Annotated in this window: 107 protein-coding genes and 9 pseudogenes (1 of these 116 cut by a window edge); 73 read left to right on the forward strand and 43 right to left on the reverse strand. The window is 62.1% G+C overall.

Annotation, left to right across the window (positions count from 1 at the left end):
* Nucleotides 1-121: 121 nt before the first annotated feature.
* Both FHW75_RS05300 and FHW75_RS05305 read left to right on the forward strand, forming a co-directional pair.
* Nucleotides 122-313, forward strand: a pseudogene (locus FHW75_RS05300) (AbrB family transcriptional regulator); the annotation flags it as partial.
* Entirely contained in the window at nt 313-807 is a 495-nt protein-coding gene (locus tag FHW75_RS05305; RefSeq protein WP_183673275.1) for a type II toxin-antitoxin system YhaV family toxin, read from the forward strand. The pseudogene FHW75_RS05300 and the gene FHW75_RS05305, both read left to right, overlap by 1 nt.
* 145 nt (nt 808-952) lie before the next feature.
* On the opposite strand, the gene FHW75_RS05310 is transcribed toward FHW75_RS05305, so the two are convergent.
* Entirely contained in the window at nt 953-1,477 is a 525-nt protein-coding gene (locus FHW75_RS05310; RefSeq protein WP_016486361.1) for a hypothetical protein, read from the reverse strand.
* A 196-nt stretch (nt 1,478-1,673) separates the two neighbouring features.
* On the opposite strand from FHW75_RS05310, the gene FHW75_RS05315 reads away from it, so the two are divergent.
* The 7 genes and pseudogenes from FHW75_RS05315 to FHW75_RS05345 form a co-directional block, all read left to right on the forward strand.
* Nucleotides 1,674-2,531 carry an SDR family oxidoreductase gene (locus FHW75_RS05315; protein ID WP_019098270.1) on the forward strand — a complete coding sequence of 286 codons (858 nt, stop codon included), beginning with the start codon at nt 1,674-1,676 and terminating at the stop codon, nt 2,529-2,531.
* Between the two features lie 369 nt (nt 2,532-2,900).
* A complete protein-coding gene (locus tag FHW75_RS05320) occupies nt 2,901-3,404 on the forward strand; it encodes a CinA family protein (protein WP_027608979.1) in 504 nt (167 codons plus the stop codon).
* A gap of 110 nt (nt 3,405-3,514) precedes the next feature.
* Nucleotides 3,515-3,673 (forward strand): annotated as a pseudogene (locus FHW75_RS05325) (YetF domain-containing protein); the annotation flags it as partial.
* A 395-nt stretch (nt 3,674-4,068) separates the two neighbouring features.
* Nucleotides 4,069-4,697, forward strand: a pseudogene (locus FHW75_RS05330) (chromate resistance protein ChrB domain-containing protein).
* The gene (gene chrA, locus FHW75_RS05335; protein ID WP_183673277.1) at nt 4,690-6,060 is read left to right on the forward strand and encodes a chromate efflux transporter; all 1,371 of its coding nucleotides are present in this window, start codon (nt 4,690-4,692) and stop codon (nt 6,058-6,060) included. The pseudogene FHW75_RS05330 and the gene chrA overlap by 8 nt, the downstream one beginning before the upstream one ends.
* A gap of 661 nt (nt 6,061-6,721) precedes the next feature.
* Nucleotides 6,722-7,102: a hypothetical protein gene (locus tag FHW75_RS05340; RefSeq protein ID WP_019098264.1), complete on the forward strand. Its 381-nt coding sequence runs from the start codon at nt 6,722-6,724 to the stop codon at nt 7,100-7,102.
* A 122-nt stretch (nt 7,103-7,224) separates the two neighbouring features.
* Nucleotides 7,225-7,434 (forward strand): annotated as a pseudogene (locus tag FHW75_RS05345) (thiamine pyrophosphate-requiring protein); the annotation flags it as partial.
* A 34-nt stretch (nt 7,435-7,468) separates the two neighbouring features.
* On the opposite strand, the gene FHW75_RS26970 reads toward FHW75_RS05345, so the two are convergent.
* Complete coding sequence (locus FHW75_RS26970) at nt 7,469-7,591, reverse strand: universal stress protein (RefSeq protein WP_371104868.1); 123 nt, start codon at nt 7,589-7,591, stop codon at nt 7,469-7,471.
* A 127-nt stretch (nt 7,592-7,718) separates the two neighbouring features.
* Between FHW75_RS26970 and FHW75_RS05350 the strand changes: the two genes are divergently transcribed.
* Together FHW75_RS05350 and FHW75_RS05355 are read left to right on the forward strand one after the other, a co-directional pair.
* Nucleotides 7,719-8,708: a universal stress protein gene (locus FHW75_RS05350; RefSeq protein WP_027608982.1), complete on the forward strand. Its 990-nt coding sequence runs from the start codon at nt 7,719-7,721 to the stop codon at nt 8,706-8,708.
* A 218-nt stretch (nt 8,709-8,926) separates the two neighbouring features.
* Complete coding sequence (locus FHW75_RS05355; protein ID WP_183673279.1) at nt 8,927-9,886, forward strand: ribose-phosphate pyrophosphokinase; 960 nt, start codon at nt 8,927-8,929, stop codon at nt 9,884-9,886.
* A 15-nt stretch (nt 9,887-9,901) separates the two neighbouring features.
* Here the strand turns inward: FHW75_RS05355 and FHW75_RS05360 are convergent, their stop codons facing one another.
* The 4 genes and pseudogenes from FHW75_RS05360 to FHW75_RS05375 all read right to left on the reverse strand — a co-directional run bounded on the left by FHW75_RS05360 (nt 9,902) and on the right by FHW75_RS05375 (nt 13,837).
* The gene (locus tag FHW75_RS05360; RefSeq protein ID WP_161989877.1) at nt 9,902-10,792 is read right to left on the reverse strand and encodes a universal stress protein; all 891 of its coding nucleotides are present in this window, start codon (nt 10,790-10,792) and stop codon (nt 9,902-9,904) included.
* Nucleotides 10,793-10,914: 122 nt separating this feature from the next.
* Nucleotides 10,915-11,184, reverse strand: a pseudogene (locus FHW75_RS05365) (TCP-1/cpn60 chaperonin family protein); the annotation flags it as partial.
* A gap of 110 nt (nt 11,185-11,294) precedes the next feature.
* On the reverse strand, nt 11,295-13,577 hold the full coding sequence (locus tag FHW75_RS05370; protein ID WP_183673281.1) for a heavy metal translocating P-type ATPase: 2,283 nt from the start codon (nt 13,575-13,577) through the stop codon (nt 11,295-11,297).
* A 5-nt stretch (nt 13,578-13,582) separates the two neighbouring features.
* Nucleotides 13,583-13,837: a hypothetical protein gene (locus tag FHW75_RS05375; protein ID WP_024086880.1), complete on the reverse strand. Its 255-nt coding sequence runs from the start codon at nt 13,835-13,837 to the stop codon at nt 13,583-13,585.
* A gap of 87 nt (nt 13,838-13,924) precedes the next feature.
* Here FHW75_RS05375 and FHW75_RS05380 point away from each other — a divergent pair.
* Both FHW75_RS05380 and FHW75_RS05385 read left to right on the forward strand, forming a co-directional pair.
* Nucleotides 13,925-14,380: pseudogene (locus tag FHW75_RS05380) on the forward strand (cell division protein FtsH); the annotation flags it as partial.
* Between the two features lie 27 nt (nt 14,381-14,407).
* Entirely contained in the window at nt 14,408-14,833 is a 426-nt protein-coding gene (locus FHW75_RS05385) for a potassium channel family protein (RefSeq protein ID WP_183673283.1), read from the forward strand.
* 89 nt (nt 14,834-14,922) lie between these two features.
* Here FHW75_RS05385 and FHW75_RS05390 read toward each other — a convergent pair.
* Nucleotides 14,923-15,255, reverse strand: a pseudogene (locus FHW75_RS05390) (xylulose-5-phosphate phosphoketolase); the annotation flags it as partial.
* An 87-nt stretch (nt 15,256-15,342) separates the two neighbouring features.
* On the reverse strand, nt 15,343-15,903 hold the full coding sequence (locus FHW75_RS05395; protein ID WP_019098256.1) for an Hsp20/alpha crystallin family protein: 561 nt from the start codon (nt 15,901-15,903) through the stop codon (nt 15,343-15,345).
* Between the two features lie 194 nt (nt 15,904-16,097).
* Here FHW75_RS05395 and FHW75_RS05400 point away from each other — a divergent pair, with 194 nt between their 5' ends.
* Complete coding sequence (locus FHW75_RS05400) at nt 16,098-16,829, forward strand: hypothetical protein (protein WP_019098255.1); 732 nt, start codon at nt 16,098-16,100, stop codon at nt 16,827-16,829.
* Here FHW75_RS05400 and FHW75_RS05405 read toward each other — a convergent pair.
* A complete protein-coding gene (locus FHW75_RS05405; protein ID WP_183673286.1) occupies nt 16,804-17,535 on the reverse strand; it encodes a helix-turn-helix domain-containing protein in 732 nt (243 codons plus the stop codon). The two genes, FHW75_RS05400 and FHW75_RS05405, sit on opposite strands and share 26 nt — an antisense overlap.
* 234 nt (nt 17,536-17,769) lie before the next feature.
* On the opposite strand from FHW75_RS05405, the gene FHW75_RS05410 reads away from it, so the two are divergent.
* Nucleotides 17,770-18,339 carry a GNAT family N-acetyltransferase gene (locus FHW75_RS05410; RefSeq protein WP_019098253.1) on the forward strand — a complete coding sequence of 190 codons (570 nt, stop codon included), beginning with the start codon at nt 17,770-17,772 and terminating at the stop codon, nt 18,337-18,339.
* A gap of 177 nt (nt 18,340-18,516) precedes the next feature.
* Here the strand turns inward: FHW75_RS05410 and FHW75_RS05415 are convergent, their stop codons facing one another.
* The 3 genes from FHW75_RS05415 to FHW75_RS05425 are packed head-to-tail and all read right to left on the reverse strand — an operon-like array spanning nt 18,517 to nt 21,465.
* Nucleotides 18,517-19,125 (reverse strand): hypothetical protein, encoded by a 609-nt coding sequence (locus FHW75_RS05415; RefSeq protein WP_019098252.1) that lies wholly within the window; start codon nt 19,123-19,125, stop codon nt 18,517-18,519.
* A gap of 55 nt (nt 19,126-19,180) precedes the next feature.
* A complete protein-coding gene (locus FHW75_RS05420; RefSeq protein ID WP_025753070.1) occupies nt 19,181-20,548 on the reverse strand; it encodes an MBL fold metallo-hydrolase RNA specificity domain-containing protein in 1,368 nt (455 codons plus the stop codon).
* Nucleotides 20,549-20,550: 2 nt separating this feature from the next.
* Nucleotides 20,551-21,465, reverse strand: coding sequence for a universal stress protein (locus FHW75_RS05425; protein ID WP_084297100.1), 915 nt, complete (start codon nt 21,463-21,465; stop codon nt 20,551-20,553).
* A gap of 186 nt (nt 21,466-21,651) precedes the next feature.
* Between FHW75_RS05425 and FHW75_RS05430 the strand changes: the two genes are divergently transcribed.
* Nucleotides 21,652-22,200, forward strand: coding sequence for a GNAT family N-acetyltransferase (locus tag FHW75_RS05430; RefSeq protein WP_019098250.1), 549 nt, complete (start codon nt 21,652-21,654; stop codon nt 22,198-22,200).
* A gap of 27 nt (nt 22,201-22,227) precedes the next feature.
* Here FHW75_RS05430 and FHW75_RS05435 read toward each other — a convergent pair whose 3' ends face one another.
* Nucleotides 22,228-23,154, reverse strand: a complete 927-nt coding sequence (locus FHW75_RS05435) for a universal stress protein (RefSeq protein ID WP_027615182.1) — start codon at nt 23,152-23,154, stop codon at nt 22,228-22,230.
* 203 nt (nt 23,155-23,357) lie between these two features.
* On the opposite strand from FHW75_RS05435, the gene FHW75_RS05440 reads away from it, so the two are divergent.
* The 4 genes from FHW75_RS05440 to FHW75_RS05455 are packed head-to-tail and all read left to right on the forward strand — an operon-like array spanning nt 23,358 to nt 25,822.
* A complete protein-coding gene (locus FHW75_RS05440; protein ID WP_019098248.1) occupies nt 23,358-23,549 on the forward strand; it encodes a hypothetical protein in 192 nt (63 codons plus the stop codon).
* Complete coding sequence (locus FHW75_RS05445; protein ID WP_183673288.1) at nt 23,527-23,775, forward strand: hypothetical protein; 249 nt, start codon at nt 23,527-23,529, stop codon at nt 23,773-23,775. The genes FHW75_RS05440 and FHW75_RS05445 overlap by 23 nt, the downstream gene beginning before the upstream one ends.
* Before the next feature lie 2 nt (nt 23,776-23,777).
* Nucleotides 23,778-24,599, forward strand: coding sequence for a helix-turn-helix domain-containing protein (locus FHW75_RS05450; RefSeq protein WP_019098247.1), 822 nt, complete (start codon nt 23,778-23,780; stop codon nt 24,597-24,599).
* Complete coding sequence (locus tag FHW75_RS05455; protein ID WP_025753079.1) at nt 24,584-25,822, forward strand: DUF4010 domain-containing protein; 1,239 nt, start codon at nt 24,584-24,586, stop codon at nt 25,820-25,822. The genes FHW75_RS05450 and FHW75_RS05455 overlap by 16 nt, the downstream gene beginning before the upstream one ends.
* 126 nt (nt 25,823-25,948) lie before the next feature.
* Here FHW75_RS05455 and FHW75_RS05460 read toward each other — a convergent pair whose 3' ends face one another.
* Nucleotides 25,949-26,446, reverse strand: a complete 498-nt coding sequence (locus FHW75_RS05460; RefSeq protein ID WP_089230074.1) for a hypothetical protein — start codon at nt 26,444-26,446, stop codon at nt 25,949-25,951.
* Between the two features lie 331 nt (nt 26,447-26,777).
* Between FHW75_RS05460 and FHW75_RS05465 the strand changes: the two are divergent.
* The 4 genes and pseudogenes from FHW75_RS05465 to FHW75_RS05480 form a co-directional block, all read left to right on the forward strand.
* Nucleotides 26,778-27,497, forward strand: a pseudogene (locus FHW75_RS05465) (thiamine pyrophosphate-requiring protein); the annotation flags it as partial.
* A gap of 117 nt (nt 27,498-27,614) precedes the next feature.
* On the forward strand, nt 27,615-28,142 hold the full coding sequence (locus tag FHW75_RS05470; protein ID WP_025753083.1) for a (2Fe-2S)-binding protein: 528 nt from the start codon (nt 27,615-27,617) through the stop codon (nt 28,140-28,142).
* On the forward strand, nt 28,139-29,140 hold the full coding sequence (locus FHW75_RS05475; RefSeq protein ID WP_019098243.1) for a xanthine dehydrogenase family protein subunit M: 1,002 nt from the start codon (nt 28,139-28,141) through the stop codon (nt 29,138-29,140). The genes FHW75_RS05470 and FHW75_RS05475 overlap by 4 nt, the downstream gene beginning before the upstream one ends.
* Complete coding sequence (locus FHW75_RS05480) at nt 29,137-31,335, forward strand: xanthine dehydrogenase family protein molybdopterin-binding subunit (protein ID WP_089230073.1); 2,199 nt, start codon at nt 29,137-29,139, stop codon at nt 31,333-31,335. Before FHW75_RS05475 ends, FHW75_RS05480 begins: the two co-directional genes overlap by 4 nt.
* Nucleotides 31,336-31,350: 15 nt before the next feature.
* On the opposite strand, the gene FHW75_RS05485 is transcribed toward FHW75_RS05480, so the two are convergent.
* Nucleotides 31,351-31,740: an NUDIX domain-containing protein gene (locus tag FHW75_RS05485; RefSeq protein WP_050545243.1), complete on the reverse strand. Its 390-nt coding sequence runs from the start codon at nt 31,738-31,740 to the stop codon at nt 31,351-31,353.
* Nucleotides 31,741-32,044: 304 nt separating this feature from the next.
* On the opposite strand from FHW75_RS05485, the gene FHW75_RS05490 reads away from it, so the two are divergent.
* From FHW75_RS05490 to FHW75_RS05505, 4 genes and pseudogenes are all read left to right on the forward strand, one after another.
* Entirely contained in the window at nt 32,045-33,298 is a 1,254-nt protein-coding gene (locus FHW75_RS05490) for a zinc-dependent alcohol dehydrogenase (protein WP_016714206.1), read from the forward strand.
* Nucleotides 33,295-33,642: pseudogene (locus FHW75_RS05495) on the forward strand (short-chain dehydrogenase); the annotation flags it as partial. The gene FHW75_RS05490 and the pseudogene FHW75_RS05495, both read left to right, overlap by 4 nt.
* A gap of 355 nt (nt 33,643-33,997) precedes the next feature.
* Nucleotides 33,998-34,462, forward strand: coding sequence for a hemerythrin domain-containing protein (locus FHW75_RS05500; protein WP_025753093.1), 465 nt, complete (start codon nt 33,998-34,000; stop codon nt 34,460-34,462).
* Between the two features lie 78 nt (nt 34,463-34,540).
* On the forward strand, nt 34,541-34,789 hold the full coding sequence (locus FHW75_RS05505) for a hypothetical protein (RefSeq protein ID WP_080578119.1): 249 nt from the start codon (nt 34,541-34,543) through the stop codon (nt 34,787-34,789).
* Nucleotides 34,790-34,834: 45 nt separating this feature from the next.
* Here FHW75_RS05505 and xth read toward each other — a convergent pair whose 3' ends face one another.
* Nucleotides 34,835-35,632 (reverse strand): exodeoxyribonuclease III, encoded by a 798-nt coding sequence (xth, locus tag FHW75_RS05510; RefSeq protein ID WP_016714209.1) that lies wholly within the window; start codon nt 35,630-35,632, stop codon nt 34,835-34,837.
* A complete protein-coding gene (locus FHW75_RS05515; RefSeq protein WP_016714210.1) occupies nt 35,629-35,871 on the reverse strand; it encodes a hypothetical protein in 243 nt (80 codons plus the stop codon). The genes xth and FHW75_RS05515 overlap by 4 nt, the downstream gene beginning before the upstream one ends.
* A 166-nt stretch (nt 35,872-36,037) precedes the next feature.
* Here FHW75_RS05515 and FHW75_RS05520 point away from each other — a divergent pair, with 166 nt between their 5' ends.
* Nucleotides 36,038-36,577 (forward strand): type 1 glutamine amidotransferase domain-containing protein, encoded by a 540-nt coding sequence (locus FHW75_RS05520; protein WP_019098239.1) that lies wholly within the window; start codon nt 36,038-36,040, stop codon nt 36,575-36,577.
* 150 nt (nt 36,578-36,727) lie between these two features.
* Here FHW75_RS05520 and FHW75_RS05525 read toward each other — a convergent pair whose 3' ends face one another.
* Both FHW75_RS05525 and FHW75_RS05530 read right to left on the reverse strand, forming a co-directional pair.
* A complete protein-coding gene (locus FHW75_RS05525; RefSeq protein ID WP_219857509.1) occupies nt 36,728-36,892 on the reverse strand; it encodes a DUF6021 family protein in 165 nt (54 codons plus the stop codon).
* An 82-nt stretch (nt 36,893-36,974) separates the two neighbouring features.
* Complete coding sequence (locus tag FHW75_RS05530; RefSeq protein ID WP_019098237.1) at nt 36,975-37,355, reverse strand: low affinity iron permease family protein; 381 nt, start codon at nt 37,353-37,355, stop codon at nt 36,975-36,977.
* A 165-nt stretch (nt 37,356-37,520) separates the two neighbouring features.
* On the opposite strand from FHW75_RS05530, the gene FHW75_RS05535 reads away from it, so the two are divergent.
* From FHW75_RS05535 to FHW75_RS05555, 5 genes are read left to right on the forward strand one after another with little or no spacing between them, the layout of a single operon-like run.
* The gene (locus FHW75_RS05535; RefSeq protein WP_019098236.1) at nt 37,521-38,441 is read left to right on the forward strand and encodes a DUF72 domain-containing protein; all 921 of its coding nucleotides are present in this window, start codon (nt 37,521-37,523) and stop codon (nt 38,439-38,441) included.
* Nucleotides 38,438-39,211, forward strand: a complete 774-nt coding sequence (locus FHW75_RS05540) for an endonuclease/exonuclease/phosphatase family protein (RefSeq protein WP_019098235.1) — start codon at nt 38,438-38,440, stop codon at nt 39,209-39,211. The genes FHW75_RS05535 and FHW75_RS05540 overlap by 4 nt, the downstream gene beginning before the upstream one ends.
* A complete protein-coding gene (clsB, locus tag FHW75_RS05545; RefSeq protein ID WP_019098234.1) occupies nt 39,208-40,410 on the forward strand; it encodes a cardiolipin synthase ClsB in 1,203 nt (400 codons plus the stop codon). The genes FHW75_RS05540 and clsB overlap by 4 nt, the downstream gene beginning before the upstream one ends.
* On the forward strand, nt 40,410-41,369 hold the full coding sequence (locus FHW75_RS05550) for a lysylphosphatidylglycerol synthase domain-containing protein (protein WP_016714217.1): 960 nt from the start codon (nt 40,410-40,412) through the stop codon (nt 41,367-41,369). Before clsB ends, FHW75_RS05550 begins: the two co-directional genes overlap by 1 nt.
* A gap of 27 nt (nt 41,370-41,396) precedes the next feature.
* Entirely contained in the window at nt 41,397-41,825 is a 429-nt protein-coding gene (locus tag FHW75_RS05555; RefSeq protein ID WP_183673290.1) for a hypothetical protein, read from the forward strand.
* A gap of 97 nt (nt 41,826-41,922) precedes the next feature.
* Here FHW75_RS05555 and FHW75_RS05560 read toward each other — a convergent pair whose 3' ends face one another.
* Both FHW75_RS05560 and FHW75_RS05565 read right to left on the reverse strand, forming a co-directional pair.
* A complete protein-coding gene (locus FHW75_RS05560) occupies nt 41,923-42,153 on the reverse strand; it encodes a metallothionein (protein ID WP_019098231.1) in 231 nt (76 codons plus the stop codon).
* Nucleotides 42,150-42,611, reverse strand: coding sequence for a phosphotransferase system, HPr-related protein (locus FHW75_RS05565; RefSeq protein ID WP_183673292.1), 462 nt, complete (start codon nt 42,609-42,611; stop codon nt 42,150-42,152). Before FHW75_RS05565 ends, FHW75_RS05560 begins: the two co-directional genes overlap by 4 nt.
* Before the next feature lie 153 nt (nt 42,612-42,764).
* On the opposite strand from FHW75_RS05565, the gene ligD reads away from it, so the two are divergent.
* The 5 genes from ligD to FHW75_RS05590 are packed head-to-tail and all read left to right on the forward strand — an operon-like array spanning nt 42,765 to nt 48,277.
* Nucleotides 42,765-45,233, forward strand: a complete 2,469-nt coding sequence (ligD, locus tag FHW75_RS05570) for a DNA ligase D (protein ID WP_183673294.1) — start codon at nt 42,765-42,767, stop codon at nt 45,231-45,233.
* The gene (locus tag FHW75_RS05575; RefSeq protein WP_084297107.1) at nt 45,230-46,255 is read left to right on the forward strand and encodes an acyl-CoA dehydrogenase; all 1,026 of its coding nucleotides are present in this window, start codon (nt 45,230-45,232) and stop codon (nt 46,253-46,255) included. The genes ligD and FHW75_RS05575 overlap by 4 nt, the downstream gene beginning before the upstream one ends.
* Nucleotides 46,252-47,022: a PIG-L deacetylase family protein gene (locus FHW75_RS05580; RefSeq protein ID WP_025753110.1), complete on the forward strand. Its 771-nt coding sequence runs from the start codon at nt 46,252-46,254 to the stop codon at nt 47,020-47,022. The genes FHW75_RS05575 and FHW75_RS05580 overlap by 4 nt, the downstream gene beginning before the upstream one ends.
* Nucleotides 47,019-47,618: a bifunctional 2-polyprenyl-6-hydroxyphenol methylase/3-demethylubiquinol 3-O-methyltransferase UbiG gene (locus tag FHW75_RS05585; RefSeq protein ID WP_183673296.1), complete on the forward strand. Its 600-nt coding sequence runs from the start codon at nt 47,019-47,021 to the stop codon at nt 47,616-47,618. Before FHW75_RS05580 ends, FHW75_RS05585 begins: the two co-directional genes overlap by 4 nt.
* Entirely contained in the window at nt 47,615-48,277 is a 663-nt protein-coding gene (locus FHW75_RS05590) for a glycosyltransferase family 2 protein (protein WP_019098225.1), read from the forward strand. The genes FHW75_RS05585 and FHW75_RS05590 overlap by 4 nt, the downstream gene beginning before the upstream one ends.
* Nucleotide 48,278: 1 nt before the next feature.
* Here FHW75_RS05590 and FHW75_RS05595 read toward each other — a convergent pair whose 3' ends face one another.
* The 6 genes from FHW75_RS05595 to FHW75_RS05615 form a co-directional block, all read right to left on the reverse strand.
* The gene (locus tag FHW75_RS05595; RefSeq protein ID WP_019098224.1) at nt 48,279-49,115 is read right to left on the reverse strand and encodes a Ku protein; all 837 of its coding nucleotides are present in this window, start codon (nt 49,113-49,115) and stop codon (nt 48,279-48,281) included.
* A gap of 9 nt (nt 49,116-49,124) precedes the next feature.
* The gene (locus FHW75_RS26975) at nt 49,125-49,262 is read right to left on the reverse strand and encodes a PSPA7_2676 family Cys-rich small protein (protein WP_280516791.1); all 138 of its coding nucleotides are present in this window, start codon (nt 49,260-49,262) and stop codon (nt 49,125-49,127) included.
* 120 nt (nt 49,263-49,382) lie between these two features.
* Complete coding sequence (locus tag FHW75_RS05600) at nt 49,383-50,489, reverse strand: carboxylate-amine ligase (protein ID WP_025753114.1); 1,107 nt, start codon at nt 50,487-50,489, stop codon at nt 49,383-49,385.
* A 7-nt stretch (nt 50,490-50,496) separates the two neighbouring features.
* Nucleotides 50,497-51,450 carry a class I SAM-dependent methyltransferase gene (locus FHW75_RS05605; protein ID WP_019096417.1) on the reverse strand — a complete coding sequence of 318 codons (954 nt, stop codon included), beginning with the start codon at nt 51,448-51,450 and terminating at the stop codon, nt 50,497-50,499.
* Nucleotides 51,450-52,775 carry an iron-containing redox enzyme family protein gene (locus FHW75_RS05610; protein WP_183673471.1) on the reverse strand — a complete coding sequence of 442 codons (1,326 nt, stop codon included), beginning with the start codon at nt 52,773-52,775 and terminating at the stop codon, nt 51,450-51,452. Before FHW75_RS05610 ends, FHW75_RS05605 begins: the two co-directional genes overlap by 1 nt.
* A gap of 14 nt (nt 52,776-52,789) precedes the next feature.
* On the reverse strand, nt 52,790-52,975 hold the full coding sequence (locus FHW75_RS05615) for a hypothetical protein (protein WP_016714230.1): 186 nt from the start codon (nt 52,973-52,975) through the stop codon (nt 52,790-52,792).
* Nucleotides 52,976-53,187: 212 nt separating this feature from the next.
* Here FHW75_RS05615 and FHW75_RS05620 point away from each other — a divergent pair, with 212 nt between their 5' ends.
* The 3 genes from FHW75_RS05620 to FHW75_RS05630 all read left to right on the forward strand — a co-directional run bounded on the left by FHW75_RS05620 (nt 53,188) and on the right by FHW75_RS05630 (nt 59,089).
* Nucleotides 53,188-53,688: a DUF4142 domain-containing protein gene (locus FHW75_RS05620; protein WP_027609003.1), complete on the forward strand. Its 501-nt coding sequence runs from the start codon at nt 53,188-53,190 to the stop codon at nt 53,686-53,688.
* A gap of 72 nt (nt 53,689-53,760) precedes the next feature.
* A complete protein-coding gene (locus FHW75_RS05625; protein ID WP_019096419.1) occupies nt 53,761-54,858 on the forward strand; it encodes a mechanosensitive ion channel family protein in 1,098 nt (365 codons plus the stop codon).
* Nucleotides 54,859-54,979: 121 nt separating this feature from the next.
* A complete protein-coding gene (locus tag FHW75_RS05630) occupies nt 54,980-59,089 on the forward strand; it encodes a CheR family methyltransferase (RefSeq protein WP_084297110.1) in 4,110 nt (1,369 codons plus the stop codon).
* 39 nt (nt 59,090-59,128) lie between these two features.
* Here the strand turns inward: FHW75_RS05630 and FHW75_RS05635 are convergent, their stop codons facing one another.
* The 5 genes from FHW75_RS05635 to FHW75_RS05655 all read right to left on the reverse strand — a co-directional run bounded on the left by FHW75_RS05635 (nt 59,129) and on the right by FHW75_RS05655 (nt 64,209).
* Nucleotides 59,129-59,644 carry an MgtC/SapB family protein gene (locus tag FHW75_RS05635; RefSeq protein ID WP_019096421.1) on the reverse strand — a complete coding sequence of 172 codons (516 nt, stop codon included), beginning with the start codon at nt 59,642-59,644 and terminating at the stop codon, nt 59,129-59,131.
* Nucleotides 59,645-59,855: 211 nt separating this feature from the next.
* A complete protein-coding gene (locus FHW75_RS05640; protein WP_183673298.1) occupies nt 59,856-62,294 on the reverse strand; it encodes a TonB-dependent receptor in 2,439 nt (812 codons plus the stop codon).
* A gap of 78 nt (nt 62,295-62,372) precedes the next feature.
* Nucleotides 62,373-63,209 (reverse strand): FecR family protein, encoded by an 837-nt coding sequence (locus tag FHW75_RS05645; protein ID WP_016714236.1) that lies wholly within the window; start codon nt 63,207-63,209, stop codon nt 62,373-62,375.
* Nucleotides 63,206-63,730 carry an RNA polymerase sigma factor gene (locus tag FHW75_RS05650; RefSeq protein WP_019096423.1) on the reverse strand — a complete coding sequence of 175 codons (525 nt, stop codon included), beginning with the start codon at nt 63,728-63,730 and terminating at the stop codon, nt 63,206-63,208. Before FHW75_RS05650 ends, FHW75_RS05645 begins: the two co-directional genes overlap by 4 nt.
* A 92-nt stretch (nt 63,731-63,822) precedes the next feature.
* On the reverse strand, nt 63,823-64,209 hold the full coding sequence (locus FHW75_RS05655; protein ID WP_019096424.1) for a MerR family transcriptional regulator: 387 nt from the start codon (nt 64,207-64,209) through the stop codon (nt 63,823-63,825).
* Nucleotides 64,210-64,282: 73 nt separating this feature from the next.
* On the opposite strand from FHW75_RS05655, the gene FHW75_RS05660 reads away from it, so the two are divergent.
* The gene (locus tag FHW75_RS05660; protein ID WP_183673300.1) at nt 64,283-65,383 is read left to right on the forward strand and encodes an SDR family oxidoreductase; all 1,101 of its coding nucleotides are present in this window, start codon (nt 64,283-64,285) and stop codon (nt 65,381-65,383) included.
* Between the two features lie 42 nt (nt 65,384-65,425).
* On the opposite strand, the gene FHW75_RS05665 is transcribed toward FHW75_RS05660, so the two are convergent.
* Nucleotides 65,426-66,340 carry a LysR family transcriptional regulator gene (locus FHW75_RS05665; protein ID WP_019096426.1) on the reverse strand — a complete coding sequence of 305 codons (915 nt, stop codon included), beginning with the start codon at nt 66,338-66,340 and terminating at the stop codon, nt 65,426-65,428.
* 197 nt (nt 66,341-66,537) lie between these two features.
* Here FHW75_RS05665 and FHW75_RS05670 point away from each other — a divergent pair, with 197 nt between their 5' ends.
* The 6 genes from FHW75_RS05670 to nhaA all read left to right on the forward strand — a co-directional run bounded on the left by FHW75_RS05670 (nt 66,538) and on the right by nhaA (nt 73,038).
* Nucleotides 66,538-67,506 (forward strand): ABC transporter substrate-binding protein, encoded by a 969-nt coding sequence (locus tag FHW75_RS05670; RefSeq protein ID WP_183673302.1) that lies wholly within the window; start codon nt 66,538-66,540, stop codon nt 67,504-67,506.
* A gap of 73 nt (nt 67,507-67,579) precedes the next feature.
* Nucleotides 67,580-68,431, forward strand: a complete 852-nt coding sequence (locus FHW75_RS05675; RefSeq protein WP_019096428.1) for a proline/glycine betaine ABC transporter permease — start codon at nt 67,580-67,582, stop codon at nt 68,429-68,431.
* The gene (locus tag FHW75_RS05680; RefSeq protein ID WP_081717244.1) at nt 68,428-69,261 is read left to right on the forward strand and encodes a glycine betaine/L-proline ABC transporter ATP-binding protein; all 834 of its coding nucleotides are present in this window, start codon (nt 68,428-68,430) and stop codon (nt 69,259-69,261) included. Before FHW75_RS05675 ends, FHW75_RS05680 begins: the two co-directional genes overlap by 4 nt.
* Nucleotides 69,262-69,273: 12 nt before the next feature.
* Nucleotides 69,274-70,797, forward strand: a complete 1,524-nt coding sequence (gene hutH, locus FHW75_RS05685) for a histidine ammonia-lyase (RefSeq protein WP_019096429.1) — start codon at nt 69,274-69,276, stop codon at nt 70,795-70,797.
* 98 nt (nt 70,798-70,895) lie between these two features.
* Nucleotides 70,896-71,387, forward strand: coding sequence for a DUF1543 domain-containing protein (locus FHW75_RS05690; RefSeq protein WP_016714246.1), 492 nt, complete (start codon nt 70,896-70,898; stop codon nt 71,385-71,387).
* A gap of 292 nt (nt 71,388-71,679) precedes the next feature.
* Nucleotides 71,680-73,038: a Na+/H+ antiporter NhaA gene (nhaA, locus tag FHW75_RS05695; RefSeq protein ID WP_027609008.1), complete on the forward strand. Its 1,359-nt coding sequence runs from the start codon at nt 71,680-71,682 to the stop codon at nt 73,036-73,038.
* A 116-nt stretch (nt 73,039-73,154) separates the two neighbouring features.
* Here nhaA and FHW75_RS05700 read toward each other — a convergent pair whose 3' ends face one another.
* On the reverse strand, nt 73,155-74,105 hold the full coding sequence (locus tag FHW75_RS05700; RefSeq protein ID WP_019096431.1) for a GlxA family transcriptional regulator: 951 nt from the start codon (nt 74,103-74,105) through the stop codon (nt 73,155-73,157).
* A 106-nt stretch (nt 74,106-74,211) separates the two neighbouring features.
* Between FHW75_RS05700 and FHW75_RS05705 the strand changes: the two genes are divergently transcribed.
* Nucleotides 74,212-75,006, forward strand: coding sequence for an SDR family oxidoreductase (locus tag FHW75_RS05705; protein WP_016714249.1), 795 nt, complete (start codon nt 74,212-74,214; stop codon nt 75,004-75,006).
* Nucleotides 75,007-75,141: 135 nt separating this feature from the next.
* Nucleotides 75,142-76,149 carry a zinc-binding alcohol dehydrogenase family protein gene (locus FHW75_RS05710; protein WP_019096432.1) on the forward strand — a complete coding sequence of 336 codons (1,008 nt, stop codon included), beginning with the start codon at nt 75,142-75,144 and terminating at the stop codon, nt 76,147-76,149.
* A 42-nt stretch (nt 76,150-76,191) separates the two neighbouring features.
* Here FHW75_RS05710 and FHW75_RS05715 read toward each other — a convergent pair whose 3' ends face one another.
* Nucleotides 76,192-76,752 (reverse strand): hydrolase, encoded by a 561-nt coding sequence (locus tag FHW75_RS05715; RefSeq protein ID WP_019096433.1) that lies wholly within the window; start codon nt 76,750-76,752, stop codon nt 76,192-76,194.
* A gap of 469 nt (nt 76,753-77,221) precedes the next feature.
* Between FHW75_RS05715 and FHW75_RS05720 the strand changes: the two genes are divergently transcribed.
* Nucleotides 77,222-79,699, forward strand: a complete 2,478-nt coding sequence (locus FHW75_RS05720; RefSeq protein WP_019096434.1) for a TonB-dependent siderophore receptor — start codon at nt 77,222-77,224, stop codon at nt 79,697-79,699.
* A 72-nt stretch (nt 79,700-79,771) separates the two neighbouring features.
* On the opposite strand, the gene FHW75_RS05725 is transcribed toward FHW75_RS05720, so the two are convergent.
* The gene (locus FHW75_RS05725) at nt 79,772-80,728 is read right to left on the reverse strand and encodes an aliphatic sulfonate ABC transporter substrate-binding protein (RefSeq protein WP_025753138.1); all 957 of its coding nucleotides are present in this window, start codon (nt 80,726-80,728) and stop codon (nt 79,772-79,774) included.
* A 16-nt stretch (nt 80,729-80,744) separates the two neighbouring features.
* Entirely contained in the window at nt 80,745-81,710 is a 966-nt protein-coding gene (locus FHW75_RS05730) for an ABC transporter substrate-binding protein (protein WP_033693177.1), read from the reverse strand.
* A 357-nt stretch (nt 81,711-82,067) separates the two neighbouring features.
* Between FHW75_RS05730 and FHW75_RS05735 the strand changes: the two genes are divergently transcribed.
* The 13 genes from FHW75_RS05735 to FHW75_RS05795 all read left to right on the forward strand — a co-directional run bounded on the left by FHW75_RS05735 (nt 82,068) and on the right by FHW75_RS05795 (nt 98,880).
* A complete protein-coding gene (locus tag FHW75_RS05735; protein WP_019097126.1) occupies nt 82,068-82,958 on the forward strand; it encodes a LysR family transcriptional regulator in 891 nt (296 codons plus the stop codon).
* Nucleotides 82,959-83,170: 212 nt separating this feature from the next.
* Nucleotides 83,171-84,304 (forward strand): acyl-CoA dehydrogenase family protein, encoded by a 1,134-nt coding sequence (locus FHW75_RS05740; protein WP_027609014.1) that lies wholly within the window; start codon nt 83,171-83,173, stop codon nt 84,302-84,304.
* Nucleotides 84,301-85,245: a D-isomer specific 2-hydroxyacid dehydrogenase family protein gene (locus FHW75_RS05745; protein WP_025753143.1), complete on the forward strand. Its 945-nt coding sequence runs from the start codon at nt 84,301-84,303 to the stop codon at nt 85,243-85,245. The genes FHW75_RS05740 and FHW75_RS05745 overlap by 4 nt, the downstream gene beginning before the upstream one ends.
* A gap of 17 nt (nt 85,246-85,262) precedes the next feature.
* On the forward strand, nt 85,263-86,060 hold the full coding sequence (locus FHW75_RS05750; RefSeq protein ID WP_019098633.1) for a class II aldolase/adducin family protein: 798 nt from the start codon (nt 85,263-85,265) through the stop codon (nt 86,058-86,060).
* 93 nt (nt 86,061-86,153) lie between these two features.
* Nucleotides 86,154-87,773 (forward strand): ABC transporter substrate-binding protein, encoded by a 1,620-nt coding sequence (locus tag FHW75_RS05755; RefSeq protein ID WP_183673305.1) that lies wholly within the window; start codon nt 86,154-86,156, stop codon nt 87,771-87,773.
* Entirely contained in the window at nt 87,770-88,720 is a 951-nt protein-coding gene (locus FHW75_RS05760) for an ABC transporter permease (RefSeq protein ID WP_019098635.1), read from the forward strand. The genes FHW75_RS05755 and FHW75_RS05760 overlap by 4 nt, the downstream gene beginning before the upstream one ends.
* Before the next feature lies 1 nt (nt 88,721).
* Nucleotides 88,722-89,618: an ABC transporter permease gene (locus FHW75_RS05765; protein ID WP_016714261.1), complete on the forward strand. Its 897-nt coding sequence runs from the start codon at nt 88,722-88,724 to the stop codon at nt 89,616-89,618.
* Nucleotides 89,615-91,234, forward strand: a complete 1,620-nt coding sequence (locus FHW75_RS05770; protein ID WP_183673307.1) for an ABC transporter ATP-binding protein — start codon at nt 89,615-89,617, stop codon at nt 91,232-91,234. Before FHW75_RS05765 ends, FHW75_RS05770 begins: the two co-directional genes overlap by 4 nt.
* Nucleotides 91,235-91,506: 272 nt before the next feature.
* Entirely contained in the window at nt 91,507-92,841 is a 1,335-nt protein-coding gene (locus FHW75_RS05775; protein ID WP_016714263.1) for an LLM class flavin-dependent oxidoreductase, read from the forward strand.
* A 62-nt stretch (nt 92,842-92,903) separates the two neighbouring features.
* Entirely contained in the window at nt 92,904-93,998 is a 1,095-nt protein-coding gene (locus tag FHW75_RS05780) for an LLM class flavin-dependent oxidoreductase (RefSeq protein WP_183673309.1), read from the forward strand.
* A gap of 360 nt (nt 93,999-94,358) precedes the next feature.
* Nucleotides 94,359-95,921 carry an NAD(P)/FAD-dependent oxidoreductase gene (locus FHW75_RS05785; RefSeq protein ID WP_016714265.1) on the forward strand — a complete coding sequence of 521 codons (1,563 nt, stop codon included), beginning with the start codon at nt 94,359-94,361 and terminating at the stop codon, nt 95,919-95,921.
* Nucleotides 95,922-95,940: 19 nt separating this feature from the next.
* Nucleotides 95,941-96,435, forward strand: coding sequence for a RidA family protein (locus FHW75_RS05790; protein WP_026020330.1), 495 nt, complete (start codon nt 95,941-95,943; stop codon nt 96,433-96,435).
* A 33-nt stretch (nt 96,436-96,468) separates the two neighbouring features.
* Entirely contained in the window at nt 96,469-98,880 is a 2,412-nt protein-coding gene (locus FHW75_RS05795) for a TonB-dependent siderophore receptor (RefSeq protein WP_183673311.1), read from the forward strand.
* A 30-nt stretch (nt 98,881-98,910) separates the two neighbouring features.
* Here the strand turns inward: FHW75_RS05795 and FHW75_RS05800 are convergent, their stop codons facing one another.
* Both FHW75_RS05800 and FHW75_RS05805 read right to left on the reverse strand, forming a co-directional pair.
* Nucleotides 98,911-100,230: an LLM class flavin-dependent oxidoreductase gene (locus FHW75_RS05800; RefSeq protein WP_016714268.1), complete on the reverse strand. Its 1,320-nt coding sequence runs from the start codon at nt 100,228-100,230 to the stop codon at nt 98,911-98,913.
* A gap of 111 nt (nt 100,231-100,341) precedes the next feature.
* Nucleotides 100,342-101,295, reverse strand: a complete 954-nt coding sequence (locus FHW75_RS05805; RefSeq protein ID WP_025753153.1) for an ABC transporter substrate-binding protein — start codon at nt 101,293-101,295, stop codon at nt 100,342-100,344.
* A gap of 299 nt (nt 101,296-101,594) precedes the next feature.
* On the opposite strand from FHW75_RS05805, the gene FHW75_RS05810 reads away from it, so the two are divergent.
* From FHW75_RS05810 to FHW75_RS05825, 4 genes are all read left to right on the forward strand, one after another.
* Complete coding sequence (locus tag FHW75_RS05810; RefSeq protein ID WP_027609020.1) at nt 101,595-102,197, forward strand: cysteine dioxygenase; 603 nt, start codon at nt 101,595-101,597, stop codon at nt 102,195-102,197.
* On the forward strand, nt 102,194-103,777 hold the full coding sequence (locus FHW75_RS05815) for a rhodanese-related sulfurtransferase (RefSeq protein WP_027615164.1): 1,584 nt from the start codon (nt 102,194-102,196) through the stop codon (nt 103,775-103,777). The genes FHW75_RS05810 and FHW75_RS05815 overlap by 4 nt, the downstream gene beginning before the upstream one ends.
* A gap of 239 nt (nt 103,778-104,016) precedes the next feature.
* Nucleotides 104,017-104,625 carry a GNAT family N-acetyltransferase gene (locus FHW75_RS05820; protein ID WP_084297116.1) on the forward strand — a complete coding sequence of 203 codons (609 nt, stop codon included), beginning with the start codon at nt 104,017-104,019 and terminating at the stop codon, nt 104,623-104,625.
* Nucleotides 104,622-104,981 carry a cupin domain-containing protein gene (locus tag FHW75_RS05825; RefSeq protein ID WP_016714273.1) on the forward strand — a complete coding sequence of 120 codons (360 nt, stop codon included), beginning with the start codon at nt 104,622-104,624 and terminating at the stop codon, nt 104,979-104,981. The genes FHW75_RS05820 and FHW75_RS05825 overlap by 4 nt, the downstream gene beginning before the upstream one ends.
* 196 nt (nt 104,982-105,177) lie before the next feature.
* On the opposite strand, the gene FHW75_RS05830 is transcribed toward FHW75_RS05825, so the two are convergent.
* From FHW75_RS05830 to FHW75_RS05845, 4 genes are all read right to left on the reverse strand, one after another.
* A complete protein-coding gene (locus tag FHW75_RS05830) occupies nt 105,178-105,558 on the reverse strand; it encodes a MerR family transcriptional regulator (RefSeq protein WP_016714274.1) in 381 nt (126 codons plus the stop codon).
* Between the two features lie 72 nt (nt 105,559-105,630).
* Entirely contained in the window at nt 105,631-106,206 is a 576-nt protein-coding gene (locus FHW75_RS05835) for an NAD(P)H-dependent oxidoreductase (protein ID WP_019099506.1), read from the reverse strand.
* A 380-nt stretch (nt 106,207-106,586) separates the two neighbouring features.
* The gene (locus FHW75_RS05840) at nt 106,587-107,087 is read right to left on the reverse strand and encodes a peroxiredoxin (RefSeq protein ID WP_159266135.1); all 501 of its coding nucleotides are present in this window, start codon (nt 107,085-107,087) and stop codon (nt 106,587-106,589) included.
* A gap of 93 nt (nt 107,088-107,180) precedes the next feature.
* Nucleotides 107,181-107,321: a hypothetical protein gene (locus FHW75_RS05845; RefSeq protein WP_016714277.1), complete on the reverse strand. Its 141-nt coding sequence runs from the start codon at nt 107,319-107,321 to the stop codon at nt 107,181-107,183.
* 492 nt (nt 107,322-107,813) lie between these two features.
* Between FHW75_RS05845 and FHW75_RS05850 the strand changes: the two genes are divergently transcribed.
* The 4 genes from FHW75_RS05850 to FHW75_RS05865 all read left to right on the forward strand — a co-directional run.
* Complete coding sequence (locus FHW75_RS05850) at nt 107,814-108,797, forward strand: DUF1852 domain-containing protein (protein WP_016714278.1); 984 nt, start codon at nt 107,814-107,816, stop codon at nt 108,795-108,797.
* A gap of 27 nt (nt 108,798-108,824) precedes the next feature.
* Nucleotides 108,825-109,859 carry a methionine synthase gene (locus tag FHW75_RS05855; RefSeq protein WP_183673313.1) on the forward strand — a complete coding sequence of 345 codons (1,035 nt, stop codon included), beginning with the start codon at nt 108,825-108,827 and terminating at the stop codon, nt 109,857-109,859.
* A 48-nt stretch (nt 109,860-109,907) separates the two neighbouring features.
* Entirely contained in the window at nt 109,908-110,837 is a 930-nt protein-coding gene (locus FHW75_RS05860; RefSeq protein WP_025753162.1) for a LysR family transcriptional regulator, read from the forward strand.
* Nucleotides 110,838-111,209: 372 nt separating this feature from the next.
* Nucleotides 111,210-112,327: the 5' portion of a circularly permuted type 2 ATP-grasp protein gene (locus FHW75_RS05865; RefSeq protein WP_016714282.1), read on the forward strand. 292 nt of this gene lie beyond the right edge of the window; 1,118 of the gene's 1,410 nt are visible here — the first part of the coding sequence; the start codon lies at nt 111,210-111,212; its stop codon lies beyond the right edge, outside the window.

The raw sequence follows: 112,327 nt of genomic DNA on the forward strand, positions 1-112,327 counted from the left end.
AGCCCCCCCCCCCCCCCCCCCCCCCCCCCCCCCCCCCCCCCCCCCCCCCCCCGCCCCCGCCCCCCCCCCCCCCCCCCCCCCCCCCCCCCCCCCCCCCCCCGACCCCCCCCGCCCACGCCCAGTCGTGGTCAGCCGCGCAGAAACCACTCACGAAGACCCTGCCATCGGTGCGTTCCTGGGTTTGCTGGAGGCTGATATCCGAGGCGCCCGCAACCTCACCACTTTGCCGGAAGACTTGGCGCAAACCATGCTCGCCAACGCAAACCAGTCTGTAAACCTGGACGAAGATATCGACGGTGAGGTCGCGATCTGATGCTGCGACATGGCTGGACACTGTTGTTCCAAGAAGGTGTGACTTTACAGCTACGCAAATTGCAAGAAGCCGCCGTCCGGGCCGAGCAGAACGACCCGCAAGGTTTTGAAAGCAACGCCAACGTCAAGCTGCTTCGGGCATTGAGCCATCTGATCATGGAGGCTGTGCCTGCCGACTCGGGCCGTGATGAGTTCCGCCAAGGCAACACGCTGGGCACCGCCTACCGACATTGGCGGCGGGCAAAAATCGGCAGGCGCTTTCGGCTGTTCTTTCGCTACGACTCAACATCCAAGGTCATCGTCTATGCATGGGTCAACGACGAAAATACCCTACGGTCCGCAGGCAGCAAATCCGATCCATACGCCGTATTCGAGAAGATGCTGGGCCGCGGCAACCCTCCTGATGACTGGGATGCGCTGACTGCTGCAACGCGTAGCGACTGGGACGAGTCCAAAGTACAAGCTGCGCGGCCGGGTGAGGGATTGCACGTTTGACACCGGCCCTCCCCTCGGTGCATCCACTGTAATCCAATGTTTCGCACTTCATCTTCTTGTCCGCCCGGCCCTCGGGCGTTGAGGCGCTCGGTCAGTAAGGCCTCAGTCTTCAAAACGTTACCGCCATGTTTTCAAGCAAACGTGTTCAGGCCAGCTGGATGTAAACCGAGTAGCTACCCAATAGCACCCAGAACACCAGAAAGATCCACGGCGTCCGTAGCGAGAACAGCAATGACTTTCGATGCCCTGCACGCGAGGTTTCCGCCTCGCAGAACAGCGGCGATTCGTCGTAAGCCAGCCCCATCAACGGCTCGCTGCGCAGCAAATGACTTTGTTTGAGCTGCCAGTGATCGATGATGTTGTACGCCGCGCGGATGCCAGGCCAGGCGTTGAGCGAGCTCAATACCCCGAGCAAGGCAAGGAACGCCGGTACGATCAGGGTGAACATCTCGCCCCATCCTTGATTGAGGTTTCCCATGGAGGAGACGAAGGCAATGACCAGAAACGACTGCGCCGCCAGGTAGGCGTCCGTGCGGTTGGCCAGGATGCTGGTTTCGTACTGGATCTCACGCCGGTAAAAATCCAGACGCTCCTTGGGAGAGCCGAACATCCTGGCATTGTGTTCGCTGATCTCGTGCTCAGGGGTCGTAGGGGTAATGATTCGAGGCACTCGGTACTCCTGGAATTGGGCTCCGGGCGCAGAGATGAGCCTGGAGCTGAATTCGGTAGAACAGGCGATGGGCCATGGAATTCAATTGGATTGATATCCCGCACCGCTCGTCGTACCAACCGCAGATTGAAACCAACACGCCGGGGCCAGGCCTTTCGAACCGGTATGAGCGTTCTCAACTGCAGGAGCTTCTACCATGCGAGACTTCCCCACCCCGCCCTTCCCTTCCCAGCCTCAAAATGTCCCTGGCTCACAGCGCAAGATGGAGCCCTACCCGGATTGTGGTGAGCAGTCGTATACCGGCCACAATCGACTCGAAGGCAAGATTGCACTCATCACCGGAGCAGACAGCGGCATCGGGCGGGCAGTAGCGATTGCCTACGCCCGTGAAGGAGCCGACGTCGCCATCGCTTATCTGGATGAGCATGACGACGCGCAAGAAACCGCGCGCTGGGTTGAGGCCGCAGGCCGTCAATGCCTGCTGTTGCCCGGAGACCTGGCGCATAAACAGCACTGCTATGACATTGTCGAAAAGACCGTCAGCCAGTTCGGGCGCATCGACATCCTGGTCAACAACGCGGCGTTCCAGATGGCCCACGAGACCCTGGAGGAAATCGACGATGATGAATGGGTGAAGACCTTCGATACCAACATCACCGCCATCTTCCGTATTTGCCAGGCGGCCCTGCCTTCCATGCCCAAGGGCAGCTCGATCATCAATACCAGCTCGGTCAATTCCGACGATCCATCCCCCAGCCTGCTGGCCTATGCCGCGACCAAAGGGGCCATTGCCAACTTCACTGCCGGCTTGGCTCAGTTGCTAGCCAAGAAAGGCATCAGGGTCAACAGCGTCGCGCCAGGCCCTATCTGGACGCCTTTGATTCCGGCCACCATGCCGGACGAAGCCGTCAAGAACTTCGGTTCCAGCTACCCGATGGGACGCCCCGGGCAACCGGTGGAGGTCGCGCCTATTTACGTGCTGCTGGGCTCCGACGAGGCCAGTTACATCAGTGGCTCACGTTACGCTGTGACTGGCGGCAAACCGATCCTCTAGCAAAAAGAGGCTCGCCATGCTGGCGAGCCTCACCCTCTTTTTTACGTGGCAGTTTCAGCGTTTGTGCTGATGGTGATCACGGGCCGTTTTTTGCGCTGTCGAGTCATGGGATGTTCCGGTGGATCCATCCGGACGATGAGCATCGTTGTCTCGCTCCTCTTCCCCATGCGGCCTGGTCTGTCCCGCTTCCTTTTGCCTATCGCTCTGTTTCATCAGCTTGCGCTCCTGTCCTTTGCCTTTGAACAAGGGAAGCCGAAGCGGGGGCAAAGTTCATGTCAGGTTCACTTCTCCAGATCGCCGGGCAATAGATGAGATGAACCAAACACACCAGGATCGCGTCCACCGCAAAACAAGCGAGTCGACTCTGGAATGGAAAACGACCCTGTACTGGCCGCCCTCGGCTATCTCAAAAACAACAAACTGGTTTTGAGCACAGCAGAATCGTGCACTGCGGGCTGCCTTGTGGCTTTGTTGGCGGCGATACCGGGTACCGGAGAGGTGTTGGAAAGCGGCTATGTCGTCTACTCACCCAGCGCCAAGAAACGCCTGCTGGGGGTGAGCGCCGAAACCATCGAGCGATACGGCCTGACCAGCGAAGCAGTAGCCTGGGAAATGGCCTTGGGCGCGTTGCGAGACAGCGATGCCAATGTGGTGATCGCCACCACCGGGGTAGCCGGGCCGGCGCCCGAGTCCGGAATACCACCGGGGACGATGTGCTTTGCTTGGGCTTTTGCCGGCGAACCCGTTGCCGTTTTCACGCGCACTCAACGTTTCTTCGGCGAGCGGTCTGAGGTCATGCGCCAAGGCGCCCTGTTCGGGCTGACCCGGCTTTCCCACTATCACCAGCGCTGGTTACGCGGCGAGCGCGCCTGAGGTCGGTGATCATCTCGGAAGATGAACGGGTATCCAGACGTCACCCTGTTCAAGAAGATATGCCGATGCAGCAGCGCGTCTGGCGCTTCGAGCGCGTGGGATGGTATGTGGATGGGCGATTTCTTCACCACCGGATGCGCCGGGCGCGCCTCACGGAGGACGATATCCTCGAGTCAGCACGAGACAGCCAAGGCATCGAAAAAATTGAGCAGGTGAAGTTCGCTATCGTCGAGCGCAATGGAAAGATTTCGATCATTCCTGCCGAGTAAGGCACGGCGCTTCTCACAGTAGAGTCGTGGCCCGTTCAACGTGCCAATATCGCCTGGCTATGGTCAATGGTAGGGATGGGCATGAGTTCTCGACGAGATACCAGCCAGGCCCTCATTCGCTCGGTATCGAAAATCTGACCCTCTTCCATCATCACCAGAATGAGCGCTTGAGACATACGATAACAGCCGCATTGAGAAACCAGCACCGGCATGCCTGTTCCGGTGCCCCCTCCCAGCCCATCATGGGCGGTGCGTGAGGGTGCTGACAGGCGCTCCGATCGGATGCCCACGCTGCTCAGTCATTGCTGCCTTCTTCCCTTTTGTTTCTCAGTCATTGCTTTTCCGTGGGTCTTGCATAATGTAAACAAATAAATATTTTTTGTTGAGATCTCTACATGCTTGATTGGTCGCTATTGATCCTTGGTTTGCCCACGGCGAAGGCTACCGAGCGAATGCGCGCCTGGAGAACCCTGAAGGCCTCGGGTGCCGCAGTTTTGCGGGATGGCGTATACCTGCTGCCTGAAAAAAGCGTGGGCCGTGAAGCGTTTCAAGCCGTGGAGCGAGATGTGCTGGCCATCATCTGGAGCGCAGGGAATACCAAGGTCGCCGATGGGCAACGCGAAAGCGCCCATGGGTAGACCGGTTGGCATGTGCCTGGCTGATCCGTCGTTTCATCGATCCCGACGCCCGATTCATTTGGCTGGCCAGTCCCGGTGACTGCCCAAGCGATGCGCTCGGCTTCGATTTTGATGGGGCCAGGTTCAGCCACGTTGGCCACCGTGTTTCCTTCGAAACCCTCATTGAGAGCTTTGCCGTTCAGCAACCAGGCTTGGCACGCCTGGCAGGTGTTATCCACTACCTGGATGTTGGGGGGTACCAACCTTCCGAAGCATCCGGTATCGAGCGTGTCCTCGCCGGATTGAGAGAGAGCATTGGCGATGACGATCAACTGACAATGGTCGCCGGAGGCATCTTTGATGGCCTGCTGACGGCTTTCGCAAGTGAGGAAGCCCAAAATGGTTGAGACGCGCCCCGCAGTGACTGAACAACCACCGCCGCAAGCAACTCAGCAGTCTATCAGTTCATATGAAGCCTTCCTGTTCTGGCTCAAGTTGGGCTTCATCAGCTTTGGCGGGCCTGCGGGACAGATCTCGATCATGCATCAAGAGCTTGTCGAGCGCCGGCGGTGGATCAGTGAGAAGCGATTCCTGCATGCACTGAACTACTGCATGTTGCTGCCCGGCCCCGAGGCTCAGCAGCTTGCCACGTATATTGGTTGGCTCATGCATCGCAGCTGCGGCGGGGTAATTGCCGGCGCATTGTTCGTGCTGCCTTCGCTGTTCATCCTGATCGGTTTGTCGTGGGTCTACATCGCCTTTGGCGAGGTACCGGTAGTCGCGGGGATCTTCTATGGCATCAAGCCGGCGGTCACGGCCATTGTCGTCCACGCCGCCCACCGGATTGGTTCACGGGCCTTGAAGAATGGCTGGCTGTGGGCCATGGCCGGCGCCTCGTTCGTAGCCATCTTCGCCTATAACGTGCCGTTCCCACTGATCGTGCTGATGGCCGCCATCATCGGCTATGTGGGTGGTCGCTTCGCTCCACGCAAGTTTGTCATTGGCGGCAATCATGCGGCCGCGAAGAACAGCTTTGGCCCGGCTGTGATCGATGACGACACGCCAACCCCCGAGCATGCCCGTTTCAGCTGGGGGCACCTGGTACGGTTGCTGCTGGTCGGTGCTGGCCTGTGGATACTGCCCATGGGGTTGCTGACGCTGTCATTTGGCTGGGACGGCACCCTGACGCAGATGGGCTGGTTCTTCACAAAGGCCGCACTGATGACTTTTGGCGGTGCATACGCGGTATTGCCCTATGTCTACCAAGGCGCTGTAGGGCACTACGGGTGGCTGACACCCACCCAGATGATCGATGGTCTCGCCTTGGGGGAAACCACACCGGGGCCACTGATCATGGTGGTTGCCTTCGTCGGCTTCGTCGGTGGCTACGTCTATCCGATGTTCGGGAGCGAACACCCATTCCTTGCTGGCGCTGTCGCGGCGAGCCTCGTCACCTGGTTCACCTTTTTGCCGTCTTTCTTGTTCATTCTCATCGGTGGACCGTTGGTAGAGTCGACCCACAACGCGATCAAATTTACCGCACCGCTGACGGGGATCACGGCCGCCGTAGTGGGCGTGATCCTGAACCTCGCCATGTTCTTCGGCTACCACGTGCTTTGGCCGAAAGGCTTTGGTGGAGCGCTTGACTGGCCTTGCGCGGCTATTGCAGCTGCAGCTGCGATCGCTTTGTTCCGCTTCAAGCGGGGCGTGATCGAAGTACTGTTCGCTTGCGCCCTGGCCGGCCTGGCAGTTCACCTGTTGCGGACATGAAACCACGCGCCTCACTGCCGATCTGCACCTGAACTTGAGAAGCGGGCGAGGCTCAGGAGTGCCTGCAGCCAGACAAGTGGCGTAGCAACCCCTCGATCGCGATCGCGCCTCACCCGGACAGCCGGCCTTTGTGCATCAGAACCTTCCGTCGCCCTGAGGGCACCCTTCGGTAAACGGCAGGCCGAACACAGGGTGAACAACCAGAGACGGAGTTTCACCATGAACGCAGAAAAAACGTACGCGTTGCTGCTCGCCATGTGTCTGGGTTGCGCGGCGCCACTTGCCCTGGCCGCCACAGACCTGAACGATCAACGTGCCCCGGGCATGCAACCGCACAGCAATGGGCACATGAACGGCCAAGGCGGTGCGACAGGCTCAGGAACACCAGCCGATGGCATGGGCACGGGTAATGGCGGTACCCATGACAATGGAACGGACAACACGGGAGGTGACGGTACCGACACTGACTCGGGCTCCGACGGGAACGGAGGGGACGGTAGCGGTGCAGGTCCGGCGAGTGGTAGCGGTGGCTCAACCGGTAGTGGATCAGGCGCAGGATCGGGCAGCTAGGTGGAATGGCCGAATGGCGGTGGATCTCCCGTTCATGGCCCGGCGTTTCAGTTTCGCCATTGATCAAGCAACTCACTCAGGAGTCAATGCCATGCCACGCGGTGACAAGGACAAGTATACGGACAAGCAGAAACGCAAGGCCGAGCACATCGAGCAATCGTACGAGGACAAGGGCGTGGGCAAGGACGAAGCCGAAGCGCGCGCCTGGGCCACCGTGAACAAACATTCCGGTGGCGGTGAAAAGCCGGGAGGCTCGGGGAGCAAGACGCCGTCGCGCGAGAAGAAGACCGCACGCACGGACTCAGCCAAACGCGCCGCCGAGTCTCGCCAGGGGCATTCACGCACCTCTCGCGCATCGCTGGAGTCGCAAAGCAAGGAAAGCCTTATGAAGGAGGCGCGCAGCAAAGATCTCAAAGGGCGTTCGACCATGAACAAGGCTCAATTGGTAGAAGCCCTGCATAAACTGGGGTGATGGGAAAATTTTGGCCCAGTGCAAGGCCCACTGCATTCTTGTGGCTTATCGGTTCACCTTCGAGCCTGTCGGCTTTTGCCAGGCTCCAGCTGCCAGACCGCTGCGCTACTGGTGGGTGCCGGCGCGACAAAGTAGAAACCTGGCGTGCGCAGTGGGACAAGACCGTGGCCAAGCACGCGCTGGTCAAGGCTGACCCGATCAACCCGCAACGCGTGGTCCATGAGCTGTCCCCTCGCCTGCCGGACCACGCCATCATTACCAGCGACTCCGGCTCCTGTGCCAACTGGTTCGCCCGCGACCTGCAGATTCGCCAGGATTTCAGCGTGGAATTGATTCGCCATGGCCGAGCCGGCGATACGGTCTGAATCAATCTGCTGACGGGGGCCTGACTGTCAAAATGCTGCACGGGGCATGATTGACGAGCCGTTCGGTAGTATCGCCGATCAGCTTGGCCCAGCGTCTGGGCTGCACCACGCCGACCACCACCACGCTGAAGGTTGTGAAGCTTGCTGCCCTGGCTCGGGCAGGCCAGGCTCAGTGGGGGTGTGGATGCCCAGTACGTGCAAGGAGGCACCTAACGCTTGAGCCAATGCCATGGCCCGATGCATCGCGGCACTTGATAAATATCAAGGCCATCAAGTCTCAGTGCGTCACCCTTGGCCTATACCGGTGGGCCTTCATCGAGGCTGCCATCGCCGTGGAGGCCATCATGAACGCTTACTCGCGACTGCTACTGATCTGCCATCCAGACCTACACCCCTCGCCTGCCCTGACGCGTGCTCAGGCGCTGGCCAGTACGACAGGCGCCACCTTGCACCTGGTGGTGCTCAGTCAACTGCCCTCACGCCTGCCCACACTGGACCAAGTGCTGCGCAGCAATGCCCGCAAGCAGGACGCCGAGCACCGCAAGGCTTGGCTCGCCGACCAGGTGAAGGCGCTGGGCGAACTGGGCATTACCGCCTACGCCGAAACACTGGACGATGAAGACCCGCTCACGGACTTGATCCGGCTGGCCCAACTGCACCGGGTGGAGATGGTGATCAAGGACATCAGGCACGAAACCGCCTTGAGCCGTGCCCTGCTCACCCCCTTGGACTGGCAGTTGCTGCGCCGTTGCCCGATCCCGATGCACCTGGTGGCCCAGGCTGAAACCAAGCTGCCAGCGCGCATACTTGTCGCCGTGGATCTTGTCGAGCACGACCCGGTGATCGACAAGCTCAACGACCACATCCTGCAATCGGCGCAGGCACTGGCACAGCGATGCAAGGCGCAACTGCATCTGCTGCAGGCCTATGAACCCAGCACCAGCTTCGTTGCCTATGCCGCCGCACCCGTGGCCTGGACTGACAAGCTGGTAGAGGAAATATCTGGTCGCGCGCGCGAGCGCATGGCGACGTTCGGCAGCCGCTACGGCATCAAGCCAGATCACCTGCACCTGGTGCGAGGCGCTGCCCGTAACGTGGTCAGCGACTACGCGAACAAGCATGGCTTCGATGTGGTGGTGATGGGTACGCTCTACCACGAGGGGGTGAGCAAGGTCGTTGGCAGTACTACAGAGCAAACCCTGTACAAGGTTCACTCCAGCATTCTGGCAATCCACGGTTGAACGATCACCCGCCTGGTTTCACGCCATCCAGTTTGTCCTTGTGGCTTTTCTGGTGTTTGTCCATTGGCGTACTCTCCATGCAGGGTACAGGGGGGCAGGCCTTGGCATGCTCTTACCTGCCGAGTGTCTGTCTGCTGGCTATGTTCGATTTGATAAACGTCAAACCGCACAGCCCCATGCAGCTTATGTTGCTATGAACGACCTCTGGAGCTCAGGGTATGAATGACACAACTCCGTTACTGTTCGCCCTGCGAGGCAGCCAGGCCTATGGGAATGCCGTGGCGCAACGCCTGGGCTGGACACTGTCAGCACATGAAGAGCGCGACTACGAGGACGGAGAACACAAATGCTGGCCTGGCGAGTCGGTCGACGGTCGATCGGTCATCGTCTTTCACTCGCTCTATGGCGACGCGCACCACAGCGCACACGACAAGCTGTGCCGGTTGCTGTTCTTCTGTGGTGCGCTCAAGGACGCCGGTGCCAGCCAGGTGACGGCTGTCACGCCTTACCTGTGTTATGGCCGCAAGGACCGCAAGGTGGAGTTTCAGGATGCGACCATCACCCGCCATGTAGCTTGCCTGATGGAAAGCTGCGGCGTCGACCGCGTGGTGGCGCTGGACGTACACAACCCCAGCGCCTTCGACAACGCCTACCGAATCCCGAGCTGGAACCTGCAATGCACCGAGCTATTCGCCCAACACCTAGCCCCCCTGCTCCGTGAGCAGACAGTCACGGTCGTGTCGCCGGATATCGGCGGCATCAAACGCGCCGAGCAGTTTCGCCAGGTTCTGGCGGACCTGCTGGGGCGCCCGGTATCTATGGCCATGATGGAAAAGCATCGCCAGCAGGCGGGCCTGACCGGCGAACATCTGGTGGGCGACGTGGCAGGCAGCACTGTCATCGTGTTCGACGACCTGATCAGCACGGGGCAGACGCTGCTGCGCGCAGCCCAGGCCTGCCGGCAGGCCGGAGCCACCCGCATGCTGGCCGCTGCCACCCATGGCCTGTTCACCACTGGTGGCGAGCTATTCGACAGCGGTGTATTCGAACGGGTACTGGTGGCCGACAGCATCGCGCCCTTTCGCCTGCCCGTGCGATGCCTGCAGCAGCTGGATATCGTCGATACCAGCGCGCTGGTCGCCGAGTTGCTTGCCAACCGCCGGGGCTGGGGCGCATAACCCCGACGCATGGCCCTACACCGCCAGGATATTGCAGGGTATCTGGTACAACACATGCTCCGTGGTGCTGCCGAACAGTCGGTCCAACCCCCGGGCAAGCGGCCTGCCCATGACGATCACGTCCACCGGGTGGGTTTCGACATACTCACTCAGCACCGCGACCGGGCGGCCCAGCAGGCAGTGCCTGCGTTCGGCCGGCGCACCGTAGCGGTCGGCCAGCGCCTTGAAATCGTCCTCCAGGTCGTGGCGCAAGGACTCGCCGACGTCGCCAATGGCCCAGGCGCCATATCCCATGTCGCCCATGTAGGCCATGGTCAGGTCACAGGCGAACAGCAGGTCCAGTTGCGCGCCAGTCTGCAAGGCCAGCGCATTGGCCTGCTGGATGATGCTGTTATTGCGCGCCTGGCCCTCAGGCGATGGATCGGCCACGTCCACCGCCGCGACGATCTGACGAGGCAAGGCCGGTCTGGCGGCGCCCAACAGGTAGACCGGGATCGGGCAATGGCGCAGCAACTGCCAGTCCAACGGGGTAAAGAAGGCCCGCTTGAGCGCCGGTTCGTGCTCGACCTGCTTGAGCAGTACATCTGGCTGCATCTCCAGGGCGTGTTCCAGAATATCCGCCTGCAGATCGCTGCTCCAGGCGACTTCCGTCGTCACTTGCACACCCGAGGCTCGCAGCACCTTGGTCTGGGCCTCGAGCTGGTCTTGCTGGGATTGCAGGTAAGCCTGCCGCTCGCTCTGAGTGTCACCTGTCTCCAGGAACCTGAGGTTGTCCAGCGACTCCAGCAAACCCACGATGTGCAGGCTGGCCGAACTTGACCTGGCCAGGGCGGCAGCCTGTTCCAAGGCACAGGACTGGCACAATGCCGGGCGCAGGATCAGCAACAGGCGTTGATAGTGGCTCATGGTAGCCTCCGATGATCAGTTCGCCCGATCACTCAGGGATTGGGGGTTGCATCAAAGGTGCTGGCTTTTCCGGGATATCGGTCATGGTTGCCTCGGTCAGCAGCAGGATGCTGGCGACCGAAACTGGTGCCATCACCCACCGCTTCACCAGTGCGCTCGGCCGCCTGGCGCAGCATCTGCGCGCCGAGGTTTTCCTCTGGATCCTGTAGATAGACGCGCTTGGCGATGGTCACGCCATCGTTGCAGACAGTCGGTTTACCCCAACTGCTTTGCATCAGTACCGATTTCGATTTGGGCCCTAGCGTAACGCGCACGGCATCGGCGAGCTGGGTGGCACCACTGAGGATTTTCTCCCGCGCTGCGGAGCGAAACAGGATTTTGCTGTGGGGCATGGTATTGCCTCCCGTTCAGGCCAGGGCAGAAAACAACTGTTGTCAGCATCCCGCCGCACCGTGTTGGGTGCTTGATTTTTATCAATCCTACAGGGCGCTGAACACCGCGCTCAGCGTTGATCCAGGTACCGGTACAGGGCTTCTTCCTGGTCGAAATGCAACTTGGTCAAGGTGTCCAGGCGTATCAGCTGGTGCTGGATTTCATCAGGGCTCGGGCTCGCTGCCGCCCGGCTGAAATCTTGGCTCATGCAAGAAAGAAGATGGATGAGTCGGAAGATTTCCCGGTGGGTATGGCTCATCGCCGACAGTGGATCTTCGCCGGGCATGAAGCGGCTCAGCAGCGGATACAAACGACGCTCGTCATCGTGCTCGTGGCGTTCCAGAAGGTCATGCAGCCCGGTGACCAGTTTGCCCAGGTCGTCCCGCGCCTGCTCGATGGGGCGTTTGGCGAAGTCGCAGGCCATCTGGCTCAGCTCCGTCAGCAACCCGTCCAGTTGCCGATGCTCATCCTGCAACCGATCCAGGTCCTCGACGGCAAGCCCACTGCGACGCATGGCCGTCAAGGGGCCCAGCGCACGCAAGGCGTTGACGATGATCAACAGGTCGATAGCTTCCTGCAACACCGCCCCCATTAGCGCGGGCAGGTAACCGGCGGCTGCAACCAGCATGGCCAGCAACGACAGGCTCATGCCCACCCATACCCCCTGCCGGGCGATGTACACGGCGTGCCGAGCGATATCCAAGGCATCGACCAATCGATCGAGGCGATCGACCAGCAACACCACACCGGCCGCCTGGGCAGACGCCGTGACGCCAGAAGCGCCCATGGCAACCCCGACATCGGCCGCCGCCAATGCTGGCGCATCGTTGATGCCATCGCCGACCATCAGCGAGGGTGCCATGCGGCAGCCGTCTTGCACCAGGCGAATCTTGTCTTCTGGAGAGAGCCCCGAGCGAAGCTCGTCGATACCCGCCGCCAGCGCAACCATTTCCGCCGTTTCCGGGCGGTCACCGGTGAGCATGACGATCTTTTCGATCCCGCGCGCCCGCAGGCGGCGCAATGTCTGGGGGGTTTCCCGACGCAGGTCATCGGCCAGCCGCAGTACCGCTTTCAACTCACCGTCAACCGCCACGAAACTGCCACTGTTGGCCAGGTAGTCCAGTTGCTGCAAACGCGCCTGTGCCCACCGGCCATCGTCCTTCTCGTTCTGCACGTAGGTCAGGGCGCCCAAGCGTACGGCCTTGCCTTGAACAATCCCGGCAAGCCCCTGGCCGGGGCTTTCCTGCACCTGCTCGGGAGCGGTCAGCGTCAGGTTGCGCAGACGGGCAGCATGAACGATGGCCTGGGCAATCGGGTGGGTGGATGACTGGGCCAACGAAGCGGCCAACTGCAGCATCTGCAAGGGTACGCCTTGCCCCTTCAGTTCGATCGACTGCAACTGGGCATGACCACTGGTCAAGGTACCGGTCTTGTCGAGGAACACCTGGCGGATGCCGGCCAAGGCTTCAAGCACCTCGCCGTCACGCACGAGTATGTTGCGCCGTGCAGCCCTCGAAATACCTGAGATGATGGCAATCGGTACTGCCAGTATCAGCGGGCAAGGCGTGGCGACCACCAGCACGGCAAGCACTCGCTGCACATCGCCACTGGCCCACCACGCCAGCGCAGCAATGAGCAATGTCAGCGGGATCAGCGCCAGCGCATAGCGGTCGGCCAGGCGCATGAAGGGTGCCCGTGACTGACGTGCCGCTTCGGCCAGACGCACGATGCCAGCGTAGGTACTTTGCGCCGCGGTATGCGTGGCCAGCAACAGCAGCGGCGCACCGGAGTTGGTCACCCCACTGGCCACCGGCTCACCGGCATGGCGGGTAACGGGTAACGATTCGCCAGTCAGCGCAGCTTCGTCCAGGGTTGCCTGCTCGGATTGCAACCACCCATCCACCGGCACGATCTCACCCAGGCGCACCAGTACACTCTGCCCAGCGCGGACTTCGTCCACCGGTACCTCACGCAAGCCATCCTGCTCTTGAATCCAGGCCCGCTGAGGGGCCCGGTCGATCAGTGCCCGCAACTCGCGCTCGGCGTGACGCAAACTGAGAGTCTCCAATGCACGGCCCGTGGCAAGCATCAGTGCAACCACTGCGCCTACCAGCATCTGCCCAAGGGCCAGGGCCGCGCCAATCGACATCAGCGCGATCAGGTCAATGCCCACCTCACGCCTGGCCAGACGCTGGGCCATTTCCCCCGCCAGCACCGCTGCCATGATCGCGCTGCCGGAGGCCCAGATCAGCGCAGCCCAGGTCGGCTGTTGCGCCGCATAGGCCAGCCCTCCGAGCAGCAAGGCCAGAACGCAGACCATCAACAAGCTTGGATCCAGCCATCGCCGTGACATGGCGGTCACTTGCGTTTGGCCTGCTGGAGCAACTGCTGGACCTGTTCCTGTGCCTGGGTCGCTCTGCGCAGCGCCTCGTTGGCGGTCTGCTCGACCAGGTCTATGCGGTAGCACACCTGATCGGCCCGCAACCGGGCGGTAGCCGCATTGTTCTCGGCCGACTCCAGGCGCGCGTCGTATTCTTCAGCGTGCCAAGGGGTACAGCCCGATGCCGATGCCAGCAGCAGGCTGGACAATCCGGCAAGCAGATAGCGTTGCATGTTGGTGCCCTCGCGCATGCTCAAGACACCCCCAGTATCGGCATCGCCGCCCACCGTAGCCTGACATTTATCAATCTCCCTCAGCGTGCCGCGCAAATGCTCCGCGACCGGATTGTCGTACTGATGGCCGGGCGAGCCGCTGAAAGCCTGGTATTCGGTCAGGTGTCCACCGGGGCCGCCGACGATCTGGGGCGCGCCACCGACATTGCTCGCCAGCTGATCACCCGATTCGGCATGAGCACGGAACTGGGCCAGGCAGTGCTGGAGCGGCAGCAGGCCAGTTACCTGGGCGAATCGTTGTTGCGCCAGGATCGCAAGGACTACTCAGAGCAGACTGCACGCGAAATCGACCTGGGTATTCGTGGCCTGGTGGAAGACGCCTAGGCCCGTGCCCGGGCCTTGCTCGAGCAACGACGCGCCGACCTGGACACTGGGGCACGCCTGTTGTTGGCCAAGGAAACCATCACCCCGGAAGAATTCCCGGCACTGCTGCCGCAGGCCAAGGAGCCTGCCATCTATAATCTGGTCGATGCGGCCAAATGACACGCCGTTCCAGTCCGAGTAGCGACCATGCTCACCGTCACATTGATCAACATGCTGGTGGTGATCCTAGTGGTGATCATCCACTACGAATGCCTGCTGCGCCTGAACGACTGGCTACCGCGGCTGAAACTGTGGAGCCGATTCCGGATCGTCGCAGGCGTATTCGGCGCGCTGCTGGCCCATGCACTGGAGGTCTGGTGTTTCGCCCTGGTGTATTACCTAATGACTCTCGCCGAAGGCTGGGGCTCGCTCAGTGGCAACTTCGACGGCAGCTTCCTGGATTGCGTGTACTTTTCCTTCACCACCTACACCACGATAGGCTTTGGCGACATCGCCCCTACCGGCCATCTCAAGTACCTCACCGGCCTGCAAGCATTGACAGGCCTGGTGCTGATCACCTGGACCGCGTCGTTCCTGTTCCTCGAAATGCAGAAATACTGGAAAGCCAAATAGCGTCTGCTCAGGCGTCTGGGTGCGGCGTCCAGTGCCATTTTGCAACCTCAGGCATGTCTTCGCCATGCTCGATCAGGTACAGCTTTCTGCGCATTGCGTTCTATCGCAGGGTTCAGCTCGGTATAGGTGCCATCCAGGTACGCCTGGGCAACCATGGCCGGGCCGCCATGACCAGGGCCGGTGACGAAGAGCATGTTGAGATCGTAATGGCGGATCAGCCGGTTCAGATGGGTGTAGATCAGGTTCAACCCCGGTGATGTGCCCGAGTGCCCCAGCAACCTGGGCTTGATGTCGGCCAACTTCAGCGGGGTGGCCAGCACGGGGTTGCTCTGCAGATAGATCTGGCCAACGGTAAGGTAGTTCGCGGCACGCCAGCAGGCATCCAATCCTTCGAGTTCCTCGGTACCTGGAAAATCGTTCATGATCGCCCCCTCTTGTCGATGGCGCGCCCGCGTATGTGTTCGGATGCGAAGACGGAGCATCCCTGCTCCTGAAATCGGTCGGGTCAATCACTTGCTGCTTTTGATAGGAATCACTTTTTCGGGGTGAATCGCTTCTGCACGCTTGGGCAGATGCACCAGCAGCACGCCCTTCGCGAACTGTGCATTAATCTTTTCCACGTCTACTTCACGGGGTAGCTGGAAGACCCGCTCGAAGCTGCCGTAGTGCCGCTCTGACAGGTGGTACTCCTTGCGCTTTTCGTCAACCGCTTCCTGCTTCTCGCCGCGGATCACAACGTTGCCATTGACCAGCTTGATCTCGATGTCCTTGTCGTCCACACCAGGCAGTTCGGCGCTGATGCGAAACTCATCGGCCAGTTCGCTGATATCCATCGCCGGCATGCCATGGCTGAACAGTTCACGACGCCAGAATGGCTCGACATCGAACGGGGTATGGCTGAACGGCATGCGCAATGGCCGGCGACCGAAATCGTCGAACAGGCTGTCGATCTGACGCCGCAACTGCTGGAATGGGCGCCACAAGTCCGATGTTTCGGTACTTGGCGGCGTAACCTTGGCAGGTTGGGTGGTTGCGGAAGTGACAGGTACTTTCTTCGCTGCTTCGGACATGGCGCCCTCCTCTAATGAGTAATGCCTCCCTGGGAGACGCCTCGATATTGCGCTGGCAGTCAACCTTGCGTTTGACCTTTATCAATCGCCTGGCTGCCACCATCGTTTGTCGATTTGATACTGATCAAAGTCCCGCTCTGGCATGCGGTTAGCCTGAAAACTGCGCGACACAGCCAGACAAGATCGAGGCGACTATGGAGCGGGACGACAGCAGAAGTGTCCGCTTGCTTGAAACCCTACCGGGCCCGGGCATTCAACAGTGCCTGCGCCTTGCACTGTGCAGCGCGCAGTTCAGCGAGGCGATGCCAGGTCAGTATTGCCTGCTGGCCAATCGTACCGAGCGCTGGCCTTGCAGCTACGTCAGCCTGCCCGGGGTGGATGGGCGGTTTCTGGTGACGACCCGTAGCGCACATCCTCTGGGGCAGCCAGGCGAGCTTCTGGGGTATTCAGGCCCTTTGGGTAGTGCCTGGCCAGTGCCCTTGCAGAGCGCACGGCTACTGGCGATCACACGTGGTGAAGGAATATTGGCGTTACTGTGCATGCTGGATGAAATCCGCTGCTGGCTGCCTTGGGTGCAGGTGCGGTTACTGCACGACGGCTTGCCGCTGGAGCGCCTGCCCAACGAATGCCGGGCGTGGCTTCACAAGCAAGCGAAAGCGCCGCGCGACAGCTCCAGCGGATGGCGGCAACTGACACATCAATTGCAAGAGTTCCAGCCAGATACGGTCTATGGTTGCGCGCCGGCTCAGGTGGCCCGGCAGGCGGCGCGCATGTGTTGGCAAAAAGGAGTTTCGCCCCAGCGCATCTGGCTGCGGTCCGATCATATGCCTCGGCCAACCTGGGGGGATCAACTCCCTCTGGATGGGCCGGTCCAACGCTACGACAGGGTTCTGGCTGCGCTCAAGTGGGCTCCTCCAGCCGGCTGAGGTTCAGTAGGCCTTGCAAGTCGACCAATCGAACTTCCCGCCCGACGCACTTCACGAACCCTGCCTGGGTGAAACGGCTGAACAACCGGCTGACGGTTTCCAGGGTAAGGTCCAGGTAGTTGGCGATATCACCTCGGGACATCGGCAGGTTGAAGACGTCTGCGCGCAGACCGCGTTCGTGATAGCGCTCCGACATGCCGAGCAGGAAAATCGAAAGCCGCTGCTCGGCTCGCCCATGGCAGCAACGCAAGTGTTCGTCCTTACTCTGAATCCCCAGGCTCAGCATATGCAACAGCTGGTAGCGCAAGCCAGGGATCTGCCCCGACAGGTCGACGAGCTGATCCAGCCTGATGGAACACACCGGCGAAACCTCCAGCGCCAGTGCATAGCTTCGGTAATGCCAGGCACCGATAGCGTCCAGCCCAAGCATCTCCCCCGGCAGGACGAAGCCGGTAACCCGCTCGTTGCCCCCGGCATCGAGCAGGAAACTCTTGATGGCCCCTGAACGCAGGGCGTACACATGCTCCATGGGCTCATCGGCCTTGAACAGATATTCGCCCTTCTTCAAAGGCCGGTTACGGCGCACGATTCGCTCCAGCTTGTCCACTTCGTCGGTACTAAGGCTGGCGGGTAGGCATAGCCGGCTCAACGAACACGCAAGGCACTTCACATGGGGCCTTGCCCCCATATCCAGAGGGCCTGACATGATCATGCCTCCGCTGTTCTACATGCGGGTATTAATACAAATTAGCGCGTTCACCTGGCCTCTTCTGGCTGTCCGACAAAGGGTTGCGCCAGCCCGGATGATCCGCTGTTGTTCCCCGCCTGACAGATGACAGCGGCCGGCGACCGGGGCAATTGACAACTATCAAGTCCACGAAGGGTCGAGCGTCGAAACTGAACCTCCATTGTTCATTCCCGACCCACGAGGATCATTGCCATGGCTCCTACAGAACCCTCCCGTCAATACACCGCCCCCTCGTTTCCCAAGCCTGCGGGCGAGCATTGGATCGAAGCCCTCGACAATGGCACCCACGTACTGATCAGGCCGCTGCAAGCCAAGGACCGGGAGCGCGAAAGGGCCTTCATCGAACGGCTGTCACCGCAATCGCGGCATTTTCGCTTCCTGTGCCAGATCAAGGAGCCCGGTGAGGCAATGCTCGACCAGTTGATGGCGGTCGACCAGGACCGACAAGCCGCCTATGTCGCCCTCGCCCATGTGGACGGCGAACTGCAGGAGGTGGGCATATCGCGTTATGCCGCCATTGCCGGCAAGGATGAATGCGAATGCGCCGTGACGGTGCTTGACAGCTGGCAGCACCATGGACTGGGCCGCCTGTTGCTCAAGCACCTGACCGATCATGCCCGGGCAAAGGGCATGCGGCAGATGTACTCGATCGACTCAGCCGCCAACCTGGCGATGCGCGACCTGGCCAAGGCGGCAGGATTCACCACCAGCACCGATCCGGATGATCCGGCCCAGGTCATCCATCGCCTCAACCTGACCTGAAGCGCCGTTGCGCCAGTGCCTGGGGCAGCCACCGTGCTGCCCCGTCCGCTTCAAGCCACACAACCTCCGGCCATACCCATCCGCACGAGTTGCCCGCCCCAGATTCCCCCGCCTTCGCTGTGCTGTTCGCCGCGACGGGCGCCGGTCGTTTCAGCTACTGGCAAGCACTACTACCATTCAAGGCACCGTCACCCGGGCCTCTTCAGGCAGCAGGTCGAACTGTTCGAGGCAACGCTGTTCATCGTCTGCCGTCAACGCCTTGTATGCGCTCACTTCCCGCATCGGCGTTTCGAACAAGGCCAGGCGTATCACCCCATTGCGGTCGAGAAACGTTTGCGCCAGGCAGGTACACACCGGCTTGCCGACCAATGCCGTGAGCTTTTCATCCTCAAGGGTGTTCACCCGGGCCTGCAGGCTGTCTGTGCAATTCTCCACGATACGGTCCACCGAGCGCCCCGCCAGCCAAAGCGTGCCGCCAGCGAGCAACGCCAGGAACAGCAACAAGCCCAAAAGCACGTTTGACTCCTGGGTGACCGAGCGCAGGAAAGCAAGCCGAGCCTGCCAGCCCGTGGCGTGGCCATTGAATATGGTCTTGGCTACCGTGCGTTTCACGCCACGCTGCACCACCCAGCCTAACGCCACGCACAAGGCGAGCAAAGCCAGCAGCACAAGTGGATGTTGCATCGGCAGGCGCCAGTTCGGGCTCAACGCCCGGTAGGCAGCGAACACGGCGAGCACCGCGAAGATGGCCACGATCAAACCCAGGCTCCCCCGTGGCCGATGCATCCAGGCCCGGATTTTCGACCTTGCTTGTGTTTCCATGACAACCTCCCGGCCCAGGCTAGCGCACTGGGTCAATGGCAACGGTTTCCTGATACTCGGGCACGTACACCTGCCAACCGAGCTCGATGCTGATCCGCCGCCGCAACGTGTCGGCGGCGTGCGGCTCACCATGGATAACGTAGGTCTGGCGAGGGGGGCGGGCGAATCCGCGCAGCCACTCCATGATCTCGTCGGCATCGGCATGCGCAGACAGGTTCTCCATGGCATGCACCTGGGCCCGGATGGGCACGTCTTCGCCATGCAGGCGGACACTGCGCGCCCCGGCGACGATATCGGCGCCGCGCGTACCACCGGCCTGGAAACCCGAGAACAGGATGCTGTTACGTGGGTTGGGCGCCAGCGCCTTGAGATGGTGCAAAACCCGTCCACCGGTCGCCATGCCACTGGCGGCGATAATGACCGCAGGTTCACGCAACTGATCCAGATGCCGGGATTCATCGACGGTACGGATGATATGCGTGCCCCTGCACATTGCAGCGCATTGCGCTGGCGTCAAGCGATGCTCGCTCCTGAACTGTTGGTACAGGGTGGTTGCGTCGGTAGCCATAGGGCTGTTGAGGTAGACAGGGATGTCGGGTATCAGGCCATCGCGTTTGAGCTTGTACAGGTAGTACATCAGCAACTGGGCACGGCCAACGGCGAACGACGGCACCAAGGTTATGCCATGGCGCAGGAGGGTCTGGTTGATGACCTGGGCCAGGAATTGCTCGGTCGACTCGGTTGGATGCTGGCGATCGCCGTAGGTGGACTCCACCAGCAGCACGTCTGCCGTCCTGATCAGTTCCGGCGCGCGCATGATCGGGTCTTGTGGCCGGCCCAGGTCGCCAGAGAAGACCACGGTCTGGCCGTCTACCTTGATCTGTACCGTCGCGGCGCCGAGTATGTGCCCAGCCGTGCGCAACAGCAGCTCCATCCCCGGCGCAATCACGGTCGGGTGATGCAACTCCACAGGGCGGAACAATGCCAAGGCGCGCTTTGCATCCTGTGCGGTGTAAAGCGGGCGTGCCGGTGAATGCTTGGAATAGCCGTGTCGGTTGGCATGCTCGGCCTGCTCTTCCTGCAGCCGGGCGCTATCGAGCAACAGGATCTCGGCCAAGGCACAGGTGGCCGGCGTAGCGTAGATCGGCCCGGTATAGCCTTCCTTCGCGAGCACCGGAAGATAACCGCTGTGGTCGAGGTGGGCGTGGGTCAGCACCACGGCATCGAGCGCGCGCAGCGCCGCCGATAGCGGTTCCCAGTTGCGCAGGCGCAGTTGCTTGTAGCCTTGGAACAGTCCGCAGTCGATCAGCACGCGGCTGCTGTCGCGGGTCAGCAGGAACTTGCTGCCGGTCACGGTCCCGGTCCCGCCGAGGAAGGTCAGTTGCATGGCTAGGGCTCCAGGGTTTCGGCCGCTTGAGGGTGAACCGCCAGCACGCTGCACGGCGGGCGGCTGACGATGCGTTCGGTGGTGTCGCCGAGCAGTTTTTCCAGGCCCTTTGGCTGCACGACGCCCATGACCACCGCGTCGATATCCAGCACAGCGACCTGCTCGCGAATCACCTGGACCGGGCCTCCTTCCATGAAGTGGCGGCGTTCCGCCGCGACCCCCTCGGCGTCTGCCAGGGTGTCGAACGGCTCCTTCAGGGCACTGCGCATCTCATCGATCCACGCCTGGGTGACGTTCATGTCCGAAGCAAACACGTCCGTAAGGTTGTAGGCCGAGAGCAGGTGCAACTGCGCATCGCATTGCAGTGCAAGCGCCTGCGCGGCGCGGATCAGGCCACGGTTGAAGGACGCCTGGACCTCGGGCGTTTCGCTGAAGGAAGTGTCAACGGCGACCAGCACGCGTTGGGGCAGTGACGCTGCTGCCGCCGGTACGAAGTGCATGATGCCCTTCAAGCCCCGCATCAACGCGCAATCCAGGGGCGTGCTGAACAGGCGCACCATGGTTGGCGTCGCTTCGCTGTCCTTGATGACCATATCAGGCTGCAGTTCGCTGATGTAGTCGATGGCCTGGCTGCGGATGTCCTCTGCCTGCAAGCTGTCAACCGTCAAAGCGATGCCGCTGCCACGGTGACGCTCGACCAACCCAGCCAGCCGCACACGGTAGTGGTCGAACTGACGCTGGATATCGGCCTCGTTCAATCGCTCTTCGCGCAGCAGGTGCTCCTGCGTCGGTTCGAACAAGCCCAGTACATGCACACTGGCACCACTGACATGCGCCAGGGCCAGGGCCCGGCGTAGCGCGGCCGAATGCGGGTCGAGCTCGGTGAGCAGCACCAGCAGTTGTCGATATTGACCCATGGCGAACCTCCGGGCTTGCGCGTCTGGCGTGATGATGTAGGCGATTGTCCGAAAGCAGGCCTGTTCGCGCTTGATACAGATCAGAAAACCACCAGCCGAGCCTGAACTTGACGATTGTCAGAACCGGCGCCGCCCAGCACGGTACAAAAGCTCTGGCAAGCATCGACCAGATAAGCGGGAGGCGACATGAACAGGCAGCAGACTGAAAAGCCAGACGCATGCGAGCATTGGATCGAAAAGCTTTCTGACGGCACTGCTGTGCTGATCCGCCCCCTGCGCGAGGAAGACCGGGAAAGGGACCGCCGTTTTCTCAGCACGATCGCCTTCGAGACCCGGCGTTTCCGCTTCATCGCCGGGCTCAGCGGCGGTGCCCCGAGCCTGGATGCGCAGCATATGCCAGTGGATCATCACCAGCGTGAAGCCTACGTTGCCCTGGTCCATGCAGATGGGCAGTTGCGCCAGATTGGGGTCAGTCGGTATGCCAGTGTTCCCGGCAGCCTCCTGTGCGAATGCGCCGTAGCCGTAAATGAAGAGTGGCAACGCAAGGGGCTGGGCCGGCTGCTGATGCAGCACCTGATCGCAGCCGCAAAGCGCAATGGCTTTCACTTCATGATCTCCAGGGACCTGGCGAACAACTACGCCATGCACCGGCTGACCAAGGCCCTGGGGTGGGCCTCACGCTACGTGGGTGGCGATGTCAGCGAAATCATCCACGAACTCGATCTTCGCACCTGAAAACAAGGCCCTCTCGGGCCTTGTCTCTCAGCCTTGGGAATGCTCTGGTGAAATCACCAGCATGCTGCTGGACAACCGATGCAACACCCGCTCTGCAGTGGTACCGATGAACCAGCCAATGCCGTGATGGTGGTAGCTGCCCATGACCAGTACATCGATATCATTGTTCTCCATGAACAGCGCCAGCACCTTGGCCGGGTCTCCCAGGCGCAGGTGGCGGTGTTCGGGGGCGATACCGTTGCGTTCGGCGAGTACCTGGAAGGCCTCGCTTTGCGCCTCGTGCAGTGTTTGGGCGAGGTTGGAATCGAACAGAAACGAATGCTCGCGGCTGCCGCTTGAGTCCAGGTACATGGACCCTAGATCGTAGGCATATAGCAGTTCGATCTGGGCATTGCACTGTAATGCCAGTTTCAGCGCTTCGCTGATGATCTGGTCGTTGAACCCCTCGAACTGGTCCTCGGGGCGGGACAGGTCCACGGCAGCCAGAATCTTGCGCGGCAGCGCGTGGCTGGCCTGATGCACCAGATGCAGGGGAATGCGGGTTTCGCGCAGCAACTGAATGTCGAGCGAGGTGAACATCGCCCGCACCCACCAGGGTTCATGCTCGAAGGCCTTGATGAGCAGGGCGAATGGCTGCTCGCGCAGATGGACGAGGATCTCGTCCAGCGGATGCTGCACCCATACCACTTCGGTGGTGACCGTGACCCCGTTACGGCGCATCGAAAGCGCTTGGGTTTCCAGCCATGCACGGTGTTGCTGAACATAACCTTCACGCATCACAGCCAGTGCCTGGTCATTGACCAGGCCCGCCGTGGCAAGGCCTTCGAGATAGTCGAAAGCAACGATATGCAGGGCCATGCCCTTGGCCTTGGCCAGCGCAGCCGCACGGTCGTAGACCGGGGTGCGCCGCATCAGGGGCGAGGCGATCAGCAGAAGTCTTTGCGGGTTGTCCATGGCACACCTCAGCGGTTGGTGAGTGTTGCTGGATCATCCATCACCCGCACCTGGCGGATTTGATGTTTATCAACTGAATTACTGGGCGGACAGACGGCAACGCCGACTGCGCGGAAATTTGATGCTGGTCAAAGCTTCTGGCCGTTAACGGCGCAATCTGACCCCACACCAACAACAATCATCGAATGCCCCGGAGGCGTGTCATGGCGCACATGAAAACCATCGAAGTTGCCCATGAGACATTCGCCAACCAGCGCGATGGCGTGATGAAAATGGCCATCACGCCCTACCCCCCCCTGTTGCCGGCAGGGATGCCTTCGTTACGCATGGATTTGCAGTTGGTTTGCGCATGCATGCTCTTTGGAGGCTTTCATGAACATCTACGTCGAAAATAATCCTGAACAGGATCGCTGGTGGGTCCGCATGGACGACTGCCGGGTGAGCTTCAGTACGCCCAACGAAGCGCAAGCTTTCGTCGATCGGTTGAATGCGCGCCTCAACGCGCCCCATTCACGGGACATGCTCGCCGACTGGTCACCACGCCCAGATATGGGCAACGTTGGCAAAGCCAATGCACGGATGGCTGCCCAGGCAGGTCTACGATGCGCGAAGGAGGCCTGAAAATGACTGGTCTACTGGAAGTGACCTTGCTCGACCAACCTGCAGCGTCGAGCCCGGCAACCCCGATTCATCTCAAACCGCTAGCAACCCTGTGCACAGAGTGCCGTGTCAGCGGGCTGTGCTTGCCCACCGGTCTGCCCGTGTATGACAACAGTTGCCTGGGTGCACTGATCGGACCACGCATGCGCATTCGCAAAGGCGCCGCGCTGTTCAACGCCAACGATCCGCTGACGACGCTTTATGCCGTGCGCTGTGGCAGCTTCAAGACCAGCCTGAACAGCGCCGAAGGCCAGGGCGTGGTGATCAACTTCTGGATGGCGGGCGATGTGCTTGGGCTCGACGCCATCGCAACCGAGCATCACGTATGCGACGCCATTGCTCTGGAAGACAGCGAAGTTTGCCCTGTCCCCTATCGCCGGTTGCAGGCACTGGCACGCGACTTTCCCGTCCTGCAGCAAAGCCTGAACCGTTTGATGAGCCGAGAAATCGTACGCGAGCATGAGCGGGTGCTGATGCTGTGCAACCTTACCGCCGAACAGCGCCTGGCCAGCTTCCTGGTGGGGTTGTCACGGCGCTTCGTCAGCCGGGGCTATTCTGCCCACGGCTTCATGCTGCGCATGTCCCGGGAGGACATGGCTTCGTACCTGGGACTTCGTCTTGAGACCGTGTGTCGTTCGGTCGCCCGCTTGCGTGCGCTAAGCATCGTCAGTATGCGTGGCAGGCTTGTCGAGATACTCGATCTGCCAGCCTTGATAGCCCTCGAGCAAGGCGGCGCGGAAGTCGCGCCCAAGGACACTCCGAAGGCGCCATGCTCGACACGATGAATGTCAGCCACGGCGCTGTGGCGCTAGGCGTCGGCATGCTGGTGGGGCTTGAGCGCGAGCGCAAGAAAGGCCGCAATGAAGACCATGCCGCCGCCGGCCTGAGGACGTTCGCCATCACCGCCCTGCTGGGCTACGTCAGCATGTTGCTGGCCGGACCGGTGCTGGTCGGGGTCGCCAGCATTGGCCTGGTGCTGATGCTGTGCATGCATTACCGCAAACATGCCGACAAAGACCCCGAAGTCACCAGCGAAATCGCCCTGCTACTGGTGCTGACGCTGGGCGCGCTAAGCTTGAGCGAACCCGAACTTGCTACGGCGGTAGGCGTGGTGCTGACCGTGCTGCTGGCACTGCAGCGTGAATTACATCATTTCGTGCTGCAACAACTAAGCGAAGAAGAAGTGCGCGATGGTTTGATGCTGTTGACGATAGCACTGGTGGTACTGCCATTGACACCGAACCGTTTCCTGGGACCTTACGGTGTGGTAAACCCTCGCACGATCTGTACCCTGGCGGTCTTGCTGATGACCGTTGGGGCATTAGGCCATATTGCCATGCGCCTGATGGGCCCGCGTTATGGCTTGCCGATGAGCGCAATCGCGTCAGGCTTTGCCTCAAGCTCTGCCACTATCGCGCTGTTGGCACACGAGGCTCGACGGCAGCAGGCGGCTGCCAGATCCTTCGCCTCGGCAGCGGTGCTGTCCAACCTCGCCAGCATCACGCAATTCGCCCTGGTGCTGGCTATCGTCGACCGACGCCTGCTGAAACCATTCGTACCATCGATCGGGCTCGGCGCCTTGATCACCGTGGTTTATGGTGTATTACTGCTGGCACCCTGGCGTGCCACCTCCGGAGGCTCGCCAGCACATCGGGGTGACGGGGCCTTCAGCCTCTGGACAGCTCTAATCATTACCGTCGCCCTGACCTGCATCGCCTTGTTCTCGGCATTTCTTCTTCAGCATCTTGGCCACAATGGCGTGAATATAGCGGCCTTCGTCAGCGGTATGGGCGATGCTCATGCAGCAATTGCCTCGGTGGCCTCACTGGTCATTGTCGGCAGGCTAAGTGTGGAGAGTCTGGTAATACCAGGCTTGCTGGCGTTGTCCGGAAACACGTTGACCAAATGTATATTGGCCCTGACCAACGGCGGCTTCAGTTTTGCGCGATACCTTGTTCCCGGCCAACTGATCATCCTCGGAGCAATGTGGCTGGGGCTTGTGATTTGAGGTTGTATCAGCAGGCCCTCTACCAACGACATTATTGCCTAACAACATAATCATCATATTGAGAGGCCTTGCCAGGAACGCTTGCGCTCCGCAGGGCAAGGCCGGAACCGGAACCGCGGCGGATGATTATTGGGCTGGCTTCGGGGCTGGCGGCTCCATGGAGCGCTGCATGGGCATGTCTTTCATGTTGGATGGCGAACTCATCATGCCGGCCTGCTGATCCAACATTTTCATCATCATTTCCATCATCTTTGGGTCCATCATCTTCATGTGCATACCCATGCCCTTTCCGGCACAACCGTTTTGCATCATGCCCAGTCCATCCTTCATCGCCTGCATGCCGTCATGCATGGCCGCCTGGCGCTCCTCCGGGGTCTTGGCGGCAGCGATCCTGTCGTGAATGGCCTGCATCCTTTGTACCTGTTCGGCCATGACCTTTTCCTGGCCCTGGGCTGACGCCGACTGGCTTTGGGCGCCCGCCGGAGCCTGATCGGGGTGGTGTTCATCGACAGCCACGGCAAGAAGCGGGCTGCCGATCAGCAGTGCGGCGACAAGCGGTCTGGTAGTGATGTACATGGCGATCTCCAGATGTTTAAACGGGTGTGCATGCTCCTCCAGACTCATAGCGACATCCTTATGGGCTACTGCGGAGTCATGCACTGGGTAGAACAGCCATGACCTGCCGCACCCCCGAAGACCAGCACCAATAGCACCAGGGTAATGTGTAGCAACCTGCTTTGATGGTTTTAGAGCCAGATCATCTGCACAACCCGTGGCGAAACTAAGCTGGACACTAGCACTGGCAGCTTTGCCACACTTGATCAGGATCAAAAAGCCGAGTAGTGAACGTCCGGGCTCTGTATGAAACTCGTATAGATACGTGCTTGAGCAAGGCCCCGTCAGGCCGGAACTTAGCATTTGACGAAATGAGTCTGACGTAGACATTCTGGCCTGAGCAGCCTTCATGGCCAGCGCCCATGCCAAGTTCACCGGCGAGCTCGGTGTGTGCATGGCCACATCCGGCCCGGGCGGCATTAGGTGGGCACTACCAGCAGGAGCTGGACCTGCTGTCGATGTTCAAGGACGTTGCCGGTGCGTTCGTTCAGCAGGCATCGACCCCCGAGCAGGTGCGCCACCTGCTCGACCGTGCGGTGCGTACGGCCGTCGGCGAACGCCGCGTCACCGCTGTCATCCTGCCCAACGACCTGCAGGACTTCCCCTACAACGAACCGCCGAGGTGCTCAATGCCGGGCACAAGGTGGCGATACTGGTGGGTGCCGGCGCACTGCAGGCGACAGAGCAGGTCGTTGCAATTGCCGAAACACTCGGCGCCGGGGTGGCCAAAGCGCTACTGGGCAAGGCTGTGCTGCCGGACGACCTCCCATGGGTCACCGGGTCGATCGGCCTCCCCGGCACCGAACCCAGTTATCAGCTGATGAGCGACTGCGACACCTTGCTGATGATCGGCTCCGGCTTTCCCTATTCCGAGTTTTCGCCGAGGGAAGGCCAGGCGCGAGGCGTGCAGATCGACCTGCAACCCGACATGCTCAGCCTGCGCTACCCGATGGAGGTCAACCTGGTCGGCGACGCCAGCGAAACATTGCGCGCACTGTTGCCGTTGCTTGAGCACAAGACTGACCGGCGCTGGCGCGACAAGGTAGAAACCTGGCGCGCGCTGGTCAAGCAAGAAGTGATCGGCACCCCGGCGATCCGGCTGAACGTTTGATCTGCCGGCCCGGTCGCACAAAAGAGACGCAGCAAAGTGCGCGAACCCTGACCGTGAGGACCTACCATGACCGCGATCGCTTCAAACGGGGCTGCGGAGCACCCCATCTGTCTGACCCTTAATGGTCAGCCCCGAACACTGCAGGTGCATCCTTGGGTCACCTTGCTCGACCTGCTGCGTGAGCAATTGGACCTGATCGGCACCAAGAAAGGCTGCGACCATGGCCAATGCGGCGCCTGCACGGTGCTGCGCGATGGAAAGCGCGTCAATGCCTGCCTGACCTTGGCCATCATGTGCGACGGGGCCGACCTGGTGACCATCGAAGGGCTGGCCAGTGGCGACGACCTGCACCCCATGCAGCGCGCCTTCATCACCCACGATGCATTCCAGTGCGGTTACTGCACCCCAGGGCAGATCTGCTCTGCGGTCGGGCTGGTTCACGAGGGACGTGCCGACACCCGCGAGGCCATTCGCGAGCAGATGAGCGGCAATCTTTGCCGCTGCGGTGCCTACGGCAACATCGTCGCAGCCGTGGAAGAAGCCTTACCGTCGATGACGAATGGGGCCAAGGCACAACGAGGGCAGCACCCATGACGCCCTTCAGCTACCACAAGCCCGCCTCAGTCAGCGAAGCGGTGAACCTGGCTGACGCCTGCTCGCACTTCATCGCCGGGGGCACCAACCTGGTCGACCTGATGAAGGAAAACGTGGTTCGCCCCGCGCGCCTGATCGACATCTCCGGCCTTGGGCTGAACGGTATTCACGCCACCCCTGGCGGCGGCGTACTGATCGGTGCAAGGGTGAGCAATGCCGACCTGGCATGGCACCCGCTGATCGAGCGGCATTATCCACTGTTGTCAGACGCGGTCCTGGCGGGGGCATCGCCGCAGTTGAGGAACATGGCCAGCACCGGTGGCAACTTGCTACAACGTACCCGCTGCTACTACTTCTACGACACCGGCACCCCCTGCAACAAACGTGAACCTGGCAGCGGATGCCCTGCGCGTACAGGCATGAACCGCATCCATGCCATTCTCGGTGCCAGCGATGCCTGTGTCGCGACCCATCCCTCGGACATGTGCGTGGCATTGGCTGCGCTCGAAGCCGTGGTGCACGTACAGGGGCCGTCCGGTGAACGGCAGATACCCTTCGCGGATTTCCATCGCCTGCCCGCAGACACCCCCGAGCGCGACAATAACCTGGCATTCGATGAGCTCGTGACAGGCATCGAGCTGCCACCCCCGGTGTTCGAACACCATTACCGTTACCTGAAAATACGCGACCGCGCCTCCTACGCGTTCGCGCTGGTGTCAGTCGCTGCAGCCTTGACCTTCGATGGCGAAGTGATCCAGCAGGCGCGCCTGGCGCTGGGCGGCGTTGCCCACAAACCCTGGCGGGACCCGGTTGTGGAGCGCCTGCTGGCCGGCCAGGTGCCTTCAAAAGCGCTCTTCAACCGCGCCGCGCAAACGTTGCTGCAAGGTGCACAACCCCTGAGCCACAACGGTTTCAAGGTGACGCTCGCTCAGCGAGCAATCGTGCGGGCATTGGATGACGCGGCGCGCGGCGCCGCTAACGGGGGGGCACGACCATGATCACAAGCACACCCGTAGTCGGCACGCCCCTGGACCGCGTGGACGGTGTGGCGAAGGTCACCGGGCAGGCCCGCTATGCGGGCGAATACCCCGAGACGGGCCTGCTGCACGGCAGCGTCGTGTCCAGTACCATCGCGCGCGGTCGTGTTCTCGAAATCGACAGCTCGCTGGCCATGCGCGTGCCCGGGGTTATCGCCGTGCTCGACCATGGCCATCGTCCGCCTATCTCCAGTTATGACGACGACTACAGCGATGCCGACCCTGCCGAGGGCTCGCCGTTTCGGCCCTTGTTCAATGATCGAGTGCTCTACAGCGGGCAACCGTTGGCGCTGGTGATCGCCGAAACCCTCGAACTGGCCCGCTATGCAGGCTCGCTGATCAAAATCGACTATGCCCAGGAGGCTCACCAGACAGATCTGGGCGCATGCCATCAATCGCATGCGGCACCCGCCGAAACACCGGCGCCGCGTGGCGACTTCGCCGGGCAGTTTGCCGGGGCGCCTCTGCAGGTGGATGCCACCTACCTGACGGCCAACGAACACCACAACCCAATGGAGCCCCATGCCTCGACCGTGCACTACAAGGCCGACGGCACTCTGGAAATCCACGACAAGACCCAAGGTACGCAGAACTGCCAGGACTACCTGCACAAGGTCTTCGGCCTGCCCAAGGCAAACATTCGTGTGCGCGCGGCGTTCGTCGGCGGCGCCTTCGGCTCGGGCTTGCGCCCGCAGTACCAGTTGCCGCTGGCAGTGATGGCGGCGTTGCACCTGAAGCGCTCGGTGCGCGTCACCCTGACCCGCCAGCAGATGTTCACCTTTGGCTACCGGCCCCGCACCGAGCAACGCATGCGCCTGGGTGCAGACGCAAACGGGCGCTTGCTGGCGATCGCTCATGATGCGCTTGGCCAGACCTCCCGCTTCGAGGACTTCACCGAACACCTGGTCGAATGGAGCGGCATGCTTTACCAGTGCGATAACGTTGCGCTCAGTTACCGCCTGGCCTCGCTCGATGTGTACACCCCGCTGGACATGCGGGCACCTGGGGCCGCGTCCGGGATGATTGCGCTGGAGTGCGCCATGGATGAGCTCGCCTGTGCAGCCCGGGTTGACCCGCTTGACCTGCGCCGGCGTAATTTCACCGACAACAATGCCAACGAAGGCAAGCCCTACTCCAGCAAGGAATTGCTGGCGTGCTATCAGCACGGTGCCGAACGCTTTGGCTGGCATGGTCGCAATCCGCAACCGCGCAGCATGCGCAGTGGCAACCAGTTAGTCGGCTGGGGGATGGCTGGCGGCGTCTGGGAAGCCATGCAGATGAAGGCCAGTGCCAAGGCGCGCATCGATGCCCGGGGCCACCTTACCGTCAGCAGTGCCACCACCGATATCGGGACCGGCACCTATACCGTCATGACTCAGATCGCCGCCGACGCTGCCGGCGCGAGGGTGCAGGACGTCACCTTCATGCTGGGTGACTCCTCACTGCCCACCGCACCGCTTCAGGGCGGCTCGTTCACGGTGTCTTCGGTGGGCTCGGCCGTGCGCCAGGCCTGCCATGTTCTGCGCACCAAGGTGCTGGAACATGCGCGCAACATGTACCCCCAAGTGGCCAGCACACCCCGGCAGCAGTTCGTTTTCGCCGATGGCTATTTGCACGCGGGCAGTCATCGCCTGGCCATGGCAGACATCGTCGCCAGCGCCCCCGACGGTGCGTTCGAAGTGCAGATCAACGCAGAGCCCGGCGCCAGGCGCCAACCGTTCTCCACCGCCACCCATTCGGCGGTATTCGTGGAAGTCCACGTCGACGAGGACCTTGGCACGATCAAGGTAGCCCGAGTGGTCAGCGCTGTAGCGGCAGGCCGTGTGATAAACCCCAAAACCGCACGCAGCCAGATCCTGGGGGGCGTGGTCTGGGGGGTGGGCATGGCCCTGCACGAAGCAGCGTTGACCGACCACCGGTTGGGCCGCATCGTCAATCACAACCTGGCGGAGTACCACATCCCGGTCAATGCAGACTGCGGGGATATCGAAGTGATCTTCGTTGAAGAGCACGATGACATTGTCAACGAACTGGGGTCCAAGGGCGTGGGCGAAATCGGCGTCGTCGGGGTGGCCGCTGCGGTGGCCAACGCGGTCTACCATGCCACAGGCAAACGGGTGAGGGAATTCCCGATCACGCTCGACAAAGTGATGTGATACGGCTTGGGATGATCAGGCGCAGCGTTTCAGGAGGGTCTTGATCGGGCGCCTTACTCGGCGCTTCGCCACATCCCTGGCCTTGATCCAACGGCAAGCCTCGATCTCGTTTCGAGGGCGTGGCTTATCGTCGGCCTTTCGGGCTTCGAACAGATAATGGATGACCTTGTCCTCCCGGAACATCGTGAGGTAACGAAGCTCGTCGAACGCGAGGCCAGTTTCCTCGGCCATCTCCCGCATAGCCGCCTCAAGCGGCGTTTCGTCTCGCTCGACACGGCCACCCGGCAGGTTCCACTTGGCCTTGCGCTTGCGAACGAACAAAACCTCACCATCCTTGCGGTAGATGATGGTGGCGCGCAGCTTGATGCCTTTGCGTTTCGCTGTTGCAGTGTCCATTGCCTTCATGCGCTGCCCTTGAAGTTGGCCGGTCTGGATCCGGCAGGGTCCTTGCCGAGCGTAAATCGCCCGTGTGTCCGTTAGATGACCGACATAACGGTGGCAATGTTCAAGTTAAATCCCGATAAACGCCTGCGTGGCGCCGGTTCGGGACAACCCGGGCCGGACTTCTCTAGCGGTTCTGTCGTCCCGCGTTGTTTTCGGGTACGCAGCAAACCAGTACCGCCTGACGTGTTGGTCTGAACTTTACTGTCCGCCGTGGCTTCCCCTGCATACCGATAACGGAAATACGCGGCTGCAGGAGCTGACTTTCATGAGAGCACTGACTTACCACGGAGCAAACGACGTCAGGGTCGACAACGTTCCTGATCCCATCATCGAGCAAGACGACGACATCATCCTCAGGGTCACCGCCACAGCCATTTGCGGCTCCGACCTACACCTCTACCGAGGCAAAATTCCTGAAACCGAAGCTGGCGATATCTTCGGCCATGAATTCATGGGCATCGTAGAGGACACTGGAAATGCAGTCACCAATCTCCAGGTCGGCGACCGCGTAGTGATTCCTTTCGTAATCGCTTGCGGCAGTTGCTTCTTCTGCCAGCACGACCTGTTTGCTGCCTGCGAAACCACCAACACGGGGCGGGGCGCGATCATCAACAAGAAGCGCATTCCCCCGGGCGCAGCGCTGTTCGGATACAGCCATCTCTATGGCGGTATCCCAGGCGGCCAAGCGGACTACGTCAGGGTGCCCAAGGGCAACATTGGCCCGTTCAAAGTGCCCACCGAGCTGGCCGATGACAAGGTACTGTTTCTCTCTGACATCCTGCCGACCGCTTGGCAGGCCGTCATCAATGCCGAAATAGGCCAAGGGTCGTCGGTGGCGATCTACGGCGCCGGGCCGGTGGGTTTGCTGAGCGCCGCCTGTGCGCGAATGCTCGGCGCTCAGACCATCTTCATGGTCGATGACAACGATTACCGCTTGGTCTACGCCCGCGAAGCTTACGGGGTCATACCGATCAATTTCGAGCAGGACGACGATCCAGCCGACAGCATCATCCGGCAGACGCCAGGCATGCGCGGAGTCGATGCGGTGATCGACGCGGTCGGTTTCGAGGCCAAGGGCAGCACTGCCGAAACGGTAATGACGGCCCTGAAGATTGAAGGCAGCAGTGGCAAAGCATTGCGCCAGAGCATTGCTGCCGTGCGGCGTGGCGGCGTCGTGAGTGTGCCCGGTGTGTACGCGGGCTTCATTCACGGGTTCATGTTCGGCGACGCGTTCGACAAGGGCCTTACCTTCAAGATGGGCCAGACCCATGTTCAGAAATACCTACCTGAACTGCTGGAACACATCGAAGCAGGACGTCTACAACCGGAATTGATCGTCACTCACCGCCTGGCCCTCGAAGAAGCAGCCATGGGCTACAAGATGTTCGATCAGAAGCAGGAAAACTGCCGCAAGGTCATCCTCGTGCCAGGCGCTGCACCCGGCACTCAGGGCCCACTTCCGACGAATACAGCAAAGGCTGACAGTTCTGAGCGCCACTTACAGGGGTTTTCAACATGATCGATCAAGCGACAGGCATGAAATCAGGCGAACGCTATCGCGTGGAAAACGTGGAGCGCGCTCATCAGTTTCCAGGCTTCTTCCAGGACGGGAAGTATTATCTCGGCCCTGAGCTTCTCACCGCCGTGGGCTGGCTTGAAGGTACCCGCTTCATCTACGACAGCCTGGATGCCGCAGGTGAACCCGTTTTTCCAAACCGGGAGGCAGGCACGGTCGAAGGGCTGACGTTGACTCTGGTCGATGGCACCACGCTTGAGCTATCACGGATCGAGGCCAGTGACACCATTGTCCCAGTTGCCCCCGGTGCATCGGGTACGGAACGAGAAGTGCCTGATAGTGGCGCTTGGATAAATCGCAGTCCCAAAGCCAAAGAATCATCGGGGGCCCTCTTTGAGCCTTCGAATGGCAGGAGGGGTATCGACGGAGGCTGGAGGAAGCCAAAAAACATAACGCCACTGCTGATCGGCGCAGCGGCGCTGGGAATCCTTGTGGGTTTCACACTCACACATTCACGACGCAGGGATAGCTAGAGGAGGTCTGCGTACCGAGGAATGAGCGTGGTCTCATTGCGAGGTCACGTTCGCTTCTTCGGCGAGCGCGCCTGAGGGGGATGCCAGCCATCTTAAGCATTGAACCGTTTCTTTCTGCGTGTACTCCACCACGAGCAGGTTCTTGATTTAATCCGTGACGAGGAACGCCATGAACGCTATCGACTTACTGATCCAGGACCACAAGCTCGTGAAGAAGCTGCTCGAAGAGCTGTCGACCACTACCGAGCGCGCAGTGAAGAAACGGGCCGAGTTACTCCACAGGATCGAGCAAGAGTTGCAGATCCACACCGCGCTCGAGGAAGAAATACTCTACCCGGCCATCAAGCAAGCGGGTGGCAAGGAAGAAGCGAAGATGTACTACGAGGCCAAGGAAGAACACCGCACTGTCGACGCCCTCGTCTTACCCGACCTCCTGCATACCGACACAGGTACCGTCGAATTCGCGGGGCGGGTCAAGGTCATGAAAGAGTTGCTGGAGCATCACATCGAGGAAGAGGAAGGCGAGCTCTTCCCTACCGCGAAGAAGCTGCTCAGCAAGGACACCCTCGAGGAGCTTGGGCAAACCATGGAAATGCAGAAAAAGATGCTCAAGAGCGAGCAGCGAGCAGCTTAGTCAAGCGATCACCTGCCAGCGCTCAGGCCGCTGGCAGGTAATCAGCTTCACATACCCCACCATCAGTCGGAAGGTGTCATGGATTATTGGATTGGGTTACTTGAATGGCCTGCGATGTTGATGACCGTGCTGGCAGCGTGGTGCATCGGTTCGCGCCGTCCGGGGCGGAGGAAGGCAGGTTTCTGCTGCTTTATTGCAAGCAACGTATTGTGGGCCGTGTGGGGCTGGCAAGCAGAAGCGTGGGCATTGATCATCCTTCAATTCTGTCTCTGCGCCATGAATCTGCGAGGGTGGCGAAAAAATACACAACTGGAAGCGACGGCGTGACCACACTTATGCTATGGGCAGGGATAAGCGGAAGGTCGTGCCCCTCTAGCATTGCTTTCGACGCCCGCTCAACTGGATCCAGACCGGCGCATGATCACTGGCCTTGGCTTCGTTGCGCACCCAGGCATCCACGCCCGCCCGCTTCAAGTAAGGGCTGAGACTGGGGTTGAGCAGCAGATGATCAATGCGCAGCCCGGCATTGCGCGCCCAATGATTGCGAAAATAGTCCCAGAATGTGTAGATGCGCTGCTCGGGATACAGGTGACGCACAGCATCGACCCAGCCCTGCGCCAGCAATTGTTCGAAACACGCCCGCGATTCAGGTTGCAGCAGCGCGTCCTTGAGCCATGAGCGCGGGTTATAGATGTCCAGATCGGTGGGCACCACATTGAAATCGCCCGCCAACACCGCAGGATGGTGGCTGCCCTGCAGTGTTTGGGCATGCTTGATCAGGCACTGGAACCAGCGCAGTTTGTAATCGAACTTGGGGCCGGGTTGCGGGTTGCCATTGGGCAGGTAAAGGCAGCTCACCAGTACACCGTGCACCGCAGCTTCCAGATAGCGGCTCTGCTCATCGTCCTGCATGCCGGGCAGCCCGCGCCGTACCTCCAGCGGCTCACTATCGCGCGCCAGGATCGCCACGCCATTCCAGGAGGGTTGCCCCTGATACAGGCAGCCATAACCTGCCGCTTCGATGGCTTGGCGAGGAAATTGCTGATCGGCCGCCTTTAGTTCCTGCAAACACGCAATGTCCGGCTGCTCCCGCTCCAGCCAGGCCAACAGCGCGGGCAGGCGGCTGCGGATGCCATTGATATTGAAGGTGGCGATCTTCAGCGCTTTCATGCGTCAGGGTCACTCACGTGAGCCTGCACGGCATCTTCCAGTGCCCGAATATGTGCCTCGTCGGCCAGTGCCTTCAGCGCCAACCAGTCATCCCAGTCAATGGCACCATCGTCCCGCAGCGCCTCGGCGGTGCGAACCAGTTCATGGTAGTAGGCGTCCGGCGATTCGCGCCGGTAGCTGATGTCGTCGTACTGCGCGTACCAGGCTTCAAGTTCAGGAATGCTGCGTTCGATGCTCATGACGGCCGCCTCGTTCTATCTCTGCTAGTGAGAGCTCAAGCCCCGCGCAATGTTCAACTGCAACGGTCAGCCGGTCAGCCTCCCTACCGCTGAAGCAGTGCATTGGAACTTCGCACCCCTTCCGAGACGTCCCACATTCACACATGACGAAAACGGAGATTGAACGATGACTGCAAAACTGAGTGGCAAGCGCGTAGCCTTTCTGGTCACCGATGGCTTCGAGCAAGTGGAGTTGACCGGACCTCGTGAAGCCTTGCAGGAAACTGGGGCCGTGATCGATATACTGAGTGACAAGGAAGGCACTGTCCGCGGCTGGAACCATGACAAGCCGGCCGACGAGTTTGCGGTGGACGCGACGTTCGACAGCGCCCACCTCGACCTCTACGATGCCATCGTGCTACCGGGTGGGGTACAGAATTCCGACACCATCCGGCTGATACCGGGCGCCCAGAAACTGGTCAAAAGCCACAACTCGGCCAGCAAGCCGCTGGCGGTAATCTGCCACGGCGCCTGGCTGCTGGTATCGAGTGGACTGGCCAAGGGGAAACGGATGACCAGTTACAAGACGTTGCAGGATGACATTCGCAATGCAGGTGGCCACTGGGTAGATGAAGAGGTAGTGGTGGACGGCAACCTGATCACCAGCCGCAAGCCGGATGATATCCCCGCCTTCAGCGAGCAACTGATCAAAGCCCTTGCTGGCTAGCTGCCTGACCCGTGAACTGGCAAACACCTGGTTTGCCAGTTCAACAAACCAGCGCCGTTTGCGCCGGCATGGCAGGCATGTCGAGCTGTGGAAGACGCGCCGGGCAACAGATGGATGCGTGCGGCAGGCCTTCGTCCACGGTAGTCAGGCTTACGCTTTCTTTTCCACGTCTCTGGGTGGTTTCGCGGGGCCTTGGGGGTCCACTTGAGGGTCGTCCAGATCCGGAGAGTCCGGGTCGAAACCCAAGTCCTGATCAGTTGTTGCATGATCGGAAGAATGGGGGCCTTTCTGCTGCTGATCGTCGGGTTTGTTCATCAACTGGTCTCCGAAGTGTGAGTTTTTCACCGTCATGGTCTTGCCCCTTTCTGAACAACGCCATGGCGTGTGCTTGAACGCGTCAATGAGAGTCCTCCCAGTCTGGCCCCGCTTCGTCGTGCTCCCCCAGTTGCTGGTATCGCTTTCGAAGCGCATGGAGTTCAGCTGGCCCCATGTCTTCAAGGTCGAGCAACGCCTTGTGCGCCCGTTGGGTAGTGCGCAACAGTTCGTCAAGTTTGATGTGCAATTCGTCGCTCTCACGGTTTTGGGTGTTCTGGATCAGGAACACCATCAGGAACGTGATGATCGTAGTCGACGTATTGATGACCAACTGCCACGTGTCGTTGAAATGAAACAAGGGCCCGCTTACACCCCAGGCAATGATCAGCATCAAGGCAATAATGAAGGTCAACGGCCGCCCGCTATGGTTGGCTAGCCATTGTGCAAACCGATCAAACTTCATGGCTGAGCCTCCTTCATGGTGTACCTCAGTGAAACCCACGCATCCGGTGGAGGATTGCAATACCGGTAAAGTTCCCTTTTTGCATGGCCATCCACTCGTCAATCCCACTGAACAATCCGGTCCCGGTACCTGTCGCTACTGTTACGTACAGGAGCGCAGGGACTTATGGTGAGCGAGATTCGCATCGGAATTTCCGGTTGGCGCTATGGCCCATGGCGCAAGGACTTCTACCCCGAGGGGCTGCGCCAGGACGACGAGCTGGCGTTTGCCTCGCGGGCAGTCAACAGCATCGAAATCAACGGTTCGTTCTACGCACTGCAAACGCCCGAGCGCTATGGCAAGTGGCGTGACGAGACACCGGAGGGGTTCGTATTCTCGGTCAAGGCGCCGCGCTACATCACCCACGTACGCAGGCTCCGCGAAATCGACGAGGCGCTTGCCAACTTCTTCGCATCGGGCCCCTTGCTGCTGGGTGACAAGCTGGGCCCCTTCCTGTGGCAGTTTCCCCCGAACCTGAAATTCGACGCGCAGCGCTTCAGCGACTTTCTGGCCAAGCTGCCACGCGACCGCAAAGCCGCCCGCAGCCTTGCGCGCCACGCCACCGAACGCCTGCAAGGCAACGGCGGCACTGCCGTGCCGGGTAATGCGCGCCTTCGCCACGCCGTGGAAATCCGCCACCCCAGCTTCCTCTGCGACACCTTCATCAACCTGCTACGCAGGCACAAGGTTGCCCTGGTGGTCGCCGACAGCGCGGGCAAATGGCCCTATGTCGAAGAGCTCACGGCCGATTTCGTGTACCTGCGCCTGCATGGCGATGTCGAACTGTACAGCAGCGGCTACACGGCCAGGGCGCTGCGCCGCTGGCGCCTGCGCATCCAGGCCTGGGCGGCGGGCAGCCAGCCTGAGGATGCTCAGCGTGTGGTGCGCCGCGCCCCGGCAAAACGCACTTCCCGTGATGTCTACTGCTACTTCGACAACGACCAGAAAGTCCACGCCCCCTACGATGCCCGCCGCCTGCTGGACAAGCTAGGCCTTGACGGCGAGCTGGTGACCGAACCAGGCGTCGAGCCGCAGGAGCCGCTATGAACCCGACACTGCCCGCCCCCCGCTGCATCATCGACAAGGTGACCGCCGTACATCACCTGACGGTACTGACCCTCAACGTGCACAAAGGCTTCACCCTGTTCAACCGCCGCTTCATTTTGCCGGAGCTGCGCGAGGCGGTACGCTCGACCGGCGCCGACCTGGTGTTTCTTCAGGAGGTGCATGGCAGTCATCAACACCATGCCGAGCGCCATCCCAAGTGGCCACAGACACCTCAGTACGAATTCCTCGCCGACAGCATGTGGCCGCAATTCGCCTATGGCCGCAATGCGGTCTACCCCCATGGCGACCATGGCAACGCCCTGCTGTCCAAGTTCCCCATCCGTGCCCATGACAACCTGGATGTTTCGGTCCATGGCAACGAAGAACGGGGCCTGCTGCATTGCCAGCTGGAAGTGCCGGGCCATGAACAGGTGCACACAGTCTGCGTACACCTGGGCCTGCGTGAAGCGCATCGTCAGCGTCAGGTCGGCCTGCTCCTGGCATTGCTGGACAGCCTGCCGCCGGATGAGCCGGTCATCGTCGCCGGCGACTTCAACGACTGGCGCCTGAAAGCAGATGCGAGGCTGTCGGGCCACCTGGCGGAGGCTTTCGGCAAACCGGCGCGCAGCTTTCCCGCGCGCTTGCCAATGCTGCGGCTGGACCGCATCTACCTGCGTAACGCACAAGCTTGCGAAGCACGGGTGTTGTCCAGATACCCGTGGTCCCACCTCTCCGATCATGCCCCGCTGGTGGCGCAGGTGACACTATGAAGCTGCCTTGGTGCGACGGCAACCGCGTCGAGTTGCTGATAAACGGCGAGCAGTATTACCCCCGCGTATTCGAGGCCATGGCCCAGGCACGCGAGGAAATCCTCCTGGAAACCTTCATCATCTACGATGACAAAGTCGGCCAACCCTTGCGCCACGCCCTGATCGATGCCGCGCGGCGCGGGGTGCGGGTCGAGGTGGCGGTGGACGGCTACGGCACCGCCGACCTGCCTGACGATTTCATCTCGTCGATGACCGAGGCCGGGGTGCGTTTCCATTCGTTCGATCCGCAACCACGGCTGGTAGGCATGCGCACCAACCTGTTTCGCCGCTTGCACCGCAAGATCCTGGTGATCGACGGGCAACGCGCCTTCATCGGCGGCATCAATTACAGTGCCGACCACCTGGGTGACTTCGGCCCACAGGCCAAGCAGGACTATGCCGTGGAGGTCGTCGGCCCGGTGGTGGCCCAGGTGCATGCTTCTTCCTGCCGCATGCTCGCACCGGTGCTGGATGCCTCCAGCAGGGTTCAGGCGGGCGGCATCGCTTCAGGCCCGGCCAGCGCCGTGCTGGTGGAGCGCGACAACCAGCGCCATCGCAACGATATCGAAGCCTGCTACCTGCAGGCTTTCCGTGAAGCAAGGCATCGTATCGTCGTAGCCAACGCCTACTTCTTCCCGGGCTACCGCTTGCTGCGCGAACTGCGCAACGCCGCCAGGCGCGGGGTCGAGGTGACGCTGATCCTCCAGGGGCAACCGGACATGCGCTGGGTGCGTGCGCTCTCGCGGCTGCTCTACAACTACCTGTTGCGCGACGACGTGCGCATCCATGAGTACTGCCAGCGGCCGCTTCATGGCAAGGTTGCGTTGGTGGACAACGACTGGACCACCGTGGGCTCAAGCAACCTCGACCCACTGAGTCTGTCGTTCAACCTTGAGGCCAACCTGCTGATTCAAGACCCCGCGTTCAACGAACAACTGTACCAGCACTTGACCGAACTGAGCCGGGAGCACTGCAAGACCGTGACACTGGAGCGCATGGTGCGCGGCTACTGGTGGCGTGCCCCGCTGATCTTTCTGGGCTTCCACATCACGCGCTATTTCCCGCGGATCGCCGGCTGGTTTCCGGCACACCGGCAGCGCCTGCAGTCGCTGCAAGCCGACGGCGAGGCCCCCGCCGACTACCACGGGGGCAAGACCTGATGGCCACTTCACGCTGGAAGACCTGGGGCAAACGCTTGCTGACCGTGCTGTTCCTGGTATTGATACCCGCGCTGCTGTTCACCCTGGCGCGTAACCTGGACTGGAACGAAGTCCGCCAGTCGCTGCTGGCGTACCGGCCCTCGACCCTGGCCTTGGGGTTACTGCTGGCCCTTTGCAGCTACCTGGTATTCGCCAGTTACGACCTGCTCGCCCGCGCCTACACCGGCCACCGCCTGCCGGCCCGGCAGGTGCTGCCGGTAGCGTTCGTCTGCTATGCATTCAACCTTAACTTCACCACCTGGGTCGGTGGCGTTGCCCTGCGTTATCGCCTGTACAGCCGGCTGGGCCTGGATACCCCAACCATCACCCGCATCCTCACCTTGGGGCTGTTGACCAACTGGATGGGCTACCTGCTGCTGGCCGGCACGGTATTCGCCCTGGGCTTTGTCAAACTGCCGGAAAGCTGGGCGGTGGGTGCCAGCGGCCTGCGCCTGATCGGCGTATTGATGGTGGCGGTAGCGTTGGCTTACCTGTGCGCCTGTGCCTTCGCCACGCGGCGCACCTGGGCGCTGCGCGGGCACGAAGTCACCCTGCCGAGCCTGCGTATGGCGCTCTGCCAAGTGGCACTGGGCGCTAGCAACTGGGCGCTGATGGCAGCGCTTATTGACCTGCTGTTGCCGCCCGAGCTGTTCTATCCCTCGGTGCTGGGTGTGTTGCTGATCAGTTGCGTGGCCGGGGTGGTCGCTCACATTCCCGCCGGGCTCGGCGTACTGGAAGCCGTATTCCTGGCGCTGCTCCATGGCCAACTAGGGCAAGGCACCCTGGTTGCCGCACTGCTCGGCTATCGGACGTTGTACTACCTGATCCCGCTGCTATTGGCGGTGGTGACCTACCTGATCCTCGAAAAGCGTGCCAAGGCCTTGCGCAGGCAGGCCGGGGCAGCCCTCGACAAGCGCTGACGGGCCCTGGTGCCCGGGAGGTATATCATGCGATTCGCTCTGTATATGGCAATGCTGGGCACCCTTGGCAGCGGGCAGGTGTTGGCCGAAGGTTGCGACGTGGTCACCCGCTCATCCAGCGAGGCGGTCAAACCGTTGCAGCAACACACCTGTTACAGCTACAGCAACACGCCCGCTGAGGCGATTGCCTGGTCGTGCAGCAACGAAAGCAAGCAGATGTTGAACAGCGAGAAGCGTCGGGTGGAGCGTTGCCCCGACGGCAGCGTTGGCAGCTGTATCGCGCCACTGACGCAGGAGACACTGGCCAACCCCGATGCCGCTGGACGGGATGAACCTGCCACCCGCCCTGCACTACCCAAGGATGCGCGGATCATCACTTACTACTACCACACCCCTAGCCTGGGCCAGGCACGCAGCGATTGCGAGCGCAACAACGGTGTCTGGCAGACCCATTGAGGGCGTAACCCAAACCAGATGCGTGACGGGTGAGGTTCCACATGATCTAAATGACGTCCTGTCGCTCTCCCGTCTCACATCTGTAAGCCACTGGGCCTCATGGCGAAATCGGATCGCTCGCCGGGAATGTTTCATCCAATGCATTATCGACATTGGACTCTTTCGACTCAGCCAACTCACCACACTTGCAGTCGCTCATACGACAGGGCTCGCCGTTACGATGGCCCGTCGCACAGGCTTCGCAGCAGTAGGCCTTGCCATCCTGGACCACAGCATTGGCATCCACGGTGCAAGAACAATGGGTGCAGGAACAGCGTTGCTCGTTCATCTCGGCTCTCTCCCTTCGTCATCGGGTACCACGTCATCGGTCCACGGCTCGCCGTCCAGCGGCGCCGAGCGGGCCAGTTCGGCCTCGTCCAGGCCGAAACCGCCACCGATCTCGCGGGCCTCCACCTGGCGCAAGGCCTTGTCCGCCGGGCCGCCACTGCCAGGCTCATCCGGATCGCGGGCACCGGTCTCATCGAACAACGTATCCGGGCTCAGGTCATCGAGGGTGACATTGTCCTCGTGCAGGGTGTCGCTCAACGCCTCGCCGCCGGTCATGCCGCTTTCGGCGACACGCCGGGGCGGGTAATCCTCGGCAAGCTCCCGCGCCGGACGCTCGTCGCCGACACGCCCCTGGCGCTCATCACGGCGCTCGCTGAAATCCAGCTCGTGGACGCTGCCCATGCGGTCCTCGATGTCGTCGATCTCAATGGGCGGTCTTGGGTCATTGGGTGTGGACATGAACGGTCTCCGTTAGTGGGCTTCACTCGGTCGACCCTCCCCAGCGGCAAATGATTCAGAGTTTCTGCCAGCCCCGTCCCGCGTTTTTTTTGAACTCCTCGCTGCGCCGCCACCTCCCAATCCTGAGACCCGCAAACCCTTCCGGAGCCCGTCATGGCCAAGCCCCTGCAGGAGTACCAGCGCAAGCGCGACTTCAATGCCAAGCCCGAGCCGGCTGGCAAACGCGCCCGCCCCCGCTCGGCCCATGCGCTGCAGTACTGCATCCAGAAGCACGATGCCAGCCACCTGCATTACGATTTTCGCCTGGAGCTCGACGGCACCCTCAAGAGCTGGGCCATCCCCAAGGGCCCCTCGCTGGATCCCAAGGTCCGGCGCCTGGCAGTGCATGTGGAGGATCATCCGCTGGACTACGCCAACTTCGAAGGCCGCATCCCTGAAGGCCACTACGGCGCCGGCGATGTGATCGTCTGGGATCGGGGTGTCTGGGAGCCCGAGGGCGATCCACGCGAAGCCTATGCAAAGGGCAAGCTGCGCTTTCGCCTGCAGGGCGAGAAGCTGTCGGGGGTCTGGAACCTGTTCCGCACTCACCTGGCAGGCAAGAAAGAGCAGTGGATGCTGGTCAAGTCCCATGACGGGCAGGCGCGCAGTGAAACGGACTACAAGATTGTCGAGGCCCTGCCGGACAGCGTGCTGAGCGAACGTACCCTGCCCCCGCGCAGCCCGGGCAAGGCGACCACCGTCAGGCACAAGCGGAAAACCGCCCCCAAAGCCCTGCCGGATGCGCTCCAGCCGCAACTGGCCACGTTGGTCGCTTCCCCGCCAAGCGGCGATTGGCGCTACGAAGTCAAGTTCGACGGCTACCGCATCCTGGCGCGTATCGACGGTGACGATATACGCCTGTTTACCCGTAATGGCCACGACTGGAGTGCGAAGATGCCCCGGCAGGTCGAGGCGCTCAAGGCCCTGGGGCTCGACTCGGCATGGCTGGACGGCGAGATGGTAGTGGTCGACGACAACGGCGTGACCGACTTCCAGGCCTTGCAGAATGCCTTCGACACCGAGCATGACGAGCGCATCACCTACTACCTGTTCGACCTGCCCTGGCTGGGCGGTGAGGACCTGCGAGCACTGCCGCTGCAACAGCGCCGTGCAACCCTCGCCCGGTTGCTGGAAGGCCATGCGTCGCAGGTAATCAGGTATTCCGCCGATTTTAAGGAGCCCGTCGCGTCATTGCTCGACAGCGCCTGCCGGCTGGAACTCGAAGGTTTGATCGGTAAACGTGCCGACAGCCCCTACGTTGGCCGGCGCAGTAGCGACTGGGTCAAGCTCAAGTGCAAGCAGCGTCAGGAATTCGTGATCGTCGGCTACACCGACCCCAAAGGCAGCCGCAGCGGCTTCGGCGCCCTGCTGCTCGCCCTTCACGACCACGGCAGCGGCCCGTTGCGCTATGCCGGCAAGGTCGGCACCGGTTTCAGCGCGGCCACCCTGGATAGCATTCACGCCCGCCTCAAGCCGTTGCAGACAGACAAATCGCCTTTGCCCAAACCACCCACCGGTGCCGAAGCCCGCGGCGTGCATTGGCTCAAGCCACAGCTACTGGCAGAAGTCGCCTATGCCCAGATGACCCGCGAAGGCATCGTTCGCCACTCGGTGTTCCACGGCCTGCGTGACGACAAACCTGCCACCGCCATCGACTTGGAGCGAGCAATGCCCACCAAGCGCGCAGTACAGACAGAACCCGAGAACCTGGGCACCCTGCGCCTGACCCACCCCGACCGCGTGGTAGACGCAACCACGGGTGCCACCAAGCGCGAGGTCGCCCAGTACTACGCTCAGGTCGCCGACTGGCTGCTGCCACAGCTCAAGGACCGGCCTGTAGCCCTTGTGCGGGCACCGGATGGTCTGGACGGCGAGCTGTTCTTCCAGAAAAACGCCGGCCAGCTGAATATTCCCAACGTGCTCAGCTACAACAAGGCCCAGACCGGCCAGGCAGCCATGGTGCTCAACCGCGCCGACAGCCTGATGGGCGCGGTGCAGATGAACACGCTTGAACTGCACACCTGGAATGCCACCACCAAGGATTTCGATAAACCCGACCGCTTTGTCCTCGACCTGGACCCTGACCCGGCGCTGCCCTGGAAAGCCATGCTCGAGGCCACCCAGCTGACCCTTACCCTGCTCGACGAACTAGGCCTGAAGGTATTTCTGAAGACCAGCGGCGGCAAGGGCATGCACCTCGTCGTACCGTTGACCCGACGCGCTGGCTGGGACGAGGTGAAAGACTTCAGCCATGCCTTGGTCAACCACATGGCCGGGCTGTTCCCTGACCGTCTCAGCGCCGTGTCCGGGCCGAAGAACCGGGTCGGGCGGATCTTCATCGACTACCTGCGTAACGGCAAGGGTGCCACCACCGCCGCCGCCTACTCGCTGCGGGCCCGCGAGGGCCTGCCGGTGTCGGTACCGATCTGGCGTGAGGAACTGAACCAGCTCAAGGGTGCCAACCAGTGGAACATCGGCAACCTTCACACGCGGCTCTCACAGGTCGAAGACCCATGGGCCGAAATGGGCAAGACCCGCCAGTCGATCACGTTGCGTATGCGCAAGCAGTTGGGTATTGCATGATGGAACTGACCCACTTCGATTCGTTGTTACACCGCTTTGCTCATCGTTCGCAGACTATCGAACGCGACGCTTCGCCAATAGAACTGATGCAGGCCCTGCAGGCCGAACGGCTCGACGTGCTCCCGTTACCCGGCCAGGGTTGCACGCTTGAACGCTGGCGCGCCCTGGCGCGGGTCGCCGGTTGCGACCTAAGCTTGGCCAAACTTTATGAAGGCCATACCGACGCCCTGGCAATCCTCGCCGAATGCGGTGCCGCCCAGCATGCCTCCAACGGCATTTGGGGCGTGTGGGCCGCCGAGCCGCCGGATGCCCGGGCATACATCGTCGAGCGGGACGGTGAACGCGTACGCCTGCAAGGCCGCAAGGCTTGGTGTTCGGGCGCGTTGCAGATCGACCGTGCCCTGCTGACTGCCTGGGAAGACGACCAGCCTCAGTTGGTGGCCATCGAATTGCCCCATCCCAGCCAGCGCATCCTGGCCGAGCATTGGCAGGCCGTAGGCATGGCCGCCACCAGCAGCGTTGTGATCGAATTCGAGGGCTCGCCAGGGCTGGCCATCGGTTCGCCAGGCCAGTACCTATCACGTCCTGGCTTCTGGCAAGGCGGCGCGGGTATCGCCGCTTGCTGGTATGGCGCCGCCGAGGCCCTGGCCGGCTACCTTCACGAACAGTGCCGCAAACCCCGGCGCGACCCGCATGCCGATGCGCATCTGGGCGCAGTCGATGCAGCCTTGTACGGTGCCCGCGCAGCCTTGCACGAATGCGCCACGTGGATCGACCTCCACCCTCAGAACGACGCCAGCTTCCAGGTGCGGCGCACCCGCGCCCAGGTCGAGCAGGCGGTCGAGCAGGTCATTCAGCATGCCGGCCGGGCGCTCGGTGCCACGCCGTTCTGTTGCAGCAGCCATTTCGCCCGGCTCAGTGCCGACCTGCCGGTATACATACGCCAGAGCCACGCCGAACGCGACCTGGCCGAGTTGGGCCGGCAACTGACCGGCATGCCGGCGGGAGCATGGCAACTATGAGCCAGAACTTGATACGGGCTGCGCAAGGCACACCATGGAGCGCCTGGCAGCATTCTGCTCAGTTGGCCCGCGCCAGCTGGACGCTGCCCGAGCAGTTGTGCCCACCTGGAAGGCGCCTGGTACTGCTGGCTCCGCACCCGGACGACGAAATCCTCATGGCCGGCGGGCTGCTGGCCAGCTTCAAGGGACGAGAACAGGACGTGCTGCTTGTTTCTGCCACCAATGGCGAGGGCAGCCACCCGCATTCCTCACAATGGCCAGAGCGCCGCCTGCGCCATCAGCGCCCACTGGAAAGCCGTCATGCCCTGCAATTGCTTGGGTTGGATCTCACCCGCCTCGACTGGCGACGACTCAACCTCAAGGATGGCGCGCTGCCCCACGATGAAGCCTTCCTGGTCAACCACCTGAACCAGTTGCTCAAACCTGGCGACCTGCTGCTGACCACTTGGCGCGGCGACGGCCATTGCGACCACGAAGCAGCAGGTCGCGCCTGTGCCCAGGCGGCCCAGGCCAGGCGTGTACAACTCGCAGAGGCCCCGGTCTGGGCCTGGCACTGGGCAAGCCCCGATGACCCGCGCCTGCCCTGGCCCCGGGCTCACCGCCTGCAGCTGTGCGATGAGCATCTGGCGCTCAAGCGCCAAGCCCTTGCCGCCCATGCCAGCCAGTTGCAGCCCGATGGTGATCGCCCCCCGGTTGTGCCAGAACAGCTGCAGGCTTGTCTGTTGCAACCATTCGAGCTGATCTTTCTGTCAACGGAGGCAACATGAGCCTGGACGCACAGTACTTCGCCGACTTGTACGCCGGCAGCGATGACCCCTGGGCCTTTCGTACCCGTTGGTACGAGCGGCGCAAGCGCGAGCTGACCCTGGCCAGCCTGCCGCGCCAATGCTATGAGCGCGTATTCGAGCCGGCCTGCGCCAACGGCGAGCTGAGCATCCTGCTGGCCGAACGCTGCGCCAGCCTGTCGTGCCAGGACATCGACGCGACAGCCGTGGCCCTGGCCCGTCAGCGGCTTGCAGGTGTGAGCCACGCCCATGTCGAACAGGGCCACCTGCCGGGCGACTGGCCGGGCGGTCAGTTTGACCTGATCGTGCTCAGTGAGATCGGCTACTACCTGGACCCCACCGACTGGTTGCAGGTGATCGAGCAGTCGGTGGCCAGCCTGGCGTATGACGGTGATTTGCTGGCCTGCCACTGGCGCCATCCCATCGCCGGTTGCCCGCAGGATGGCCGCGAGGTGCATGCCCTGCTCGCCCGGCATCTGCCACTTTATCCACTGCTGCGCCACGAGGAGGCAGACTTCCTGCTCGAATATTGGTCGTGTCAGCCCAGCGTGGTGGACCTTGACGAGACCTGCCCATGATCGCCGTCATCATCCCCGCCCACAACGAAGCCCGTCGCCTCGGGCACTGCCTGGCCGCCGTCAAGCTGGCTGTGGCGCAAGCCAAAGCGGCGGGCTTGGCAGTGGAGGTCTTGGTGGTGCTCGACCGCTGTGTCGACGCCAGCGCGCGCATCGCCCGCCGCCATGGCGTGCATACCCTGGAACTGGAGGCCGGCAACGTCGGCATCGCCCGGCGCCTGGGCGCAGCGTGGATGATCGAGCGCGGCGCCCAGTGGCTGGCCTTCACCGACGCCGACAGTCGCGTGCCCAGGCATTGGCTGGTGTCACAGCTGCAATGGCACGCGGACGCGGTGTGCGGCACGGTGCACATCGAACGCTGGCAGCCGTGGCAGAACGCAGCGTTACGCCAGTTGTATCGCAGCCATTATCAGGCCCGTGAAGGGCATCGGCATATCCATGGCGCCAACCTCGGCGTATGCGCCAAGGCCTACGAGCGTGTGGGCGGCTTCCAGCCGTTGCCGGCGCATGAAGATGTGCAACTGGTCCTGGCCCTTGAAGCCAGCGGCGCACAGATCGTCTGGACCGCGGCGCACAGCGTGGCCACCAGCAGCCGGGTGGACAGCCGCGCGCGGCAGGGCTTCGGGGATTATCTCTCCGGGCTGGAGGGGCAGCTACCGTAGCTCAAGAGGCCTTGCGTGGCCGCTTGGCCACCGGTTTCTTTGTCTTGGTCTTGCCACCGAGGCTGCGTTTGAGCAGTTCGGTGAGGTCGATGATGTCGGCGCCCTTCTCCGCCGCCGCGCCTTCGCCTTTGTCCACGGTCTCGATCTTGCCTTTGCTGGCCTTCTCCTCCACCAAATCGAGGATGGTCTGGCGAAACGCATCATGGTACTCATCGGGCGTCCATTGCCCGCTCATGTCCTCCACCAGGCGCCGCGCCATCTCCAGCTCACGCTTGTCGACCTTGCTCTCGGTCACGCTCTTGTCCAGTTCCAGCGTCTCCAGCCCGCGCACCTCTTCCGGCCAGCGCAGAGTGATCAATACCAGTGCATCTTCCAGCGGACGCAGCAGGGCCAGGTGCTGGCGGGTGTGCAACACCACGGTGGCCAAGGCCACCTTGCCGGTGCTGTGCAGGGTCTCGCGCAGCAAGGCATAGACCTTGCCGCCACGACGGTCGGGGCTCAGGTAGTAGGGGGTGTCAAACTGTTGCAGCGGAATGTCGCCGGCATCGACGAACGAGAAGATGTCGATGGTCTGGGTCGCCTCGGGCCTGGCCTTGCGGATTTCTTCCTCGCTGATCACCACGTAGCGGCCCTTTTCGTACTCCACCCCTTTGACGATGTGCTCCTTGTCGATGTCCTTGCCGGTCACCTTGTTCACCCGCTTGTAGCCAACCGGCTCCATGCTGCGCTTGTCCAGCCAGTCGAAGTCCACACGCTCGCTGCGCACGGCGGTATTCAGCGAGACGGGGATGTGCACCAAGCCGAAGCTGATCGCGCCTTTCCAGATTGACCGGGCCATGGTCCGCTCCTACACATTTAAAGGTTGACCGGGCTGGCTGTAGCGCAACGCGCCGCAGCGTTCGCAACACTGGCAGTGAAGCCCGGCGACTTCACACACCACCAGGCTGCGCCATTGGCAGCCCCGCAGCAGACAGACGAGTTTCATCAGCCACCTCCCTGACCCTCTTGAGTATCCGGGCCCCTTTCTGAAACTGACTGCGCAGCGCCGCGAAGGTTTATCCGGATTTCCAAGTCAGGCCATCAGGGCAGCGGCTCGCCACCGGCCCTACCGATAGTCGCGCATCACCTGCCCGGTTACTGCGCGCATCGCCTGGCGGTTATCCAGGCCCTGTTCACGGGCCAGCGCGAAGGCTTGGCGCTGGCGATCGGCGCTGCTGCCCTCGCGCAGGATGTGCCGGGCCTGAATGAATGAACGCTCGGCATCGGCGGTGTCAGCCGGGCACTGCTGCTGCAACTGCATCAGCCAGCCCTCGGCGCTGACCGGCTGTTGCTCGTGGACACCGATGAAGGTGGCCAGGCGGCCCTGACGCAGGGCGCGCCAGTAGTTCTCCTGGGTGACCCAGCGCATCTCGCGGCTGGCGGGGTCATCGTGGCGGGCCAGCGCCTGCTCGACCAGGTGGCGAAACAGGCCGGCGACGGCCAGCGCATCTTCCAGCCGCGGGCAGCCATCGCAGATACGCAGCTCGACCGTCGGAAACCGCCGCGAGGGCCTGATCGCCCACCAGAAGTCACCGTCCTCGGCCAGGCTACCGGTCCGTTGCAGCAATGCCCGGTAGCGCTGGTACGCGCTCCAGTCCGGCAAAGGCTCTGGCAGGCCCATGTGCGGCCATTCCCCGCACACTGCGCGGCGGTAGCTCATGTAGCCTGTATCCTCACCGCCCCAATACGCAGACGAGGTACTGAGCGCCAACAACAAGGGCAGCCAGTACAGCACCCGATTGATCACTCGTATCCGATCAATGCCCACCGGTACGCCGACGTGCACGTGCAGACCATTCAACAGGCTGCGCCGGGCCACCAGCTGGTAATCGTCGAACAACTGGCGATAGTGCGCAGTGCCACGGGGACGCTGGCGCAGCCACCGGGCGCTGGGGTGGCTCGCCGCGCCGTACAGGCCGGCGCCCTCCTCGGCCAGCGCCTGGGCCAGGCGCTGACGCCGCTCGCCAAAGAAATCACGCGCCTGATGCAGTGCGTCGAATATGGGCGAAGCGGCCTCTATCTGGCTGTGGAACATTTCCTCGGCGAACCACGGGCCCAGTGCATCCCGACAACAGCGGGCCACGGCGGCTGACGGAGCAGCCATGACCTGCCCGGTGGCCAGCTTCACCAGCAGGTATTCTTCCTCGATGCCAAACGTACATTGCCGCGCCACGACGCTATCAGCCGCGACGGGTGACGGTCAGGGCCACGGCGGCAATGCGCTCGACCTGCTCGTAACCGGGTTCAAGCAATTGCTCACCGAATACATCTGGGTCCAGCTCGCGATAGAACCAACTGAACACAGGCCCCGCCAGGCGTAACCGCATGGCTTCGAGCAGCGCGTCGCGCCCCTCGACGATGGCGACACCGGTGTAGAGCAGCAGCGTCCCCCCGGGCGACAGGCGCTCAAGGGCTTGCTCGACGATGCGCAGCGACAGCTCGGCACCCAGTGCGCCGCCGCCGTGGCGGTAGGCGCGCTGGCCGGCGTCGAGCATGTACGGCGGGTTGGCGACGATCAGGTCGAACGTACCCGCGATGTCATTGAGCAGGTCACTGCGCTCGACCGAAACATTGGCCACACCGGCCAAGGCGGCATTGATGGCGGTGTAGCGCAATGCCATAGGGTTAATGTCCACTGCGCAAACCTGCGCGTGTTGGGCGGCGCGAGCGATCAGCAACGCCCCTACACCGCTGCCACAGCCGATGTCTACGGCATGCTGCACGCGCTCGGGCGTGCTTCTCAAATGATCGTGTATCAGCTGGGCGAAACGGTAGCTGTCCGGGCCAAAGAACACCGCGTCGCGGCTGTCCGTTGGCCAGGCAGCATGTACCAGCAACAGATCGTCCAGGCTGGACCAGCGCACAGTGCTGCGCCACAGTGCACCTTGGGCCTCCAGCACGCCAGCGAGGCGCAGCTGCTCCAGTTCGTCGGGGCTTAGCAGTGACGCGGCGAATGGCCTACTCCAGCCGAACACATCACGCAGGGTACGCGCCTGCTGCGCATCGTCCCGGGCATTGACCCTGGCTTGGGTCGCCGGCGTCACGCAGGTAAAACGATAGCCGTCGGCACGCAAGCGGTTCCCCAACTGCAGCAAGGCCTCATCGGCACGGATCTGGTCTTGGTCGAGCAGCATCAATGAAGCCCTCCGTTCATCAAACCGGTGGCCTGGATGAACGCATGAGTGGCGTGCAGGCCCTGAGGGGTGGCGTGCCGATTGCCGGCCATTGCATCGATTAGCGCAGGTATGTCCGGTACCTGGGATGCGATGGGGACTTTATCGTCCAGTTGCAAGGCATGTTCCCATTGCCCTGGCGGCACCCGACGGATTCCGGTGCCTTGCCAGGAGCCGGCGATCCAGTCATGCCAGAGTTGCTTTTCATAGGCATCGAACACACCGAACATGGCTGCGGTCGGGCCCTCGATCAGCGACCAGAAGCGGCTTTGCCCAGGATCGCTGTCACGCTTGATCCAGCCTTGAGCCTGTAATGCTTCAAGAAACCCGGGCATCGCGCCGGGCTCAGCAAGCCACTGGTTGATGGTGCGTCCTTGCAGGCGACAGCGGTCCGAATGCATGCACTGCCCGTAGATGCGCTTGCGTTCCAATGTACTTAGCAACTCCGCATGCAGGTCGAACGAGGCGATCAACGAGGTTGTGTCTATACCCAGGTCATTAAGCCGGTAGCCGTGTCTCACGCGTTCATAGAACGCCGGCCCCTGATCCCGTGCCAGCTCGGTGAAGCACTCCACGGCACGCCTCGCGTGGCCGCTGGCGGCATTGTCGATGGTCACGTGCAACTGGAAGTAATGGGCGTCGATACCTAGCTCGGCCAGCTCGTGGGTGGTGATCAGCAGGTGCAAGGGCGGTTGCTCGTAACCCAGGTTGTAACCGACCACTTCCGGCAAGAATCGCTGGCAGTGCTGCCCCAAGGCCAGTTGCAGCGCGCCCTGCAGGTAACGAGCGGGGTCAAGCGGCCGCTCCTGTGAGCAACCCAGACGGCTGAGCAAGCGCTGGTAGATCAGCACGTGATTGCAGCGTGGGTCGCCGTCGCCGAGTTCTTCGAGGAAGGTGCGGATCAGCCCATGGAAGCGCGGGTCCTGCCAATGCCGTAGGGCTCCGTGTAGCCATGCGCCGTCGACCGCTTTGGTCGGCGCGACTTGCTGCAAAAACCACAAGGCATGGGCACGATTGGCAAAAAAACGACGGGGGCCGCCCTGACGCCGTTGTTCCAGATAGGCCGCATGCTCGCTGGCGACACGGCCCGCATGGTTATCGGCCCATTGCGGGATTAGCCCAGGATCATCTGGCAGGTCGTCGGAAAGCGCACGGGCCAGACGCAGTTGCTCCTCCAGCCAGGCCTCGGTGGTGGGCTCCGGGCCCTCAAGTAGCGCTCGATAGCGATGCTCCAGCCCTAAGTTGGCATTGTGAGGCCTTATACCTGCCTTTGTCGTCGCCACCATGCCCTGTACCTCACTCATTGATTCTGCGGTTTGGTGTCAGCTGGAGGGTTAGTTACAGGGTCACTGGGTTGCTGCATCTGAAGTGACGGTTTGCTTGGGTCGGCATCCTTCGCTGGATGATCACTATCGCGGTCGAAGCAACCTCCGAGCAGCGAGAAACTGGCAGTCAACAGCAACATGGCGAACAGGTTGTTTTTCATGATGGCTACTCGTTTTTGTGAAGACCTAAACCAACGAGTCCCACCTGTCCCCCTGAATTCGTTCTGATTACGACATAGCGGATGAGCGGTGCCCCGAAACGCAGATTGCGCCACGGCACCCCTGTTTTTCAGAAAAACTAAACCTTCACCCACTCCTGCGGTTCAACCGAGTGCGACATTGAGGTCGCGCCAACAGAACGAAGGAGTGAGACATGAACACACCATTCTTGAAAATCGCCGGAGTTACCCTGTTGATGGGCCTGGCTTCGCTGCAGGTACAGGCAGCGTCTTCGGACGATTTCGTCGATGCGGCCACTGAAGCCGGTATCGCCGAAGTGGTCACCGCCAACCTGGCGCAGGAAAAGAGCCAGAGCGCAGACATCAAGCAATTCGCCCAGCAAATGGTCACAGACCATACCAAAGCCAACCAGGAACTCGGTGATATCGCCCGCAAGCTGGACATCAGCGTGCCCGACGAAGCGGCGCTGACCGACAAGGTCAAGAAGATGATCCTCGAATGGCGCGACGAGTCGTTCGACCGGTCATACGTCAATAACCAGGTCGACGCGCACGAGAAGGCCGTGGAACTGTTCAAGAAAGAGGCCGCCTCCTCCGACAAGCCGGAGCTCAAGGCCTTCGCCAGCGACAAGCTGCCAACGCTGCAACACCATCTGGAACAGGCCAAGGCGCTGCAAGCCACCCACGGCAAGTAACCCACACGTCACCGCGCAATCCCAGGGGCCGCCCTGCGGCCCTGCCATGAGCCATCTGGAGGTGGGCTCCCCATGAATGATCGAATCATCGAACTGTTCACCGACACCACATTCTTTGGCATTTCGATTCTCAACTTGCTGGTAGCGCTGTGCGTTGCCGTGCTGACGTTCGTGGTTGCCAGAGCTGTCATCGGCCTCTTGATGCGCCGGGTGCAGCGCTGGTCCGAACATGACGGGGCAATGAGCCAGGTGCTGGCCAAGGTACTGGCCGGCACCAGCAACAGCCTGCTGATGCTTGCTTCGCTGCTGGTGGGTTTGAGCATGCTGGACCTGCCCGAGCGCTGGTTGGGCCGGGTCAGTAGCTTGTGGTTCGTGGTCGCTGCCCTGCAGATCGGCCTCTGGGTCAATCGCGCCATCGCGCTGGGCCTGACCCGCTACTTCAGCCGGCACAGCGCCGACGGCCTTTACCAAGGCAGTGCGCTGGCCACGCTTTCGGCCTGGGGCGCACGGGTGCTGCTGTGGTCGGTGGTGTTGCTGGCCATGCTGTCCAATCTGGGCGTCAATATCACCGCCTTCGTGGCCAGCCTGGGTGTGGGCGGGATTGCCGTCGCCCTGGCTGTGCAGAACATCCTGGGTGACCTGTTCGCCTCGTTGTCGATCGCCGTCGACAAGCCGTTCGAGGTCGGTGACTTCATCGTCATCGGGCCGCTGGCCGGTACGGTGGAGCATGTGGGGCTGAAGACCACGCGCATCCGCAGCCTGGGTGGCGAGCAGATCGTCATGGCCAATGCCAGCATGATCAGCAGCACCATCCAGAACTACAAGCGCTTGCAGGAGCGCCGCATCGTATTCGAGTTCGGCTTGTCCTACGACACCCCCACCGAGGCGGTAAAACAGGCGCCCGCGATCGTCGAGGAAGCGATCAAGGCCCAGCAGCAGGTGCGTTTCGACCGCGCCCACCTGCGGGGTTTTGGCAAAGAGGCCCTGGAGTTCGAATGCGTCTATATCGTGAAGGACCCGGGCTACAACCTCTACATGGATATCCAGCAGGCAATCAATTTCCACCTGCTCGAGCGCTTCAACAGAATCGGTGCCAAGTTTGCCGTGCCGGTCCGTGCCATCAAGGTCACCGCACTGCCGCAACACCGCGAGCAGCCCCAAGCCCTTTGACCGACAGCGGCACTTTGGCCAGCGTAGCCAGTCCTAACCTTGAACCCGCTCGTCGATTGATCGGTGTCGGGCCTATAATCGCTGCCCCTGCTCATTCCCGGTTCGCACAAGGCTCGTGCCCATGAAATCGTCCAGCAAGACTACCCTCGCGTCGCCGCACAACCCTGCGCTGAGCCCCAGCCACCTGGATTTCCCAGTGGTGGGCATCGGCGCATCGGCCGGCGGGCTGGAGGCGGTCCAGGCGTTTTTCCAGCACGCCCCGGAGCATAGCGGCATGGCGTTCGTCGTGGTACTGCATTTATCGCCGGACCACCAGAGCCAGGCCGATCGCCTGATCCAGCGCGTCACGCGCATGCCGGTGTACCAGGTGAGCGAGCCGGTACCGATCGAGCGTGACCACGTCTATGTGATTTCGCCGGCCAACCGCCTTTCCACCAACGATGGTTACCTGCGGGTCAGCCCGGCCAGGCGTAGCCGTGGCGACCATGTCGCCATCGATCTGTTCTTCCGGGACCTGGCGGACGTACACAAGGACCATGCGTTCTGCGTGATTCTTTCAGGCTGCGGCAGCGATGGCGCCGTGGGCCTGTCGCGCATCAAGGAGCAGGGTGGCGTGACCTTGGTGCAATCGCCCGATGACGCCCAATACTCCGACATGCCCAAGGCAGCCATCGCTACCGGCATGGTCGACCTGATCCTGCCGGTGGCCGAGATTCCCGGCAAGCTTCTGGAACTGTGGCGCACGGCGCGCAAGGTCAAACTACCGGCGATCGAAGACGACAGCCTGCCGCCTCCCCTTGGCGAGCGCTCAGGCGACCCGGCGCAGAGCGACCCGCTGCTCGACGACATCCTCACCCGCCTGCATGCCAGCACCGGCCATGACTTCCAGCACTACAAGCGGGCAACGGTCCTGCGCCGGCTTGAGCGGCGCTTGCATGTCACTGCGCAGACCGACCTGGCCAGCTATCGCGATTACCTGGAGGGTCACCCGGAGGAATGTCGCGCCCTGTTGGCTGACATGCTGATCGGCGTGACCAACTTCTTCCGTGACCGGGACGCCTTCGAAGCCCTGCAACAACAGGTGATGCCGGGCCTGGCCAATGACGACAGCGAAGACCTGCAACGCGAAGTGCGCATCTGGTCGGCAGGCTGCTCTTCGGGAGAGGAAGCCTACAGCCTGGCGATGATTGCGACCGAACAGCTGGCGATGGGGCAGCGCAGTGCCAAGGTACAGGTGTTCGCCACCGACCTCGACGAGCGTGCGATCAATCTCGGCCGGCTAGGCGTTTATCCCGATGCCATCGCCACCGATGTACCCACGGCCAGGCTGCGTCAGTTTTTCATCAAGGAGGACCAGCATTACCGGGTACGCAAGGACATCCGCGAAAAGGTGCTGTTTGCCCGGCACAACCTCTTGTCCGATCCACCGTTCTCCCAGTTGGACCTGGTGGTATGTCGCAACCTGCTCATTTATCTGGACCGGGAGGTGCAACGGGAAATCCTGCGTCTGTTCCACTTCGCCTTGCGAAAGGGCGGCTACCTGTTCCTGGGCAGCTCGGAGTCGGCAGACGTGGCGGCCGACCTGTTCATTGCCGTGGACAAGCGCCATCGTATTTTCCGCGCACGCGAGGTGGAGCCGGCGCGTCGCCCGGGGCGCCTGCTGACGCCCGACACACTGGCGGCGCGCGCCAAGCCCAAGCCCATGCGCAAATTGTCCTACGCCGAAGTTCACCACCGTGCATTGGCCAGGCATACGCCGCCCAGCCTGATCGTCGACCTTGATGGCAACATCCTGCACATGAGCGACGGTGTCGGGCGCTTCCTGCGCCATGCCGGGGGCGAACTCAGCCCCAGCTTGCTGAACCTGGTGCTGGCACCACTGCGCCCTGTCCTGCGCAGTAGCCTGCTGCAGGCACAGAACACGGGCCAGCCGGTGACCTCTGGCGCGGCGATAATCACCGTCGACGATCATCGCGTCGAGGTACAGGTCGAGGTCCAGCCGCACCAGGATGAACCCAGCGGCAGCGAATGCCTGCTGGTGGTTTTACATGTCCGCGAAGCCGAACAACACAGCCAGCCGGTCATCCAGCAAACCGACGGCATGGTGTTGAACACGCTGGAGCGCGAGCTCCAGCGCACCCGCCAACAGTTGCAGGAAACCATCGAACAGTCGGAAATCTCCAGCCAGGAGCTGACCGCCTCCAACGAAGAGATGCAGGCGATCAACGAGGAGTTGCGCCTGGCCAGCGAAGAGCTGGAAACCAGCAAGGAAGAGCTGCAATCAATTAACGAAGAATTGCTGACGGTCAACTACGAGCTCAAGACCAAGGTCGATGAAACCGACAAGGTCAACGACTACCTGAGCAACCTGATCGCCTCCACCCAGATCGCCACCGTGTTCGTCGACCGCAACCTGCACATTCGCTGGTTCACCCCCAGGGCCACCGATATTTTCAGCATGCTGCCGGTCGACACCGGCCGCTCGCTACTGGACATCACCCACCGCCTGGAGTACCCAGGCCTGGCGGACGATGCGCGTGCGGTGATCGAGCGCGAAACCACGATCGAGCGTGAAGTGATCGGGCAGGACCAGCATTGGTACCTGGCGCGCCTGCTGCCATATCGGGCCAGCGAGCAGAATGTCGATGGCAGCGTACTGACCTTTATCGACATCACCAAGAGTCGCGCCGCCGAAGAACGTTTGCGCCAGGGTGAAGAGCGCATGCGTCTGGTTGCCGAAAGTACCCATGACTTCGCCATCATCCTGCTTGACGAACAAGGCCTGATTATCGACTGGAACACCGGCGCTGCGCTGATCTTCGGCTACGCCAAGGACGAAGTCATTGGCCAGCACTATTCCCTGATCTTCACCGAGCAGGACCGCGAAAATGGCGAGCCGGCGCGTGAGCTGCGCGCCGCCCGTCTGCATGGCCGTGGCCAGGACGAACGCTGGCATGTGCGCAAGGACGGCAGCCGCTTCTACTGCAGTGGCGAAGTCTCGCGCCTCAAGGGCAGCAGCTTGCGCGGTTACGTCAAGATCGCCCGTGACCTGACCGGCCACAAGCGCCTGCAGGACGAACAAAGCAAGCGCCTGGCCGAGTCGCAGAGTTCAAGCCACATGAAGGATGAGTTCTTCGCGGTGATGTCCCACGAGCTCAAGCACCCACTGAACCTGATTCAGCTCAATGCGGATATCTTGCGACGTATACCGTCGGTCACAAGTACCGACATGGCGAGCAAAGCGGTCAACGTCATTCGCGAAGCGGTCACCAGCCAGGCGCGGATCATCGATGACTTGCTCGATGTAGCGCGCATCCGCACGGGCAAGCTCAAACTGAAGACGCAGCCTGTCGATTTGTGTGCCGTGCTACAAGGTATCTGTTCTGTAGCCTGCAACGAGCAACGCGGCCGCAATGTTCGGCTGGCGCTCCCGGCCGATGGCGAACCGGTCTATGTGGAGGCCGACAGCACACGTGTCGAGCAGATCATCTGGAACCTGTTGAACAACGCTCTGAAGTTCAGCCCTGCCGATGGCGAAATTCTGTTGAAACTGACTCGGCAGGATGAGCAGGCACGCCTTGAAGTCATCGATCAGGGCATAGGCCTCGCCGAAAGCTCGCTGGAAGATATTTTTGAGCTATTCAACCAGGCGGCATCAACCGGCCATGGGCGTGAGGGGCTGGGCATTGGCCTTTCCCTGGTCCGTCAATTGGTAGAGGCCCATGGCGGAGCGGTCAGCGTAGAGTCTCCTGGAATAGGCCAGGGTTGTACGTTCATCATCACCCTGCCTTTGCGCGTGTATACCCAGCAACCCCAGGATCAGGGCGACGTGCTGCCACCAGAAGGTCGCCTGAAAGGCGTTCGCATCCTGTTGGTGGATGACTCGCTCGATGTGCTGGAAGTGATGGAACAATTGCTGTTGATGGAGGATGCCGACGTCGATGCCTACAGCGACCCGAAACTGGCGCTGCAATCGGCGGCGGACGCGCGTTACGATGTGATCATTTCCGACATCGGCATGCCTGGCATGGACGGCCATGCACTGATCCGGGCGCTGCGCGGCCTGGAGCATCTGCGTTACATCCCTGCCATCGCGTTGACAGGCTATGGCGCAAGCGCTGACCAATACAAGTCTCGCCAGTCCGGGTTCGACCGCCACCTGAACAAGCCAGTGGGTTATGACGACCTGGTCGACGCAATCGAGCGCCTGAATGGCTCAGCGTCGGTCTGAACAAGGGCAGGCAGGCTTTGTGGCGGCGACCCACGCCCCTCATTGCTTCCTGCCCTCTTCCTTCTGTTTTTCTTCGTTCGGCCCTTCGACCTTGTCCACCAGCAAGGGCATCGTGCCCAGCACCAACAGCGCCAGCACCGTGCTGACCAGCGCCGTGGCTTCGCGCCCCATCCCCGCTGCCGTACCGATGGCAGCCGTCATCCATAACCCGGCAGCAGTGGTCAGGCCTTTGACGTGACTGGTGTCCTGGCCATTGCCTTTGAGAATGGTGCCAGCACCCAGAAAGCCGATACCGGCAACGATGCCCTGAATCACCCGACTGAGCGCCTGCGCATCGGCACCTGCCATGCTCGGTGCCAGCACGAACAGCGCCGCGCCCAACGAAACCAGCATGTGCGTGCGCACCCCGGCAGACTTGCCCTTGTGCTCGCGCTCGAAACCCAGAACGGCGCCCAGCACGGCAGCCATCACCAAGCGTACAAGGATTCGCACGATCTCGCGCTCATCACCAATATCGGCGAATTCGGCCAGGATTGTTTGCCAGATCATATCCATGGACAGGTTCCGGCCTGACGAGGCTCTCTGCCGGTGCAGCGCTCTTCACAGGCTCGCGTTCGTTCGATCTCGATGGGCATGGTAGCGTTTTCCGAGGGCGGTTAAAGCGTATGACTGCGAGCACTGCAAGGTTACTGCATCACGTTCCACAAAGCGTCTCGCCCTGTAAACGATCACCAGGCTCCATACCGGCCCGGTGATGTTCATCACCTTACCAATTGTGCGTATAACTGGCAGTCAACACAGTGCCGGGTGCTGGCAAGTGGCTGGTGTTGTTGTTATTGCGCAGCAATTGACTGTAGAGCGGGTAGTAGTCGCGATTGAACAGGTTCTGGATGCCGACGCTTACCTTGTCGTCAGCGGATATCTGGTACTGGCTGACCAGGTCCACTGTTGTATAGCTACTCACTTGATGCCGACCAAAGCTGTCCACGCCGTCGAGCCTGTAGTCCTTGGCGTCGAAGAACGTAGCTTGCAAGCGGTTGCTCCACTCCAGTGTCGGTTTGTACTGGACGTAGGCGGTCAGCTTCAGGGGTGGAACGCGATAGCCGGTCATGTCTTGCCAGCCTTTGCCGTCCGGTTTTTCTCGTCCGCGCATCCAGGTCGCACTCCCCCCTGCGCCCCACACCGCATCGTCCGACAGCCAATCTGCACTGGCTTCAGCTCCGTAGATGCGCTCCTTGGTGCGGGTCAGAATCAGGCCATTGTTGAAACTCTGCACATCCCCCAGTTTGGAGGTGGTGTAGAACAGCGCCAAGGTGCCGAGGGTGTTGCTGCCCAGCTCTCCTCGCCAGCCAAGCTCATAGTTGTTGGTTTTGACCGGTTCCAGGTTCGATGCGCCGATGTCGAAACCACGGCGGGCATTGCGCAATTGAATACCCACGTCGGGCAATTGGAAGCCCTGGCTGAAAGAGGCGTAGATCTCCTGGCCGAGTACCGGTGAGTAGACGATGCCCAGGTTCGACAGCAGCGCATCGTAATGAACTTCGCCCCCCTTCACCGCCACCGGGGAGGCAGCCGTGGATTCGGACAAGGGAACGAAGTCATCGAATTCGGCAGTGGAGTATTCGTAGCGCAGGCCGCCGTCGACAGACCAATGCTCATCAAAACGATGCTGTAGCTGGGCGAAGGCACCGGCGCTTCGCGTCCTCAGCGGGGGCATGTAGGTGAGCTTGCCGGTCTTGTCGAAGACCAGGCCGCCACTGGCGTCATAAACCGCAGGGTCGAAGACATCGAGCGGCATGTCGCTGCGCTCCTGGTTATAGTCGCCACCCCACACCAGCTCGGTACTCCCGCTTTCGCCAAGCGGCGTGCGCAGGGTCAGCCGGCTGCCGAACACTTCGCTGTTCTGCATGATCTGGTCCACGTTGCCGCCGCGAGTGGCAACGGCCCGGGCGTCGAACGGCGTGAAGCGGGTGAAATAGTCCCGGTAGTACATCTGGGCAGAAAGCCGGCTGCCGAGAATGTCGAGATTTTCGTACTCCAGGTTCACCAACGTGTTGCGAATGCGGTTCTGTTCATCAAGATCCAGGCCCTTGATCGCATTGGCCGGCACAGAGCCTGCGGGGAGTTTCGCGACGCTCGGGTCTGTAGCGTAGTCGCTGTCCTGGCGTGCATCGTAGTGGCTGACTGCAAGCTGGATTCGCTGGTTCTCGTCGATGTGCAGCCCCAGCTTGCCGCCGATGTTGTAGATGTTCGAATCGAACAGGTCGCCTTGACTGGGCTCCGGGGCGATCCGGCCGCCATGCGCATCGTACGAGGCACCGATGTGGCGGGTGCCGAAGTCGAACGCATAGTCCACCGCTCCCTGAGAGCCCGCGAAATACTGCTGGAACTGGCCCCCCAGGCCATCGCTGCCCAGGCGGGTAAGTGGCGAGGTAGCGCTCAGGCTGGTTTCGGCACGGTTTTCACCACCGGCAGGCCGTGTAGTGATGGAGATGATGCCCCCCGTGGCGCCGCTGCCGTAGATGGCGCTGCTGCCACGGATGACTTCGACCCGTTCGATCAGCGCCGGGTCGATGTTGGCCAGGTTGCGCGAAGAGTCGCGGTTGGTATTGAGCGGCACCCCGTCGACCATGACCAACATGCTGCGCCCGCGCAGGGTCTGGCCATACTCGGTGATGGTGCGGCTGGAGTCGGACATGCCCGGAATCGCCTTGGCCAGTACCGTGGCCAGGCTCTCTGAACCCTGGCGCAGCTCCTGCAGTTGTTCATGCTCAAGAACGGTGGATTGCCGCGTTGCGGAAACCAGGCTGCTGCTGGTGCGCGAGGCGGTGATTTCCATCTGCGCCATTTCCACGGGCACGCTCTGGGTCACGAGGCTGGATGCAGGGGCACCCTGCGCGACGATGACGAACGTACGCTCATCCTTGGCCTGTACCTGCAAGCCACTGTCCTTGAGCAGCGTTTGAAGCGCTTCCTCAGGTGTGAACCGCCCTTTCACCGCAGGCGCGTTTCGGCCTGCACCGAGATCGCTGGCAAAGATGACCTGTACCGAAGACTGCTGCGCAAGGGCGTTGATGGCCTCCCCCAGCGGCGCGGCGGGGAGATCCACGCTCACCTTTTCCCGGCCCTGGGCCGACATTGCGATGAGCAGGCTACTGGCGAGCAATGACAGGCGTAGTTGGCGACTGCGGAGGGGAAAATGCACGTCTCGAGTTCCTTTGTTGGTTGGGCTTTTTTTCAATAGCCGCCATGGGAATCGAGAAACCCTACCTGCGCATGAGCATTATTTTATTGCCGATTTACGTTGAATCCTGACGCTGCCATCCTCTGTTTTCAACACGGCGACGGGCAGGATGCTCGGTAGCAGATCCAGCAGTCGGTCGACATTGTGCGCCTCGAAGACCCCTGTCACCTTGAGTGCAGCCAAGCTTGGGTCGCTCAGCTCAATGGATGCCTTGCGATAGTGACGCAGCAACGACACCGCTTCATCCAGCGACGTCTGCTCGAACACGATGCGATCATCTTTCCAGGCCATCGCCTTCAAGGCGTCGACCTTCGCAACCGGCATCAGTTGCCCGCCAATCGAGTCGACCTGTTGCCCTGGCCTGAGGGTGACCGGCGCGTGTTCTGCAGCTGTAGCGGTGACGTCCACGCGTCCACGGGCCAGGGTCACACGCACCGCGTCGTTATCCAGGCGGCGGACATTGAACAGCGTACCGAGCACCTCGACCTTCGCCAGGCCAGCGGACACTACAAAGGGGCGATACACGGCCGAGGAGACATCGAAAAGCGCCTGCCCTGCGCGCAGGTCGACGTCGCGGCTGAGCAGACGCCAGCTGATATCGACATGCGTGGCACTGTCGAGCAGCAGCTTGCTTCCATCGTTCAGCAGCACAGCACGCCGCTCACCAATGGCGGTAGCGAAACGCTCGCTCTTGTAGGCAGGGTTCAGCCAGGCCAAGCCTGCACAGGCGATCGCAACCGCCAGCGTGATACCTGCCGACTTTGCTGCCTTCGAGGGCGCAGGCCTGGACGGCGGCATGGGGAACAGCTGCTTGAGCTCTTCACGATGTCGCCCAAGAGCCTCGTCCAGTGGCACCTGTTCGGGTTGCTTCGTCATGGGTGCACCTCATCGCGCCCAAGCCGTTGCCTGCATGCCGCCAGCCCCAGGCGCAGGTGCTTTTCCACAGTCTTGATGGAAATACCGAGGCGAGTGGCTACTTCTGCCTGGGGGATTTGGTGAATCTTGTGCATGACGAAAACAGCTTGGCAGCGAGGTGGGAGGTCTGTGATCGCGTCGACGAGCAGTTGAAACTCGCGCTCGCTGTCATACCTGGTCATCGGGGTGGCTGCCGGGCAGGCCACCTCAGGCAGCTCGGAGATCGCCTCTATCCAGGCGCCTCGGCGGCGATCGCTACGATAGCGACTCATGGCGGAGTCGCGGGAGATTTTTCGTAGCAAGGCCAATGGGGTTCGAACGTCTTCTTTCTCACCGCGCTCAAGCAATTGCACGCACACGTCATGCACAACATCACGCGCCATGCTTCTGTCGCCGAAGCGTCGGCGAATGTGGTCCACCAGATCGTCATAGTGACGTACCAATGTAGACAGCAACGTCGGTTTGGCGGGATCGAACGACACGATGCATCCTGAATAAGAGGTAGGCTCCGAAACAAGACACAAGTGTAAATGAGAAATAATTGCGAATAAACAAGCTACCGCGTTGCGGTATGCTAAATAGCAGGAAGGTGAGCAATGGTCAGCCCGTTGGCAACGGCACTGGCTTCAAGCTTTGCGCGCTCCGCGCCCAGAAGGGCATAGGCGGCTTGCAGCGTGGTGATCTTCGCTTGAATGTCGGCCATCTTGCTGGCTACCAACATCGCGCCTTGCGCACAATCGAGCGTATTGCCCCGCTTGGCCGCAAGTATTTCACCGATCTCGGCCAGCGAAAAACCGCCGCTCTGGGCACTTTGAATAAAGGCCAGATCAACAACGGTCTGGTCGCTGTAGCTTCGGTAGTTGTTGGCCTGACGATGGGCCACGATAAGCCCGAGTTGCTCGTAGTAGCGCAATGTATGGCGGCCCACTCCACTCCGGCGCTCCAACTCTCCAACATTCACAGTAAAAACTCCTTGACTGTAGAGTACGCTCTACACCTTAGCCTGCGCCGATCATTCAGACAAGGATTCAGATATGAGCGTGGAATGCTTCGTCACCGGCGGCAGTGGGTTTGTGGGTCAACATTTGCTGGCCCGTCTTACCGCGGCAGGGCACAAGACCTGGGTGCTCATGCGCACCCCTGAAAACATCGGACGCCTCCAGGAGCAAGTAGGGCAACTGGGAGGTAACCCTGCGTATATCCATGCAGTCGGGGGAGATATCAGCAGGGATGGGCTTGGACTCAGCGAAGCAGACAGGCAATGCGTATCTTCGGCGGCTGTGGTCTTCCACCTCGCAGCACAGTTTACCTGGGGCCTGACAATGGAGCAGGCCCGCACAGTCAATGTACAAGGGGCGCTGAACGTCGCCAGGCTCGCGGCGAACCAGCGCATGCGCTTGCTGATGGTGGGCGGTTATATGCTGCAGAACCTTAGCCATCTTGCAAGTATCGGGGTTGATAACGAGCACCCTGAAAACACCCATTGGCCTGCAGTCTACGGCCGTGTGGGTGGCTACGAAGGCAGCAAGCTGGAGTCTCATTTCGCTGTCATCCGTTACATGCAGGAGGTAGGCGCAGATTACGCGATCGTTCATCCTGCTACGGTGTGTGGTCACAGCGAGAGTGGGCACATCCCTGAAGGACAACCCCTGGTAGATCTCATTCGAAATCTGGCACTGGGCCGGTTCAAGGCTATCCCTGGTTCCGCCAGGCACTGGTTGCCATTGGTCAGCGTCGATTACCTGGTAAAGATGATGACCTGCGTGGCGTTCGACCCGTCAATGGCCAACCGGCAGGTGCTGGCGCTGTATGAGCACACGCCGAACCTGCAGGGTATGCTCGAGCAATTGGCACAAACGCTGGAGATAAAGGCCCCGCGCCAGCATGTACCGATAGGGTTACTGAAGTGGCTATTGGCGATTCCCGGACTGGCCACCCGATTATCGATCAGCGCCGAGTCACTGGACTTCATCCAGACACAGCGCTTCGACATGAGTGACAGCCAGCAACTGGAACGAAAGTATCAGTTGGCACATCCTGACATGGCGCGAACGTTGGAAAAGACGGTGCGTTACGTCCAGGGTTACTTGCCCAATCGTCATGTTCACACTTCTGCAAACCCTGCCGGGAAATAACAAACGGGTTGTGACACAGCGCGTAATCCCGCCACCCATTATTCACTCGGATGCAAACGACGGTCGTTCCGCAAACCATGCCACCGCCAGCTCCTTGAACGCCTCGGCCGAAGGCGTCAGCGGATAGCGCTGATCATGCGCCAGCACTATGCTATGCGTTGGCAATTTCTCCTCAGTCGGCCTGCAGACCAGCGCTTGGCCATCATAACTGCGGTCACCAAACGGCCGGGTATAAATCAGCGCCACGCCAAACCCATTGGCGACGAGGCTACGCTGCAGCTCGAACGTGCGCACACGGTGCACAACGGCGGGTGAAAGATCGTAAAAGCTGAACAGGTCCAACACATGCTGCCAACTGTGGACCTGATCGGTAACGACCAGCGTATGTTCGGATAACGCCTTGAGACTGACACGCGACTCCTTGGCCAACGGGTGATCGGCCGACAGCAGTACCTGAGCAGTCAGTTCACACAACTGGGTGCATTGCGTATTCGGCGGCAAACCCAGATCGTAGGTGATTGCCAACTCTATCGCCCCTTCACCCAGCCGCTTGCCAACATAATCGAAGCTGCCTTCGCGCATGTCGACAGTGACCCTTGGGCAGGACTCCTGCATCCGCCGCACAATTTGTGGCAGGCAATAGGGCGCCAGGTCTTCAAAACATCCGACCACCAGTTCGCCGACGCACTCCCCTGCATTGGCATTGATCTCGGCAAAGGTCCGAGCCTCTGCCAGAACGCGACGGGCCTGGACCATGACGGTACGACCGAATGGGGTCAGCGATATGCCGAGGCCACGTTGGCGCACGAAAATGGATTGGCCCAACACCTCTTCCAGTTCGGTGATGGCCGCCGAGATGGAAGGCTGTGAAACATGAAGCTCCATGGCAGCGGTCGTCAGGTTACCGTGCTTGGCAGCTGCTAGCGCATAGCGAAGCTGACGCAGTGTGAACTTCATAGTTTTTTCCGTTGTGATACATCAGCACATATTATTTTATCCTTTTTTGAGGTTGTGAAATATTTCTCCTACGCAGTGGCCACCGATCAGAAGTGCCACGCCAACGCCGATTACAAGGCTTATCAGCCAGTTTGGCGACCCTCTTTGGGCCGGATGCCCTCAACTGCCGCACTCCATTCTTGTTTGGGAGCGTCACAATGAAAATTACAAAGGCTCTGTTGACCACGACACTTTCTTTCGGGCTGCTGGCAGCGGCTGTCACCAGCCAGGCAGCGGGTTGGTGCGAGTCTGGCAAACCGGTGAAGTTCGCCGGTTTGAACTGGGAAAGCGGGATGCTGCTCACTGACGTGATGCAGTTCGTGCTGAAGCATGGTTATGGCTGCGATACCGATAGCCTGCCAGGTAACTCTATCTCCATGGAAAACGCACTGAGCAGCAACGATATTCAGGTATTTGCCGAAGAGTGGGTGGGGCGCAGCGAGGTGTGGAACAAGGCTGCAGCTGCCGGCAAGGTGGTTGGCATCGGTTCGCCGGTCGTTGGCGCGGTCGAAGGCTGGTATGTGCCGCGTTATGTGATTGAGGGCGATGCCAAGCGCAAACTTGAAGCCAAGGCACCGAACCTCAAGAACATCGCCGACCTGGGGCAATACGCCCAGGTATTCAAGGACCCCGAAGAGCCGGACAAGGGACGCTTCTACAATTGCCCGGCCGGCTGGACCTGCGAGCTTGACAACAGCGAGATGCTGAAAAGCTACGGCCTGGAAAGCACCTATACCAACTTCCGCCCTGGCACCGGCCCGGCACTGGATGCTGCCGTACTGTCGAGCTACAAGCGTGGCGAGCCCATCCTGTTCTACTACTGGTCGCCGACGCCGCTGATGGGCCAGCTGGACCTGGTCAAGCTGGACGAAAAGCCGGGCGTGAATAAAGCCCTGACCATCAAGGTGGGTGTATCGAAGGCCTTCCACGAGCAGGCGCCTGAACTGGTGGCGGTGCTGGAAAAGGTCAATTTGCCGGTCGATCTGCTTAACCAGAACCTGGGGCGCATGACCAAGGAACGTATCGAGTCGCCGCAACTGGCCAGGTTGTTCCTCAAGGAACACCCCGAAGTCTGGCACAGCTGGGTCAGCGAAGACGCAGCCAAAAAGGTAGACGCGGCACTCTGAGCGTGTGGGCTCCTCCGGCGCCTGCCGGGTAAGACACGACAGTCCGCTTCATACACTTGCTCGAGAGAATTCCATGTTTCCCAAAAACTTCACGTTTTCCATTGCCGACTGGGTCAATGGCTGGGTCGATGCGCTTGTAACCAACTACGGTGAGGTGTTCCGGCACATTTCCGACACCCTGCTGTGGGCCATCGTCAACCTCGAGGGCCTGCTGCGCGCAACCCCTTGGTGGTTGATGCTGGCCATCGTCGCCGGTATTGCCTGGCACGCCACCCGCAAGGTCGTGCCCACTGCCGTGATCGTCGGCTTGCTCTTTCTGGTCGGTGCGGTCGGGCTCTGGGACAAGCTGATGCAGACCCTGGCGCTGATGCTGGTGGCAACGCTGATATCGGTCCTGGTCGGCATTCCGCTGGGTATCCTGTCGGCGCGCAACGATCGCCTGCGGGCGGTGTTGATGCCGCTGCTCGACATCATGCAAACCATGCCCAGCTTCGTGTACCTGATTCCGGTATTGATGCTGTTCGGCCTGGGCAAGGTGCCGGCGATCTTTGCCACCGTCATCTATGCCGCCCCGCCGCTGATTCGCCTGACCGACCTGGGCATTCGCCAGGTGGATGGCGAGGTCATGGAGGCGATCAATGCATTCGGTGCCAATCGCATGCAACAACTGTTCGGCGTGCAGCTGCCACTGGCGTTGCCGAGCATCATGGCCGGTATCAACCAGACCACCATGATGGCCCTGTCGATGGTGGTCATCGCGTCGATGATCGGTGCCCGTGGCCTGGGTGAAGACGTCCTGGTCGGCATCCAGACCCTGAACGTGGGCCGCGGCCTTGAAGCGGGCCTGGCCATTGTGATTCTGGCGGTTGTGATCGACCGCATTACCCAGGCCTATGGCCGGCCACGGCATGGGGTGGGCAAATGAGCGCCAAGCAGACTATGAACAAGATCGAAGTCAAAAATGTCTTCAAGGTATTCGGTGCCCGCGCCGAAGATGCCCTGCAACTGATCCGCCAGAAAAAAACCAAAGATCAGGTCCTGGCCGAAACCGGCTGCGTGGTCGGGGTCAACGATCTGTCGTTGTCCATCGGCAGCGGTGAAATCTTCGTGATCATGGGGCTGTCGGGCTCGGGCAAGTCAACCCTGGTGCGTCACTTCAACCGTCTGATCGACCCGACCAGCGGTGAGATCCTGGTTGATGGCGAAGACATTCTGCAATACGACCTGCAAGCCCTGCGCGAATTCCGCCGGCACAAGATCAGCATGGTGTTCCAGAGCTTCGGCCTGTTGCCGCACCGCACTGTGCTGGACAACGTCGCTTACGGGCTGAAAGTCCGTGGCGAGAGCAAGGCCATGTGCACCGACCGTGCCCTGCACTGGATCAACACCGTGGGCCTGAAGGGTTACGAAAAATCGTACCCGCACCAGTTATCAGGCGGCATGCGTCAGCGCGTCGGCCTGGCCCGTGCGTTGGCCGCCGACACCGACATCATCCTGATGGACGAAGCCTTCAGTGCCCTTGACCCGCTCATTCGCGCCGAGATGCAAGACCAGTTGCTGGAACTGCAAAAGACCCTGCACAAGACCATCGTCTTCATCACGCACGACCTGGACGAGGCGGTGCGTATCGGCAACCGGATTGCCATTCTCAAGGACGGTCGCCTGATCCAGGTCGGCACGCCGAAAGAAATCCTCTACCAGCCTGCGGACGAATACGTAGACCGTTTCGTGCAGCGCCGTGTAGCTTCGCTTTAAGGAATCGCGTGTATGTCACTTGCCGAAAAGATCATCATCGCCGACGCGCCAGTTCGCTGGCAGGACGTGGTGGCAGTGGCCCGACACGGGGCGAAGCTTGAGCTGGCTCCATCGGCCTGGGCGCGGATCGACAACGCCCAGGCGATTGTCCGGCGCATCGTGTCCAGCGGTGAACGCGCCTATGGCGTCAACACCGGGCTTGGCGCCTTGTGCAATGTCTCGTTGCAGGACGAACAACTCAGCCAGCTGTCGCACAACACCTTGCTCAGCCATGCCTGTGGCGTGGGCACAGCGCTGTCAGACGAACAGACCCGCGCGATCATGTGCGCAGCGATCATCAATTTCTGCCAGGGCCGTTCCGGCCTTCAGCGCACGGTGGTCGAGGCGCTGCTGACCTTGCTTAACCAGCACATCACCCCGCAGGTTCCGAAACAGGGGTCTGTGGGGTATCTGACCCACATGGCACATATCAGCATCAGCTTGCTGGGCGTCGGCCAGGTCGGTTATCGCGGCCAGATCGTGCCGGCCCGGCAAGCCTTGGCCGACGTCGGCCTGGCGCCGGTCAAACTGGGCGCCAAGGATGGCCTGTGCCTGGTCAACGGTACCCCTTGCATGACGGGCCTGAGCTGCCTGTCTTTGGACGACGCCACGCGCCTGAGCCAATGGGCGGACGTTATCGGCGCCATGAGCTTCGAGGCCCTGCGGGGTCAACTCGACGCCTTCGACCCCGAAATCATCGCGATGAAACCGCACCCCGGCATGCAGCGCGTGGGGAGTAACCTGCGTCGCCTGCTCGACGGCAGCGAAATCATTGCCAATAGCCATGGCATTCGCACCCAGGACGCCTTGAGCATTCGCTCGATTCCGCAGGTTCATGGCGCCGCGCGCGATCAGCTGGATCACGCTGCGCGGCAGATCGAAACCGAACTCAACTCCACGACCGACAACCCCATGTTGCTCGGTACACCCGAGTCATATCGGGTGGTGTCCCAGGCGAATCCGCACGGCCAGTCGGTGGCCATGGCGGCCGACTTGCTGGCCATCGCGGTGGCCGAAATCGGGGCGATTGCCGAGCGCCGACTCGATCGCCTGATCAACCCGTTGGTCAGCGGCTTGCCGGCTTTCCTGGTCAGCCAACCGGGTGTGAACTCGGGCATGATGATTGTCCAGTACGTGGCTGCTTCACTGTGTGCAGAAAACCGTCAGCTCGCACAACCGGCAGTCGTCGACAACTACGTCACCTCTGGTCTGCAGGAGGATCACCTGAGCATGGGCACCAACGCCGGCTTGAAGCTGCACCGCGCCCTGGAAAACTGTACACAGATCCTTGCCATCGAATACCTGTTGGCGGCCCAGGCATTCGAGTTCCTCAAGGAGCAGCGCTTTGGCGCAGGGACCCACGTAGCCTGGCGGTTGTTGCGCGAACGGGTGCCGGCCTATGCCCAGGACCGTTGGCTGGCGCCGGACATTGCCAGCAGTGCATCGATCCTGAAGGATCCCGGCCTGCCAGGCGCTGCCTTTCCTTGGCTGCTATGACGCGTGCTGAACGGCGCCGTGCCGACGGATTGTGCGCTTGGCGAACAGCGCTAGGGTGTTCACACTACAGCGCTTGATGCTGCCCCAAAGGATTACTCATGCTCTACATCGTCATGCTCGGCGGTCGCCACCCTCGAGCCCGTATCGAAGTCCACGATGTGGTCTTCGCCCAGGCCGACACCCTGGAACAGCTCCATCCCCAATTGCGCGAAGCCTGGTTCGGCAGCGCACAAGGCCTGCACATCGACTCCTGGCTGGAAGTCGGCGGGGTCGATGGCTACCGTGTCGAACTGAGCCAAGTAGCCCCCGGCCCCGGCGCCATGCGCTTGTTTTTCCTGAACCTGGGCGGTTATGAACGGCAGGTCTTCGGCGAAGCTCACCGGTACCTGCTGGTGGCGGCTGTCGACAAGGCCGAGGCCAAGCGCCTGGGCAAGCAACGCATGGCAGAAGATTGGCTCAAGCCACATATCGACGCTGTGCTGGATGTCGACGATTGCCTGCCGGTCGACTTGGTGGCAGGCCGCTATGTGCATCTGGTCAAGGGCGAGCATGCGGGTGTCCGACAGTTCAGCGACTACATTCTGCTCTGAAGGGCGTGGGCCGAGGTCGGTGCCAGCCCCGCTCTTTTTGGCCTGACAACCCTGGCAAGCGTTAACCTTTGCTTCTGCTTCAGTTAGCGCGGGGTTGAGTGACAGTTGTTCTTCCGCCGTTTTCCATGGCGCACGCCACCTGATCCTGAGCTGCGGAAAAGGAGCGTCACAATCTATCACCGCAAAACCGCGTTTTGGATGATAGACTCCCCCCGGGTGCTAGCTGCATGAGGCAGCGACGCAGGTTAAAGAACAGCGCAGGTCGGGCCGCCTTGCGGGGTTGCTTGTGCCTATGCAAAAAATTCGAATTCCCCTCGCCCAACAACTGGCCCGTCGCGCGTTCGCCACGCTTGAACGCTACCTGCATGTCGAGGCCGTGAGTGGTGTCGTACTGCTCATAGCCGCCCTGGCTGCACTCGCCTGGGCAAACTCTTCCCTCGCGGATAGCTACGATACGCTCTGGCACACATCGCTAACGTTCGGTGTGGGGTCGATGGTCTTCTCGCAATCCCTGCACTTCTGGATCAATGACGGCCTCATGACCATCTTCTTCCTGGTGGTCGGCATGGAGATCCGTCGCGAAATTCACGAAGGCGCGCTGGCGAGCCTGCGCCAGGCCACCTTGCCCATGGCGGCAGCCGTTGGCGGCGTGGTTGTACCCGCCCTGATTTACCTGGCGTTCGCGCATGCCCCGCAAGAACAGAACGGCTGGGCTGTCCCCACGGCCACCGACATCGCCTTCGCGGTTGGCGTGCTCGCCTTGCTCGGTAAATCGATCCCGTCCAACGTGCGTATCTTCTTGCTGGCACTTGCGATCATCGACGACATCATCGCGGTGCTGATCATTGCCATTTTCTATTCCGGGGGCCTGGACTACACCGGCTTTGGCGTTGCCATCATTGGCATCCTGCTGGTTGTCGGGTTGCAGAAGATCGGCGTTGGTTCGGCCTATGCGTACGTTATTCCGGGCGCCATTACCTGGCTCGGCGTGCTGATGACCGGCGCCCACCCCACACTGGCGGGTGTGGTACTTGGGCTCATGACACCCGTGCGCTCAGCCCCCATGGGTGAGCGCCCTGTGGACGCCGTCAAGCGGTTCTCCAACGATTTGCTCGGCAGTGCAAAAGCGCCAGAGCAAGACAGCAGCAGCCTGATCGACCCGCTGAAACGCCTGCGGCTTGCCCAGCGTGACTTGGTACCGCCTGTGGTGCGGGTACAGAGTGCACTGCACCCCTGGGTCGCCTTCGTGATAATGCCCCTGTTCGCGCTGGCCAATGCCGGGGTCGGGCTGTCTGGGGTCGACCTGTCCTCCGAAGGGCCATACCACGTCATGCTCGCTGTCACCCTGGCACTTGTCCTGGGCAAACCCCTGGGCATCGTCGGTATCAGCTGGCTGATGGTTCGCCTGGGTTGGTGTGCACTGCCCAAGGGTGTCACCTGGCGTGGCATTACCTTGATCGGCTTGCTGGCAGGCATCGGTTTCACCATGTCGATCTTTATCGCCAACCTCGCCTTTGTTGACCCAGGTTCACTGGGTGCAGCCAAGCTCGGCATCCTTACCGGCTCGCTCATTGCAGCAACAGTCGGGCTGTTGTGGGGAGCCATAAGCATGAGAAAGGCCGCTAACGCCAAGCCTTTGAACGCCGGTTAGCCTGCCAGTCACCTCCTGCGGGTGCGCCGAGTCCTGGCGGCCCGCAAGTGAGGCACGCACCTATTTTTATCTTGCGGCATCAGGGTGTTAACACCCCGCCACCCTAGCGCCCACTATCAAATGGACACTAACCTCCTGGCATCCCTGCGCACAGCCTGTGGAGGCACACCAAACCCACGCATGAACACTTCTCGCAGGTGCCGGCGGTCCCTGAACCCGGTCTCCCTGGCTACAACATCCAGGCTATGCCGGCTCTGCTCTATCATCAAACGGGCTGCCTCCAGCCGCAGGCGCTCAACGGCCTTGGCGGGTGACTCACCGGTCTCAGCGGTGAATACACGGGTGAATTGCCTCGGGCTCAGGTGCACCACATCGGCAAGTTCCTCCACACTTAGCGGGCGGCTGAGGTGTTTGCGGGCGTAATCCAGCGCGCTCTGGATACGGTCCGACTTGGGCGAAAGCGATAACAGTTCGGAATGCTGGGATTGCCCACCAGAGCGGCGTTGGTGCATGACCATCTTGTGCGCCACCGACCTTGCCAGCTCGGTGCCCAGGTCTTTTTCGACCATGCCCAGCGCCATGTCCAGGGCGGCGGTCATGCCGGCGGACGTCCATACCGGCCCATCGACAATGAAAATCCGGTCTTCCTCGACGTCGATCTTCGGGTGCAACTCGCGCAGCTTGTTTGCATAAGCCCAGTGGGTGGTGGCGCGCCGGCCATCCAGCACACCGGCCTGCGCCAGCATGAAGCAGCCGGTACAAAGGCCTGCAGTGCGGCGCGCACCGTCGACGAATCCACGCACGCTGGCGAGTACCTCTTCACTGGGGGGCGTGAGCGGGGTCAGCGTACCGGCGACCATCCAGGTGTCGGCCAGGCCCGGTGCGCTCAATGGCAACGTGTCGATATGCATCCCCAGGGAAGAACGCACCGTGCCACCCCCGATGGAAAAATTCTCGATCCTGTAAACCGCTTCGCCCGCCACGATATTGGCGAATTCGAATACGGTTTGTGTTGCCAGGGACATGACCTGGAAGCCTTCGGGTATCAGGTAGCCAACCCGGTGCATGATTGAAGCCCTCTTTGCGATGTCCTGAAAACGTATCATATACGTCATTTAAGTCACAAAATACATTTTGCATGATGGCTCCACACCCAAACACAGGAGCATCACCATGACGCAGCAATTCAAAGGCACCGCGCTCATCACCGGCGCCTCCACCGGCATCGGCTCGATCTACGCAGACCATCTGGCCCGACGTGGCTATGACCTGGTGCTGGTAGCACGCAACCGCGAACGCCTTAACGCACTGGCCGCCCGGCTAACCAGCGAAACCCGCCAGAACGTGGAAGTGTTCCCGGCCGACCTGGCCAACGCAGCCGACCTCGCCAAGGTCGAACGCAAACTGCGCGAAGACGCCAGCATCAGCCTGCTGGTGAACAACGCGGGTATCGGTACCCATACCGGCCTGCTGGAAAGTGACGTCGAGCGCATGGCCGAAATGATCAGCCTCAACGTGACCGCCCTCACCCGCCTCACCTACGCGGCTGTGCCTGGCTTCGTGGCGCGCAAACAAGGCGCGGTCATCAACATTTCGTCCATCGTCAGCCTGGCACCGGAACTGCTTAACGGCGTCTACGGCGGCAGCAAGGCCTATGTCACCGCGTTCACCCAGGCGCTTGACAAGGAACTGGCCGGCAAAGGCGTCCAGGTCCAGGCTGTCCTGCCCGGGGCCACGGCGACTGACCTCTGGCAGACAGGTGGCTTGCCGCTCGAAAACCTCGACCCTGCCATCGTGATGTCGGCCGAGGACCTGGTGGACGGCGCCCTGCAGGACTTCGACAAGGGTGTGCTGATCTCCCTGCCTTCGGTACACGACCTGCAAGCGTTCGAGCATTACGAAGCCAGCCGCCAGGCCTTGTTCGGCCAACTGTCCAGCAACCAGCTCGCGCCCCGCTACAGGGCCTAGTGATCAAGATGAGCCCAAGCCGCACCGTTCATTTTCATTGAAAACGAGAAAGTCTTACTGCATTCAGGCTGTTTTTTGAGCAAATCGAATCGCATAGCCTGAATGCACTTTTCGACCACCCTGGAGGTAGCGCCAATGAAGGCCGTCGTTTACACCCAACCCGGTTTGCCGATCCACGCCCCACAATCGCTGTACGACGCGGAACTGCCCACCCCCAAACCCGGTGCCCGGGACCTGCTTGTCGAAGTCAGGGCCATTGCCGTCAACCCGGTTGATACTAAAATCCGTGCAAGCCGCGGCGGTGACCAGCCACAGGTGCTGGGCTGGGACGCTGTCGGCGTTGTCCGCGAGGTCGGGCCTGAGGTCACATTGTTCCGTCCGGGCGATGAAGTTTTCTACGCCGGCGCCATTGACCGCCCGGGTAGCTACAGCGAGCTGCATGTGGTGGATGAACGCATCGTCGGGCACAAGCCTCGCAGCCTGGACAATGCCAGTGCCGCCGCCCTGCCCCTCACTTCCATTACCGCCTGGGAGCTGCTGTTCGACCGCCTGGGCGTTGAAGAAAACGGTGGCGAAGGCCAGCGCCTTCTGGTGGTCGGTGCCGGTGGCGGGGTTGGCTCCATCCTGGTCCAGCTTGCCAGCAAACTCACTCGACTGACCGTCATCGGCACAGCGTCAAGGCCCGAAACCCAGGCGTGGGTAAAGGCACTGGGCGCCCATCATGTGATCGATCACGCCGAGTCGCTCCCGCTTCAGCTGGAGGCGCTCAAGCTGGGCCCGGTCGATTACGTGATCAGCCTTACCCACACCGACACCTACCTGCCGCAACTGGTAGAAGTGCTTCGCCCACAAGGCAAGCTTGCGTTGATCGACGACCCGGCGCAGCTGGATGTCATGCCGCTCAAGCGCAAGTCACTGTCGCTGCACTGGGAACTCATGTTCACGCGTTCTTTGTACAAGACCGAAGACATGATCAAGCAGCACCAACTGCTCGATCGCGTTGCGCAACTGGTCGACAGTGGTGTGCTCAAAACCACCCTCGGCGAGCACTACGGTACGATCAACGCCGAGCACCTCAAGCGCGCCCACGCCATGATCGAAAGTGGAAAAGCGCGCGGCAAGATTGTGCTGGAAGGCTTCTGATTGCCGCCAGCACAACTACCCAGGCTACCCTGCATGGGTCAGCTAAGGCTGCTCGCCCGCCAGGAAGGCTTTGCTGATTTCACGGAACTGTTCGTGGCTTGCACTGCGCAGTAGTTCGAACACGACCATTTCGCGGGTGACGACCTGAACGCCAGCCGCCGCCATGCGCTGGAGCGCCGCGAGGTGGTTTTCCGCTGTGCGGCTCGACGTGGCGTCGGCGACCACGAACACCTGCTTGCCGCTGGCCAGCAGGTCGAGTGCGGTCTGCAGCACGCACACATGGCATTCGATGCCACAGAGAATGACCTGCTCACGCTGCATCATCGCCTGCGGCAGGCATTCGGCGGGTACGCACGAAAAATGCAGCTTCTCCACCACCGGCGCCGAAGCGCAGGCTTCCCTCAGCCGTGCCAGGGTCGGGCCGAGGCCCTTGGGATACTGCTCGGAAAACACCACCGGCAAGGCCAGCCGCGCGCAGGCAGCCACCAGCCACTCGACCCGTGCGGTGAGGCGCTCGGCCTCATGCATGGCACCTATCAGCTTTTCCTGCACATCGACAACCAGCAACGTCGCCTGGCTTGCATCAATCAGAACACCACTCATAACGCACCTCTCCATTTGTTGTTGTCTGTCCCCATCCATGCGCCGTCAACGTAGCCGGGTTACATTCATATCGATGCAGCCCTGAATCGTGCGGGTCAATGGAAGGCTAGCCATCCAGAAGTTTAAAATTCTAATTTTGCATATTTCAAACAACGATAAATCAGTAGTAGTAATAATTAGCTTAGAACGAAAAAGCCTTTTACAGAGGAAAAATATAAGAATACGGTCTTACACGGCCACCTCATCACGCTGGGGCGCTAAAGCGAGCGGCGCAGCGATCTGCCCCCCTACACCCGTGATGAGGGACCAACGCTGCATGCCAACGCCCCCACGCTCAGGCCAACCCACCCACCATACAACACGTCCCACTGTATCGGGACTAAGCATCCTGTACCCGCACCAAGGGCCAGTGCTGGCTTAACAAAACGCGGCCCATGATTGCCGCTTGCCAACACAAGGAAAGCTCAACATGAACCAACGCCCGCCCTTTCCACTGCGATCAGGGCTGACAGCACTCGTCGCATGCCTGGCGCTGCCGCAACTCTCAGTGCAGGCAGCCGAGCAGGAGGAGACTCGGCTCGACACCGTCTCGGTAATTTCCACTGGCCTGCGTGGGCAACAACGTACGGTCGCCGACAGCCCAGCGCCCATCGACATCATCAACAGCGAGCAACTGCTCAAGACCGGTCGGGCGGAACTGTCGGAAGCCATATCGAAATTGCTGCCATCGTTCAACTTCGGCACCAACATCGCCGGGGTCAACTCGCAAGTACGCCCGCTCAGCAATCGCGGCCTTGGGCCGGCCTACACGCTGGTACTGGTCAACGGCAAACGTCGGCATAACGGCGCTGCCCCCGCCAATGGCAGCATCGATACCAGTGGCGCCAACGCTGTCGACATCGACATGATCCCGATCAGTGCCGTCGACCATATCGAGGTGCTCAAGGACAGCGCTGCAGCCCAATACGGCTCGGACGCAGTAGCCGGGGTCATCAATATCATCCTCAAGAGCAGTGCTTCTGGTGGTCATGCCGAGGCCAGCTACGGTCAATTGTTCTCGGGCCAGGGTGAAACCATCAAGAGCGCTGCCGATCATGGTTTCGAGCTGGGTGACGGGGGCTTCCTGCACCTGTCTGCAGATGCCCGCAAACGCGGTACCGCTACGTGGGTCGGGAAGTCACCGGACAGCGTCCGTGCGTTTTTCGAGGATGATCGCCAAGCCGCCTGGGATCATGTGAGCACCAAGAACGGCGACCCGGATCTGAAAGCATTCAATCTGGCCTACAATGCCGAGCTGCCATTGGCCGACGACCTCAAGCTCTACTCCTATGCCACCTATGGCGAGCGCAAGACCGAAGCGAACAACCAGTTGCGCGCGGCCAACGGCGGGGCATCGATCCCGGAGCTGTTTCCGGATGGCTACTACCCCTTGAACAACCTCAAGGACACCGACTATCAGATCCTGTTCGGGGGTAAAGGCAACGCGGCCGAGTGGGACTGGGACCTGTCCACCAGCTATGGCCGGAACAAGATCGAGCATGCCAGCGACCTGACTGCCAACCCGACCTATGGCCCCCAGTCCCCGACCAAGTGGGATGACCTGGCGACCTTGCAGTTCGAACAGTGGGTCAACAACCTGGATATCACGCGCCACTTCGATGGGCTTTTCGGTGTGTCCGTCCCCACCCAAGTGTCCGTTGGACTGGAGCACCGCTGGGAGCGCTTCAGGACATTTGCCGGGAATGACCCACGCGCCTACAGCGTCGGCCCCTACACCTTCCCGGTGGGCAGTCAGCTGTATGTCGCCAATGGTGCCCAACCTTCAACGGGCGCCCAAGGCGTGCTGGCCATCCGCCCGCAAGACGAGGCCGATCTGAAACGCAACAACTTTGCAGCCTACCTGGATCTTGGCTTCGATCTCACCCAACGTTGGTACATCGGCCTCGCCGGGCGCGCCGAACATTATGATGACATCAAGGAAAACACCTACAGCTTCAAGCTGAACTCCCGCTACGCGCTTACTGACCAGGTTGCCGTCCGCGGTACCCTGGGTTCCGGCTTCCGAGCGCCCTCTCTGACCCAGCTCGGCTACACCGTAACGGACAACCGTACGGCGGCTGATGCCAATGGCAACGCAGTACCCGCCCTGCGTTACACCGCAACGCCGGACAGCCAGGTAGCTCAAGCCTTGGGCGCAGCGGATCTGAAACCAGAGAAATCGCGTAACGCAGGGCTTGGTATCACCTGGCAGCCAGCTGCGCGTACCAGCTTCACCGCCGACGCCTATGTGATCGACATCGACGACCGCATCCTGCTCAGTGAAAACCTGTATGACCGCAGCAACGGCAACGGCGCGATCGGCGACATCCTCGAATCCGTCGGCGTGGCACGCAATACCTGGGTCAGTTACTACACCAACGCCTTCGATACCCGTACGCGTGGCATCGACCTGGTAGCCGATCACAGCAGCCAGTTCGGCGCCTGGGGCGATGTGCGCTGGAGCGCGGCCTTCAACTACAACAAGACGACCGTCGAAGGCAGCCGCGGTACGCCGGCCGCACTGCAGAATGCGGGCATCAGTGTCGTTGGTCACGCCGCAGAGGGTTTGCTGGTGGCGGCCACCCCGCGCAGCAAATGGATACTGGGCGCGAACTGGACACTTGGAAACTTCGCCGCCAACCTGCAAACCACCCGCTACGGCAAGGTCGAGACCTGGCAACAGAATGCGGCCAATGACCGTTCATTTGGCGCCAAGTGGATCACCGACCTCGACCTGTCCTACGTGTTTTTCGACAGCCTGACGCTCAGCATCGGCGGCACCAACCTGTTCAACGTGCGCCCCGACAACAACGGCATTACCCAGGCTGCCTACAAGTACAACTACGGATCCCCCCCTTTCCATCCTGGCGGCGGATTCTGGTACAGCAAAATCGCCTACGACTTCTGACCACAGGCGCAGGCTGCCCAACAATTCCACGCACAGTCTTCAGCTCGGTGACGCTTGACCTAAGAACAATGGCTAGTCCTGTGCCGGCTCATAAAGGCTCACCGAGCTGGCATCCACCGCCTTTGGCAGCAGCCCCTCGCGATAGAACGCATCGGCGATACGCTGCTGCTCAGCCAGGTTGTCCAGCTTTACCGGCTGCACGTCATAACTGCGCCGCGCGTTGGCCTGCTGCACCGTGGCGCTGTCCAGGTTGCCCCACAATGGGCCGAGAATACGCGCAGCCTCCGCCGGATTGGCCTTGGTCCAGGCACCTGCCTCGCGCAGAGCCAGGTACACCTGCTGCAGCACCTCGGGATGGGTCTTGGCATAGTCGCTACCGGCCAGGTAGTACCGCTGGTAGCTGGCCAGCTCGCTGCCATCGGCCAGGATACGCGCGTTCTGCTGGCGCTGGGCACTGGCCACGTACGGGTCCCAGGTCACCCAGGCATCGACCTTGTGGTTCTCGAAGGCGGCTCGGCCGTCGGCGGGAATCAGGTAGGCCGGGGTGATGTCCTTGAAGGTCAGCCCGGCCTTGGCCAGGGCCTGGATCAGCAGGTAGTGGCTGCCTGCGGCCTTGGTCACCGCAACGCGCTTGCCCTTGAGGTCGGCCAGGGTCTTGAGCGGTGAGTCTGCCGGCACCAGGATCGCCTGGGCCGTGGGTGAAGGGGTTTCCCGGGCAAAGTAGGTAAGCTTGGCGCCGGCGGCCTGGGTGAACACCGGCACGGTATCTGCGACGTCCGCCGACAGGTCGACATTACCCAGGTTCAGTGCCTCCAGCAGCGGCAGGCCGCTGGGGAATTCGTGCCAGCTAATGCGGATGCCCTCGGCTTGCAGGCGTTGTTCGAGGGTGCCGCGGGCCTTGAGCAGGGTCAGCAGGGTCGAGGATTTCTGGTAGCCGATGCGCAGGGTCTGCTCGGCACTGGCAAAGCTCGGCAGCAAGGCGCTGGCCAGCAGCACCAGGGCCACACGGCGCAGGGGTTTGAAGGTCATTGGGCGGGTCTCCGGGTCAGGGTTGTGCGGCCAGCTTGGCGTTGGTCGGCACGGTAAAGCCGGTGGCGAAGGTCGGCGCCACATCAAGGCGTTGGTTCATCAGGCCGTGGGCCTGGTAGAAGTCGGCGGTTTCCTGTTGTTCGGCCACGGTGCGTGGGTCAATCACCTGCCAGCGCAACTGGCGTCGCTCGAATTGCAGGCGCGCGGCGTCCTCGGGGAAGCCGATGATCGCGGCCAGGTTCTTGGCGTAGGTGTCCAGGTGCTGGTTGGCCCACACCTGGGCGCCGGCCAGACGGTTGAGGTAGTCCTGCAGCGCAGCGCGTCGGGCAGGTTCGTCCAGGGCCTTGTCGGTGGCGGCGAGGAAGCTGTTGCCGCTGGACAGGCCGCGGCCGTTCACCAGTACCCTGCCCTGCCCGCTCAGTTCGGCCAGCGCGGTGTAGGGCTCCCAGGTCGACCAGGCGTCCACCGAACCGTTGGCCAGGGCGATCTTGGCGTCCACCGGGCCAAGAAAGCGAAACTCCACGTCCTTTTCGCTCAAGCCGACCTGATCCAGCGCCTTGAGCGCCAGGTGATGCCCGATCGAACCGCGACCGGTGGCGATGCGCTTGCCCTTGAGGTCGGCGGCGCTGTGCAGTTGAGCGTCCGGGCGCACCAGCAGCGCGGTGCCATAGGGGTCGGATTTGTCCACCGCGATGGCCTTGACCGGCGCCCCCGAGGCCAGCACGAACAACAGCGGCGCATCGCCGATGATGCCGGCGTCGATGGCGCCGGCATTGAGCGCCTCGGCCAGCGGTGCGGCGGCGGGAAACTCAGCCCAGTGAATGTCATAGGGCAAATCGCGCAGGGCGTCGGCGGCCTCCAGTTGGGCGCGCATATTGCCTTTCTGGTCGCCGATACGCAGGGTCAGGCGCTCGCTGGCGGCAGCCTGGCTGGCCAGCAGCGCAGCGACGGCAAGGGTCAGCAACTTCGAACGAATGGACATGGCGCTCCTCGGTGTCGTGGCGGGCGGCGTCTTGCGGCCCGGGAGCTGCGACTGTAGCGAGAAGTGCATAATTACAAAAAGTGATTTTAGGAATAACCTAATATGCAAATTTACAGAAAACCTGTGGAAGCGGCTTTAGCCGCGAACACCGGCGTAGCCGGTGCCATGCACCGCGTTGTCTGCTTCGCGGCGAAAACCGCTCCCCAAGGGTACGCGGCGCGCTGGCGAAATCAGTTCTCTGCGCGATAGCGCAGCCCAGCGGGGCTGGGTGCTCTCCTGCAAGAATATATGGCATTACATAGAACCAGGATTATGCTAATACCTTATTTTTTCCGTTCTCTTGCGTGAGCACCGAACATGAAAATCGATGACATGGACGCCTTCGTGGCGGTCATTCGTTGCCAGTCGACCAACCTCGCCGCCGAGGCCCTGCAACTCACCCAACCGGCCATCACCCGCCGGGTGCAGAACTTCGAGGAAGACCTCGGCGCGACCCTGCTCGACCGCAACACCAAGCCGCTCAAGCCAACCCCCATGGGCCTGCGGGTGTACGAGCAGTGCAAGGCGATCCTGCGCGAGATCGATTCACTGCGCGAGTTGGTGGCCAACGACGGCGCCCCCTCCGGCACCCTGCGCCTGGGCGTGCCGCAAACCCTGGGCGATGTGGTGCTGCTCGACGCTCTGGCGCAGATCCGCGAGGCCTACCCGCAACTGCGCACCCAGGTCAGCAGCGGCTGGGGCAGCAGCCTGATCGCGCGCATGGAAAACGGCGAGCTGGACGCCGCCGCCGCGCTGTTCCCGCCGGGCAAGATCTTCCCCGAGGGCATCGCCAGCCAGTCTATCGCGCGCATGCCGCTCAAGGTGGTGGCTGCCAAGGGCAGCGCCGGCAAACGCAACTACAAGTTGCGCGACTGCTACACCCGTGGCTGGGTGCTCAACCCCGATGGCTGCGGTTTCCGCGCAGGCTTGCAGCGAGCGCTGAGCGAACAGGGACTGAGCCTGTCGATCAACCTGGAGACCTTCGGCACCGAGCTGCAACTGGGGCTGGTGGCCAACGGACAAGGCCTGGGGTTGGTGCCCGAGCCCTTGCTGATGGCCAGCCGGCACCGCGATGCCCTGGAGGTCCTGAATGTGAGCGACTTCAAGCCGCAGGTGGATCTGTGGCTGTTCCATCCGCGCTATCTGGGGAACTTGCAGGAGCCGGTGGAGCTGTTTGGTGAGGTGGCGGGACATCGGTTGTTAGGGTGAAAGCGTGACGCCTTGCCCCGCGATAGCGGTACAACGCTGACATCGCCATCGCGGGGAAGCCCGCCACGCCCCTCTAAATGCAAATTACGCATAATTAGTAAAAATATAAATTCCATAAACTGATAATTAGCATAGAACAAAAAAGACTTTTACAGAGCTCATTCATACGAATACGGTCTTAGTCACACACCGTCATTCAGGGATGAACCCCCATGAGTCACCCTTCCGACAGCGCCCTGGCCGAACTCACCGAGGCCCTAGCGGCCAACGCCGAGCGCTACGATCGCAGCGCGCAGTTCCCCAAAGACAACTTCGACCTGCTCCAGCGCCACGGCCTGCTGGGCCTCACCGTACCCCGCGCCCTCGGCGGCGGCGGCGCGGACCTGGCCACCGCGCGCCGGGTGATCGGCGCGGTCGGCAAGGGTGACCCGGCCACCGCGCTGATCCTGGTGATGCAGTACCTGCAACACTTTCGCCTGCAAGACGACACCCGCTGGCCCGCCCACCTGCGCCAGCGCGTGGCCGACGACGCCGTGCGCCACGGAGCCCTGATCAATGCCCTGCGTGTCGAGCCCGAGCTGGGTACCCCGGCCCGTGGCGGGCTGCCGGCCACCGTGGCAAGGCGCACCGCCGAAGGCTGGCGCCTGAGCGGGCGCAAGATCTACTCAACCGGCAGCCATGGCCTGAGCTGGTACCTGGTGTGGGGCCGCAGCGATGACAGCGACCCGCTGGTCGGTGGTTTTCTGGTCCACCGCGATACCCCCGGCATCCGCATCATCGACGACTGGGACCACCTGGGCATGCGCGCCACGTGCAGCCACGAAGTGCGTTTCGACGACGTCCTGATCCCCCTCGACCACGCCGTCAGTGTCAGTCCCGCCAGCGCACCGCGCGCCGAACTTGATGGCGAGGGGCTGCTGTGGATGGCCGTGCTGCTGCCGGCGGTGTACGACGGCGTGGCCCGCGCCGCGCGGGACTGGCTGGCGCGCTTTCTCAACGAGCGCACGCCGTCCAACCTCGGCGCGCCACTGGCCAGCCTACCGCGCTTCCAGGACGTGCTCGGGCGCATCGACACCCTGCTGTTCGCCAATCAGAGCCTGCTCGATTCGGCCGCTGCCGGGCACATCGCCCCAAGTCATGCCGGGCAAATCAAGCACCTGGTCAGCGCCAACGCCATCCAGGCCGTCGAGCTGGCCATCGAAGCCGCCGGCAACCCAGGGCTGTCGCGGCGCAACCCACTGGAGCGGCATTACCGCGACGTGCTGTGCAGCCGCATTCACACGCCCCAGGACGATGTGGTGTTCGGCCAGGTCGGCCGCAACGCGCTGACGGAGGTCGCAGCATGAGCCGTTCGATCATCGCCAGCCAGTTGGACACCCAGGCCAACCAAGTCTTGCGCGAGCGACTGGTGGACCATGAGGTAATCGATATCCCCTTCGGCCAGTTACACGTCGATGTACCCGCCGATGTTTTCATTCTGCGCCCGGTGAACATCCGCGGACAGCGGGTCGACACCCCGCCGCCGGGCTGGCCGTGGAACCTGAAGTGGGTACAACTGGTGTCCTCAGGCATCGACTTCTACCCCGACTGGGTGTTCCAGGGCCCGCCGGTCACCAGCGGCAAGGGCGCCAACGCCGAGCACGTGGCCGAGTTCGCCCTGGCCCTGGTGTTCGCCGCCGCCAAGCAACTGCCGGAGCTGTGGGTCAAGGACGCCGACTGGCGCCTGACCCCACTGGCCCCGGTACGTGGCCGCACCCTGGGCATTCTCGGCTTTGGCAGCATCGGCCAGAGCCTGGCGCGCAAGGCGCAGGCCCTCGGCCTGCGAGTGCTGGCCCTGAGCCGCCCCGGCCACCCCATCGCCGAGATTCCCGGCGTGGAGCGTGCCGCCGATCTGCGTGAGCTGTTCGCTGGCAGCGACCACCTGGTGCTGGCCGCCCCGCTGACCCCCGCCACCCGCGGGCTGATCGACCGCCAGGTGCTGGCCCATGCCCGCCCCGGGTTGCACCTGATCAACATCGCCCGGGGCGGCTTGCTCGATCAGGAGGCGCTGCTCGACGCGCTGGACAGCGGCCTGATCGCCCGCGCCAGTCTCGATGTCACCGAGCCCGAGCCGCTGCCGGCGGGCCATGCGCTGTACCACCACCCACGGGTGTTCCTGTCACCCCACACCTCGGCTATTTCCGAGGACGGTTACCCGGCCTTCCTCGACGCCTTCATCGCCAACTTCCACCGCTACCGCGAGCAGGCGCCCCTGGCCAACCTGGTCGATACCGCGCGCGGCTACTGACCACCGGAGAACACACCATGACTTCACTGTCTGCCGTCACCAGCAATACCGCCCAGAGCGTTCGCCAACGGGTCAGCGCCGAGGAATGGGAAGTACGCGTCAAGCTGGCCGCCGCCTACCGCCTGGCCGCGCTGTTTCGCTGGACTGACCATATCTACACGCACTTCTCGGCCCGCGTACCGGGGCCGGAGGAGCATTTTCTGATCAACGCCTTCGGCTTGCTGTTCGATGAAATCACCGCCTCCAACCTGGTCAAGGTGGATGTCGACGGCACGATCATCGACGACCCGCTGGGGCTGGGCATCAACCAGGCCGGCTACGTGATCCACAGCGCCATCCACCGTGCCCGCCCCGACCTCAAGGCGGTACTGCACACCCACACCCGCGACGGCGCGGCGGTGTCGGCCCAGCGCGATGGCCTGCTGCCGATCTCCCAGCACGCCCTGGCCTACTACAGCCGCGTGGTGTACCACGACTACGAAGGCGTGGCGCTGGACCTGGACGAGCAAGAGCGGTTGGTGGCCAACCTGGGCGCGAGCAACATCCTGATTCTGCGCAACCACGGGCTGCTCACGGGCGGTGTCAGCGTGGAGCATGCCTTCCGCGAGCTGCACGGGCTGGAGCGGGCGTGCAATATCCAGGTGGCGGCCCAGGCTGGGGGCAATGATCAGCTGCTGCATGCGGCGCCGGCGGCGATTGCCAAGGTGCATGAGCAGTCCAAGCGGTTTTCCGACGGCCAGGGTGAGGGGATCCAGCGGCATTGGGATGCGCTGATTCGCCAGCTGGATCGGGAGGGGCGGGACTATCAGGACTGACTGAAGGCATCTGCTGCCAGTACCGGCCCTTTCGCGGGCAAGCCCGCGAAAGGGCCGGTACTGGCGAACTCCATCTTGATCAAGGATCACCCCATGCCCTCACTGCACCGCCTTTTCGCCATCAGTACCCTGGCCCTGGTCTTGTCCGGCTGCTCCCCCGCCGACAACACCGCCGCCAGCAAGACCCTCAACATCGCCTTCTGGGGCGACAACACCACCCTGGTCAGCGTCGACCCGTTCCAGGTCTACTGGCTGGAACACCGCGTGCTGCTGCGCAACGTCGCCGAGTCGCTCACCGACCAGGACCCGGACACCGGACGCATCATCCCGTGGCTGGCCAAAAGCTGGGAGATCGGCAGCGATGCACTGAGCTACACCTTCCACCTGCGCCAGGACGTCACGTTCAGCAACGGCGAGCGCTTCGACGCACACGCCGTGAAGACAGCCTTCGACAGCAACAAGGCCTTCGCCACGCAACTCCCCGCCACCTTCGGCGCCACCTACCTGGCCGGTTACGATCACGCCGAAGTGATTGACGACTTCACCGTGCGCCTGGTGCTGTCCAAGCCCAATGCAGGCTTCCTGCAAGCCACCTCGACCACCAACCTGGCGATCCTCGCCCCGGCCTCGTACAAGCTGACCGCCCAGGAACGCTCGCTGGGCAAGATCATCGGCACCGGCCCGTTCGTGCTCGAACACTACACGCCGGAAGTCGGCGCCAAGCTGGTCAAACGCGCGGACTACGCCTGGGCTTCGGCCAACGTGCGCAACCAGGGCGCTGCCCACCTGGACACCGTCGAGGTCAGCTACATTCCCGAAGAAAGCGTGCGCAACGGCCTGTTCCTGCAAGGCAAAGCCGACATCCTGTGGCCGCGCACCCCGTTCTCGGAGGTCGACCTCAAGCTGTTCCAGTCCAAGGGCGCGACCATCCAGAGCCGGTCGCTGCCGGGGCCTGCGCTCAACCTCTACCCCAATACCCGCAACAACCGCCTGCTGGGCGACCGCCAGGTGCGTCTTGCCCTGCAGAAAGCCATCGACCGCACCAGCTACGCGCACACCGTGTACAACGCCGAGTTCCCGGTGGTCAGCGGGGTGTACGACGTGACCACGCCGTACTTCAAGGCCCAGGCCGACAAGCTGGCCTACGACCCCAAGGGCGCCGAGCAACTGCTCGAAGCCGCCGGCTGGCACAAGGGCGAGGACGGCTACCGGCAGAAGAACGGCCAGCGCCTGACCCTGCGCTACAACCTCACCCCCGCCGAAAGCGCAGGCGATGTGCTGGTGCAGGACCAACTGCGCAAAGTAGGCATCGACCTCAAGCTCAATGTGCTGACCCGCGCCGAGTGGGTGGCCGGCAACACTTCCGGCAATTACGACCTGACGTCCACCTACATGACCCGCGCCGACCCGATCATCCTGCAGACCATCCTCGACCCGCGCGCCGCCAACAGCGCAACGCTGGCCACCAACAGCTACGAGCCGCACACCCTGCCCAAGGTCCAGGCGCTGTTCGACAGCGGCATCACCGCCACCGCCGACCCGCAGCGTGCCGCCGCCTACGGCCAGTTGCAGGACCTGCTGGTGGACGAGGCGGCAGCCTTCCCGCTGTACGAACGGGTCTGGCAGGCGGCCACCGCGCCACGGGTCAGGGACTTCCGCTGGACCGCCGAAGGCTTCGCCTTCCTCAGTGACATCCAGGTCGGCCAGCCATGAAGCGCTACCTGATCGGCCGCATCGGCCAGGCGCTGCTGGTGCTGTGGGGTGCCTACACCATCAGCTATTTCATCCTCTACCTGCTGCCGGGCGACACCCTGGCAATCATGCTCAGCGCCTCCGGCATGGAAGCCGACGGCCTGTCGCCCGAAGACCTGGCCAAGGCCCGCGCCTACTACGGGTTGGACAAGGGTCTGTTCGAGCAGTATTTCGACCTGCTCTGGCGCGCCGTGCACGGCGACCTGGGCCAGTCACTTTCGCTGGGCCGGCCGGTCACCGCGCTGCTGGCCGAGCGCCTGCCGCAGACCCTGTCGCTGGCCGGCCTGGCGATCGTGCTGTCGTTGCTGGGTGGCGTGGGCCTTGCCTACCTGACCGCCTACCTGCAATGGCGCCCGCTCAAGACCGCGCTGACCCGCCTGCCGTCGCTGGGCTTTTCGGTGCCGGTGTTCTGGATGGGGCTGCTGCTGATCCAGGTGTTTGCCTTTGGTCTGGGCTGGTTCCCGGCCACCGGCAGCCAGGGCTTTGCCAGCCTGGTGCTGCCAGCCGTGACACTGGCCATTCCCAGCGCTGCGGTGTACGCCCAGGTGCTGCAACGAGGCTTCCAAGGCGTGTGGCAGGAGCCGTACATCGCCACCGCCTTCGCCAAGGGCCTGAGCCGGGCGCAGGTGCAGGCCCGGCATGGTTTGCGCAACGCGGCGCTGCCTCTGCTCACGCTGGTTGGCCTGCAGGTGGGCAACACGGTGTCCGGTGCGGTGCTGGTGGAGACCATCTTCTCGCGCAACGGCGTCGGCCGCCTGGCCCAGGAAGCCGTGCTACGCCAGGACATTCCGGTGGTGCTGGCCATCGTCGCGGTGTCAGCGGCGGCCTTCGTGGTGGTGAACCTGATTGTCGATCTGCTGTACCCGTACCTCGACCCACGCATCACCCATACCGCCAAGGTGAGCTGATATGACTTCCGATACTCGCCTCTATCATCCAGTCCCCTCAACGGCTGCACAGCAATGGCAACGCCGCACGCGCTGGCAACGCCTGCACGAGGCCGTGGCCCCGCTGCTGCGCCGCCCCGGTTTCAGCCTGGCCTTGCTGGTAGTGCTGTTCGCTCTGCTGAGCGCGCTGGCTCCACAACTGCTGACCAGCTTCGACCCCTACGCCACCTCCCCCGCCGACAAACTCAGCGCGCCGAACCTTGTGCACTGGTTCGGCACCGACGAGCTGGGCCGCGACCTGTACACCCGGGTGGTCTACGGCGCGCGCTTGAGCGTGCAGGCCGCGCTGCTGGCGGTGGCCATCGCCCTGGCCGGCGGCCTGGGCCTGGGCGTGCTGGCCGGCTTTGCCGGCGGGCGCGTGGACGCCGCGTTGATGCGCCTGATCGACGTGCTGCTGGCCCTGCCCGGTCTGTTGCTGGCCCTGGCGATCGTCACCGCCATCGGCTTTGGCACGGTGCCGGTAGCGATTGCCGTGGGCGTCGGCATCATCCCCGGCTTTGCCCGCACCACCCGCGCCGAGGTGCTGCGCATCAAGACCCTGCCCTATGTCGAGGCCGCGCGTTTGGGCGGCGCCAGCTGGGCGCGCACGCTCCTGCGCCATGTGCTGCCCAATGCCTGGGGGCCAGTGGCGGTGCTCGCCACCCTGGACTTCGGCGCGGCCATCCTCGCCACCGCGGGCCTGAGCTTTCTCGGCTTTGGCGCTGCGCCACCGGCGGCCGAATGGGGCACACTGATCGCCAATGGCCGCCACTTCCTCATCACCGCCCCGTGGGTGTCCCTGTTGCCGGGATTATTCGTGGTGGCCGTGGTGTTCAGCCTCAACCACCTGGCGCGCAGCGTCGAGGAGCATGCCCGATGAGCCAGCCTGCGTTGATCGAGGTCCGCGACCTCAGTGTCAGCTACCACTTCGCCGGGCAGCGTACCGAAGCCGTACGCCAACTGTCGTTCAGCCTGAACCAGGGCGAAACCCTGGCCATCGTCGGCGAGTCAGGCTCGGGCAAGTCGACCCTGGCCAACGCCCTGCTGGGCCTGCTGCCGGGCAACGCACGGATCGACCAGGGCCAGTTGCTGGTCGCCGGGGTCGATGTGGCCACGGCCAGCGAGCCGGCCCGCCGCCAGTTGCTCGGGCGTACCGTCGGCCTGGTACCGCAGGACCCGATGGTCAGCCTCAACCCCACCCTGCGCATTGGCCGGCAGATCGCCGAAGCCCTGCTGCTGGCCCGCGGCCGGCGTTATCCGGGGCTGGACACCGATGTGCTGGAGCTGCTGACCCAAGTGGGCCTGGACGACCCGGCCCTGCGCGCCCGCCAATACCCCCACGAGCTGTCCGGCGGCATGCGCCAGCGGGTGCTGATCGCCATCGCCCTGGCCGGCGATCCGCGCCTGATCATCGCAGACGAGCCCACCAGCGCGCTGGATGTGACCGTGCAACGGCGCATTCTCGACCACCTGCAACGGCTGGTGGCCGAGCGCGGCATCTCGCTGCTGATCATCACCCACGACCTGGGGATGGCCTGCGACCGCGCCGACCGCCTGCTGGTGATGAAGCACGGCGAGTTGGTGGAGCACGCCTCGCCGCGTCAGGTGCTGTGGGGCACGCCACAGCCCTACACCCGCGACCTGCTCGCCGCTGCGCCCGCCTTCGTGCCGCGCCAGCGGCCGAACACGGCCCTGGGAGAAACGCCGCTGCTGCGTCTGAGCAACGTCGGCAAGCGCTTTGCGCTGCCGGGCAAGGACGCCAACTTCACTGCCCTGCACGACCTGAGCCTGGAGGTCAAAGCAGGCCAAACCCTGGCCATCGTCGGTGAATCGGGCTCGGGCAAGAGCACCGCGCTGCGCATCGCCCTGGGGCTGGAGACGCCCAGCCAGGGCCGTGTTGAGTTTGCTGGCCAGGACGTTACCCACTACAGCTGGCGCCAGTTCAGGCCACTGCGCCGGCGTATCCAGCTGGTGCAGCAAAACCCCTTCGCCGCGCTCGATCCGCGCTTCACGGTGTTCGACAGCATCGTCGAGCCGCTGGTGGCGTTTGGTGTGCTCAAGGGCCAGGCCCTGGAGCGCAAGGCGCGTGAATTGATCGCCCGGGTGCAGTTGCCAGTGCACTTTCTCGACCGCCTGCCGCGGGAGTTGTCCGGTGGCCAACGCCAACGGGTGGCGATCGCCCGGGCCCTGGCGCTGGAGCCGCACGTGTTGCTGCTGGACGAGCCGGTGAGCGCGCTGGATGTGTCGGTGCAGGCGCAGATCCTCGCGCTGCTCGATGAGTTGCAGCGCGAGCTGGGGATCGCCTATGTGCTGGTGTCCCATGATCTGGCGGTGGTGGCCAGCATGGCCGATCAGGTGCTGGTGCTGCGGCGCGGGCAGGTGGTGGAGCAAGGGCCGGCGCTGGAGGTGTTCAGCCGGCCGGCCAGTGCCTATACCCGGGAGTTGATTGCGGCGATCCCGGGGCATTCGCGCAGTGTGTTGCCGGTGGCGGTGTAAAGGCGGATCCCCTGATTTGCCTTGACGGCCCTGTCGCAAGCTCCCACAAGGTTCACACCGGACACTATGGGAGCTGGCGAAGCCTGCGACAGGATCAGGCAGAAACAAAAAACAATGCATATTATTTAATGTCTCAAATAATACTTATGCATAATTAGCTTAGAACCACAAAGCCTTTCACAACCCCCTCCCCTCCACGCTAACGTCCCCTTTACCAGTCCGACCCCACACCCGGCGGAGGCCTCCATCACCTGATTGCAGAAGGACTCCCCATGAGCAAGCGACAAATCAAACTCGGCGCGATGATCCACGGTGTCGGCCACGGCTGGGGCGAATGGCGACACCCCGAGGCGCTGGCCGATGCCAGTGTCAACTTCGGCTTCTACAAGCAGCAGGCGCAGCTGGCCGAGGCCGCCAAATTCGACTTCGCCTTCATCGCCGACAGCCTGCACATCCACGCCCGCTCCAGCCCCCACTACCTCAACCGCTTCGAGCCGTTGACCATTCTTTCGGCCCTGGCCGCAGTCACCTCGCACATCGGTCTGGTGGCCACGGTCACGGTCAGCTACACCGAGCCGTTCCAGGTCGCACGCCAGTTCGCCTCGCTGGACCTGATCAGCGGCGGGCGCGCCGGCTGGAACGTTGTCACCTCGTGGTTATCAGGCACTGCCGACAACTTCGGTAAGGCCGAGCACCCGCCGCATGCCGTGCGCTACCGCATCGCCCGCGAGCACGTCGAGGTGGTCAAGGGCCTGTGGGATTCGTGGGAGGACGATGCCTTCACCCGCAACAAACACACCGGCGAGTTTTTCGCCCCGGACAAACTGCACACCCTCGGCCACCAGGGCGAGTTCTTCAAGGTCAAAGGCCCGCTGAACATCCAGCGCTCGCCCCAGGGCCAGCCGCTGATCTTCCAGGCCGGAGTGTCCGAGGACGGACGTAACTTCGCCGCCCAGAACGCCGATGCGATCTTCGTCAGCCCCGAGTCGTTCAGTGACGCCCGCGCCTACTACCAGGACCTCAAGCAGCGCGCTGCCAAGCATGGCCGCGACCCTGAGCAGCTGTTTATCCTGCCGGGCATCCGCCCCATCGTCGGGCGTGACGAGGAGGAAGTACAACACCGCTACCAGCAGGCCGTGGAACTGGTGAGCATCGAGGATGCCATCGTCGCCCTGGGCCGCCCGTTCAACGACTACGACTTCAGCCAGCACGCGCTGGACGCGCCCTTCCCCGACCTGGGCACCCTGGGCGACAACAGCCACAAAGGCACCGCCGACCAGCTCAAGCAGTTGGCCCGGGACGAGCAACTGACCCTGCGCGAACTGGCCCTGCGCTTCTCGCGCCCGCGCCGCGACTTCGTCGGTACCCCCGAGCAAGTGGCCAACGCCCTGCAGGACTGGTTCGAGCACGGCGCCGCCGACGGTTTCATCATCAACCAGCTGCTGCCCGATGGCCTGCAGTACTTCACCGAGCTGGTGGTACCGCTGTTGCAGGCGCGCGGGCTGGTACGCGGCGAGTACGCAGGCGACACCCTGCGCGCCAACTTCGGGCTGGATGTGCCGGCCAACCGCAATACCTTGCGCCGCGAACAAAGCGCAGTGGCTTGAGACCGCCAGGGCTGCTTTGCTGCCCCAGCCCGCCCATACCCCCAGAAAAGGAATTTTGCTCCATGACTCTCGAATTCGTCGGCCTCATCGGCCCCCAGGAAGGCAGCGAATCCCAGGCCCCGCGCGGCCCGCTGGTAGACCTGGAATTCATCAAGGCGTTCTCCCAGGCCCAGGAATACGGCGGTTTCGACAAGGCGCTGCTGGCAGTCAACACCAGCGCGCCGGACTCGATGATCCTGGCCAGCTACGTGGCCGCGCTGACCGAGCGCATCGGCCTGCTGGTGGCCCACCGCCCAGGCTTCCAGGCACCGACCTTCGCCGCCCGCCAGTTCGCCACCCTCGACCAGCTCAGCCGTGGCCGCGCCTCGATCAACGTCATCACCGGCGGCGACAGCGGCGACCTGCAGCGCGATGGCGACTTTCTCGACAAGGACGCCCGCTACGCACGCACCGACGAGTACCTGGAGGTGCTGCGCAACACCTGGACCCGCACCGAACCCTTCGACCACCAGGGTGAACATTACCGGGTGGAAGACAACCTGACCCTGGTCAAACCGGTGGGCAAGCTGCCGATCTACTTCTCCGGCGCCTCCGACGCCGCCGTGGAGGTCGCCGCCAAGCACGCCGACGTGTACATGATGTGGGGCGAGCCGCTGGAGCAGGTGCGCGAGCGGATTGCCAAGGTCCGCAAGGCCGCCGCCCGCTACGGGCGCGAGAAGCACATCCGCTTCAGCCTGTCGCTGCGCCCGATCCTCGGCGCCACCGAGGACGAAGCCTGGGCCCGCGCCGAGCGCATTCTGGCCGACGCCAAGCAGAGTATCGGCATCCGCCAGGGCAACCGCCGCGAGAAGAACTTCGGCAAGAGCAACGTGGGTTCCGAACGGCTGGTGCAGCTGGCCGGCAAGGTGCACGACACCCGGCTGTGGACCGAGATCGCCGCGCTCGGCGGCGGTGCGGGCAACTCCACCTCGCTGGTGGGCACGCCGGACCAGGTGGCCGAGGCTGCGCACGCGTATTACGAGCTGGGGGTGAGTACCTTCTTGTTCCGGGGGTTCGATCAGTTGCGCGATGCGGTGGAGTATGGGCAGGCGTTGATTCCGCGGATCAAGGCGCTGGTTGGGCTGCGGGAAGGTGAGCGTAGCGCGCGTACGGCTTAGATCTTCATAACGGCAACGGCCCCTTCGCGGGGCAAACCCGCTTCCACGAAAGCACGACCGTTGTGCATCGTGGGAGCGGGTTTGCCCCGCGAAGGGGCCTTTTCATGTTGCCGCCAAATGAATGAACAACACATCACAAAATACAAATCACGCATTTAGTAAAACAAACATAATCATTAAATTACATAATTAACTTAGAACAAAAAAGCCTTTCCCAACCCACGCAAAGATCATTAAGTTCTGTAAACCGACCCCGACCTGGCGGAGGCAAATGGATTCGTGCCAACCGTCGTCGGGCCTCGCCATGCGTCCGCCTGCCCTGTTGCGCACATCCGAACCCAACTTCTCGGAGACCGCGACATGGGATTGTCCCGTAGAGATCTGATCGCCCGCCTCGCCGCCATCGGCGGCTATTCGGCGGCACTGGGCGCGCTGGGGCAGAACGCCCTGGCCGCCACCTTCGAACCCCTGCAACTGGCCGCCAACGGTGGCAACGGCAAGCGCGTGCTGATTGTCGGCGCCGGTATTTCCGGACTGGTGTCGGCCTACGAGCTGCGCAAGGCAGGCTTCAATGTGACCGTGCTGGAGGCCCGCGAGCGGGTCGGCGGCCGGGTCTGGACCCTGCGCCAGGGCGACCGTATCGAACACAACGACGGCACCACGCAGCGCGTGGAGTTCGACCAGGGCCAGTTCTTCAACGCCGGCGCCGCGCGCCTGCCCAGCCATCACCTGACCATCCTGGGTTACTGCCGCGAACTGGGCGTAGAGTTGCAGGTGCTGGTCAACAGCAGCCGCAACGCCCTGGCCCAACCCGACCTTGCCCGTCCACCGCTGCTGCTGCGCCAGGCGGTCAACGACACCCGTGGGCATTTCAGCGAACTGCTGGCGCGCAGCGTCAGCCGCAACAGCCTGGATGCCGAACTCAGCAGTGGCCAGCGCAAGGCGCTGCTGGACTTCCTCAAGGTCTACGGTGACCTCGACAGCCAACAGCAGTACCGCGGCTCGGTGCGCGCCGGCTACACCCGCTTCGCTGGCGCCGGCGACCAGACGCCGATCCAGCGCCAACCCGTGCCGCTCGATCAGTTGCTGGACAGCAACCTGCTACTGCCGCTGGTGTTCGACGAGATCCCCGAGTTTTCCTCGACCATGTTCCAGCCAGTGGGCGGCATGGACCAGATCCCCAAGGCCTTCTACCGCCAGGTCCAGGACAGCGTACGCCTGGGCGCCGAGGTGCTCGGGGTCGAAACCGGCGACACCGGCGCCAAGGTAGTGTGGCGTGATCGCAAGAGCGGCCAGCAGCACGTCGAACAGGCCGACTACGCCATCGTCACCCTGCCCTTGCCGCTGCTGGCCAAGTTGCCGAACAACTTCGACGCGCCGTTCAAGCAAGCCATCGCCAGCGCCGAAGGCGACAAGGCCAACAAGGTGGCCTGGCAGTCGCCGCGGTTCTGGGAAACGGATTTTCAGATCTACGGCGGCCTCAGCTACATCAACCACGAGGCGCGCACCCTGTGGTACCCCAGTGATCGTCTCAACAGCGCCCAAGGCGTGCTGGTGGCCACCTACAACACCGGTGGCGTGGCCCAGCAGTTCGCCGCCAAGCCATTGGCCGCGCAGATTGCCTCGTCGCGCCAGGCGGTGGAATCGCTGCACCCCGGTCACAGCCAGAAACTCGGCCGGCCGGTGGTGGTGAACTGGTCGAAGATCCCCTTCAGCGAGGCGCCGTGGATCGTCCACGACGAAGTCGCCCAGCCCGGCTACGACCGGCTCAACCAGCCCCAGGGCCGCACCTGGCTGGCCAGTGACGCCCTGGCCCATGGCGGGGTGGGCATCTGGCAGAACAGCGCCGCCGAATCCGCCCGCCGCGTGGTCAGCCTGATCGCCCGACACGCCAGCCAGACCACCCGCGGCGCTGCCGCCTGACCCTGCAGGAATTCTACCCATGCCTCGTCTTCTTCTACTTGCCGGAGTGCTCATGTCCCTGACCCTCAACGCCCACGCCGACGGCATCAAGCGCGTCGCGCCACCTGGCTCGAACTTCCCCATCTCGCAACTGGTCACGGTGCCGGCCGGCAGTCAGCTGACCTTCATCAGCGGCACCCTGCCGGATGTAGCAGACCCCAAGGCGCCCAAGGGCAGCGTCGCGGCCCTGGGTAATACCGAAACACAGGCCCGGTCGGTGCTGAAGAAACTGCGCGCAGCCTTGCAGAGCCAAGGCCTGGACCTGGGCGACATCGTCCAGTTGCGGGTGTTCCTGGTGGGCGATCCGGCCAATGGCGGCAACCTCGATTTCGCCGGACTGCAAGCGGCCTACACCGAGTTCTTCGCCACCGCCGATCAACCCCGCACCCCGACCCGCACCGCCTTGCAGGTGGTGGCCCTGCCGTTGCCGGGCGCGCTGGTGGAAATCGACGCGATCGCGGCCAAGGCGCCCTGAGCGCGCCACCCCGCCCAACAAGGAACTGCGTGCATGAAGCAAGTCTTTACCTCTGCCTCGTTACTCCCCATGGCCCTCGCCGCGGGGCTGCAAACTACCCCGACACTGGCCGATGAACCCAGTGCCCAGGCCCTGGGCACGGTGATCGTCACCGGCAACCGTGGCGCCGAGAAGCGCACCGTCACCACAAGCCCCGTGCCGATCGACGTGATCAGCGCCAAGCAATTGCAGGAGACCGGCAAGCCCGGCCTGATGGAAGCCCTGAGCGCCAGCGTGCCCTCGCTCACCCTGCCGGAAAAGACCGGCTGGGACGCCAGCGGCATGGCCCGCGCGCCAAACCTGCGCGGGCTCAATGCCGCCCAGGTGCTGGTGCTGGTCAACGGCAAGCGCCGCCACACCAGCGCCACCCTGAACATCAGCGGCATCAACGCCGGTGCTGCGCCCAGCGACCTGGACCTGATCCCCATCAGCGCCATCGACCATGTGGAGGTGCTGCGCGACGGCGCCGCCGCGCAGTATGGCTCGGACGCCATCGCCGGGGTGATCAACGTGATCCTCAAGGCCGATACCAGCGGTACCGCTGTGACGACTGCCGGCCAGGGCTACGACGGCAAGAAGCAGACCGTGCAGCAAAGCCTGAACAAGGGTTTCGAGATCGGCCGTGACGGCATCCTGCAGCTGGCGATGGATGCGCGCAGCCAGAACGACGACAACAAGGCCAGTGCCAACGGCTACAGCCAGGCCGAAGCGCTGGACCGCGCCGGCAAGGTCACCTACGGCGGCTACGGCACGCCGAAGATCAACCTGCTGACCCTGGGCTACAACGCCGAACTGCCCCTGCAAGACGACCTGACCCTGTATTCGTTCAGCACCTGGTCGTACCGCAAGGCCGAGCAGGGCCAGAATTTCCGTCTGCCGACCATCGCCAACACCATCACCACCGGGCCCAATGGGCGCCCGTCCGGCTACACGCCCACCTGGTACATCGAAGAGCACGACTACCAGGCAGCGTTCGGTGCCAAGGGCCTGGCCGGCGAATGGGACTGGGACCTGTCGAGCACCTACGGGCGCAACGAAGCCGCCCAAGGCACCTGGAATAACCAAAACCCTTCGCTGGGCGAGGCGACGCCCAACCACTTCGAGTCCGGCACCTGGGTCAGCTCGCAACTGACCAGCAACCTCGACCTGCACCGCAGCTTCGAGGTGGGGCTGAGCAAGCCGCTGGACTTCTCGTGGGGCCTTGAACAGCGCCGCGATACGTATCAGGTGCAAGCCGGCGACTGGGCCAGTTGGGCCGACGGCGGTTACTGCCCCACCCCAGGCAACTGCGCCGCCTCCGGCGCCCAGGTGACCAACGGCATCTCACCGGCCGAGGCTACCAGCGCGAGCCGCAACAGCTACGCCGGCTTCCTGGATGTGGGCTTCAACCCGTTGCCGCAGTGGTACTGGGGCGCAGCGGTGCGCTACGAGCACTACGACCGTGGCATCGGCGCCACCCGCAGCGGCAAGCTCACCACCCGCTACGAGTTCACCCCGGAACTGGCACTGCGGGCTACGGTGAGCAACGGCTTCCGTGCACCATCACTGGCCAACAGCCTGTTCAGCGCGCGCTCCACCACCTATGGTGTGGTCAATGGCGTGTATCAGTCGATCAACTACGGCGTACTGCCGGTGGACTCGGCGGCGGCCAAGGCGTTAGGAGCCGAAGCGCTCAAACCTGAAAAATCCACCAACTACAGCCTCGGCCTGACCTGGCAACCCAGCGACCGCCTGGCCTTCACCGCCGATGCCTACCTGGTCAACGTGCGCGACCGCATGACCCTCACCGGCACCCTGCTCGGCCCGGAAGTCACTCAGGCATTGCTGGACAACGGCATCGACTCGACCTCCGGCGGGCAGTACTTCACCAACGGCGCCGACACCCGCACCAAGGGCCTGGACCTGGTGGGCAGCTACGACCAGGATCTAGGCAGCGCCGGCACCGTGAAGTGGACCGCAGCGTTCAACTGGAACGACACCGAGATCCTCGATTACAAGCAAAGCGTGAACATTCTCGGTGCCCCCTACACGCTGATGGACCGCCAGGCCCGCAACCTGCTCACCGAGGTGCAGCCGCACACCAAGCTGATCCTGGGCGGCAACTGGCGGCTGGACCGCTACCGGGTCAACCTGGGGCTGACGCGCTATGGCTCGTGGCGCGAGGTCAACGCCGCCAATGATCGCTCGCTGGACCGCGAGTACAAAGCGCGCTGGATCACCGACCTGGACGTGGGCTACCAGCTGACCAAGGACCTGGAGCTGGCGGTGGGCGCACGTAACCTGTTCGATGTGTACCCCGAGCGCCAGGCACCGAGCAGCAAGACCATGGTCAAGGGGTATGGGGTGTACTCGCCGTATGGGTTTACCGGGGGGTATTACTTTGGGCGGGTGACATACAACTTCTGAAAAGGGGGGCTGCGTTGCAGCCCCGGCGATCTACCGGCTAAAACGCGGAATCGACAGCCCCAGGCTCTCGCGCAAGGTGCTGCCTTCATACGCCGTGCGATACACCCCACGCTCCTGCAACAGCGGCACCACCTCCTCGGTAAAGCGACGGAACTGCCCCGGATGCCCTATATAAATGTTGAACCCATCCAAAGCCCGCGCCTCGAACCATTCGGCCATCTTCGCCGCTACCGTCTGCGCGGAACCTACGAACGCGCCGGGACGCAACTGGCGACCGAATTCCACCGCCTGGCGCAGGCTAAAGCCTTTGTCCCGCGCCTGGTCGGCGATGCGCTTGGCATTGGTGAAGAAGCTGCTGCGGGCATACTCCAGGCTCTCTTGCGGGAATGGGGCGTCAAGCTCGTACTGGCTGAAGTCGTGCCAGCCGAAATTGCGCCCGAACTCCTTGAGCGCCAGCTCGAAGCTGTGATCGGCCTGGTGATAGTGCCGTTCGATCTCACGGGCGTGCTCGTCAGTATCCCCCACGTAGATCTCCGCGCCCGGCAGCACAAGCAACTGCTCCGGATCACGCCCCAGGCGTGCCGCGCGACCCTTGACGTCACGGTAGAACGCCTGGCCCTGCTCGATGCTGGCGGCATGCGTGAACACCACATCGGCGGTGGCCGCACCCAGGTCGCGACCCTGCTCGGAGTCGCCGGCCTGGAAGATCACAGGCTGGCCCTGGGGCGAGCGCTGGATGTTCAGCGGCCCCACCACCGAAAAGTGCTCGCCCTTGTGGTTCAGCCCGTGCAGCTTGGCGGGGTCGAGAAAGCGGCCGCTAGCGCGGTCACGGGGGAAGGCGTCGTCCTCGTAGGAGTGCCATAGCCCCTGTACCACTTGCACATGCTCCTGAGCCCGGGCGTAGCGGGTGTCGTAGTCGTAGTGTTCGTCCAGCCCGTAGTTGCCGGCGGTGCCGGCATCACCACTGGTGACCACGTTCCAGCCGGCGCGGCCCTTGCTGATCAGGTCCAGCGAAGCGAGCCGGCGGGCGACGTTGTACGGGGCGTTGTAGGAGGTGGTGAGGGTGCCAACCAGGCCGATATGGCGGGTGCTCACGGCCAGGGCCGACAGCAGGGTCAGCGGCTCCAGGCGGTTGAGGTAGTGCGAGGGGGAGCCAGGGGTGATGAACTGGCTGTCGACGATGAACATCAGGTCGAACAGCGCAGCCTCGGCCTGGCGGGCGATGTCGATGTACCAGTCGATGTTGACGCTGGCGTCCGCCGGCAGTTCGGGGTCCAGCCACAGGTTGTGCCGGCCGGGGCCGCCGCAGCCCATGGTCAGGGCGCCGAGTTTGATTTTGCGTTGGGTCATGGGGGAGTCCTTTGCAATCAAGGGGAGGCCTTCGCGGGCAAGCCCGCTCCCACAGGGATCTGCGCTTGCCTATGGGAGCGGGCTTGCCCGCGAAGAAGCCAGCGCAGAGCTTCAGTGCTGGCTGACAGCCGGCTGCTCGATAGCCGCACCAAACGAGGTATCGAACAAGCTGCTGGCCGGATACGTCTGGATCAGCCCGAGCCCGGCGAAGAAGTCCACGGTTTTCTGCGCGTCGACGATCACCTGCGGGTTCAGCGGCGCAAGGTCAGTGCGCGCACGGGCGAACCAGGCGCGGGCGATGTCGCGGTCAGCGCGGGTGCGCTTGGCCCAGGCGTCGGCGTAGGCCTCGGTGTGGGCCGGGTCGCTCAGGGTCCAGTCGCGGGCTTTTTTCAGCCGTTGCAGAAAGTCGGCGATCTGCGTGCGCTTGGCGTCCACCGCTTTGGCGTTGGCCACCACGAAACTCTGCGCCGGTATTACGCCTTCGGCAGTGGCCAGTACGCGGGCGCCCTGGCGTTCTTGCTGGGTAACGTAGGGCTCCCAGGTGGCGATCACGTCCACCGAGCCGCCATCCAGGGCGTGGGAAGCGTCCAGCGCGCTGAGGTAACGCAGCTCCAATGCATCACGCGGTACGCCGGCCTTGTCCAAGGCGCTGAACAAAAGTTGCTGGCTCCACGAACCCTTCCAGATCGCCGCGCGCTTGCCACGCAGGTCTTGCAGGCTGTGTATCGACGAATCCTTGCGCGCCAGAATCGCCACCCCTTCGAGGTTCTGGCGGCTGACCGCGATCACCTTGATCGGCGCGCCCAAGGCGCCCAAAAACAAGGGCGGTGCATCGCCCAGAAGGCCAATGTCAAGGCTGCCGACGTTGAGCGCCTCGGCCACGGGGGAGCCTGCGGTGAACTGCTTCCACTCCAGCTCATACGGCAGGTTGTCGAGTACCCCGGCCGCTTCCATCACCGCGCGGGCGTTGTAACTCTGGTCGCCTACGACCAAGGTCTGGGCGGCGGCGGCAAGGCTGAAGGTGGTGGCCAGCACAGTGACGGCCAGTTGCTTGAAGTAACGCACGGGGGTCTCCAGATGCCCGCTTGGGGCATGTCAGGGCCGATCCGCAGGTGCGGTCTCGTGGCAACGGTTTTATATCTTTTAAGTCTTACTCGATCGATTTTTATAATCTATAGATCAATCAAGCCGCTGTGAAATGCGCTTTGGGCATAACCTCATGCCTTCGGCGTAATGCGATTTGAAAGCAGAAACGCTCTGCTGTAAATGCATTGTTTGCATATTAGCTTATGATTATTTTGCATTTTGAGAATAGAAACAGGCTTTGCTAGGGTGATATGAAACCTGAACATCGAGCCTGAACCATGAGCCATAACCCGGAGCGCCTGCGCCACTTCATCGACAGCCTGGCCGAGTTGCTCGAACAGCAGCCCGACGAAGCCACCCTTCTCGATCGCGGCCGGGGCCTTCTGGCCAGCCTGGTGGCGCAGGACGACTGGCTACCAGACGACCTCGCCCAGCCCGACCCGCACCGCTACCAGCAGTACCTGTTGCACTGCGACTCGCGCCAACGCTTTTCGGTGGTGAGCTTCGTCTGGGGGCCAGGGCAGCGCACACCCATCCACGATCACCGGGTGTGGGGGCTGATCGGGATGCTGCGCGGCGCCGAATACTCCCAAAACTTCACCCGCGACGCCCAGGGCGCACTGCAGCCCAGCGGCGCACCGGTGCGCCTGGCGCCAGGTCAGGTGGAGGCCGTGTCGCCGCGCATTGGTGACATTCACCAGGTCAGCAATGCCTTCAGTGATCAGGTGTCGATCAGCATCCACGTCTACGGCGGCAACATCGGCGCGGTCAAGCGCGCGGTCTACGCCGAGGACGGCAGCGAAAAAGCGTTCATTTCCGGCTATTCCAATACCCGCCTGCCCAACATCTGGGACCTGTCCAAAGAGAACCCTGCCCCATGAGCACAGTCACCACCCGCCGTTACCAAGACATCCGCCGCGCCCTGCTGGCCCGCGAGGAACTGGCCCTGATCGATGTGCGCGAAGAGGACCCGTTCGCCCAGGAGCACCCGCTGTTCGCCGCCAACTTGGCGCTGTCGAAACTGGAGCTGGAAATCTTCGCCCGTGTGCCGCGACGTGACACCGCCATCACCGTCTACGACGATGGCGAAGGCCTGGCCGCCGTGGCGGCGCAGCGCCTGCTCGCGCTAGGCTACAGCGACGTGGCCGTGCTCGACGGCGGCCTGGCCGGCTGGCGCGCGGCAGGCGGTGAGCTGTTCCGTGACGTCAACGTCCCCAGCAAAGCCTTCGGCGAGTTGGTCGAGAGCGTGCGCCACACCCCCTCGCTGGCCGCCGAGCAGGTGCAGGCGCTGCTCGATGACAAGGCAGACGTGGTGGTGCTCGACGCCCGGCGCTTCGACGAATACCAGACCATGAGCATCCCCGGTGGCATCAGCGTGCCCGGCGCCGAATTGGTGCTGCGGGTGGCCGAGCTGGCGCCGAACCCGGCCACCCAGGTGATCGTCAACTGCGCCGGCCGCACCCGCAGCATCATCGGCACCCAGTCGCTGGTCAACGCCGGCATCCCCAACCCGGTGGCCGCCCTGCGCAACGGCACCATCGGCTGGACCTTGGCCGGGCAGCAGTTGGCTCACGGCCAGGACAAGACCTTCGCCCAGGTGAGCGCCGGCACCCGTGCCAACGCCGCCCGCCAGGCTCGTGCTGTGGCCGACCGCGCCGGCGTGCTGCGCCTGGAGCGCGCCGGGCTTGATGCCTGGCAGGCCGACGCCAGCCGTACCACTTACCTGTTCGATGTGCGCACGCCCGAAGAATACGTTGCAGGCCATCTGCCCGGCAGCCGCAGCGTGCCCGGCGGGCAGCTGGTGCAGGAAACCGACCACGTCGCCAGCGTGCGCGGCGCGCGCATCGTGCTGGTGGACGACGATGGCGTGCGCGCCAACATGAGCGCGTCGTGGCTGGCGCAGATGGGCTGGCAGGTGGCGGTGCTGGACGGGCTGTCGGCGGCTGATTTCAGCGCCGTCGGCGATTGGCAGGCGCCGCTGCCGGAGCTACCCAAGGCCAATGAGATCGGTGTCGAACAGTTGCAAGGCTGGCTGCAGGAAGACGGCACCGTGGTGCTGGATTTCACCACCAGCGCCAACTACGTCAAGCGTCATATCCCCGGTGCGCACTGGGCGATTCGCGCGCAACTGGCCGAAACCCTGGAACGGGTGCCACAGGCCAGTCGCTACGTACTGACGTGCGGCAGCAGCCTGCTGGCACGCTTCGCCGCGCGTGACCTGCAGGCCCTCACCCGCACTCCCGTTTACCTGCTCGAAGGCGGCACCACGCGCTGGATCGCTGCCGGGAAACCGCTGGAAACCGGCGAAACGCAGCTTGCCGTACCACGCAGCGACCGCTACCGGCGCCCCTACGAGGGTACGGACAATCCTCGCGAGGCGATGCAGGGGTATCTGGACTGGGAGTTTGGTCTGATCGCGCAACTCGAGCGCGATGGCACCCATGGGTTCAAGGTGCTCTGAACCTGAACGCAGGGGTTCACGGCAAACCGGTGCCGCCCTGCACACCTTTACGCAGGGCGGCTACGCCGTCACCAACCTCGTGGCGCGCTGCGACTTCATCGCTACTGACCGGTAGTTTCCGGTCGGTAGTCGCACGCGGTACGGACGGTGTTCGCCCAGAGCATGATGGGAACCGCTCAACCCGCCTACCCTACCTCCCTGTCTAAGGCGTAATCCTTGAAAACTAACCACCCGATCCCATGGGAGCACCGTACGTGCCTATCGACTTCAGACCCGCTCAAGCCTCGGACGCGCACGATATTGCGCGCTTCTTTCAACTGACATCGGAAGGCATGGCCGATTACATCTGGAGCAAGCTTGCCGCACCTGGAGAAGCATTGCTGAGTGTCGGTGCGTCTCGCTATGCCAGGGAACAGGGCGACTTTTCCTACAAAAACTGCCTGATGGCCACTTACGAAGGGCACGTCATCGGCATGATGCACAGCTATGCCTTGCGCGAGACCTCTGACAGGCCGGTCGAGACAGACCCGGTCCTCGCGCCGTATTCCGACATGGAAATACCCGACACCTTGTACATATCCAGCCTGGCCCTGGATGAGGCCTGGCGCAGCCAGGGGCTGGGCGTCCAGTTTCTTCGCCACGCCCAGCAGCGCGCTGAGGACGCTGGCCTGGATGGGCTATGCCTGATCGATTATGCAGAAAACCACGGTGCACGCCGTTTCTATGAACGTCACGGTTTTCAAATTGTTAAAACCTGCCAGATCGTTCCGCACCCGATGCTGGGCGTAACCGGTGAAGCCTATTTGATGTATCGCCCCAACCACAACGTGCTCGAGAAAAAACCATGAACAAGAAACTGACCGTGTTCCGCGAACTGGACATTCAACCGGTGCGCGACCTTCCCTTTTTTGAAGAGGTCGTGGAGGGCACCCCTCATACGCTGACGTCCAAGTACTATCACGATGAACAGCAAGGTCGTATTTCCGGAGAGTGGGAAGCCAGTACCGGAGCGTGGCGCATCGACTACAAAGTTTGGGAGTTCTGCCATGTCCTGAGTGGACGCTGTGTCATCGAGCTCGAGGGTTGCGCCCCCACCACATTGGCCGCTGGCGACACGTTCATTATCGAACCGGGCGCCAAGGGCAAATGGACCGTGCTGGAAGACATGAAAAAGAACTTCGTGATCCTCTTGCCCGCGAACTGAGCACAGGGTCACGTTTCATCGAGCGCAGCGTAAGGACAGTTTGCATGCTTGCCTGCTGGCGGCGCTCGAATGTTGTTCGGCAGGCCACAACAGCCCTCTAACTCTCAGTGTCCGCTTGGGTTGGGAGCGGTCACTTGCGAGCCGCACCTTTCACGCGGATGCCGCCAGTCCAGGAAATAGGGTTGCCTGGCACGGGTTACGCCCGTACTTGCGGGTCAAGCCCGCACTGATACCTCGTACCTTCAAGGCGTGCTTCAAACGCCTGGAGCCCTGCGTATATCTGTTGTAGCCCAGTGATTTGCCCCAGCACTTCGCGTTTCTTGTCGGCAATGGCCTTGCCCGCCAACTCCCACGGCAAATCAGCACCCTGATGCCTCGGCAGAATCGCCTGCAGTTCCTTCAGTTTGAAACCCAACTGCTGCGCGCATTTGATGAACGTCAGCAGCTCGACACTCTGCTGGTTGTAAACGCGGTACTGCCCCTGGCGCTCGGGCGGCGGCAACAGGCCAATCGCTTCATAGTGGCGGATGGTCTTGACCGTGGTGCCCGACAGTTGGGCGGCTTTGCCGATGTACATGAACGTCCTTTTCATAAGTGGGCGGCGCATCATTGCACGGCGCCAGCGGTTCGGGAACCTCATAGGCGCAGGTCAGCCGGCGATGCTTCGTGCCTGTTGGAGCCAGGTTTCGCGCCGCCGCGCGCTGGAGCCGAGCAGCGGACCGAACATCAGGGTACGCAGCGGTCTGATACCGCAAAACTGTAACGTGGTCTTGCGCACTTGGTGAAGGCCAGGCATGCGATACACCCAACGGTAGTACCACGGCGGTGTATCCATCGTCACCAGCAAATGCGCCGTACGGCCCTTGAGCAGTTGCTCGGGGAAAGCCTTGCCTGCCCTATACCGGAACGCGAAACCGGGCAAGAACACGCGGTCGAAAAAGCCTTTCATCAATGCAGGGATACCGCCCCACCAAATGGGGTAGATAAAGGCTAAGTGCTCGGCCCAGGTGATGTCGGCCTGAGCCCTGAGCAGGTCGGGCTCCAATGGCTGCGCTTGCCGGTAGCCGCTGCGCAGCACCGGGTCGAAGCTCAAGGTATCAAGCCGTAACACCCTTACATCATGGCCGGCAGTTCTGGCCGCCTCGACATAACTCTCGGTCAGCGCTGCACAGAAACTCTCGCCTGACGGGTGCCCCAGCACCACGAGTACTCGTTTGCTCATCATCACTTCATCCTGAACAGAAAGCGTGCAGGGTAAAGTCTGCCCCTAACGGGAGAGTCAACTGCTCAGGCTTTATCCCTGCCATGCGTATCCAGTCAATCGCTTGTGCATGGGTGTGCAGGCCAGCTCAAGCCCTGAAGGCAAGGTGTAGATTCCTTCAGCCTCCCGCTGATAACCACATCGACGGTAGAACGTAGTGGCATTGGGGACATGCTCACGCTCCTTGTCACGGGTGATCATGACCGGAGCCTGAAAAGCCCCGCCCCATTAGTGGCGGGGCTTAGGGTTACGTCAGGATTTACGCGCGCAACGTCCTATGGCCCGCCCAAGGCGGTCATCATCGGATGCTTCATCAAGGGTGTCAGATTTGGGGGCGGGTAAACCTAGCGCAGCGCAGCCAAAACGCTCCCCGCGTCGCTGACCTCGAACTTGCCAGGCGCTTCCACCGCTACGTGCTGGACGATCAGGTCGTCGACCACCATGGCATAACGCAGCGAACGGTGCCCAAGCCCGCGGGCCGAAAGGTCCTGGATCAAGCCCAGTGCGTCGCTGAACTCGCCATTGCCATCGCCGATCATCTTCACCGCATCGCCCACCTGCAGGCTGTTACCCCAGGCATTCATGACAAAGGCATCGTTTACCGAAACACAGAAAATTTCGTCAATGCCAGCCGCGAACAACGCTTGCGCCTGCGCTACGTAACCCGGAACGTGGCGTTCGGAGCACGTGGGCGTGAACGCGCCAGGCAAGCCGAAAATAACCACTTTTTTCTGCTTGCAGCGGTCGCGAACAGAAAAGGCATTCGGGCCGATCGCGCAGACGCCAGCATCGTTGTTGTATTCGTAAAGGGTAACGTCGGGCAGTTGATCGCCAGTCTTGATCATCGTTGTCTCCGGCATCAGGTGATGATTGAGCAAGCCATGATGCCGCAGTCTGGTCGAAATGTCCGGGGTTGCCGTACCGGATTGATTACCCTGTCAGCGGGCCAGTATCGCCTGATGATGGTCGATCGAAGGCACAGCGTCCTGAACGCGCCGAGCCGTCAGCCATTCGCGCATTCGCGCAGTATCGAAAATCTGCCCCTCCTCCATCATGGTCAGGATGAGCGTTTGGGACATTCGGTAACATCCACATCGGGAACAACACCGCGCTTCCCATCCGTGGGCGCATTCGACAGTTTCAGCCTGCCCTGCGCAGATCAGACAACTCATGTAAGCCCCCTTTTATTGTTCTTCCATGAAGGGTGGTTGCAAAGGCAAAAGAATAGTATGGCTTTGGATTGACATGAGATTTTCGTGCCAAGTCCAGAAATACCTTCAGCGCGCTTGAGAACCAGGCATGGCCCGAGGAGCGTTCATCAACTGAACAGGCTGTCATCCAAGGGCTCGCTCGGCGCGTCCATCAGGCACACGCCTGCTACTGGCCATGACACCCATCATGAGCAACGCTAAAAAACCTGTGAATTATCTTCAATACCTTTCATGTAGACGCCCTGCTTAAACTACGTCCTGATCATGCATCAGCATAAAGTTTGTTGAGCGAAGGCCCCAGAAGGTGCAACTGGACAGCACTGGAAGTGCTCGACCTCAAACATCAGGACACCGCGCACCATGAATACAGCACCTACATTCAGCCTCAAACGCATTGCCTTCGACGAACATTATCACCCTGCCGATAACACCCGCCTTACCACCAATTTCGCCAATTTGGCGCGGGGGGCGAACCGCCAGGAAAACCTGCGCAACACCTTGACGATGATAAACAACCGCTTCAACGCCCTGGCGCATTGGGATAATCCCGACAATGACCGCTACCACGTCGAGCTGGAAATCATCTCGGTGGAAATGAACATGGAAGCCGAACAGCACGGCACTACCCTGCCGTTGATAGAAATACTGAAAACCCATATTGTCGACCGCACGACCAATACCCGCATCGAGGGCATGGTAGGCAATAACCTTTCCTCGTACGTTCGCGACTACGACTTCAGTGTCCTGTTGCTGGAGCACAACAAGCATCGGGCAACCTTCAGCACGCCCGAGCACTTTGGCACGCTTCACGGCAACCTGTTCAAGTGTTTCGTAAATTCGCCAACCTACCAGCAGCACTTCAAAAAACCGCCGGTTATCTGCCTGAGTGTGTCGAGCAGCAAAACCTACTACCGCACCGAAAACCAGCACCCTGTACTGGGCGCTGAATACCAGCAGGATGAATACTCGCTGACGGACGAATACTTCAAAAAAATGGGTTTGAAGGTTCGCTATTTCATGCCACCGGACAGTGTTGCCCCGTTGGCATTCTATTTTGCCGGTGACTTGCTCGCGGATTACACCAACCTTGAGCTGATCAGCACCATCAGCACCATGGATACCTTCCAGAAGATCTACCGCCCCGAAATCTACAATGCCAACTCTGCAGCCGGCAAGGCCTACCAGCCCAGCCTGAAGCACCAGGACTACTCGCTCACGCGTATTGTCTACGATCGGGATGAACGCAGCCGGCTGGCGATCGAACAGGGGAAATTTGCCGAGGCGAACTTTGTCAAACCCTACCAGGCCACGCTTGAGCAATGGTCCGCTCAATACACCCGTTGAATCATTCAAAGTACAAGGTCATCGCTCATGAACACGCTACTCCCCACGTCCACTGCCGGCAGCCTGCCTAAACCGTCCTGGCTTGCCCAACCTGAAACACTCTGGTCACCGTGGAAGTTACAAGACGCGCAGCTTATCGAAGGCAAACAGGATGCCCTGCGCCTGGCCTTGCAAGAACAACAACACGCCGGTATCGACATTGTCAGTGATGGCGAACAAACACGTCAGCACTTCGTCACCACCTTTATCGAGCACCTGAGTGGTGTTGATTTCGAACAGCGGGAAACCGTTAGAATCCGCGATCGCTACGACGCGAGCGTGCCAACCGTGGTGGGTGCTGTCGCTCGACAGAAACCCGTATTTGTCGAAGATGCCAAGTTCTTGCGCCAACACACTACGCAGCCGATAAAGTGGGCGCTGCCTGGCCCCATGACCATGATCGATACCTTGTACGACACCCACTATAAAAGCCGCGAGAAACTGGCCTGGGAATTCGCCAGGATTCTCAATCAGGAAGCCCGGGAACTGGAAGCGGCCGGTGTTGACATCATTCAGTTCGACGAACCGGCATTCAATGTCTTCTTCGACGAAGTGAATGACTGGGGCGTGGCCACCCTGGAAAGGGCCATTGAAGGCCTCAAGTGCGAAACAGCCGTCCATATCTGCTATGGCTATGGCATCAAAGCCAATACTGACTGGAAAAAGACACTGGGTTCGGAATGGCGGCACTATGAGCAAGCCTTCCCCAAACTGCAACAGTCCTGCATCGATATCATCTCGCTGGAATGCCATAACTCGCATGTTCCAATGGACCTGATCGAGCTGATTCGCGGCAAGAAAGTCATGGTCGGCGCCATTGATGTGGCCAGCCATGCCATTGAAACACCGGAGCAGGTTGCCGACACCCTGCGCAAGGCATTGCAGTTCGTCGATGCCGACAAACTCTACCCGTGTACCAATTGCGGTATGGCGCCGCTGCCTCGTCAGGTAGCCAGCGGCAAGCTCAAGGCGTTGAGTGCAGGCGCAGCAATCGTGCGCCAGGAACTCGTCAACGCACGCTGAAGCCTGTGCAGACAAAAGCGCCAAATTGAGCTGACCCGTATTTTACCCATGATCGATTTACGCCACCTGCGAACCCTCCACGCACTGCGTGAAACCGACAGCCTGCACGAGGCCGCCGAGCGCCTGCACCTGACCCAATCAGCCCTGTCGCACCAGTTCCGCGACATGGAAGAGCGTATCGGCATGCCGCTGTTCGTGCGCAAATCCAGGCCGGTGCGCTTCACCAGTGCGGGGCTGAAACTGTTGCAGCTGGCCGACCAGGTGTTGCCGCAAATCCGCAGTACCGAACGGGACCTTGGCAAGCTGGCCGGGGGCTCGGCCGGGCGGCTGCACATCGCCATCGAATGCCACAGCTGCTACCAGTGGCTGATGCCTTGCGTGGATGAATTTCGCAGCGCCTGGCCAGAGGTGGAACTGGACCTCGCCTCCGGTTTTTCCTTCGCACCACTGCCAGCCCTGGAGCGCGGCGACCTGGACCTGGTAGTCACTTCCGACCCGGTAACACTGCCGGGCATCAGCTATGTGCCGTTATTCGCTTATGAGGCACTGCTGGCCATCGACAACCACCACGCCCTGCGCGACAAGCCTTACCTGGAACCTTCCGATATCGCCCACCAGACGCTGATCACCTACCCGATCGAACGCACTCGTCTGGATATTTTCACCCGCTTTCTCGACCCGGCCGACGTCGAGCCGGCACAGGTACGCACCTCGGAACTGACCGTGATGATGATGCAGCTGGTGGCGTCCGGGCGCGGCGTCTGCAGCCTGCCCAACTGGGCAGTGCATGAGTACAGCTCGCGTGGCTATGTAACCGCCAAGCGCCTTGGCGAACATGGCTTGCAGGCCAGGCTCTACGCTGCACTGCGCAGTGACATGCTGGAAGTGCCATACGTGAGTGATTTTCTGCTCACCGCCAAGGACATCTCCTTCACCACGCTGGCAGGTGTCAGCGTGGCGTCAGGGCCCGTACGCTGACAACTGCGCGGCCTTGGCGGACCACGCCCCAGTTCGGGTCAAAATCGGTAACGGGGTTCAAAGCGCCCTTTTTTGATGCACGCCTGGCTGTCGGCCCGGCGTTGCTCACTCGCAGCTAAAGCAAACACCGGCCCGTACTGACACGAATTACCCGCCCACATCCCGTGTTTCGCGGCGCTTCCCCCTAAACATCCCCGCTGCACTGCGTTTTCGGCACCTTCATTGCAATGCTTGTTGTGGTCACCGCACAGGTGATCAATCGCAACCGAGGCTCACGCGAGACACGGCACCCACCGACCCCAGCAAGGCAGCACCCTGAAAAACGCAGATGAACCGCAATGAAGCTGCCGGCAACGGCGGCAAGGAGTGGGTATGTCCCGGGCTTTTTTCAATGAGATGTACGAAGCGAACGGCAGTTGCCGCCCGCATTACCAGGAGTTCGCCCGCTGGCTGGCGAACACGCCGCTGGAGCTGCTGGAGCAGCGCCGACGTGAAGCGGACCTGTTGTTCCACCGTGCCGGCATCACCTTCACCCTGTACGGCGACAGCCAGGACACCGAACGCCTGATCCCCTTCGATATCATCCCGCGCAGCATCCGCGCCAGCGAGTGGCGCACGGTCGAGCGTGGCTGCATACAGCGTGTGCAGGCGCTTAACCTGTTCCTGCAGGACATCTACCACGACCAGCGCATCCTCAAGGCCGGTATCATCCCGCCCGAGCAGGTGCTGGCCAACGAGGGCTACCAGATCGCCATGCAGGGCCTGGACCTGCACCGAGGGCTGTATGCCCACATCGCCGGTGTCGACCTGGTGCGCGATGGCGATGGCAGCTACTTCGTGCTGGAAGACAACCTGCGCACCCCCAGCGGCGTCAGCTACATGCTCGAAGACCGCAAGATGATGATGCGCCTGTTCCCTGAGCTGTTTGCCGCCCAGCGTATCGCCCCCATCGACCACTACCCCAACCTGCTGCTGGACACACTCAAGAGCGCCAGCCCGCTGGACAACCCCACGGCCGTGCTGCTCACCCCCGGCCGCTTCAACAGCGCCTATTTCGAGCATGCGTTCCTGGCCCGGGAAATGGGCATCGAGCTTGTGGAAGGCGCAGACCTGTTCGTGCGTGACGAGCATGTCTACATGCGCACCACCGCCGGCCCGCAGCAGGTCGATGTGATCTACCGCCGCCTGGACGACGACTACCTCGACCCGCTGTCGTTCAACCCGGACTCGATGCTCGGTGTGCCGGGGCTGATCTCGGTGTACCGCGCCGGCAATGTGGTACTGGCCAACGCCGTCGGCACCGGCGTGGCCGACGACAAGTCGATCTACCCCTATGTCGACGACATGATCCGCTACTACCTGGGCGAAGAGCCGATCCTGAACAACGTGCCCACCTGGCAGTGCCGCAAGCCTGCTGATCTGTCCCACGTCCTGGCCCACCTGCCCGAACTGGTGGTCAAGGAAACCCAGGGCTCCGGCGGCTATGGCAT

The sequence above is a fragment of the Pseudomonas sp. OG7 genome, from assembly GCF_014192825.1.
Classification (GTDB): Bacteria; Pseudomonadota; Gammaproteobacteria; order Pseudomonadales; family Pseudomonadaceae; genus Aquipseudomonas; species Aquipseudomonas monteilii.

Coding starts and splice junctions, on each gene's coding strand:
- FHW75_RS05305 (WP_183673275.1), top strand. CDS start 313: ATGCTGCGACATGGCTGGACACTGTTGTTCCAAGAAGGTGTGACTTTA.
- FHW75_RS05315 (WP_019098270.1), top strand. CDS start 1,674: ATGCGAGACTTCCCCACCCCGCCCTTCCCTTCCCAGCCTCAAAATGTC.
- FHW75_RS05320 (WP_027608979.1), top strand. CDS start 2,901: ATGGAAAACGACCCTGTACTGGCCGCCCTCGGCTATCTCAAAAACAAC.
- chrA (WP_183673277.1), top strand. CDS start 4,690: ATGGTTGAGACGCGCCCCGCAGTGACTGAACAACCACCGCCGCAAGCA.
- FHW75_RS05340 (WP_019098264.1), top strand. CDS start 6,722: ATGCCACGCGGTGACAAGGACAAGTATACGGACAAGCAGAAACGCAAG.
- FHW75_RS05355 (WP_183673279.1), top strand. CDS start 8,927: ATGAATGACACAACTCCGTTACTGTTCGCCCTGCGAGGCAGCCAGGCC.
- FHW75_RS05360 (WP_161989877.1), bottom strand. CDS start 10,792: ATGAGCCACTATCAACGCCTGTTGCTGATCCTGCGCCCGGCATTGTGC.
- FHW75_RS05370 (WP_183673281.1), bottom strand. CDS start 13,577: ATGTCACGGCGATGGCTGGATCCAAGCTTGTTGATGGTCTGCGTTCTG.
- FHW75_RS05375 (WP_024086880.1), bottom strand. CDS start 13,837: ATGCAACGCTATCTGCTTGCCGGATTGTCCAGCCTGCTGCTGGCATCG.
- FHW75_RS05385 (WP_183673283.1), top strand. CDS start 14,408: ATGCTCACCGTCACATTGATCAACATGCTGGTGGTGATCCTAGTGGTG.
- FHW75_RS05395 (WP_019098256.1), bottom strand. CDS start 15,903: ATGTCCGAAGCAGCGAAGAAAGTACCTGTCACTTCCGCAACCACCCAA.
- FHW75_RS05400 (WP_019098255.1), top strand. CDS start 16,098: ATGGAGCGGGACGACAGCAGAAGTGTCCGCTTGCTTGAAACCCTACCG.
- FHW75_RS05405 (WP_183673286.1), bottom strand. CDS start 17,535: ATGTCAGGCCCTCTGGATATGGGGGCAAGGCCCCATGTGAAGTGCCTT.
- FHW75_RS05410 (WP_019098253.1), top strand. CDS start 17,770: ATGGCTCCTACAGAACCCTCCCGTCAATACACCGCCCCCTCGTTTCCC.
- FHW75_RS05415 (WP_019098252.1), bottom strand. CDS start 19,125: ATGCATCGGCCACGGGGGAGCCTGGGTTTGATCGTGGCCATCTTCGCG.
- FHW75_RS05420 (WP_025753070.1), bottom strand. CDS start 20,548: ATGCAACTGACCTTCCTCGGCGGGACCGGGACCGTGACCGGCAGCAAG.
- FHW75_RS05425 (WP_084297100.1), bottom strand. CDS start 21,465: ATGGGTCAATATCGACAACTGCTGGTGCTGCTCACCGAGCTCGACCCG.
- FHW75_RS05430 (WP_019098250.1), top strand. CDS start 21,652: ATGAACAGGCAGCAGACTGAAAAGCCAGACGCATGCGAGCATTGGATC.
- FHW75_RS05435 (WP_027615182.1), bottom strand. CDS start 23,154: ATGGACAACCCGCAAAGACTTCTGCTGATCGCCTCGCCCCTGATGCGG.
- FHW75_RS05440 (WP_019098248.1), top strand. CDS start 23,358: ATGGCGCACATGAAAACCATCGAAGTTGCCCATGAGACATTCGCCAAC.
- FHW75_RS05445 (WP_183673288.1), top strand. CDS start 23,527: ATGAACATCTACGTCGAAAATAATCCTGAACAGGATCGCTGGTGGGTC.
- FHW75_RS05450 (WP_019098247.1), top strand. CDS start 23,778: ATGACTGGTCTACTGGAAGTGACCTTGCTCGACCAACCTGCAGCGTCG.
- FHW75_RS05455 (WP_025753079.1), top strand. CDS start 24,584: ATGCTCGACACGATGAATGTCAGCCACGGCGCTGTGGCGCTAGGCGTC.
- FHW75_RS05460 (WP_089230074.1), bottom strand. CDS start 26,446: ATGAGTCTGGAGGAGCATGCACACCCGTTTAAACATCTGGAGATCGCC.
- FHW75_RS05470 (WP_025753083.1), top strand. CDS start 27,615: ATGACCGCGATCGCTTCAAACGGGGCTGCGGAGCACCCCATCTGTCTG.
- FHW75_RS05475 (WP_019098243.1), top strand. CDS start 28,139: ATGACGCCCTTCAGCTACCACAAGCCCGCCTCAGTCAGCGAAGCGGTG.
- FHW75_RS05480 (WP_089230073.1), top strand. CDS start 29,137: ATGATCACAAGCACACCCGTAGTCGGCACGCCCCTGGACCGCGTGGAC.
- FHW75_RS05485 (WP_050545243.1), bottom strand. CDS start 31,740: ATGAAGGCAATGGACACTGCAACAGCGAAACGCAAAGGCATCAAGCTG.
- FHW75_RS05490 (WP_016714206.1), top strand. CDS start 32,045: ATGAGAGCACTGACTTACCACGGAGCAAACGACGTCAGGGTCGACAAC.
- FHW75_RS05500 (WP_025753093.1), top strand. CDS start 33,998: ATGAACGCTATCGACTTACTGATCCAGGACCACAAGCTCGTGAAGAAG.
- FHW75_RS05505 (WP_080578119.1), top strand. CDS start 34,541: ATGGATTATTGGATTGGGTTACTTGAATGGCCTGCGATGTTGATGACC.
- xth (WP_016714209.1), bottom strand. CDS start 35,632: ATGAAAGCGCTGAAGATCGCCACCTTCAATATCAATGGCATCCGCAGC.
- FHW75_RS05515 (WP_016714210.1), bottom strand. CDS start 35,871: ATGAGCATCGAACGCAGCATTCCTGAACTTGAAGCCTGGTACGCGCAG.
- FHW75_RS05520 (WP_019098239.1), top strand. CDS start 36,038: ATGACTGCAAAACTGAGTGGCAAGCGCGTAGCCTTTCTGGTCACCGAT.
- FHW75_RS05525 (WP_219857509.1), bottom strand. CDS start 36,892: ATGAACAAACCCGACGATCAGCAGCAGAAAGGCCCCCATTCTTCCGAT.
- FHW75_RS05530 (WP_019098237.1), bottom strand. CDS start 37,355: ATGAAGTTTGATCGGTTTGCACAATGGCTAGCCAACCATAGCGGGCGG.
- FHW75_RS05535 (WP_019098236.1), top strand. CDS start 37,521: ATGGTGAGCGAGATTCGCATCGGAATTTCCGGTTGGCGCTATGGCCCA.
- FHW75_RS05540 (WP_019098235.1), top strand. CDS start 38,438: ATGAACCCGACACTGCCCGCCCCCCGCTGCATCATCGACAAGGTGACC.
- clsB (WP_019098234.1), top strand. CDS start 39,208: ATGAAGCTGCCTTGGTGCGACGGCAACCGCGTCGAGTTGCTGATAAAC.
- FHW75_RS05550 (WP_016714217.1), top strand. CDS start 40,410: ATGGCCACTTCACGCTGGAAGACCTGGGGCAAACGCTTGCTGACCGTG.
- FHW75_RS05555 (WP_183673290.1), top strand. CDS start 41,397: ATGCGATTCGCTCTGTATATGGCAATGCTGGGCACCCTTGGCAGCGGG.
- FHW75_RS05560 (WP_019098231.1), bottom strand. CDS start 42,153: ATGAACGAGCAACGCTGTTCCTGCACCCATTGTTCTTGCACCGTGGAT.
- FHW75_RS05565 (WP_183673292.1), bottom strand. CDS start 42,611: ATGTCCACACCCAATGACCCAAGACCGCCCATTGAGATCGACGACATC.
- ligD (WP_183673294.1), top strand. CDS start 42,765: ATGGCCAAGCCCCTGCAGGAGTACCAGCGCAAGCGCGACTTCAATGCC.
- FHW75_RS05575 (WP_084297107.1), top strand. CDS start 45,230: ATGATGGAACTGACCCACTTCGATTCGTTGTTACACCGCTTTGCTCAT.
- FHW75_RS05580 (WP_025753110.1), top strand. CDS start 46,252: ATGAGCCAGAACTTGATACGGGCTGCGCAAGGCACACCATGGAGCGCC.
- FHW75_RS05585 (WP_183673296.1), top strand. CDS start 47,019: ATGAGCCTGGACGCACAGTACTTCGCCGACTTGTACGCCGGCAGCGAT.
- FHW75_RS05590 (WP_019098225.1), top strand. CDS start 47,615: ATGATCGCCGTCATCATCCCCGCCCACAACGAAGCCCGTCGCCTCGGG.
- FHW75_RS05595 (WP_019098224.1), bottom strand. CDS start 49,115: ATGGCCCGGTCAATCTGGAAAGGCGCGATCAGCTTCGGCTTGGTGCAC.
- FHW75_RS26975 (WP_280516791.1), bottom strand. CDS start 49,262: ATGAAACTCGTCTGTCTGCTGCGGGGCTGCCAATGGCGCAGCCTGGTG.
- FHW75_RS05605 (WP_019096417.1), bottom strand. CDS start 51,450: ATGCTGCTCGACCAAGACCAGATCCGTGCCGATGAGGCCTTGCTGCAG.
- FHW75_RS05610 (WP_183673471.1), bottom strand. CDS start 52,775: ATGGTGGCGACGACAAAGGCAGGTATAAGGCCTCACAATGCCAACTTA.
- FHW75_RS05615 (WP_016714230.1), bottom strand. CDS start 52,975: ATGAAAAACAACCTGTTCGCCATGTTGCTGTTGACTGCCAGTTTCTCG.
- FHW75_RS05620 (WP_027609003.1), top strand. CDS start 53,188: ATGAACACACCATTCTTGAAAATCGCCGGAGTTACCCTGTTGATGGGC.
- FHW75_RS05625 (WP_019096419.1), top strand. CDS start 53,761: ATGAATGATCGAATCATCGAACTGTTCACCGACACCACATTCTTTGGC.
- FHW75_RS05630 (WP_084297110.1), top strand. CDS start 54,980: ATGAAATCGTCCAGCAAGACTACCCTCGCGTCGCCGCACAACCCTGCG.
- FHW75_RS05635 (WP_019096421.1), bottom strand. CDS start 59,644: ATGGATATGATCTGGCAAACAATCCTGGCCGAATTCGCCGATATTGGT.
- FHW75_RS05645 (WP_016714236.1), bottom strand. CDS start 63,209: ATGACGAAGCAACCCGAACAGGTGCCACTGGACGAGGCTCTTGGGCGA.
- FHW75_RS05660 (WP_183673300.1), top strand. CDS start 64,283: ATGAGCGTGGAATGCTTCGTCACCGGCGGCAGTGGGTTTGTGGGTCAA.
- FHW75_RS05665 (WP_019096426.1), bottom strand. CDS start 66,340: ATGAAGTTCACACTGCGTCAGCTTCGCTATGCGCTAGCAGCTGCCAAG.
- FHW75_RS05670 (WP_183673302.1), top strand. CDS start 66,538: ATGAAAATTACAAAGGCTCTGTTGACCACGACACTTTCTTTCGGGCTG.
- FHW75_RS05675 (WP_019096428.1), top strand. CDS start 67,580: ATGTTTCCCAAAAACTTCACGTTTTCCATTGCCGACTGGGTCAATGGC.
- FHW75_RS05680 (WP_081717244.1), top strand. CDS start 68,428: ATGAGCGCCAAGCAGACTATGAACAAGATCGAAGTCAAAAATGTCTTC.
- hutH (WP_019096429.1), top strand. CDS start 69,274: ATGTCACTTGCCGAAAAGATCATCATCGCCGACGCGCCAGTTCGCTGG.
- FHW75_RS05690 (WP_016714246.1), top strand. CDS start 70,896: ATGCTCTACATCGTCATGCTCGGCGGTCGCCACCCTCGAGCCCGTATC.
- nhaA (WP_027609008.1), top strand. CDS start 71,680: ATGCAAAAAATTCGAATTCCCCTCGCCCAACAACTGGCCCGTCGCGCG.
- FHW75_RS05700 (WP_019096431.1), bottom strand. CDS start 74,105: ATGCACCGGGTTGGCTACCTGATACCCGAAGGCTTCCAGGTCATGTCC.
- FHW75_RS05705 (WP_016714249.1), top strand. CDS start 74,212: ATGACGCAGCAATTCAAAGGCACCGCGCTCATCACCGGCGCCTCCACC.
- FHW75_RS05710 (WP_019096432.1), top strand. CDS start 75,142: ATGAAGGCCGTCGTTTACACCCAACCCGGTTTGCCGATCCACGCCCCA.
- FHW75_RS05715 (WP_019096433.1), bottom strand. CDS start 76,752: ATGAGTGGTGTTCTGATTGATGCAAGCCAGGCGACGTTGCTGGTTGTC.
- FHW75_RS05720 (WP_019096434.1), top strand. CDS start 77,222: ATGAACCAACGCCCGCCCTTTCCACTGCGATCAGGGCTGACAGCACTC.
- FHW75_RS05725 (WP_025753138.1), bottom strand. CDS start 80,728: ATGACCTTCAAACCCCTGCGCCGTGTGGCCCTGGTGCTGCTGGCCAGC.
- FHW75_RS05730 (WP_033693177.1), bottom strand. CDS start 81,710: ATGTCCATTCGTTCGAAGTTGCTGACCCTTGCCGTCGCTGCGCTGCTG.
- FHW75_RS05735 (WP_019097126.1), top strand. CDS start 82,068: ATGAAAATCGATGACATGGACGCCTTCGTGGCGGTCATTCGTTGCCAG.
- FHW75_RS05740 (WP_027609014.1), top strand. CDS start 83,171: ATGAGTCACCCTTCCGACAGCGCCCTGGCCGAACTCACCGAGGCCCTA.
- FHW75_RS05745 (WP_025753143.1), top strand. CDS start 84,301: ATGAGCCGTTCGATCATCGCCAGCCAGTTGGACACCCAGGCCAACCAA.
- FHW75_RS05750 (WP_019098633.1), top strand. CDS start 85,263: ATGACTTCACTGTCTGCCGTCACCAGCAATACCGCCCAGAGCGTTCGC.
- FHW75_RS05755 (WP_183673305.1), top strand. CDS start 86,154: ATGCCCTCACTGCACCGCCTTTTCGCCATCAGTACCCTGGCCCTGGTC.
- FHW75_RS05760 (WP_019098635.1), top strand. CDS start 87,770: ATGAAGCGCTACCTGATCGGCCGCATCGGCCAGGCGCTGCTGGTGCTG.
- FHW75_RS05765 (WP_016714261.1), top strand. CDS start 88,722: ATGACTTCCGATACTCGCCTCTATCATCCAGTCCCCTCAACGGCTGCA.
- FHW75_RS05770 (WP_183673307.1), top strand. CDS start 89,615: ATGAGCCAGCCTGCGTTGATCGAGGTCCGCGACCTCAGTGTCAGCTAC.
- FHW75_RS05775 (WP_016714263.1), top strand. CDS start 91,507: ATGAGCAAGCGACAAATCAAACTCGGCGCGATGATCCACGGTGTCGGC.
- FHW75_RS05780 (WP_183673309.1), top strand. CDS start 92,904: ATGACTCTCGAATTCGTCGGCCTCATCGGCCCCCAGGAAGGCAGCGAA.
- FHW75_RS05785 (WP_016714265.1), top strand. CDS start 94,359: ATGGGATTGTCCCGTAGAGATCTGATCGCCCGCCTCGCCGCCATCGGC.
- FHW75_RS05790 (WP_026020330.1), top strand. CDS start 95,941: ATGCCTCGTCTTCTTCTACTTGCCGGAGTGCTCATGTCCCTGACCCTC.
- FHW75_RS05795 (WP_183673311.1), top strand. CDS start 96,469: ATGAAGCAAGTCTTTACCTCTGCCTCGTTACTCCCCATGGCCCTCGCC.
- FHW75_RS05800 (WP_016714268.1), bottom strand. CDS start 100,230: ATGACCCAACGCAAAATCAAACTCGGCGCCCTGACCATGGGCTGCGGC.
- FHW75_RS05810 (WP_027609020.1), top strand. CDS start 101,595: ATGAGCCATAACCCGGAGCGCCTGCGCCACTTCATCGACAGCCTGGCC.
- FHW75_RS05815 (WP_027615164.1), top strand. CDS start 102,194: ATGAGCACAGTCACCACCCGCCGTTACCAAGACATCCGCCGCGCCCTG.
- FHW75_RS05820 (WP_084297116.1), top strand. CDS start 104,017: ATGGGAGCACCGTACGTGCCTATCGACTTCAGACCCGCTCAAGCCTCG.
- FHW75_RS05825 (WP_016714273.1), top strand. CDS start 104,622: ATGAACAAGAAACTGACCGTGTTCCGCGAACTGGACATTCAACCGGTG.
- FHW75_RS05830 (WP_016714274.1), bottom strand. CDS start 105,558: ATGTACATCGGCAAAGCCGCCCAACTGTCGGGCACCACGGTCAAGACC.
- FHW75_RS05835 (WP_019099506.1), bottom strand. CDS start 106,206: ATGATGAGCAAACGAGTACTCGTGGTGCTGGGGCACCCGTCAGGCGAG.
- FHW75_RS05840 (WP_159266135.1), bottom strand. CDS start 107,087: ATGATCAAGACTGGCGATCAACTGCCCGACGTTACCCTTTACGAATAC.
- FHW75_RS05845 (WP_016714277.1), bottom strand. CDS start 107,321: ATGTCCCAAACGCTCATCCTGACCATGATGGAGGAGGGGCAGATTTTC.
- FHW75_RS05850 (WP_016714278.1), top strand. CDS start 107,814: ATGAATACAGCACCTACATTCAGCCTCAAACGCATTGCCTTCGACGAA.
- FHW75_RS05855 (WP_183673313.1), top strand. CDS start 108,825: ATGAACACGCTACTCCCCACGTCCACTGCCGGCAGCCTGCCTAAACCG.
- FHW75_RS05860 (WP_025753162.1), top strand. CDS start 109,908: ATGATCGATTTACGCCACCTGCGAACCCTCCACGCACTGCGTGAAACC.